Origin of the sequence: Streptomyces sp. NPDC008150 (assembly GCF_042956945.1) — a bacterium.
GTDB lineage: Bacteria > Actinomycetota > Actinomycetes > Streptomycetales > Streptomycetaceae > Streptomyces.
In genome coordinates this window covers 170,303-281,834 of sequence record NZ_JBIBHJ010000007.1, presented here as the reverse complement: position 1 = coordinate 281,834, position 111,532 = coordinate 170,303, and the positions used below count along the sequence as shown (strand labels likewise).

Genomic DNA, 111,532 nt, shown 5'->3' with positions numbered 1-111,532 from the left:
TTCGCGATGGCCTCGTCGAACGCGATGCCGTTCTCCTGCGAACCGTCGCGGTAGCGGAAGGAGACCGTGCCGCCGTTCATGTCGTCGTCGCCGACGATGACCATGAACGGGACCTTCTGCTTCTGCGCGGTGCGGATCTTCTTCTGCATGCGGTCGGACGACGAGTCGACGTCGACGCGCAGCCCCTTCTTCCGCGCCGCCGCGGCGAACTTCTCCAGGTACTCCACGTGCGCGTCGCCGATCGGGATGCCGATCGCCTGCACCGGCGCGAGCCAGGCCGGGAAGGCGCCCGCGTAGTGCTCCAGGAGCACCGCGAAGAACCGCTCGATCGAGCCGAACAGCGCGCGGTGGATCATGACCGGCCGCTGCTTGGTGCCGTCCGGGCCGGTGTACTCCAGGTCGAAGCGCTCGGGCAGGTTGAAGTCGAGCTGCACGGTCGACATCTGCCAGGTGCGGCCGATGGCGTCCTTGGCCTGCACGGAGATCTTCGGGCCGTAGAAGGCGGCACCGCCCGGGTCCGGGACCAGCGGGAGGCCCTGCTTCTCGGCGACCTGGCGCAGCGTCTCGGTCGCCTCCTCCCAGACCTCGTCGGAGCCGACGAACTTCTCCGGGTCCTTGGTGGAGAGCTCCAGGTAGAAGTCGTTCAGACCGTAGTCGCGCAGCAGGTTCAGCACGAAGGTGAGCGTCTTGTCGAGCTCGTCGGCCATCTGCTCGCGGGTGCAGTAGATGTGCGCGTCGTCCTGCGTGAAGCCGCGCGCACGGGTCAGGCCGTGCACCACGCCGGACTTCTCGTACCGGTACACGGTCCCGAACTCGAAGAGGCGCAGCGGCAGTTCACGGTAGGACCGGCCGCGCGCGTCGAAGATCAGGTTGTGCATCGGGCAGTTCATGGGCTTGAGGTAGTAGTCCACGCCCTCGTCGAGCTGCATGGGCGGGTACATGCCGTCGGCGTACCAGTCCAGGTGGCCCGAGGTCTCGAAGAGCTTCCCCTTGGTGGCGTGCGGGGTGTAGACGAACTCGTAGCCCTCCTCCTCGTGCCGGCGGCGCGAGTAGTCCTCCATGGTCCGGCGGACGATGCCGCCCTTGGGGTGGAAGACCGCGAGGCCCGAGCCGATCTGCTCGGGGATGGAGAACAGGTCCAGCTCGTTGCCGAGCTTGCGGTGGTCGCGCTTCTCGGCCTCGGCGAGGAAGTCCAGGTGCGCCTTCAGCTCGTCCTTGGAGGGCCAGGCGGTGCCGTAGATGCGCTGGAGCATCGGGTTCTTCTCGCTGCCGCGCCAGTACGCGGCGGCGTTGCGCATCAGCTTGAACGCCGGGATGAGCCGGGTCGAGGGCAGGTGGGGACCGCGGCAGAGGTCCTTCCAGCACAGCTCACCGGTCTTGGGGTCCAGGTTGTCGTAGATCGTCAGCTCGCCGGCGCCGACCTCGACGTCCGCGCCGTCGTCGCTGGAGGGCGCGCCCTTGAGCCCGATCAGCTCCAGCTTGTACGGCTCGTCGGCCAGCTCCTCGCGGGCGGCCTCGTCGGTGACGACGCGGCGGGAGAAGCGCTGGCCGCGCTTCTGGATCTCCTGCATCTTCTTCTCGACGGCCTTGAGGTCCTCCGGGGTGAAGGGCCGCTCGACGTCGAAGTCGTAGTAGAAGCCGTCCTTGACCGGCGGGCCGATGCCGAGCTTCGCCTCGGGGAACAGCTCCTGCACGGCCTGCGCCATGACGTGCGCGGTGGAGTGGCGCAGGATGTTCAGGCCGTCCTCGGAGGACAGCTCGACGGGCTCGACGACGTCGCCCTCGGCGAGGGCGTACGCGAGGTCCTTGAGCTCGCCGGCCACCCGGGCGGCGACGATCGAGCGCTCGCCGGGGAAGAGGTCGGCGGCCGTGGTGCCCGTCGTCACCGTGCGCTCTTCCCGCTCGGAATCGCGTTGGATGATCACACGGACGTCTGACACCGGACTCTCCTGCCTGAAGGTGGAAGCGCACCCGTACGACCCGGTGCGCGAGTGCCGATCGTACCGACCCGGGGGCGGCCTCCGCGAAACGGTTACCGCCCGGCCCCGGGACGGGGCCGCCGCCGGTCCCGCGCGACGGCACTGCCCGCCCCCGGGTCACGAACAACTCCCCCGCACCCCCGGCCGTCGTCTTCCTTGGCCCCGTGAACTGCAAAGACCGGCGGTGACGTCCCGTCCCGCCGCGTACGCCGCAAACAGCACGGGTATCACCGAACAGGGCAAACCGGTTGACCCGGCAGGACGTCAGCACACGTGGGACGAAAGGGAGTTGGGCGTTGATGACGACGAGCTGGTACGAGGGTCCGCTGGCGGCATTCGACACGGAGACCACGGGCGCGGACGCCGAGACGGACCGGATCGTGTCGGCCTCCGTGGTGATCCAGGACGCTCCGGGCCTGCGTCCCCGGGTCACCCGCTGGCTGGTGAACCCGGGGGTGCCGGTCCCGGCGGAGGCGACGGCGGTGCACGGGCTCACCGAGGAGCACCTCCAGCGCAACGGACGGTGGCCGGCCCCCGTCATGGCGGAGGTGGCCTGCGAGCTGGAGACCCAGGCCGCGGCGGGCCGTCCCCTGGTGGTGATGAACGCGCCGTTCGATCTCACCCTGCTGGACCGGGAGTTGCGCCGCCACCGGGCGTCCTCGCTGGCCGCCCGGCTCGGCCCGGTGCCGCTGCTGGTGCTCGACCCGCACGTGCTGGACCGGCACCTGGACCGCTACCGCAAGGGCCGCCGCGCGCTGAGCGACCTGTGCGCGCACTACGGGGTGGTGCCCGAGGGCGCGCACGACGCGGCGGCGGACGCGCTGACGTCGTTGGAGGTCGTGCGGGCCCTCGGGCGCAGGTTCGCGTCGCGCCTGGAGCGGCTGACCCCCGCCGAGCTGCACGGCCAGCAGGCACTGTGGCACGCGGCGCAGACCCGGGGGCCGCAGACCTGGTTCGCACGCGGCACCGGGCCGGCCTCGTCCGGCCCGCACTGGCCGCTGCGCCCGGCGCTGCCCGCGGTCGCCTGACGGTGAACACGGAAAGGCCGGTCCGCCATCGGCGGACCGGCCTTTTCCCGGTGGGCGATACTGGGTTCGAACCAGTGACCTCTTCGGTGTGAACGAAGCGCTCTCCCACTGAGCTAATCGCCCGGGAACGGACTGAACCATACAGGGCCCGGCGGGCTTCGTTCAAACCGCTTGGAGGCGGGCGGTCAGCCCGCGGCGCCCCGCCCGCATCATCAGCCGGTGGTTGGCGCGGAACAGCGGCCTCCCGGGCACCGCGAGCCGCCGCATGAGCGGCTTGCCCACCTCGACCTCCTGGTCGTAGCGGGCCAGGGTCCCGCCGCCCGCGCCCCGGACCGTCCAGCGCGCCCACCCGACGAGGTCACCGGACATGGCGATCTCCAGCACCCCGGCCGCGGGATCACGGCGGACGGCCCGCGCGACGAAGGTGAGGCGGTACGGGAGCACGGAGCGTACGGTGACGACCGCGCTGGTGCCGTCCAGCCCCCGCACCTCCTTCACCTGCGGCCACCACAGCGGGTACTCGTCGACGCGTTCCAGTGCCGCGTGCACGACGTCGGGCGGCGCGGGCAGGGACCACAGGCTGACGAAGCGGTAGCGGGTCCAGTCCATGGCACGAGTCTGCCCGGGGAACGCCCCGGTGCCACCGTTCCCGGCGCCCCGGCGGTGGCGGACTCCCGCCTTCCGTCACTCCGTCAGTTCGGCCCGCCCGCAAGGGAGTCGGTCCGCCTTTCCGGAGAAGAAGCGGAATTCCGCGCCGCATTTCGTTCACCCGACCGGCCCCGGGTGCTCCCGCGGGAAAAGCGGACAAGGCACGGATTCCCCTTGCCCGAACGGCACTTGAGAGCGGGCGGAAACACCCTTCTTGTCGTACTTCCGAAGAAATGTGACGCCGTTTCGGAATAGCTCTCCGTAATTGCCGTCGGCCCGGCCCCGATCCGTCCGGCGGCCGCGGAACGACGACGGCCCCCCTGCTGTTCGCAGGGGGGCCGTCGTGCCGGGTGGGCGATACTGGGTTCGAACCAGTGACCTCTTCGGTGTGAACGAAGCGCTCTCCCACTGAGCTAATCGCCCGGACGCAGAGAGAACATTACCCCATGTCAGCCGGTGCCCCGGCCACGTGCGGACAGGGCCGCCGAGCGGCTCACTGGTCCTTGATCCGCCAGGGCATCTCGAAGCCGAACCGCACCACGTAGACGGCGAGGACGGCGGCCACGACGACCAGCCCGATCACCGTCAGCACGATGTTGCGGCGGCGCACCCGCGGGTCGAGGGCGCGCTGCGCGACCTCGGTCACCTTCCGCTTGGTCCAGCGCAGCACGAGCTGCGCCCAGACGAACTCGGTCGCCCAGATCGCCATGCCGCCGAAGATCACCACCCAGCCGGGCCCGGGGAGCGGCAGCATCACCACGCCGGCCGCCACGACGGCGAGCCCGACCACGAAGACACCGACCTGCCAGCTCAGATGCAGGACCGGCCGGGCCCTGACGAATTCCGGGGCCCTCGACCCGAGCCCCTCCCCGTCGCCCTCGCCGCTCCCGTCGGCGGTGCGTGCGACGCCCTCCGCACCCTCTGCCGCGCCTTCGGTACGCCCGCCGTTCGCCGGCGCGGAGACCTCACCCGGCCGGTCACTCCCCGTATTCATACGAGCAAACCCTACCCGAGGGAAACAAGTCACCGGAATGGACGCACGGCACGAACGAGGCGTCGGCCGGATGAGTTACATAAAGGCACGCAAAACACTCAGAGGGGTTTACAACGGCACCGTAGGTGGCATGTCGATTTCGCCGACGTGCGAATCCCCGAGCGCACACTGAGCGAAAGGCCCTGGCGCTTATGAACACCACGGTCAGCTGCGAGCTGCACCTGCGCCTCGTTGTGTCGAGCGAGTCCTCCCTGCCTGTCCCCGCAGGCCTGCGGTACGACACGGCCGACCCCTACGCCGTGCACGCCACCTTCCACACCGGAGCCGAGGAAACCGTCGAGTGGGTGTTCGCCCGCGACCTCCTCGCCGAGGGGCTTCACCGTCCCACCGGTACCGGCGACGTCCGTGTCTGGCCGTCGCGCAGTCACGGCCAGGGCGTTGTCTGCATCGCCCTGAGCTCTCCCGAGGGCGAAGCCCTGCTCGAGGCCCCGGCACGGGCTCTCGAGTCCTTCCTGAAGCGAACGGACGCCGCCGTGCCTCCCGGCACGGAACACCGGCACTTCGACCTGGACCAGGAGCTTTCGCACATCCTGGCGGAAAGCTAGGCCGGACACACCCCACCAAGCCGCCCGGCGCCGTCCACTCGGGGAGACGGCTCGGGCTCAGACAACCGCATAGGGCACATCGCCGTCGCCGTCCCGCGGACCCACGTCCGCGGGACGGCGACGGCGCGTTCGCGTGCCGGGGGGCGGCACCGGGCCGTACGCGGGCGGGCGGAGCCACTACCATCGGCCAGCATCGGCGGGCGTGGGCCCGACCCCCAGGCCAGGGAGCGAAACGTTGCTGATCACCCACGACACCCGGTGCTCGCTCGACACCGTGGTGGATCTGGTGAACACCGCTCCGGAGGGTGACACCTCCCCCGAGGGGCTGCCGGACACCGGGGCGCTGGCGGAGTTCGTCGACCGGCACGAGGTCAGCGAGGTCGGCACGCTGTCCGAGGGGGACCTCGCCGCCGTGCGCGGGATACGCGCCCGGTTCGCCGCGATCTTCGCCGCCGAGGAGGCCGCCACGGCCGCCGGCCTGATCAACGAGCTGGTCGCCGCCGCGGGCACCACGCCCCGGCTCACGGACCACGACGGCTACAAGTGGCACGTGCACTACTTCGCGCCCGGCGCCTCGGTCGCCGACCACCTGGCCGCCGACTGCGGGATGGCGCTGGCCTTCTTCGTGGTCGCCGGGGAGGAGGACAGGCTGCGGCGGTGCGAGGCCCCGGACTGCCGGCGCGCCTTCGTCGACCTGTCGCGCAACCGGTCGCGGCGCTACTGCTCCAGCCGCACGTGCGGCAACCGGCTGCACGTGGCCGCGTACCGCGCGCGGCGCAAGGAGGCGGCGGGCTGACGGGCCGCGGGGCGAAGGGCGGAGGTCCGGTGGGACGCCGTACCCGGCGGGTGACGCCGGGGACGGCGGGTACGGCTCAGAGCAGCAGCAGGTCGTGCAACGCGGCCATGAGCAGCAGACATCCGATCACCGCTAGGAAGATCATCAGCGGTGGCTGGGAAAGGGCGAAGAGGCATCCGCGCGGCTCTTCCTGCGGCGGCGCGGTGTCGCTCTGGGTGGTGTCCAGCATCTCGCGGTGATGATGTCGCAGTCGGCACCGGCCGCGCGATCCCAGATCCGTATGGGGTGGGAGTTCGCCGATATCCGCGATGTCCGGTTCGAGCATGATCACGTGGTGATCGTTTCGCGGCGGACCGCGCCCACTCGGGGCGCACGCGGTGCCGGCGCTCAGATGCCGTGCTTCTTCAGGATCGCCTCGATGTCGCTGAAGTCGTCACCGCCACCCGCGCCCTTGCGCGCGGCGGGGGCGGGGCGGGCCGCCGGGCGGGCCGCGGTGGAGCCCAGCGCGGGGGCCGAGGCGCCGGGAGCGGCCACCGGCTCGTGCTCCGCGTCACGGGCGGCACGGCGCTCCTTGCGCGTGGTCCCGCCGCGGCGCTCGACGGCCCGGGTGAGCGCGAACAGGCCCCACGCGCCGCCGAGCAGGACCAGGCCGGCCCACGCGACGGGACTGAAGGCCTTGTCGGACGCCCAGCCCACGACACCCGTCATCACCAGCGCGACCGGGACGAGCGCGTACGCGGTGATGCGGGCCGCCGCGAGGAAGCGCTTGCGGAAGGCGGTGACGGCGGCGATGCCCAGGCCGGCCGCGGAGACCGCGCAGCAGACTGTCTCGGCGATCATGCGGTCCTCCAGGCGGGCTCGGCAGAGCGGTTCGTCCCCTCCATCCTGCACCGCCCGGCCCGCCCGGGGCCATGCCCGGGGCGGACATCAGGGACATCTCCGGGTCCGCCGCCGGGTTCCCTCCTCCCCACGTACCGGTTCCGCCGGGGCGTCGTCACGGCACGTCACCGCACGTCACCGCACGCGCACCGACCGCGCACCGGGGGCCGGGGCGGCGGCCGGTCCCGGTTGGGGGCGGGGCGGGCGGGCTGGAAGACTGGGGGCATGAGCGACCCCTCCCCCGACAGCGCGCCCGTTGCCGTCCTCGACGTCTGGTGCGAGTTGCAGTGCCCGGACTGCCGTACCGCCCTCGACGACGTCCGCGCGCTGCGTGCCCGTTACGGCGACCGCCTCGACCTGCGGCTGCGGCACTTCCCGCTGGACAAGCACCAGCACGCCTTCGCCGCCGCGCAGGCCGCCGAGGAGGCCGCGGAACAGGGCGCGCTGTGGCCGTACGTCGAGGCCGTGCTCGGCCGGGTCGAGGAGCTGAACCGGCGCGGGGAGCCGTTCCTGGTCGAGGTGGCCGGTGAACTCGGCCTGGACGCCGAGGAGTTCGACACCGCGCTGATCGACGGCAGGCACATCCTGATCGTCGACGCGGACCAGGCCGAGGGCCGCGCCATCGGCGTGACCGGTACCCCGACCTACGTGGTGGACGGGGAGCGGTTCGACGGCGGCAAGAGCCAGGAGGGCCTGCGCGAGCGCGTGGAGAGCGCCCTGGACGCGGTCCTGGCGCGCGCCGGGGCCTGACGTCCCGGCACGCCGCCCCGCGCCGGCCCCTCAGAGTTCCTTGTACATCGAGTACGTGACGGGCCGGTAGCCGAGCGACTCGTAGAGCCGCTCGGCCGGGGCGTTGCCGGTGAAGACGTTCAGGGCCAGGACCGGTTTCCCGGCGGCGGACGTCTGCGCCTCGGCCAGCAGCATCAGGGTGCGCCCGTGGCCGCGGCCCCGGAAGCGGGCGTCCGCCTCGACGTAGTAGACGAACCCGCGCTCCCCCGCGACCGAGAGCCACAGCGTGCCCACCGGGACGCCCTCGTGCTCCAGGACGCTCAGTACGACGTCGTCGCTCGCGAGACCGGCGGGCAGCAGCCGGTCGTGGTCCCGCTCCGACTTGGCCCGCGCCTCGTCCACGGGGACGCCGCGGTCGGCCCAGGAGGACGCGTACCTCTCCTTGAGGGCGGCGAGCCACGGCCCGAACTCGGCCTCCGTCATGGGCCGGCCGGCGCTGCCCGGGGGAAGTCGCGGCGCGGTGTCCACCGTCTTATCCAGGGTGCGGTTGCGGTGCCGGTAGCCGAGCGCGGTGGCGAGCCGCAGCGCCGCGGCGGTTCCGGCGGGCACCTCGGCCTCGACGCGGGCGCACCCCCAGCCGCGTGCGATCTCCTCGGCGGCCAGCGCCGCCACCGTGGCCCGGCCCCGGCCGCGGTCGGACTCGTCGACGCGCAGGTCCTCGACGACGGCGGCGGACGGGCCGAACACCGGGTGGGTCCTGAGCCGGAGTTCGCCGACGGGACGCCCGTTCACGCACACCCGGTAGTGGCGCGAGCGGGCCCCGTCGGCCGCGTGCTGGAGCGGCTCGGTCGGCCGCAGGGTGGTGGTCATCGCTGCCTTTCTACCCCTCGGCGGAGCGGCGCGGCAGCCTCGTTTCCGGTGGGGGTACGGCTCAGGGGTCGAGGTCGGCGCCGGAGCGCTCGTCGAAGATCCGCATCGCCTTGGCGGTCACCGGGCCCGGCGCGGACGGCAGTTCGCGCTCGTCGACGCGGTGCACCGCCTGCACGTCCCGCAGCGTGGACGTCAGGAAGACCTCGTCGGCGTGCTCCAGCACGTCGAGCGGCAGGTCGCTCTCCCGGGCGCCGGTCCACTCGGCGGTCAGCGCGCGGGTGATGCCCGCGAGGCAGCCGGAGGCGAGCGGCGGGGTGTGGATCTCGCCGTCGAGGACGACGAAGACGTTGGACCCGGTGCCCTCGCAGAGCTGTCCCACGGTGTTCGGGAACAGCGCCTCGGTGGCGCCGTGTTCGTGGGCGCGCGCCAGGGCGACCACGTTCTCGGCGTACGAGGTGGTCTTCAGGCCGGTCAGCGCGCCCCGCTCGTTGCGCGTCCAGGGCACCGTGACGACCGCGGTGGTGTCGGGGCGGCGGGTGGTCGCGCCGAGGGCGACCACGAGGGTGGGGCCGCGGTCGCCGCGGTCGGAGCCGAGCGGGCCGTGGCCGCCGGTGAAGGTGATGCGCAGCCGGCCGAGCTCCACCGGGTTGGCCTCGACGACCGCGGCACAGGCGCGGCGCACCTCGTCGAGATCGGGCTCGGGCAGCCCCAGGCCGCGGGCCGAGCGGGCCAGCCGGTCGAGATGCCGGGTGAGTGCGAACGTCCTGCCCCGCACCGCCTTGACCGTCTCGAAGATGCCGTCGCCCACGGTCAGCCCGTGGTCGAACACCGAGACGCGGGCGGAGTCGCTGTCGCGCAGCCCGCCGTCGAGCCAGATCTTCACGTCAGAGCGCCTCTCCGCTTGCTGGACGGCCTTGTCCGCCGTCCTCGTACGTTCCCGACGCTATCGCGAGCAGCCGCGACGCCTTCAGCTCGGTCTCCCGCCACTCCCGCTCGGGATCGGAGCCCCAGGTGATGCCGGCCCCGGTGCCGAAGCGCAGTGCGCCGGCGGCCCGGTCGAGCCAGAACGTGCGGATGCCGACGGCCAGTTCGCCCGTGCCCCGGTCGGCGTCGACCCAGCCGATCCCGCCGCAGTACGGGCCGCGGGGCGCGGTCTCCAGCGCGCCGATGATCCGCAGGGCGCTGGACCGGGGGGCGCCGGTGACCGATCCCGGCGGGAAGGCCGCGGCGAGCAGCTCGGGCCAGCCGGCACCGGGGAGCAGTTCGCCGCGGACGGCGGAGACGAGGTGGACGAGCCCGGGGTGCTTCTCGACCACGCACAGGTCGGGGACCGTGACGCTGCCGGTGGCGCAGACGCGCCCGAGGTCGTTGCGGACCAGGTCCACGATCATCACGTTCTCCGCGTGGTCCTTCTCCAGGAGGTCCGTCTCCGTGCGCCCGGTGCCCTTGATCGGGCCGGACCCGACCTCGCGTCCGTCGCGTCGCAGGAACAGCTCGGGGGACGCGGTGGCGATCTCCACGCCGTGCTCCGGCAGCCGGATCGTTCCGGCGTACGGGGCGGGGTTGCCGCGCGCCAGCAGGGCCGTCAGCGCGTCCACGTCGGCGGTCGGCGCCACGGGCGCGGACAGGACGCGGCAGAGGTTCGCCTGGTAGACCTCGCCGGCCGCGATGTGCTCCCGGATCCGCCGCACACCGGCCGTGTACGCGGCGCGGTCCAGCGAGGACGTCCAGTCACCGGCGGCCGGACCCCGCCAGCCGCCCGGTACCGGCGCGGGTACCGGGGCGCGGCGGACGTCGGCGAAGCGGGCGCAGGTCAGGCCGCCCTCGAAGTCGGCCGCGACGGCCCAGAAGCCGGCGGACTCCAGGGCGGCGGGGTCGCTGGTGACGTCCCTGAGGCCGGTGGCGAGGCGGTCGCCGAAGCGGGCGAGAGGAGCGAGGTCGAGCACGCGGGGAAGTCTATGGGGGTGCCGCGGGACGTCTCCCGGGTGACGTCCGGCCGCCCTCCCGGTGCCCCGACCTGGTCTTCGGCCGGACGCGGGGCAGCACGCTGCGCAAACGCGTTTTTGTGCTGGCGCCCGGATCCGCTAGAGTTCAACACGTCGCCGGGCCGCGCAAGCGGGCCGAACCGACAGGCGGACGTAGCTCAGTTGGTAGAGCGCAACCTTGCCAAGGTTGAGGTCGCGAGTTCGAGCCTCGTCGTCCGCTCGCAGGAACCGGGGGACCCGCAGTCCCCCCGCACTCCTGGTGGAGTGGCCGAGAGGCGAGGCAACGGCCTGCAAAGCCGTCTACACGGGTTCAAATCCCGTCTCCACCTCCAAGGACGATTAGCTCAGCGGGAGAGCGCTTCCCTGACACGGAAGAGGTCACTGGTTCAATCCCAGTATCGTCCACTGGATCCTCGGATCCCCCGCGCGATTAGCTCAGCGGGAGAGCGCTTCCCTGACACGGAAGAGGTCACTGGTTCAATCCCAGTATCGCGCACACCGCACCACCCACGTCCGGCCCGTACGGCGGCCGTGGTCCCGAGGACGATTAGCTCAGCGGGAGAGCGCTTCCCTGACACGGAAGAGGTCACTGGTTCAATCCCAGTATCGTCCACGCACCGGAGCCCCCGGCCGTCTCGAACGGCCGGGGGCTTCGTCGTGCGGGCGCCGCGCCGACGCGCGGCCCGCGTGCCGGGGTCGTCCCCGGTACGCGGGCCCGTGGTTCAGCTGGAGAAGAGCATGTGGCCGAAGCTCTTGTGGCGGTGGTGGCCGCCGCCGTGGCCGCCGTAGTGGCCCCCGCCGTGCGGGGCGCCCCAGGCCGGGGCCGAGGGGTACGCCTGCGGGGCCGCCGCCGGGTAGCCCTGCGGGCCGGGTGGGGGCGGTGCGGGCTGCGACCACTGCGACTCGACGCGGGTCAGGGCCTCCAGCTCGCCGTAGTCGAGGAAGATCCCGCGGCAGCCACTGCACTGCTCGATCTGCACACCGTTGCGGTTGTACGTGTGCATCGGTGCGTGACACTTCGGACACTGCATGCTCGGCTCAACTCCTCGCCGTTCGGACCTGATTCACATCTCGCCAGGACAGACACTGTCCGGCTCGGGTCGGTTGCACACTACTTGGCACCGTCGGCCTTCAACTCCGCGGGGACGGAGGTCATTCGGGCGCACGCGTCCACCACCACGCGTTCCACCTCGTCCAGCGGGCGGCCGTCCGCCGCGGCCTTGGCGATCGCGCGGGCCGCGGTCTGCACGGTGAGGGCGCGGGCCGGGACGTCGAGCGCCTGCCAGGGGTCGCCCGCGGGCGGTACCGCGGGGCCGCCGGCCGCCCGGTACGCGGCCAGGAACCGGGACCACTCCCCGGGCGGCAGCAGGCCGCAGGCGAACCAGGCCGCGGGGCGCGCGAGGTCCCACGCCGGGACGCCGCCGCCGATGTCGTCCACGTCGATGAGGAGCCAGTCACCGCCGGGGGCGGGATGCCGGACGAGCTGGCCGAGGTGCAGGTCGCCGTGGCAGAGCGTGCCGGTGTGCGGCTGGGGCTCCTCGGCGCGGGCCCACGGCGGCAGGGCGGACCAGGCGCGCAGCACGGCCGGGGTGTCCGGGTGCGGTCCGGCCGCGCGCAGGCGGGCGACGGCGCGGGCCGCCTTCAGGGGGCCGCGCATGGGCGGCAGACCGTCCGGCACGGGGGCGCGGTGCAGGCGGGCCAGGAGGACGGCGGCCTCCTCCCAGGGGGCGTCGTCCGGGGCCCCGGGGTCGACGGGGGCGCCGTACGGCCAGAGGGTGGCGGGGCGGGCGGGCGTGCCCGTCGCCGCCGGGCGCGGGCGGAGCGGCGGGAGCAGGACACCGGGGAGGGCCGCGGCCACCGCGAGGCGGCGGGCGAGGGCCGCCGGGTCGGTGTCCGGGGCGTGGGCCTTCGCGACGACGTGGGCGTGCCGGACGACCGTGCCGTCGGGGCGGTCGGCGAGGGTGCCGACGTCGGCGCAGGCGCAGCCGGTGTCCGGGGTGCCGTCGGGATGCGCCGCGGTCCGGGCGCGGTCGGCCAGTTCCGGCAGCGGCGAGGGCGGCGGGGCGGCGGTCACGGGGTCTCCTGCGGGGCGGCGGGCTGTACTCGGGCGAGGGTACGCAGGCCGTCGCCGGGCCGGCCGGGGGCGCCGACGGCTGTGGCCGCGGCCCGGGTCCGGGCCGCGGCCACCACCGCGAAGTTCAATGCCGGCGCAGCTCCCCAGCTGCGCCGGCATCTGTGCCGTCCGCCGCACCCCCGTCCCCACGGGGTTTCCAGGCCGGATGTCCCCGCCCGGACCGCTCTTCCGGGCCTGGGGTCGCCGCTCAGCGCCCCAGCATCACGCCCACGGACGACGCCTGTGTGCTCACCGTCTCCCAGCCGTCGAAGACGAGCAGGAGCAGGACCGCCAGGGGAAGGGCCATCAGCGTCGCCACCAGGGGGTGGCGGCGTCCTTGGCGTCCGGCGGGGAGCAGGGCGCGTCGCGCCGTGCGTCCCGGGACGCGGAACGGGGTCCGCGGTGCCGTGAGTGCCATGGTCCCTCTCCTGACCGATGAGGTGTCCGGGTGGCGGCGGGTGTCGGACCTCGGGGGACGAGTGCTGCACCCGCCGCTCAGGAACCAAACTAGACGCGCGGCAAGCTCGGGTCGTCATGCCCGCGTACCCCTTGGCGGGCCTCCCCGAGGATGAGCCGTGACCTGCGAACTACACCCCAGGGTGGAGACGGACCCTCAGGACTCGGGGTCCTCCCGGAGGGGACGGCCCGTGCGCTCGGCCCGCTCCGTGCTGTCCTCCCGGGGCACCGGCTGCTCCACCAGGGCCAGCACCCTGGTCGCCATGAACCGGGCGGTGCGGACGACCGATCCGCTGCGGGTGACTTCGCTCACTTCGACGACCCCCCTGCGCACCGCCGTCTCGACCCGGCGGCCCGCCCGGCTCGCCACCACCTCGTACGTGCGCGTCGTGTCTCCGGCATCCACGACTATCTCCACACGATCACCCTTCACGGGCTCAATCCCCCTTCTGCTGGCAGCGGTTGGGACGACGGCCGACGTGGGGCCGGCCGCTTCGCGCGCTTCCTGACCACCCTTCAAGTTTCCCACCGGGCACTGACAATCGATCGGTCCGGCAGGGCGCGGCCTCTGCGCGCCCGTCGGCGGGGAAACGTAAGCTGTCGCTCGTCATACGGACCGGCAGCGGGGATGGACATGACGATGATGCGCCTGAGGCGCGAGGACCCGCGCGTCGTCGGCTCGTTCAGACTGCACCGGCGGCTCGGCGCGGGCGGCATGGGCGTGGTCTACCTCGGTTCCGACCGCAAGGGGCAGCGGGTCGCCCTGAAGGTCATCCGGCCGGACCTGGCGGAGGATCAGGAGTTCCGTTCGCGTTTCGCGCGCGAGGTGTCCGCGGCGCGCCGCATCCGGGGCGGCTGCACGGCCCGGCTGGTCGCGGCCGACCTGGACGCCGACCGGCCGTGGTTCGCGACGCAGTACGTGCCCGGTCCGTCCCTGCACGACAAGGTCGCCGACGAGGGCGCGCTGAGCGTGCCGGACGCCGCCGCCATCGGTGCCGCGCTGTCCGAGGGGCTGGTCGCCGTGCACGAGGCGGGGGTCGTGCACCGGGACCTCAAGCCGTCCAACATCCTGCTGTCCCCGAAGGGGCCGCGGATCATCGACTTCGGCATCGCCTGGGCGACCGGCGCCTCCACCCTCACGCACGTGGGCACCGCGGTCGGCTCCCCCGGCTTCCTCGCGCCGGAGCAGGTGCGGGGCGCGGCGGTGACACCCGCCACCGACGTGTTCTCGCTGGGCGCCACGCTCGCGTACGCGTCGACCGGCGACTCCCCCTTCGGGCACGGGAGTTCGGAGGTGATGCTGTACCGCGTGGTGCACGAGGAGCCCCATCTGACCGGTGTTCCCGACGCGTTGGCGCCGCTGGTGCACGCGTGCCTGGCGAAGAACCCGGACGAGCGGCCGAGCACGCTCCAACTGTCCCTGCGGCTCAAGGAGATCGCCGCCCGCGAGGCACAGGGTCTGGCCGAGGCCCGGCCGCCCGCGCCGCGTTCGGCCGAGGCCGACCGGCCCACCGGGCGCATCGCGGAGACCTACCCGGAGCAGCAGCGCGCCCAGCGGCGCCCGCAGGGCCCCGGGCCGAGCACGACCGGCTCGCGCGGGCCGGGGGCGCCCCGCGGCGGCGTCCCCTCGCACGGCGGGGGCGCCCCGCAGCGTGGCGGTACGCCGTCCCGGGGCGGTGGTGTCCCGTCCCGCCCCGGCGGGCAGCGTTCGCAGACGTCGCGCAACGGCACCCGTCCGGGCGGCGCGAGCGGCAGCCGCCCGGCGCCGCGCACCGGCGGTACGGGGCGGCCCGCACCGCGCGGCACCGGGACCGGGCGGCGCCCGGCGAACCCGCGGTTGCTGCGGCAGCGCCTGTTCGTGTTCGTCGTCGTGACGCTGCTCGTGGCGCTCGGCATCGCGGTGGCCCAGGGCTGCTCGGGACCGGCCCGCGGTCTGGGCGTGGAGGACGGCGGCACGGGGGCGCGGGCGGTCAACGCGGCTGCCGGGGCGCCGAGTTCGCGGCAGGTCGCCCCCGGGCACCACGACGACGGCCGGGCCGCGCGGACCGCGTAGCCGACCGGCCCCACGGGCCGTCCGGCCGTACGGTCGCGTCGCCCGCGCGGCCCTCGGCCGCCAACAGGCTACCGGCGTCGGGCAGTCGGCGCGGCGGGGCCGCCGAGGTGCGCGGGGGCGGCCGATGCCGGCCGTCCAACCGGGCGGCGGCCGGGGGCCGTTGGGCTCGGACGGGGACAGCGGAACGCCGGGCGGGGCAGACCTCGTGGGTCTGCCCCGCCCGGCGTTCGCGGTTGGGTCATCCGGCCATGTTGAAGGTGTCCGGGTCGGGGCCCGTGCGCTCGTCGCGGTTGAGCGCCGAGATCTCGCTCATGTCCTGCGGGGACAGCTCGAAGTCGAACAGGGCGAAGTTCTCCTTCACCCGCTTCGGGGTCACCGACTTCGGGAAGACGATGTCGCCCCGCTGGATGTGCCACCGCAGGACCACCTGTGCGGTGGTGCGGCCCACGCGGTCGGCGACCGCCGTGATCACCGGGTCGTCGAGGACCTTGCCCTGGGCGATCGGGGACCAGGCCTCGGTGGCGATCTCGTGCTCGGTGCCGAAGGCGCGCACGTCGTCCTGGGTGAGGTAGGGGTGCACCTCGATCTGGTTGACCGCGGGCACCACGTCGGCCGTCTCCAGCAGGCGGCGCAGGTGGTGCGGCTGGAAGTTGGAGACGCCGATCGCCTTCGCGCGGCCCGAGCGGTAGATCTCCTCCAGCGCCTGCCAGGTGCGGGTGAAGTCCCCGACGGCCGGCAGCGGCCAGTGGATCAGGAACAGGTCGACATGGCCGATGCCGAGGTCCGCCAGGGTCTGGTCGAAGGCGGCCCGCGCGTCGTCCGGCTCGTGGGCGCCGTTGTTGAGCTTGCTGGTCACGAAGATTTCGTCACGGTCGATGCCGGAGGCGCGGACGGCCTCGCCCACCTGCTTCTCGTTGCCGTACATCTCGGCGGTGTCGATGTGCCGGTAACCGGTCTCCAGGGCGTTGCGCGTGGCTTGCCCGGTGTCCTCCGGCGGGATCTGGAAGACACCGAAACCGAGCTGCGGGATCGTGACCCCGTTGTTCAGGGTGATGTCGGGAACCGCAGGCATGATCCTCCTCAGTCGGGGCTGTCGCCCGGGACCACGCGGTGCCGCTCCCCCGCTTCCCCGCGGGGGCGGACCGGTCCCGGACGTCGTGCGGCGACGCCGCTCCGCGCCGGGTTCCCCTGCGCAAAGCGGACCAAACGGAGGAGCCCGGACGCGTCTCTCTAACGGGTCGCGTAGAAGGCGACCGCCGAGGCCGCGGCCACGTTGAGGGAGTCGACGCCCGCGTCCATCGGGATGCGGACGTGGGTGTCGGCGGCGCGCAGCGCGCCCGGCGACAGTCCCTCGCCCTCCGTGCCGAGCATCAGCGCCAGGCGGTCGGGGCGGCGGGCGGCCAGTTCGTCGAGCGGGACCGACGTCGGGGACAGGCACAGCGCGGCGAGGACGAAGCCGTGCTCGCGGACCGTCTCGGCGCCCTCGGGCCAGGCCGCGAACCTCGCGTACGGGACGTGGAAGACGGCGCCCATGGACACCTTCACCGCCCGCCGGTAGAGGGGGTCGGCGCAGCGCGGGGTGAGCAGGACGGCGTCCACCCCGAGTGCGGCGGCGTTGCGGAAGGCGGCGCCCAGGTTCGCGTGGTCGACGATGTCCTCGAAGATCGCGACCCGCCGCCGGGCCGCCGGGGCACCGTCGGCGCCCGGGGTCGATCGCCCTGTGTCGGACAGCAGTCGGTCCGCCGAGGGAAGGGGCCTGCGCCGCATCGAGGCGAGGGCGCCGCGGTGCACGTGGTAGCCGGTGACCTGTTCGGCGAGCTCCGGCGACACGACGTACACGGGCGCGGCGAGGTCCTCGACGACGTCGCGCATGACGTCGGCCCACTTCGCCGTCATCAGCACGGAGCGGGCCTCGTGGCCGGTCTCCAGCGCGCGGCGGATCACCTTCTCGCCCTCGGCGATGAACAGGCCCTCGGCGGGTTCGCGGCGGCGCCGCAGCTGCACGTCGGTCAGGCCGGTGTAGTCGTGCAGGCGCGGGTCGTCGGGGTCGTCGACGGTGATGGGTTCGGCCACGGGGTGATACTGCCTGTCCTGTGTGCTGGGGCGGTGCCGGGTCAGGCGGCCGGGGCGGGGCCGACGCCGACGACCTCGCCGACGACGATGACCGCGGGTGCCCTGACCTGCTCGGTCCGTACGGTGTCCGCGACGGTGGCGAGGGTGGCGTCGACGCGGCGCTGGGCGGCGGTCGTGCCCTCCTGGACCAGGGCCACGGGGGTGTCGGGCGACTTGCCGTGGGCGACGAGGGTCTCGGCGATGCGGCCGATCTTGTCGACGCCCATGAGGATCACGAGGGTGCCGGTGAGCCTCGCCAGCGCCGGCCAGTCGACCAGGGACCGCTCGTCGTCGGGGGCGACGTGCCCGCTGACGACGGTGAACTCGTGCGCGACGCCGCGATGGGTGACGGGTATGCCGGCCGCGCCGGGCACCGAGATCGAGCTGGAGATGCCGGGGACGACGGTGCACGGGATGCCGGCCTCGGCGAGCGCCTGCGCCTCCTCCATGCCCCGGCCGAACACGAACGGGTCGCCGCCCTTGAGCCGGACCACCGACTTGCCCTGCTTGGCGTGGTCGATCAGGGCGTTGTTGATGGCCTCCTGCGCCATGAAGCGCCCGTACGGGATCTTCGCGGCGTCGATGACCTCGACGTGCGGCGGGAGTTCGGCGAGCAGGTCGCGCGGGCCGAGGCGGTCGGCGATGACCACGTCGGCCTCGGCGAGCAGCCGGCGGCCGCGCACGGTGATCAGGTCGGGGTCGCCGGGGCCGCCGCCGACCAGGGCCACGCCGGGGGTGCGCGCACGGTGGTGCGGGGCGACGAGGGTGCCGTCGCGCAGGCCCTCCACCACGGCGTCGCGGATCGCCGCGGTGCGGCGGGGGTCGCGGTGGCCGGCGTCGGTGGTGAGCACGGCGACGGTGACGCCCTCGCTGCGGCCGGTCGCGGGCGTCCACGCGGTCGCGGCGTCGGCGTCGTCGGAGCGCACGCACCAGACGCGGTGCCGCTCGGCCTCGGCGGACGCGGCGGCGTTGGCCGCGGGGTCGCTGGTGGCGATGAGCGCGTACCAGGCGTCCGCGAGGTCGCCGTCGGCGTAGGGGCGGCGCTCCCAGGCGATCTCCCCGGTGTCCGCCATGACCTCGACGGACGGGGTGGCCGCCGGGGAGACGAGCAGGACGTCCGCGCCCGCGGCGACGAGGGCCGGCAGCCGGCGCTGGGCGACCTGGCCGCCGCCGAGGACCACCACGCGGCGGCCGGTCAGGCGCAGGCCCACGGGATAGGCGGGGTGTTCGGCCATGGCGGTGCGGCTCCTCGTCCGGGCGGGGCGGTGGGGCGGGCGGGGCGGGTGCGCGGTGGGAACACCTCGGCGCAACGCCCCGACGTGCGATTTTACGGGGTGACCGCGCGGGTTCGTACGGGCGTCCGATCGCTGGGACGGGCCCGCGGGGCCGCGGAACGCGCGCCGGGCCCCGGGGGCGCTCCCCCGGGGCCCGGTCCGCGGCTACTTCTCCGTGACGCCCGCCGAGTCGAACGTGGCGACCTCGTGCATGGCGCGGGCGGTGCTCTGCACCATCGGCAGCGCCAGCAGCGCGCCGGTGCCCTCGCCGAGCCGCAGGTCGAGGTCGACCAGCGGGCGCAGCCCCAGCTTGTTCAGCGCGGCGACGTGGCCGGGCTCGGCGCTGCGGTGGCCGGCGATGCAGGCCGCGAGGACCTCGGGGGCGATGGCGCGGGCGACCAGGGCCGCGGCGCCGGCGCTGACGCCGTCCAGGATCACCGGCGTGCGCAGCGAGGCGCCGCCGAGCAGCAGGCCCACCATCGCGGCGTGCTCGAAGCCGCCGAGCGCGGCGAGCACGCCGAGCGGGTCGGCCGGGTCCGGCTGGTGGAGCTCGATCGCGCGGCGCACGACCTCCGTCTTGCGGGCCAGGGTCTCGTCGTTGATGCCGGTGCCGCGGCCGGTCACCTCGGCCGGGTCGGTCTCCGTGAAGACGGAGATCAGCGCCGCGGACGAGGTCGTGTTGGCGATGCCCATCTCACCGGTGAGCAGCGCCTTGTTGCCGGCGGCGACCAGGTCGCGGGCCGTCTCGATGCCGACCTCGATGGCCTTGCGGGCCTCCTCGCGGGTCATCGCGGGCCCGGTGGTCATGTCGGAGGTGCCGGCCCGGACCTTGCGGGGCAGCAGGCCCGGGGTCGCGGGCAGGTCGGCGGCCACACCGACGTCGATCACGCAGACCTCGGCGCCGACCTGGCTCGCGAAGGCGTTGCAGACCGCTCCCCCGCCGAGGAAGTTCGCCACCATCTGGGCGGTGACCTCCTGCGGCCACGGGGTGACGCCCTGGGCGTGCACGCCGTGGTCACCGGCGAAGATCGCGACGGCCGCGGGTTCCGGGACGGGCGGCGGGCACTGGCGGGACAGGCCGGCGAGCTGCGCGGAGATGATCTCCAGCATGCCGAGCGAGCCCGGGGGCTTCGTCATCCGCTTCTGCCGCTCCCACGCCTCGCCGAGCGCCTTGGCGTCGAGCGGGCGGATCGCGGCGACGGTCTCGCCGAGCAGGTCGTGCGGCTCCTCGCCGGGCAGGGCACGGCGGCCGTACGTCTCCTCGTGCACGACCCAGGACAGCGGGCGGCGCTTGGACCAGCCGGCCTGCATCAACTCGGGCTCCTCCGGGAACTCGTCGACGTACCCGACGCACAGGTACGCGACGACCTCCAGGTGCTCGGGCAGGCCGAGGGCGCGGACCATCTCGCGCTCGTCGAAGAAGCTGACCCAGCCGACGCCCAGGCCCTCGGCGCGGGCGGCGAGCCAGAAGTTCTCCACGGCGAGCGCGGAGGAGTACGGCGCCATCTGCGGCTGGGTGTGCCGGCCGAGGGTGTGCCGGCCGCCGCGGGTCGGGTCGGCGGTGACGACGACGTTGACCGGGGTGTCGAGGATGGCCTCGATCTTCATTTCCTTGAACTGCTTGGCCCGCCCCTTGGGCAGCGACTGGGCGTACGCGTCGCGCTGGCGCATGGCCAGTTCGTGCATGGCCCGCCGGGTCTCGGCCGAGCGGATCACGACGAAGTCCCAGGGCTGCGAGTGCCCCACGGAGGGCGCGGTGTGCGCTGCCTCCAGGACGCGCAGCAGCACCTCGTGCGGGATGGGGTCGCCGCGGAAGCCGTTGCGGATGTCGCGGCGCTCGCGCATCACGCGGAGCACGGCCTCGCGCTCGGGGTCGTCGTACCCGGGAGCCGCGGGGCCCGTGGGCTGTGCTGCTTCTGCCACTGGGGCCGTGCTCTCTTCCTGGCCGGCGTCCCGGGTCGCGAGGTCGTCGGCCTGCTGTGCCTGTGCGGTTGCGTGCTCCTCGCCGGGGGTGACCGGCGCGGGGGCGTGCTCCGGTCCGCGGGGTGCGGGGACCGGGGCGAGGGGCTCGGCGGGGGCACCCGCGAGGTCGCTGTGCGCGGCCCCGGGGGCGTCCGCGGTGTCGCCGCCCACCGGGTCCTGGCCGGCGGTCGGCGCGAAGGCGTCGGCGACGGGCGGGGCTCCGGGGTCCTGCCGGGCGGGGCCGTCCGCGGGGGCGGTGCCGTGCGCGGCCGTCGCGCCGAGGGCGGCGTCGAGGGCCGATCCGACGGGCGGCGGTCCCGCGAACGCGGGGTAGCCCTCGGCGTCCGGCGTGCGCACGGCGTCGGGGGCCAGCGGGGCGGTGCCGTGGAGGGTGTGCGGGCCGGCGGGCGCCTCCTCGGTGAACGCGGGCTGCTCCCGCGCCTCCGGGTGGGCGGCCGGGAGCTCCGGCTCGGGGGCGAACTCCTCGGCGTCCTGCGCGGCCGGTGCCGCCGGGTCGTCGGGCAGCCGCGGCGCGAGGCCCTGCTCGTCGAACCGCGTGGTGCGGGCCGCCTCGAACGGGCCGCCGGGCTGCGCCTCGGCGGGGTACGCCGCGTGCGGTGCGCCGGTGCCGGGGGCCGGCTGCTCGTCCTGGTCCGCGGGGAGGCCGGGGTACTCCGGTCCGCCGGGGCCGGCCGGGGCGTCCGCGGCCGGGGTCTCGTCGGGGGCCGGCCAGGTGCCGTCGTGGCCGCCCTGGGCCGGGACCGCGTCCGTGGCGTACGCGCCGTCGGGGAGGCCGGCGGCGGGCTGCGGCACGAAGGCCGCGGGCTCGGCCGGCTGTCCGCCGCCGTACGTGTCGCCCGTGGCCGGGCCGCCGTACGTGTCGCCGGACGCCTGGACGCCGTACGCATCGTCGCCGTACGCCTCGTCGCCGGGGGGCTGCGCGCCGTACGCGCCGCCGTACGTGTCGCTCGCGTGGGCCGTGAGGCCGTCCTGGCCGGGGGTCGTCGTGCCCGCGGCGACGGCGACGCGGGCCGCCACGGCGTCGACGGGGTGTTCCGGGGCCGGAACAACCGTTTCCTCGGCCGGAGCCTGTGCCTGCGCCGGGGCCACCGGCCCGCCGCCCCAGGGCTGTGCGCCCTGCGGGGACATCTCGCGCAGGTGGGGAACGTCGAGGTACTCGGGTCCCGCGGCGGCCTGCGCTGTCTGCGCGGTCTGCCGCACGGGAGTGCCCGCGGGACCGCGGTCGGCGAGCGACCGGACGGGGCTGGCCGAGGCGTCGGGCACCAGCGGGCCCAGGTGCAGCGGCCGGCGCGGCGGGACCGGGGCCGCCGCGGCCTGGTCGGGCAGCCGGACGCCGGAGAGGTCGACGGAACCGCTGTCCCGGCCGGACGTCTCGTGCGGTCCCGGGGCGTGGACGGTCTCGACGACCGGTTCGGGGGCGGGCGGCGGCACCTCGTTGCCCCAGGCGCTCTGGGCGCCGGGCAGGAGCAGAAGGTCTTCGTCCGCGACAGGAGATTCGGAGAGGTAGGTGTACGCACCGTGCGCGGAGGCGCCCGGCTGCTCCACCATGCCTGCGTTCTCCGGCAGTCCCTCGCCCGGGACCTGGCCGGTGTCGGTCATGCGTACCCCTCGCCCATCGGTTAGTGCTCCTACGACCAGTTCACCCGGGGCGGCGCACCGACCGTCCCGCTGTGAAGAACGAGCGTGCGTGCCCAGCGGCACGAACAACCCGTCCGTAAAAGGCGACAAAGCCATTGAGCGGCATTGTTCCGGTCGTCGCTCCGCCGCGACAGCCTGTTTCCGCGACGGGCCGTTGTGGACTGCGCCACGTTGCGCGTCCACCCGTTCCGCCGTACCAGTCCCCGCCCCGCATCGGGTGGGCACTTCGGGCATCGGCCGACGAATCGTCGGGGTGACCCGGTGCGGTGCAACGATCGGCCAGCCTACCGCGCGCGGTACGACAACAGGATCACGGGGGACGTTCCCGCCCGCACCGGACGTCCTGTCAGTACGGAGGCTCAGTGCGCGGTCTCGCGCGGGTCGAGCTCGCCGGTGATGAGGAAGGCGACGCTCCGTTCCTTCTCCGTCCAGGCGCGCGGGTCGAGTTCGACGGACTGGAGCAGGGCGCACTCCACCCGGTAGCCGTGCTCCGCCAGGTTCCGCCCGGCGAGTTCGGCGGCATCGCGCCCGGCGGCGTGCGTGACGATGCGCTGGGGCCTGCGCTCGGCGACCGCGTTGACGACGGCGGGGCCGCCCCCGCCGATGCGCACGACGTCGGGTTCGGGGAGGTTCTCCAGGATCAGCGGGGCGCTGCCGCGCACGGTCTGCACCAGCAGGCCGAAGCGCCGCGCGGCGCTCTCGGCACGGGCGCAGGCCGCCGGGTCGCGGTCGACCGCGATGACGGCGGCGCCGGCACGGGCGGCCTCGGTGGCGAACGCGCCGCTGCCGCAGCCGATGTCCCACACGAGGTCGCCGACGCGCGGTCCCAGGCGGGCGAGTTGGGCCGCGCGCAGCAGTTCCGACTCCCCCTCGCCCAGCAGGCCGCCGTAGACGTCGGCGGGCAGCGTCCAGCCGCGCGGTCCGGCGACCGGGTCCCGGCCGGCGATCCAGCCGTCGGCGGCGGAGACCTGGCCGACCTGGCCGCCGACGACGATCACCACGTTCGGGTCGCGCCAGGTGTGGTCGGCGGCCTTGTCGGAGGTGACGACGGAGACGCGTTCGTTGTCCGTGCCCAGCTCCTCGCAGATGACGAAGGTGCGGTGCACCCCGTCGAGGAGCAGGCCCAGTTCGGCGGGGCCGGCGCCCGGCGAGGTGAGCACGGCGACCTTGGAGTGGGCCCGGCACAGGTTGACCGCGCGGCGCAGGGTGCGCGGGTGCGCGACGACGACCTGGGCGTCGTCCCAGGGCATGCCCGCGCGGGCGAAGGCGGCGGCGACCGAGGAGACCGCGGGGGCCACCTCGACCTCCAGGCCGAACTCCGGTGCGCGCAGCGTCCGTACGACGCCGAAGAAGCCGGGGTCGCCGTCCGCGAACACGACCGCGCTGCCGCGGTGGGCGGCGATCCGGCGGGCGGCGAGGGAGACGCTGCCGAGGCGGACGCGTTCGGCGCCGTCGGGTACTTCGGGCAGCGCGAGGTGGTGGGGTGCACCCGCCACGAGGGTGGCGGCGCCGAGCGCCGAGCACGCCGCAGCGTTCAGCGGCGAGCCGTCCCAGCCGATCACCGTGACCCGGTCGGCCATCGTCGTCAGTCTCCAGGGTTTTCGCAGGTCGTGGGGGCAGCCCGGGGCCGGGCCGGGTGAGGGTACCCGGTGCGGCTGTCGAGGTGGTCGTGAGCGTTCCCCGAGTTGCCGGTTCCACTCGGGGCGATCGGCCTTCGCGGCCGGCGGGTGTCAGTTCCAGTCGGAGAACGCGGTGAAGCCGCCGGTGTCCGCCAGTTGCTCCCCCATGCCCTCCAGGTCCTCGGGCAGCAGGCTCCAGACGATGAGGTCGGTGCGGACGTCGGCCCACCGGCCGCTCTCGTCCTTCGCACGCGCTATCCACGCCCCGCGCAGCACGCCCTCGCTGATGCACCCGATCTTCTGGGCGACCTGCTGCGAGGCGGTGTTGTCGGCGGCGGTGCGCAACTCCAGGCGTTCGAAGTCCTGGTCGTGGAACAGCCATTGGGCCATCGCGAGCGCGGCCTCGGAGGCGTAGCCCTCGCCGCGCGCCCAGGGGGCGGTCACGTAACCGAGTTCGGCGGACCGCACGTGCCAGTCGGTGTCGTGCAAGTGGACGCAGCCGACGAGGCGTTGGGTGAGGAACTCGGTGACGGCGAGCACGATGCCGTGGCCGCCGGTGCGTTCGGCGGGGGCGAGGGAGCCGATCCAGGCGAGGGCGTCGGAACGGGTGTAGGGCTGGGGCACGGACGTCCAGGCGGTGACCATCTCGTCGTTCATCATCTCGGTCAGCGCGTCCGTGTCGGAGTCGTCGAAGGGACGAAGGACCAACCGCTCCGTACTGATGGAGATGTTGGGGAAGGTGGTCGTCATGCGCCGCTCCGTAACCTTCGGGAACCTTCGGGAAAGCCGTCAAACCGTCAGGGAATGCCGGACCGCCTGCCCAGCACGCTGAACTGCCCAGCATGCAGCATGAATGCCCCCGGACGCACCACGGGGTCCGTTCCCGGTCGGGAAGCGGACCCCGTGGTGCGTGCCGTGCGGACGCCGGTCAGAACGCGGCGACCACGGAACCGTCGTACTTGTCGTCGATGAACTTCCGTACCGCGTCCGAGTGGAGGAGCTTGACGAGCTTCTTCACCCGCGGGTCGCTCTCGTTGCCCTTCTTGACCGCGAGGATGTTGCCGTAGGGGTTGCCCTTCGAGGACTCCACGACGAGGGCGTCCTTGGTGGGCTTGAGGCCCGCCTGGATCGCGTAGTTGCCGTTGATGACGGCGGCGTCGACGTCGTCCAGCGAGCGGGGCGTCTGGGCCGCCTCCAGCTCCTTGAACTTCAGACCCTTGGGGTTCTTCGCGATGTCCGCGGGGGTCGCGTCGTCGCCGGCGCCGGCCTTGAGGGTGATGATGCCGTTGTCGTCCAGGAGTTGGAGCGCGCGGGCCTCGTTGGCGGTGTCGTTGGGGACGGCGACCGTCGCGCCCCGCTTCAGGTCCGCGGCCTTCTTCACCGCGTGCGAGTAGAGGCCGAGCGGCTCCAGGTGCACGGTGGCGACGGGCACGATGTCCGTGCCGTTCTTCTTGTTGAAGTCGTCGAGATAGGGCTGGGTCTGGAAGTAGTTGGCGCCGACCGAGCCGTCCTGGACCGCGGTGTCCGGGGTCACGTAGTCGGTGAACTCCTTGACCTGGAGGTCGAGTCCGGCCTTCTTCGCGAGGTGGTCCCGGACGTAGTCGAGGATCTCGGCGTGCGGGGTCGGGCTCGCGGCGACGACGAGCGGTCCGCTGCCGTCGCTCGCGGAGTCGTTGTCCGAGCCGCACGCGGTCAGCCCGAGGGTGAGGGCGCCGGCGGCGAGGACGGTGGTGGTGATCTTGGCGGTGTTACGCACGAAAAGTGCCTTTCCTGAACTTGCGGGTGGTGCACCCCCGGCGCACGCGGCCGTGCGCGGCCCGGGGACGACTGTGGTGGTGCGGCGGCCTGTCGGGCGGGCCCGGGGAGGCCCGCCGGGCTCAGGCGGCGCGGCTCGCGTCGGCCGCGGCGGGCTCGGCGGCACCGGGACGCAGCAGGCGCAGCACCGGCGCGGGGCCCGAGCGGCTGCCGCGGTTGTGCAGGGCGCGGGCGGCCCAGTCACCGGCGAACTGGATGACGGAGATGACAACCGCCAGTACGGCCACGGTCGTCCACATCAGCCCCGTCTCGAAGCGCTGGTAGCCGTAGCGGACGGCGATGTCGCCGAGGCCGCCCGCGCCGACCGTGCCGGCCATCGCGGAGTAGCCGATGAGGGCGACGATGGTGGTGGTCGTGGAGGACACGAGCGAGGGCAGGGACTCGGGCACGAGCACCTTGCGCACGACGGTCCAGGTGCTGCCGCCCATCGACTGCACGGCCTCGACGAGTCCGCCGTCGACCTCGCGGACCGCCGTCTCGACCAGGCGCGCGAAGAACGGGATCGCGCCGATGGCGAGGGGCACGACCGCGGCCTCACGGCCGATGGTGGTCCCGGTGATCCAGCGGGTGAAGCCCATCAGCGCGACCATCAGGACGATGAAGGGCAGCGACCGCGCGATGTTCACGACCTGCCCGAGCACCTTGTTCGCGACGACGTTGCCGAGCGGTCCGCCCCGGTCGGTGAGCACCAGCAGGACACCGAGCGGGAGGCCCACGACGACGGCGACGAGGGTGGACCAGCCGACCATGTAGAGGGTGTCCCAGGACGCCTGGGTCAGCAGCGGCTGCATCTCGGACCAGCTCACAGCGCGGCCCCCTTCACGACGGCCGGCAGCTCCTGGGCTGCGGCGGACTCCGGTGCGGTGGTCTGCGGTGCGGTGGTCTGCGGTGCGGTGGTCCCGGCGGGGGCTGCGTCGGCGCCGGCGGCGGCGCCCGGTTCGACCAGGTCGACGCGCAGTCCGCGCTCGCGCAGGAAGCCGACGGGCACCACGTTGTCCTCGTAGCCGCCGGGCAGTTCGATGCGCATGCGCCCGATCTGGAGGCCGCCGACGGTGTCGACGGCGGCACCGAGGATCGAGATGTCGATGTTGTAGGTGCGCGAGAGCTGCGAGATGACGGGCTGCGTCGCGGACTCGCCGTGGAAGGTGACGTCGACGACGGTGCGCCCGGGGCCGGACGCGGCGCCCTCGCCCACCGGGAAGAGGGCGGTGGCCAGTCGGGACCCCGGGGTGGCGAGCAGGTCGCCGACCGTGCCCGACTCGACGATCCGGCCCCGCTCCATGAGGGCGGCCGAGTCGCAGACGCTCTTGACGACGTCCATCTCGTGCGTGATGAGCAGGACGGTGAGCCCGAGCTGCCGGTTCAGGTCGCGCAGCAGCTGGAGCACGGACCGCGTCGTCTCGGGATCGAGCGCGCTGGTCGCCTCGTCGGAGAGCAGCACCTTGGGGTCGCCGGCCAGGGCGCGGGCGATGCCGACGCGCTGCTTCTGGCCGCCGGAGAGCTGCGCGGGACGGGCGCCCGCCCGGTCGGCCAGGCCCACCAGGTCGAGCAGGTCGAGAGCCTTGCGGGAGCGCTCGCGGCCGGAGAACCCGAGGATCTCCAGCGGGAGTTCGACGTTGTCCTGCACGGTGCGCGCGGACAGCAGGTTGAAGTGCTGGAAGACCATGCCGATACGGCTGCGCGCCCGGCGCAGTTCGCGGCCGGCGCGGGGGCCGCGGCCGGCGAGGGCGGTGAGGTCCTGTCCGTCGACGGTCACGGTGCCCGAGGTGGGGCGTTCCAGCAGGTTGACGCAGCGGATCAGGGAGGACTTGCCGGCGCCGGAGCGGCCGATGACGCCGTACACCTCCCCCTCGCGCACGTGCAGGTCCACGTTGTCGAGGGCGGTGACCTCACGGCCGTCCGCGTGGTCGGCCCGATAGGTCTTGGTCAGGCCCGATGTGGTGATCACAGGGGATTCCGTCACTGTCGAGTGCGCGGCGCGTGGGGACGCCGGCACGTGGCATGCATGGTCGGGTGCGGCCGGAACCGCGGGTTCACGCGAGCGCCTTGCGGGCGCGGGGGAACGGGGTCTCCGGCTGGTGCGCGGGGCGGCTCGGTCGCGGGCGCGCGGCGCACTGGCCGACACGAGCGGGTTCTCGCTTCGGGGCGCGAGAAACGGTGGTGCGGGGGCCCTCTAGAAGGCGCGCATTCGGCACGTCGGACACATGCGGCGAGCACCGGGCGTGGGGATCGCTCCGGTCGCAGGGATGCGGCTGCTCGTCGTGGTCATAAGGTCAGTAAAGCAGACGTATGGACCCGACCGGGAACCGCCGTCCGGTATCCGGACGGCGGCGGGCCGGGTTTTCGCGGGAAGGACGGGGGGCGGGAGCGGGTCAGGCGCGTACGGAGATCTCCAGTTCGCCGCCGACGACGCGCACGGTGAGGGCCGCGAGGTTCTCCACCACCAGGTCCGCCTCCAGTTCGTGCGCCTCGTGGGTCGTGGCCAGCGCGACGGTCCGCATCCCGGCCGCCCGGCCCGCCGCGAGCCCGGCGGGGGCGTCCTCGAAGACGACGCAGCGGGCGGGGTCGACGCCCAGTTCGCGGGCGCCGAGCAGGTACGGCTCGGGGTCGGGCTTGCCGCGGGTGATGTCGTCGGCGGCGACGAGCGTCTTCGGCAGGATGCCGACGGCGTCGAGCCGGGCGGCGCCGAGGCGGCGCGTGGCGGACGTCACGACGGCCCACCGGTCGGCGGGCAGCGCGTCGAGGAACTCCCTTGTCCCCGGCAGCAGTTCGACACCGCCGTTGGGCACGTCGTCCACCTCCAGCTGCTCGATGCGCGCGACGGCCGCGGGCACGGTCTCGGCGGGCAGCAGGTCGGCGACTATCTCCGCGGCGGGGCGGCCGTGCAGTGCCACGCGTCCGAACCGCTCGGCGGTGACCCCGTACTCCACCGCCCACCGGGTCCAGCAGCGGCGGACAGAGGCGAGGGAGGAGACGAGGGTGCCGTCGTTGTCGAACAGCAGGGCCTGCGCGCGCAGGACGGGGGAGGTGGGGAGGTTCATGGCTTCGAGCCTAAGAGCTGCCGTCCCGGCCCGGCGGGACGGAGGGCCCGGGACCGTCGGGCCGTTTGGTCCGTAATAGGGTCACGGCATGCTTGATGCCCTGACGCTGGCGACCGGTGTCGCCGCGATGCTGCTCGCCGCCTGGTGCGGCTGGGCGGCCTACCGCGACCAGCCGACGAAGGACTGGCACTTCATCGGCATGGCCGTGGTGTCCCTGCTGGTCGCGGTGCAGGTCGTGATCTCGGTCGTGCAGCTCGCACGGGGCGAGCGGCCGGATCAGGGCATGACGATCTTCGTGGCGTACCTGGTCGGCGCACTGTTGTGCGTCCCGGTGGCGGGGTTCATGTCGCTGAGCGAGCGCACGCGCTGGGGTTCGGTGACGGCGGCGGCCGGCGGCGTGGTGCTGGCCGTGCTGGAAGTGCGGCTCTACGACATTTGGGGAGGCTGACATGACGCCCGCGGACGACACGTCGCGGCACGGCACGGCGGCGGACCGGGTGCCCGCCCCGGCCCCCGCGCCCGAGCCGACGGCCACCGGACCGGCCGCACCCACCCCGGCTCCGGCTCCGGCACCGGCTCCGGCACCGGTGCCGGCTCCGGCGGGTGCCGAGCACGCGGATCCGGAGCCGGACGGCACCGGGGCACCGGGGCGCACCCGGCTGATCGGCGGCCCCGGGATGCTGCTGCTGTGGCTGTACGGCGTGATGGTCGTCGGCGCCGTCTCCCGCTCGGCGGTGCAGATCTCCACCGACTTCGGCCGCGCCCCCCTCGCCTACACGCTCTCAGCGGTGGCCGGCGTGGTGTACGCCTTCATCACGTACTCCCTGGTGCGCGGCGGCGAGACGGCCCGGCGGGCGGCGCTGGTGTGCTGCGCGGCCGAGCTGGTGGGCGTGCTGACGGTCGGCACGTGGACGCTGGCCGACTCCTCCGCGTTCCCGGACGCGACCGTGTGGTCGGACTACGGCATGGGCTACCTGTTCATCCCGGTGCTGCTGCCGCTGTCCGCGATGTACTGGCTGCGCAAGGCGCACCGGCGGGACGCCGGGACCGCCGGCGCCTGACCCGTCCCGGCACGGCCGACCGCCCGCGGGGGCGCTCCCCCGCGGGCGGTCGTGTGCGTGCGGTGGCGTGGCGCCGGGCCCGGCGTCAGGCCGTGGCGGCGAACGAGTCCGCCTGGGCCGGCTTCTCCAGCACGATCATCGGGACGCCGTCGGTGCCCTGCTGGGTGCCGACCGTCTGGTAGCCGACGCGGCGGTACAGACGCAGGTTGCCCTCGCTGCGGTGGCCGGTGTGCAGCCGGAAGCGGGTGGCGCCGCGCTCCTCGGCGAGCGCGGCCTCGGCGGCGCGCAGCAGGCGGGCGCCGATGCCGTGGCCCTGGAGCCGGGGGTGGACGCAGAGTTTGCCGATGGCGGCGGCGCCGTCCTCGGTGAGCCGTCCGGACACCGAGCCGACCACCTCCTCGCCCAGCCGGGCGACGAACACGCAGTCCGAGGCGACCTCCTCGCGGACCGAGTCCAGGCCCTGCACCAGCGGGTCGATGCGGTAGTTGCCGTAGAGCGCGGCCTCGCTCTGGAAGCACAGGTAACGCAGCCTGAAGATCTGCTCGACGTCCGTCCCGGACGCCACGGAGATGGTCACGCTCATGCCCATGTGTGCACGCCTCCCGCTCACTTGCTCGCCTTTGGTTCCACTCCTATCCCCGGGCCCGACGGGCCGCAACCTCCGCCGCGAGCATCCGGTGCAGACATCCGAGACATCTGGAACGTTCCGGCCCGACAGCGCCCTGTGAGATACCCAACTCCCCCGCGATCTCGCGGTAGGTGAGGTCGGCGGGCGACAGCAGCGCCTCCAGCAGACGGGCGCAGCGCGGTGCCGTCCGGCGCACCGCCTCGCGCACGAACCGGTGGCGGGCGGCGGCCAGCAGGACCTCCTCGGGACCGCGCCCGCCCGCGTCGGCCGGGTCGGTCTCGTACGGCAGCTCGGCACGGGCCGCGCGGCGGGCGCGGCGCGCCTCGGAGCGGACGGCCCGGCGCAGCCAGCCGGGCGGGTCGGACGGCGGACCGTGCCGGTCGAGCCGTTCCAGCAGCCGCAGCCACACCGCCTGTTCCAGGTCCCCGGGCTCGGTGCCGCTCGCCGGGGCCTCGGCGCGGACCTCCGCGGTGAGCAGCGGACGCAGCGCGGAGACGAGGTCGTACGTCATGTGCGGCACGACGCGGCCCCCCGGGCGGGCGGTTGCCCGGGGGGCCGCGGTTCACCCGCGGCGGTGGCGCGGGCGGCGGAGGTTGACGGGCGGGCCCGCGCTCAGCCGTTGCCCTTCTCCGCGAGGAAGTCGGCGCGGGCGAGGAGGGCGGTGTCGGCGTTGTCGGTGAAGATGCCGTCGATGCCGGCGGCGAAGTACGCCTTGGCGGCGGCCACGGGGTCGCCGTAGCCGTCGGCGTCCGTGCCCCTGCGGTAGGCGGGCGGCAGGAACGGGTTCTCGTTGCGCAGGGTGTAGGGGTGCAGGACCAGGCCGGCCGCGTGCGCGTCGCGCACCAGCGCGGTCGGCGTGGAGAGGCGTCCCGCGGCGTCCGGCGGGACGACCAGTTCGGCCGACGGGCCGATGCCGTCGGCGTACGAGGCGATCCACTTCAGGCCGGCGGGCGTGACCAGGTCGGCGACCGTGCGCGGGTCGTTCGCCTCGACGAAGTCCCAGGGGCGGGTGGCCGCGCCGGACAGCAGGACGGCGAGGTGGTTGCCGACCAGGCGGTTCAGGCGCTGGATGCTGCTCGGCTCGAACGACTGGATGAGGACCGGGGAGTCCTTCCGGTCCTTGCCGTGCGCGCGGAGCACGCGGGCGAGGCGCTCCTCCAGGCCGAGGCCCAGCTTGCGGAAGTAGGTGGGGTGCTTGGTCTCGGGGTAGATCCAGACCTGCTTGCCGCGCCTGCGGGTCTGCTCGTCCTGCCAGCGCAGCACCTCCTCGAAGGTCGGGATCTCCCACCGGCCGTTGTAGAGGGTGTTGTGCGGGCGGTTGGCGGGGATGCGCTCGACCGCCCGCAGGGTCTTCAGCTCGGCCAGGGTGAAGTCCTCGGTGAACCAGCCCGTGGTGGAGATCCCGTCGAGGACCTTCGTGGTCCTCAGCGCGGCGAACTCGGGGTGGTCGGCGACGTCGGTGGTGCCGCCGATCTCCGGTTCGTGGCGGCAGACCAGGTGGCCGTCCCGGGTGGGGACGAGGTCGCCGGCCTCGATGATGTCGGCGCCGAGGTCGAGGGCGAGCTGGTACGACCCGAAGGTGTGCTCGGGCCGGTAGCCCGCCGCTCCGCGGTGGCCGATGACCGCCGGGACCGGCAGGCCCTTCAGGCCGCCGCCGGTGCCGCGCGGTGCGGCGCTCGCCGCGCCGGGCAGACCGACCGCGGCGGCCGCGCCCGCGCCGAGCACCGCGGCGGACAGCAGCGCCCGCCGCCCCGTCCCGGACGGCACGTCCCTCGAACCCTGCGGCTGCTGCGGCTCCTGCGTTCCCATGAGCGCCTCCTGCGGTGTGGTCGTCGTCCGGCGGGCCGTTCGGGTCGGTGCGCGCCGATGGTAAGAGCGTGTACATGGCGACCGGGAGACGCGGGCCGGAACAGTCGGGTGCCACGGAGTGACGGCCATGCCACAAGTCGCGCCGCGCGGAACGGAGTTGGCGCCGCCCGCCCGCGCTCCCGGCCCGCGGCACCGGCGCGGCGCGGCCCGTCGGCATGGGCGTGCCGGGCAGGGGTACTCGGAGCGCGACGGGTCCGCGGCAGGACCGGGCCCGTGCGGGACGGGCCGAGAGGCCGCCGCGGGCGCCGCGCGCCGGAAGGTTCCGGCGGGGTTACGGAGCGGCGACGGGCGCGTGACCAGGGGTGAACCGAGGTCAACAGTGCGTAAGACCTCGGCACACCCGATGTGCGTCCGACCCCGCGCGGCGAGTATCGTCCTCACCTGCGTAGTTTCACAGTTGCCGGAATCGTCGCCGATTCCCTCACACCGGAGGGCCCGTTGTCCCGCTTCGTGCTCATCAAGGCAGTGCTCGGATCGATCATGCGCCTGATGTTCCGACTCCGGGCGGAGGGTGTGGAGAACATCCCCGGTGACGGCCCGGTGATCCTGGCCGGCAACCACCTCACGTTCATCGACTCGATGATCCTCCCGCTGGTCTGCGACCGGCAGGTGATGTTCATCGGCAAGGACGAGTACGTCACCGGCAAGGGCTTCAAGGGCCGCCTCATGGCGTGGTTCTTCACCGGCGTCGGCATGATCCCGGTGGACCGCGACGGCGCCAACGGCGGTGTGGCCGCGCTGATGACCGGCCGCCGGGTGCTGGAGGAGGGCAAGGTCTTCGGCATCTACCCCGAGGGCACCCGCTCCCCCGACGGCCGCCTGTACCGCGGCCGGACCGGCATCGCCCGCCTCACGCTGATGACCGGCGCCCCGGTGGTCCCGTTCGCGATGATCGGCACCGACAAGCTCCAGCCCGGCGGCTCCGGCATGCCGCGCCCCGGCAAGGTCACCGTCCGCTTCGGCAAGCCGCTGGAGTTCTCCCGCTACGAGGGCATGGACCGCGACCGGTACGTGCTGCGCGCGGTCACCGACTCGGTGATGACCGAGGTCATGCTGCTGGGCGGTCAGGAGTACGTGGACATGTACGCCACGAAGGCGAAGGCCGCGTAACTCCCGGCACGCACAGCCGAGTACGCGTGAGGGACGGCCGGACTCCGGCCGTCCCTCACGCGTACCGGCCGCCCCCGCACGGCAGTCGACCGCCGGCCGTGGCCCGCCGTCAGATCGTCCGCGGCTCCCGCTCCGCGTCACCGTCCGGACCGCCGGGCTGCCCGTCCGGGGCCAGCAAATCCGTCACCGCGTCGGCCGCCGTGCGGTGCCACAGACCGGCGCGGCGCAGCATCGCGTGGTCGCCGTCCCGCACCAGCAGCAGGCGGGCCCGTGCTCCGGCGGCGCGGGCGCGGCGCACCCAGGCGTCCGAGCCGGCCGGGTCGGTGATGCGGTCGGCGGTGCCGTGCAGGACGACGACGCGGGTGCCGGCCGGGCGTCCCACCGGTTCGCCCGGCGGGCACCAGGGGGCGAGCGCGACGACCCCGCGCACCTCGGGCCGCGAGGCGGCGCGCAACGCCGCGCGCCCGCCCATCGAGTGACCCACCAGCACCACGGGGAGACCGCCGCCGGTGCGGGCGGCGAGTTCGTCGAGCGCGCGCAGGGTGTCCCGCAGCGGGTCGGCCGCCGTGCCGTTCCAGCCGCGTACGCGGTAGCGCACGTCGGCGGTCAGCACGTCCCGGTGCCGCCGCGCCACGGCGGCGCGGAACGGGCGCATCCGCAGGGCGGCGGGCTGGGCCGGGCTCGTGGGCAGGGTGCTGTCGGCCGTGCCGCCGTGCAGGAACAGCACGGCGGCACGGGCGTCGGGCGGCCCGCGCCGCACCCGCAGCGCCTCGCCGGACGGCTCCGGGGGCTCCGGGGGCCCCGGCCGGTTCTCCGCCGCACCGTTCACGTGTTCCGCTCCTTCCGGGCGCCGGCTCCGCCGACCGCCTCCACCGCGCGCGTCGGCCGCGCCCCACTGATGATCCGTCGCCCGGCGGAGCACGGCTTGGTCGCGACCGGACGCCGCGCGTGACGCGGGGGGCGCCGGAGGACGCCCGGGGTCCCGCTCGCGCGGCCCGGTTCAGGCACGGGCGCCCGTGTCCGCGTCCTGCTCCGCGTCGCCCTCGGGCAGGACCGACAGCCGCTGTCCGCGCAGCAGGAACCAGGCGGCGACGGCCGTCGCGAGCAGGACCAGCGAGCCCGCGACGGACGCGAGGACGAGGCCGTCGACGAACGCGGCGCGTGCCGCGTCGAGGAGTCGCGCGGCCTGTTCGGACGGCAGGCCCGCCGCCGCCTCGACGGCACCGCCCAGCGACTCGTGGGCCGCCGCCGGTGTCCCGGAGGGTCCGGTGAAGCCGCGGTAGACGCCGGTGACGACACTGCCGAGCAGGGCGATGCCGAGGGCGGCGCCGAGTTCGTAGGCCGTCTCGGAGACCGCGGAGGCGGCGCCCGCCTGCTCCTTGGGGACGCTGGAGAGGATGACGTCGGCGGTCACGGTGAACGACAGGCCCGCGCCGACGCCCACCACCAGCAGCACCGCGCCGAGGAGCGGGTAGCCGGTGTGCGGGGTCAGCACGGCGAGCGCGGCGAGGGCGAGGCCGACCGCGGCGAGTCCGCCGGCGACCGCCGCCCGCACCGAGAACCGGCGCGCGACCCGTCCGGCGACCAGACCGGCGGCCACCGCGCCCACGGCGGCGGGGAGTTCGGCGAGACCGGCCTGGAACGGCGGGCGGTCCTGCACCAGTTGCAGGTACTGCGAGAGGAAGAACACCAGCCCGGACAGTCCGAGGACGGTCAGCAGGTCGGCCAGGACAGCACCGCTGAACCCTCGGTGCGAGAACAGCCGCATGTCCAACAGCGGCTTCGGCAGGGCGAGTTGGCGCCTGACGAAGCCGTAGAGCGCGGCGGCGCCCAGCAGCCCGGTCACGAGGGCCGGCCAGGAGGCACCGTGTGCCGCCGCGTCCTTCACCGCGTACACCACGGCGATCAGGCCGACCAGGGACAGCAGCACGCTCGGCAGGTCCCAGGGGCCGGGGTCGGGGTTGCGGGACTCCGGCAGCAGCTTGATGCCGACGAGCACCAGGACGGCCATCACGGGCAGGTTGATCAGGAAGACCGAGCCCCACCAGAAGTGTTCGAGCAGCAGTCCGCCGACGACCGGTCCGACGGCCGCGCCGGCCGAGGCGGCGGCACCCCAGATGCCCACGGCGAGGCTGCGCTCGCGCGGGTCGTGGAAGATGTTGCGGATCAGGGCGAGGGTGGCCGGCATCAGGGTGGCACCCGCGACGCCGAGCAGGGCGCGCGCGAGGATCATCGACTCGGGCGACCACGCGTACGCGTTGAACACGGACAGCGCGCCGAACAGGGTGGCTCCGCCGAGCAGGATGCGCTTGCGGCCGATGCGGTCTCCGAGGCTGCCCATGGAGACGAGCAGTCCGGCGATGACGAAGGAGTAGACGTCGCCGATCCACAGCAACTGGGTGCCGGACGGGGCGAGATCCTCGCTGATGTACGGGGTGGCCAGGCCGAGGACGGTCGCGTCGACGGCCACCAGCAGCACGGCGAGCACGAGGACGGCGAGCGCGAGCCACCGGCCCGGACGGCTCTCGGCCCCGGTGGTGTGCGCCGGCCGCAGGGTGCTGGTCATGATTCCTCTCTTCTCAGTGCACCGCCGAGCAGCAGCTCGACGATCATGTGCGTGAAGTCGTTGCGGGCGACCCTGCCCTCCGACACGGCCCAGGCGGCGGAGGCCATCAGGCCGTAGAGGGCCTCGGTGAGCCAGGCCGGGCTGAGGTCGGCGCGGAACTCGCCCGCGTGCTGCCCGCGCCGGAACACCGCGGCGAACCGCTCGTCGAGACGGGTCCAGCCCGCGTGCTGCCCCGGCCCCTCGAAGAGCTGGTTCTCGCTGTAGAGGAAGGCGAGCAGCCCGGCGGCCGGTTCCAGCGCGGCCACCACCCGGCGTACCGCGTCGGCGGCGGTCCCCTCGTCGAGGCGGGCGGCGTCCAGGGCCGCCTCGCACTCGGTGATGCCGAGGTCCTCCAGGGCGCGCACCAGCGCGTCCCGTCCGGCGAACTGCCGGTGCAGCGTGGCGCGGCTGATCCCGGCCGCGCGGGCCACCTCGTCCATGGTCGCGGTGGACCGGCGGGTCAGCAGGGCGGCCGCGCTGCGCAGCACCTGGTCACGATCGACAGCCATGAGACAACGGTAACCCACATGAGACAAGTTTGTCTCAACAGAGGCACGTGTCACTCACCGTCCCGGGCCCGGGCGCGCGCCGGGACGGCTCCGCGCGGCGCGGTCAGTGCCAGGGCAGCCCGGCGCGCGTGCTCCAGTACGCGTGCGGGTCCTCGGCGAGGGCGTCGAGGCGGGCGAGCTGGTCGTCGCCGAGGTCGACGGCCGCCGCGTGCAGGTTGGAGGCGAGCTGCCCGGTGGTGGCCGCGCCGGACAGGACGACTCCCGCCCAGGGCCGGCACAGCACGAGCGCGAGGGCGACCGCGTCGCAGCCGAGCCCGGTCTCCTCGGCGACGGCCCGCAGCGCGGCCGGCGCCCGGTCCCCGGCGAGCCGGCCGTTGGCCATGCCCTCCTTGACGATGACCGTGAGCCCGGCGTCGTGGGCCTCCGCGAGGGCGGGGCCGACGGAGGTCTCCAGGGCGTTGTAGGTGGACTGCACCGTGCGGAAGAGGGGCGCGCCGTCCACGGTGACCGCGAGGGCGGCGCGGACGGTGTCGGCCTGCGCGGGCCCGCTGGTGGAGAACCCGATCGTGACGCCCGCGGCGGCGGTCTCGGCGAGACGGGCGTGCAGGTCCTTGTCGGTCAGCGCCGGGCTGTCCGGGGTCAGGGAGTGGATCTGGTAGAGGTCGAGCCGGTCGCCGAGCAGGGCGGCGCTCTCCGCGCGCTGGCGTTCGAAGGTGGCGAGGCCGTGGTCCTTGACCTCGTGCTTCTCCGCGTCGGTGGTCCAGTCGGCGGTGTAGGTGTAGCCCCACTTGCTGCCGACGACCACGTCCCGCACGTCGGGGCGGCCGGCGAGCCAGCCCGCGAGGAACTCCTCGGAGCGGCCGTAGGAGCGGGCGGCGTCGAAGTAGCGCACGCCCTGCGCGTAGGCCGCGTCCAGGAGTTCGTGGGTGCGGGCGCGCAGGGCGTCGACGCTGCGGTCGGCCGGCAGGTCCCGCTCGCGGCCGAGGTTGATGTAGCCGGGCCTGCCCACGGCGGCGAGCCCCAGTCCGAGGTGGGCGGTGGGGGTGGTGGCTGCGGCCAGCTGCGCGAAGGGCATCGCGGGCTCCGTCCGGTCGGCTGTGACGTCCCGACCAACGTAACCCGCGACGCCTCCGCGGGGCCGTACCGCCTACTTCCGGGCGTCGGCCCAGACGTGCTGCGCGGCGACGTCCGCCTTGATCTCGGCGAGCTGCACGGCGACCGCGCCGGGCGCCGTGCCGCCGCGGCCGTCGCGGGAGGCGAGGGCGCCGGCGACGTCCAGGACGGTGCGGACCTCGGGCGTCAGGTGCGCGGAGATCTTCGCGAACTGCTCGTCGGTCAGCTCGTCGAGTTCCTTGCCGTCGGCCTCGGCGACCTTCACGCACTCGCCGGCCACCTCGTGCGCGACGCGGAACGGCACGCCCTGCTTGACCAGCCACTCGGCGATGTCCGTGGCGAGGGAGAAGCCGGCCGGGGCCAGCTCCTCCATGCGCTCGCGGTTGACCGTGAGGGTCGCCATCATGCCGGTGAAGGCGGGCAGCAGGACTTCGAGCTGGTCGCAGGAGTCGAAGACCGGCTCCTTGTCCTCCTGGAGGTCGCGGTTGTACGCGAGCGGGAGGGCCTTCAGCGTCGCCATCAGGCCGGTCAGGTTGCCGATGAGGCGGCCGGACTTGCCGCGCGCCAGCTCGGCGATGTCCGGGTTCTTCTTCTGCGGCATGATCGACGACCCGGTGGAGAAGGCGTCGTGCAGGGTAACGAAGGAGAACTCCTTCGTGTTCCAGATGATGACCTCCTCCGCGATGCGGGAGAGGTTGACGCCGATCATCGCGGTGACGAAGGCGAACTCGGCGACGAAGTCCCGCGAGGCCGTGCCGTCGATGGAGTTGGCGACGCTGCCGCGCTCGAAGCCGAGGTCCTTGGCGACCGCCTCCGGGTCGAGCCCGAGGCTGCTGCCCGCGAGGGCGCCCGAGCCGTACGGGGAGACGGCGGTGCGCTCGTCCCACTGCCGCAGCCGCTCGGCGTCCCGGGACAGGGACTGCGCGTGGGCGAGGACGTGGTGGGCGAAGAGGACGGGCTGCGCGTGCTGGAGGTGGGTGCGGCCGGGCATCGCCACGTCCGGGTGCGCCTCGGCCAGGCCGATCAGCGCGTCCTGGAGATCGGCGATCAGCGCGCCGATGGTGCGGGCGTGGTCGCGCAGGTACATCCGGAACAGGGTGGCCACCTGGTCGTTGCGCGAGCGGCCGGCGCGCAGCTTGCCGCCGAGGTCCGGGCCGAGCCGCTCCAGCAGGCCGCGCTCCAGGGCGGTGTGGACGTCCTCGTCGGCGACGGTGCCGGTGAAGGCGCCGGAGGCGACGTCGGCCTCCAGGCGGTCGAGGCCGTCGATCATGCCGGTCAGCTCGTCCGCGGTGAGCAGCCCCGCCTTGTGCAGGACGCGGGCGTGCGCGCGCGAGCCCGCGATGTCGTAGGGGGCGAGCCGCCAGTCGAAGTGGACGGACGCGGACAGCTTGGCCAGGGCCTCGGCGGGACCGTCGGCGAAACGGCCGCCCCAGAGCCGGACGTCACCGCTGTTGCTGCTCACTTGCTCGCTCCTCGGGGGTGTGGATGTGCCACCGCCTCCCCACGAGGTGTGTGCGGGGAGGCGGTTGTCAGGCTAGTGCGTGCGGGACGGGGCCCGGGGCCCCGGCGGCGTCAGCCGAGGTCGCGCTTGGCGGCGATCTTCGACGACAGGCTGTAGATGTCGATGAAGCCCTTGGCCGCGGCCTGGTCGAACGAGTCGCCGGTGTCGTAGGTGGCGAGGTTGAAGTCGTACAGCGACGACTCCGAGCGCCGGCCGGTGACGACCGCGGTGCCCGCGTGCAGGGTCATCCGGATGTCGCCGGAGACGTGCTGGTTGGCCTCGGCGATGAAGCCGTCCAGGGCGCGCTTGAGGGGGGAGAACCACTGGCCGTCGTAGACCAGTTCGCCCCAGCGCTGCTCGACCTGCCGCTTGTAGCGGGCCAGTTCGCGCTCGACGGTGACGTTCTCCAGCTCCTGGTGGGCGGTGATCAGGGCGATGGCGCCCGGAGCCTCGTACACCTCGCGGGACTTGATGCCGACGAGACGGTCCTCGACCATGTCGATCCGGCCGATGCCCTGGGCGCCGGCGCGCTCGTTCAGCTGCTGGATGGCCTGGAGCACCGTGACGGGCTTGCCGTCGATCGCGACCGGGACGCCCTGCTTGAACGTGATGACGACCTCGTCGGCCTCGCGCGGCGTGGCCGGGTTCTGCGTGTACTCGTAGATGTCCTCGATCGGCGCGTTCCAGATGTCCTCCAGGAAGCCCGTCTCGACCGCGCGCCCGAAGACGTTCTGGTCGATGGAGTACGGGGACTTCTTGGTGGTGGCGATCGGGAGGTTCTTCTCCTCGCAGAACGCGATGGCCTTGTCGCGGGTCATCGCGTAGTCGCGGACCGGGGCGATGCACTTGAGGCCGGGGGCGAGGGCGACGATGCCGGCCTCGAAGCGGACCTGGTCGTTGCCCTTGCCGGTGCAGCCGTGGGCGACGGTGGAGGCGCCGTGCTTCTGGGCGGCGGCCACGAGGTGCTTGACGATCGTCGGCCGGGAGAGCGCGGAGACCAGCGGGTAGCGGTCCATGTAGAGGGCGTTGGCCTTGATCGCCGGGAGGCAGTACTCCTCGGCGAACTCGTCCTTGGCGTCGGCCACTTCGGCCTCGACCGCGCCGCACGCGAGGGCGCGCTTGCGGATGACGTCCAGGTCCTCGCCGCCCTGGCCGACGTCCACGGCAACGGCGATGACCTCGGCGCCCGTCTCCTCGGCGATCCAGCCGATGGCGACGGAGGTGTCCAGTCCGCCGGAATAGGCGAGTACGACGCGCTCGGTCACGGGTTTTCTCCCTCACAGTGCATTAGCTGACATGCATGAGTATGCAGGACTCTGCATGGTTCGTCAATTCCACCCTTCGAAACACCCGCGCCGGCCCCGGCCCGGCCCGGAACAATGGGCCGCATGGGAAAAACGTACGAGCGCATCGACGGCCGGCTCCGCGCGTTCATCGAGGCCCAGCCGCTGTTCTTCACCGCGACCGCGCCCCTGTCGGGCGACGGCACCGTCAACCTCTCCCCCAAGGGACTCACGGGCTCCTTCGCCGTCCTCGACGAACACACCGTCGCCTACCTGGACTTCGCGGGGTCCAACGCCGAGACCATCGCGCACCTGCGGGAGAACGGGCGGATCACCCTCATGTGGTGCGCGTTCCAGGGGCCGCCGAACATCGTGCGCGTCCACGGCCGGGGCGAGGCCGTCCTGCGCGACGACCCCCGCTTCGCGGCGCTGCTGGCCCGCTTCCCGGACATCGACCCGGACCCGCACGGACTGCGCGCCGTCATCGTCGTCACGGCGGACCTGGTGCGCGACAGCTGCGGCTACGCGGTCCCCCACATGACCTACGACGACGACCGCGAGCTGCACGGCAAGCGCTTCGCGCGCGAGGACGACGCCTCCCTGAGCGCGTACTTCGCCAAGAAGGACCACATCGCCACCAGCATCGACGGCCTCCCCGGGCTCCCGCTCCCGCTGCCGCCCGTGCCGGCCCCCGCGCACCCGGCACCGGGCACGCCGGACTGAACGCACCGCGCCGCGCACCGCCCGCCCGTACGGCCCACCCCGGCTGCCGGGGCCGGTGCCCGGCCGTAACGTCCGGTCCATGCACCTCGCCGCCGCCGTCGCCGTGTCCCTCGCCGCGTCCGTGTCCCTGCTCGCCCCGGCCCCGGACGGCCCGGCCCCGCTGCCCGGCCGGCTGGCCGACACCGGCGGCGGCAGCCAGCTCATCACCGCCGAGGCACCGTCCACGGGCGCGACCTCCGGCACCCTCGACTGGTGGGACCGCGTCAACGGGGCCTGGGTGAAGGCGGGTTCGGCTCCCGCGCGGTTCGGCGCCAACGGGCTCGCGGACGGCGCGACGCGCAAGCAGGGCACCAACACCACGCCCACCGGGCTCTACGACCTGCCGTACGCGTTCGGCACCGAGGCCGCGCCCGACGGCACGCGGAGCACCTACCGCCGCGTACACCAGGACTCCTGGTGGTGCCAGGACAACGACTCCCGTTCCTACAACCGGTGGACGGAACCGCGTCCCGCGGACTGCCGGGCCGCGGAGGCCGAGCACCTGGTCACCTACCCGACCCAGTACGCGCACGCGCTCGTGATCGGCTTCAACTACGACCGGCCCGTGCGCGGTCGCGGCGCCGGGATCTTCCTGCACGTCAACGGCCGTGCCGCGACGGCCGGTTGTGTGTCGGTGCCGGCCGACGCGATGCGCCGGATCCTCGCCTGGGCCGACCCCGCCCGCGCGCCGCACATCGCGATCGGCACCAGCGGCGGCGCGACGGCGCTCACCAGGTACTGACCGGGCGGCCCGCCCGGGGCGGCGGCGGGCGCACCCGACCCGGCGGGCCGTGAACGCTCCGGTGTCCCGGCCCGTATCTGTGGGCCAAGGGACCCGTCCCACCGGAGGAACCGTGACCAGCACGCTCGCAGGCGGCCGCGCCGCCCGTCGCCAGACGATGCGCCGCATCCGCCCGCGCCGCTCCCCGGCGACCCTGCTGCTGCTCGCCGTCGGCGCGGGCGCCGCCGGGGTGCTCTGGCTCTGGTGGTCGAACACCCCGGCGATCACCGGGAACGGCGGCATGATCCTGAACGCCGGCCGGATCACGGGCCTCCTCGCCGGGTACCTGATCGCGCTCGTGGTGCTCCAGATGGCCCGGGTGCCCGCGCTCGAACGGCGGGTGGGCTCCGACCGGGTCGCCCGCTGGCACGCGATGAGCGGCCGCTACACGATCAGCCTGGTCCTGGCGCACGTCCTGCTCACCATGTGGGGCTACGCCGCGCAGGCCGGCAGGGGCCCCGGCGACATCGTCGGGCAGACCGTCGACTCGGTGCGGACCCTGCCCGACCTGGGCAAGGCCGCGATCGGCACGGGCCTCCTCGTGGTCGTCGGATGCGTCTCGATCGGCCCGGTGCGGCGCCTCATGCCGTACGACACCTGGTACCACGTGCACCTGCTGACGTACGCGGCGGTGTTCCTGACGTTCTGGCACCAGCTGTCCACCGGCAACGACTTCGCGGTCGCGCCGCTCGCGAAGACCGTCTGGTACGGGCTGTACGGGGCCGTGACGGCACTGGCCCTCTGGTACCGGGTCGTCACCCCGGTGCGGCTGAACCTGCGGCACCGGATGCGCGTCGAGGCCGTCGTCGAGGAGGCGCCCGGGATCGTCTCGGTGCTGATCGGCGGCCACCGGCTGCACCGGATGGGCGCCGAGGCCGGCCAGTTCTTCCGCTGGCGGTTCCTGACCAGCGGCATGCGGTTCTCCTCCCACCCGTACTCGCTGTCCGCGGCGCCCCGCCCCGACATGCTGCGGATCACCGTGAAGGCGATCGGCGACCACAGCGCCATGCTGCGCGGGCTGCGGCCCGGCACGCGGGTGTGGGCCGAGGGTCCGTACGGGGCGCTGACGGCCGCCCGGCGCAGCCGGGGCAAGGTGCTCCTCATCGCGGGCGGCGTCGGGATCACGCCGATGCGGGCGCTGTTCGAAACGCTGCCCGGCGCGGCGGGCGACCTCACGCTGCTCTACCGCGCCAACAGCACGCAGGAGCTGGCACTTTGGGACGAGCTGGCGGAGATCGCGGACGAGCGCGGCGCCCGGCTGATGTACGCGGTGAACAGTCCCGGCGGGGAGCGGCCCGACATCTCCGCGGACACCCTGCGCCGCAAGATGCCGGACATCGACCGGCACGACGTCTTCCTGTGCGGGCCGCCCGGGTTCGCGCAGTCGGTCTACGAGGCCCTGCGCGGCGCGGGCGTTCCGGCCCGCCGCATCCATCACGAGTCGTTCGCGATGTGAGCGACGGCACCGAAGCTCGTTGGGAGTTCCGCAGATGAAGAGCCATCCACTGCGGCGCGCGGTGCTCGCCACCGCCGCCACCGTGTCCGGGATCGTGCTGCTGCTGTCGCTGAAGCCGGGGTCCGACCCGGCCTCGGCGGGTTCCGCGTCGGACGCGCGGCCGGCGCCGTCGGTGACGGCCACCGTCGAGCCGTCGGCCGCGGGCGCGGCCGAGGCGGCCGGGGTCACGACGGTGACCGGGGACGCGACGACCACCCAGTACGGGGTCGTGCAGGTCCGGCTGACCGTCCGGGACGGGCGGATCACGATGGCGCAGGCGGTGCGGGCGCCGAGCGGCGGACGCAGCGACCAGGTCAGCGCCATGGCGGTACCGAAGCTCAACCAGGAGGCGGTGGCGGCCGGTTCGGCGGACATCGACGCCGTGTCCGGCGCCACCTACACCAGCGGCGGCTACAAGAAGTCGCTCCAGTCCGCGCTGGACAGGGCGAAGGCGAGGACGGCGCCGTCCGGTGCGGCGGGAGCCACCGGGTCGCCCTCGGCGGGCGGCGGCCCGGCGAAGCCTCCGGCCGCGCGGGCCCGGACGGTGACGGGCAGGCTCGTCCAGACCGACTACGGTCCGGTCCAGGTCCGCGTCACGGTCAGCGGCGGGAGGATCACGAAGGCCGAGGCGGTGCGGACACCGACCGGCGGACGCAGCGACCAGGTCACCGCGATGGCGGTGCCGACGCTCAACAAGGAGGCGGTGGCGGCCGGTTCGGCGGACATCGACGCCGTGTCGGGCGCCACCTACACCAGCGGCGGCTACAAGAAGTCGCTCCAGTCGGCCCTGGACCAGGCCGGTGTCTGACACCGCGACCGGGCCGGCGGCACCGGCGGGGACGACGGCACGGACGCACAACGTCGCACGGCACGTCGCGGAAGTGATGGGCACCGTCTTCTCGTTCGACGTGCGCGGCGGCGAACCGCATGCCGTCCGTGCCGGGTTGAACAGGGCGGTGGCCCAACTGCGCCAGGTGGACCGGGTGTTCAGCACCTACCGCGAGGACAGCCAGATCTCCCGGCTGGCACGGGGCGAACTCGCCCTCGGCGACTGCGATCCCGAGGTCGCCGAGGTGTTCGCCCTGGGCGCGGAGGCGGAGCGGCGCAGCGACGGCTTCTTCAGCGTCCGGTACGGGGGCCCGCCCGACCCGACCGGGATCGTCAAGGGGTGGGCGACGGAACGCGCCGCGCGGCTGCTCGCCGGGACCGGGGCGGCCGGGGTGAGCGTCAACGGCGGCGGCGACGTCCAGGTGTTCGGGGCCCCCGGCGCCGGGCGGGCGTGGCGGGTCGGGGTCGCCGACCCGTTGCGGCCCGGCGGGCTCGCGGCGGTGGTGTCGGCGGCGGGTGCCGAGGGCCTGGCCGTGGCCACGTCGGGCACGGCGGAGCGCGGCGAGCACATCGGCGATCCGCGCACCGGCCGGCCCGCGGTCACCGACCTGGCGTCGGTGACCGTGGTCGCACCCTCGCTGACCTGGGCCGACTGCTGGGCGACGGCCGCCTTCGCGATGGGATCGCGGCGGGCGCGGCGGTGGCTGGAGTCGCTGCCGGACGCGGAGGCCCTGCTGATCACGGCGGACGACGAGGTCCACTGCACCCGGGGGCTGGCGGCACTGCTGGGGTGAGGCCGGGCGGCGCGGGGACGGCGGGGCGCCGTGCTCCGCCCCGCTCCGCGCGGCGGGGCCCGTACGGCGGGCGGGGGGGCGCCCCCCCCCCCGGGGGGCGGGGGGGGGGGGGGGGCGGGCGGCCCGCGGGGGGGGGGGGGGGGGCGGGCCGGGGGGGGGGGCCCGGGCCCGGGGCGGGGCCCCGGGGGCGGGGCCCCGCTTCCGCGAGCGGGCCGGACCCGGCGGGGCCGGCCGCTCAGTGGTCGTTCTGGGCCAGGCGCAGCAGGTGCTCGGCGAGGGCCTGGCCGCCGGTGGGGTCGCGGCTGATCAGCATCAGCGTGTCGTCACCGGCGATGGTGCCCAGGATGTCGTGCAGTTCCGCCTGGTCGATGGCCGACGCCAGGAACTGGGCGGCGCCCGGCGGGGTGCGCAGGACCACCAGGTTGGCGGACGCCTCGGCGGAGATCAGCAGCTCGGCGGAGAGCCGCCGCATCCGCTCCTCCTTCGCGGACTCCCCCAGCGGGGCGCGCGGGGTGCGGAAACCGCCCTCGCTGGGGACCGCGTAGATGAGGTCGCCGTCGTTGTTGCGGATCTTGACGGCGTTCAGCTCGTCGAGGTCGCGGGAGAGCGTCGCCTGGGTGACGCTCAGCCCGTCGTCCGCGAGGAGCTTCGCCAACTGGCTCTGCGAGCGCACCGGTTGGCGGTTGAGGATGTCCACGATCCTGCGGTGGCGCGCGGTGCGGGTCTGCGGCACCGCCGGTCCCGCGTATCCGCTGTCCTGGGCCTGGCTCATCGTCGCTTCATTCTCCGGATCGTCCGTCCCCGCAGGCCACGTCCAGGATGCCGGGCAGCGCCCTGAGGAAGGCGTCCACCTCGCGGTCGCCGAGGTTGAGCGGCGGCATGAGCCGTACGACCTCGGGGGCGGGCGCGTTCACCAGGAGGCCGGCGTCCTGAGCCGCGCGCTGGACCTGCGCGGCGAGCGGCTCGGTGAGCACGATACCGAGCAGCAGGCCCGCGCCCCGGACATGGGCGACGAGGGGGTGTCCCAGTGCCTCGACGCCCTCGCGCAGCTTCTCGCTCTGCCGCTTGACGTTCTCCAGCAGGCCCTCGTCCTCGATGGTGTCGAGGACGGCGAGTCCGGCGGCGCAGGCGACCGGGTTGCCGCCGAAGGTGGTGCCGTGGTGGCCGGGCCTCAGCAGGTCGGCGGCGCGGCCGAAGGCCACGGTCGCGCCGAGCGGGAGGCCGCCGCCGAGGCCCTTGGCGAGGGTGACGACGTCCGGCAGGACGCCCTCGTGGGCCTGGTACTCGAACCACTGCCCGGTGCGGCCGACGCCGGTCTGCACCTCGTCGAGGACGAGGAGGCTGCCGGTGGCGGCGGTGATGGCCCGAGCCGCCTTGAGGTAGCCGGGCGGCGGGACGACGACGCCGTTCTCGCCCTGGACCGGCTCGATGATCACGAGGGCGGTGTCCTCGGTGACCGCGGCGGCCAGTGCCTGCGCGTCGCCGTACGGGACGTGCGTGACGTCGCCGGGCAGCGGCAGGAACGGGGTCTGCTTGGCGGGCTGGCCGGTCAGGGCGAGGGCGCCCATGGTGCGGCCGTGGAAACCGCCTTCGGTGGCGACCATGTGGCTCCGCCCGGTCAGCCGGCCGATCTTGAAGGCGCCCTCGTTGGCCTCGGCGCCCGAGTTGCAGAAGTAGACCCGGCCCTCGCGGCCGAAGAGCTGGAGCAGCCGTTCGGCGAGGGCGACGGGCGGTTCGGCGATGAACAGGTTGGAGACGTGGCCGAGGGAGGCGATCTGCCGGCTCACGGCCTCGACGACGGCGGGGTGGGCGTGGCCGAGGGCGTTGACGGCGATGCCGCCCACGAAGTCGGTGTACTCCTTGCCGTCGGCGTCCCACAGCCGGGCGCCCTCGCCCCGCACGAGGGGCAGGCGCGGGGTGCCGTAGTTGTCCATGAGGGAGCCCTGCCACCGTTCGGTGAGCCGGTCGTTGCTCCGGGTTCCCTCGTCGGTACCGGTGGCGGTCATGCGGCGTCCCCCTTCTCGGGCTTCCCGGGCTTCCCGGGCCGTGCGGTGTCGTTCTGCTCGTCGGGCTCGTCGGGCTCGTCGGCGACGACCATCGTGCCGATGCCCTCGTCCGTGAAGATCTCCAGCAGGATCGAGTGCTGGACGCGGCCGTCGATGACGCGGGCGGTGCTGACGCCGTTGCGGACGGCGTGCAGGCAGCCCTCCATCTTCGGCACCATCCCGGACGACAACTCCGGGAGCAGCTTCTCCAGTTGGGAGGCGGTGAGGCGGCTGATCACCTCGTCGCTGTGCGGCCAGTCCTCGTAGAGGCCCTCGACGTCCGTGAGGACCATGAGGGTTTCGGCGCCAAGAGCAGCAGCGAGTGCCGCAGCCGCCGTATCAGCATTGACGTTGTAGACATGGTGATCGTCCTGGGAGCGGGCGACCGACGACACGACGGGGATGCGGCCGTCGGCCAGCAGCGCCTCGATCGCGCCCGTGTCGATCTCGGTGATCTCGCCGACCCGTCCGATGTCGACGAGTTCGCCGTCTATCTCGGGCCGGTGCTTGGTGGCGGTGATGGTGTGCGCGTCCTCGCCGGTGAGGCCGACGGCCAGCGGGCCGTGCTGGTTGAGCAGCCCGACCAGTTCGCGCTGGACCTGCCCGGCGAGCACCATCCGTACGACGTCCATGGCGTCCTCGGTGGTCACGCGGAGGCCGGCCTTGAACTCGCTGACGATGCCGTGCCGGTCGAGGGCGGCGCTGATCTGCGGGCCGCCGCCGTGCACGACGACGGGCTTGAGGCCGGCCTGGCGCAGGAAGACGACGTCCTGGGCGAACGCGGCCTTGAGGTCCTCGTCGACCATGGCGTTGCCGCCGAACTTGATGACGACGGTCTTGCCGTTGTGCCGGGTCAGCCAGGGCAGCGCCTCGATGAGGATGCGGGCCTTGGGCAGCGCGGTGTGCTTGCGCGTCGGAGTGCTCATGAGCTGTAGGCGCTGTTCTCGTGGACGTAGTCCGCGGTGAGGTCGTTGGTCCAGATGGTGGCGGTCTCGGTGCCGGCGGCGAGGTCGGCGACGATGTGCACCTCGCGGTAGCGCATGTCGACGAGTTCGCGGTCCTCGCCGACGCCGCCCTCGCGGCACACCCACACGCCGTTGATGGCGACGTTCAGCCGGTCCGGCTCGAACGCGGCGGCGGTGGTGCCGATGGCGGACAGCACCCGGCCCCAGTTCGGGTCCTCGCCGTGGATGGCGCACTTGAGGAGGTTGTTGCGGGCGATCGAGCGGCCCACCTCGACGGCGTCGTCCTCGGTCGCGGCGTTGACCACCTCGACCTTGATGTCCTTGCTGGCGCCCTCGGCGTCCCGGATCAGCTGCTGGCCCAGATCGTCGCAGACGGTCCGCACGGCCTCGGCGAACTCGTCGTAGTCCGGGACGGCTCCGGACGCGCCGGAGGCGAGCAGCAGCACGGTGTCGTTCGTCGACATGCAGCCGTCGGAGTCGACGCGGTCGAACGTGGTGCGGGTCGCGGCGCGCAGCGCCTTGTCGAGCGCGGCGGCGTCGAGGTCGGCGTCCGTGGTGAGGACGACGAGCATGGTGGCGAGGCCCGGCGCGAGCATGCCGGCGCCCTTGGCCATGCCGCCGACGGTCCAGCCGTCCCGGGTGACGACGGACGTCTTGTGCACGGTGTCCGTCGTCTTGATGGCCAGGGCGGCCTTCTCGCCGCCGTGCGGGGAGAGTTGGGCCGCGGCCGTGTCGACTCCCGGGAGCAGCTTGTCCATCGGGAGCAGGGTGCCGATGAGACCGGTCGAGCAGACGGCGACCTCGGCGGCGTTCAGTCCCAGCCCATCGGCGACGCGCTCGGCCGTGGCGTGCGTGTCCTGGAAGCCCTTGGGTCCCGTACAGGCGTTGGCGCCACCGGAGTTGAGGATCACGGCGGACACCTGGCCGCCGCGCAGGACCTGCTCCGACCACAGGACGGGAGCGGCCTTGACGCGGTTGGAGGTGAAGACGCCAGCGGCGGCGAGGCGGGGGCCGTTGTTGACGACGAGTGCCAGGTCCGGGTTGCCGTTCGACTTGATGCCGGCGGCGATGCCCGAGGCGGTGAAACCCTGGGCGGCGGTGACGCTCACGGTGCGACTCCGATCGTGGAAAGGCCCGTGTCCTCGGGCAGTCCGAGAGCGATGTTCATGCTCTGGACGGCACCTCCGGCGGTGCCCTTGGTCAGGTTGTCGATGGCGCTGATCGCGATGATGCGGTGCGTGTCCGGGTCGTGCGCGACCTGCACCTGAACGGCGTTGGAACCCTGGACGGAGGCGGTGGCCGGCCACTGCCCCTCGGGCAGCAGGTGCACGAACGGCTCGTCGGCGAACGCCTTCTCGTAGGCGGCGCGCACGGCCTCGCCGGTGACACCCTCGCGGGCACGGGCGCTGCACGTGGCGAGGATGCCGCGCGGCATGGGCGCGAGGGTCGGCGTGAACGACACGGAGATCCGCTCGCCGGCCGCCGCGCTGAGGTTCTGGATCATCTCCGGGGTGTGCCGGTGCACTCCGCCGACCCCGTACGGGGACATCGATCCCATCACCTCGGAGCCCAGCAGGTGCGGCTTGGCCGCCTTGCCCGCCCCGGAGGTGCCGGAGGAGGCGACGATCACGGCCTCGCTCTCCGCGAGGCCCGCCGCGTACGCGGGGAACAGCGCGAGGGAGACCGCGGTCGGGTAGCAACCGGGCACCGCGATGCGCTTGGACCCCTCCAACGCGGCGCGGGCGCCCGGCAGTTCGGGAAGACCGTAGGGCCAGGTGCCGGCGTGCGCGGAACCGTAGAAGCGCTCCCAGTCGGCCGCGTCGGCGAGCCGGAAGTCGGCGCCCATGTCGACGACGAGGACGTCCGGGCCGAGCTGCTCGGCGACCGCCGCGGACTGCCCGTGGGGCAGCGCGAGGAAGACGACGTCGTGTCCGGCGAGCACCTCGGGGGTGGTCTCGGAGAGCACCCGGCCGGCCAGTGGCAGCAGGTGCGGCTGGAGCGCGCCGAGGCGCTGCCCCGCGTTGGAGTTGCCGGTCAGGGCGCCGATCTCGATCCCGGGGTGGGTCAGGAGCAGACGCAGCAGCTCACCACCCGCGTATCCGCTCGCTCCCGCCACTGCCGCACGTACCGCCATGGAACCCTCCTCTTGGATGGCATGACTATACGTATCCATGCACTTTTATGCAATCCATGCCGGGAGGCGCGCGGCGCGGGGCGGTGGTGCCGCCGTCGTCATTGTCGCGGGTGGGAGCGCCCGTCGGCCAGGGGGCGTCCGGGCGCGGCAGGACGGGACGGGGCGGCGCAGGGGTGGGGGCGGGCGGCGCGCCGGGGAGCGCGCCGCCCGCCGCCGTGGCTCAGGCGCGGGTGACGCTGACCCCGCCGAGCAGTCCCCACGCGTCGACGCGGACGGTCGGGCCCCCGGGGACGGTCGGGCCGTCGTCCTTCACGCCGCCGAGGCGGATGCCGTGCACCTCGACGACGACGTCCGGCCGGACCTTGATGCTGACGCCGCCGATCAGGCTCAGCTTGGTGATGCGCAGTTCCGCGCCGTCGGGGATGGCGATGTCGGTGAGGTCGACGTCCGCCCCGCCGACCAGGGACGCGGTGAGCGTGCGCTCGTGCAGGGTCTCGCCCTTGAGGCGGTGGCCCCCGATGAGGCTCACCTTGATGTCGGTCTTCTGCGGGTCGCCCTTCGGCGCGTCACTCTTCGGCGCGGCGCTCTCGCCGGGCCCGCTCTGCTGCGGATCGTTTCCGCCTGGCTTCGTCATGGGACGAAGGTAGGGGCCGCGCGGGTCCCGGCCCCAGTGTCTTTGGCACACCTTTTCCCATGACGGTTGTCATGTGCCGGGGCCCGCCGGACCGACCGGTCCAACGGGCCCGGCAGGGACGGCAGTTGACCGCGCCGGAGCGTTACGCGGCGGTCCGTTCAGGACGCCGCGGGGGACGTCACCTCCGCGGGCTCCCAGGCGAAACCGTCCGGGTCGGCGAAGGAGCCGGCGTCGGCGCCCAGCACCAGCCGGTGCGAGCCCGAGCCGTCCTCGGGGACACCCGCGTCCTTGGCCAGGGCGCGACGTCCGTACAGCGCCAGTTTCACCGGGGCCGGACCGGCGCCCCCGGCGCCCTCCGGGGTCTCGAACTCGACGTACTTGCGCCCGAAGCTCTTCCCCACGGTCAGGCCGCGGCCGACGTAGAACCGCTTGCTCGCGAGCACGTCCCCGGCGCCGAGCAGGAGCACGATGTCCTCGAACCGGCGGGGCGCGGTGCCCGCGTTCTTCTTCGTCGACGTCGCGATCTTCCAGATCGTGCCGTCGGGCGCCCGCAGGACACCGCCGTACCCCCAGAACGACTTCGCGGCCGGCTTCAGGATCTCCGCCCCCGCCTCGACGCCCGCCGCGAAGTAGGCGTCCACGACGGACGGCTGCGCGACCGTGAGGGACAGCGTGAAGCCGCGGAAGCCGGCCGTCGGCTCCTGCGAAGCCCGTGCCCGTACGTGGGAGTCGACGCCGAGGGCGGTGTGGAAACGCTGGGCGGCGGCGGGGTCGGCCGCCTCGATGGTGACGTACGCGATGGAGGTCATGCGTTCCACGCTAGGCGCGCCCCTGCCGCCCGCGCTTCTCCGATCCTGACCGGTTCGCGCCCCGGCGCGGGCGGCTCAGCGCCCCGGCGCTCCGCACACCGTCCCGATCGCCGCGCGCGCCTGCTCGCGGAGCCAGGCGTGGGCGCGGTCGCCCTCGTAGCGCCGGTGCCAGGACAGGTGCACCGGGGCCGGCGGGACGTCCAGCGGCAGGGGCTGGGTGCGCAGGGCGAGGGCCGTCAGCAGCGGGCCGCTGACGAGGGCCGGAACGGCCGCCAGCGCGTCGGTGGAGCACGCCAGGTGCAGGGCGGCGGCCGCGGTGGGCACCGTGGCCACCACCCGGCGGCGCAGTCCGAGCGCGGCCAGCGCCTCGTCGACGGGGTCGCTCAGCCGGCCCCGGCGCGAGACGGTGACGTGGTGGGCGGCGGCGTAGCGGTCCACGGTGAGCGGCCCCCCGGCCAGCGGGTGGCCGCGGCGCAGCGCGACGACCAGGCGGTCCTGGCCGACGCGCTCGTGACGGTTCTCCGGCAGCGGCTCCTGCCCCCCGGCCTCCAGATCGGCCTCGCCGGGGCGGGGCTCGGGCGCGTCGGGTCCCGCCTCCGCCAGGAACCGCAGCCGCACCCCGGGGGCCTGGGTGCGCACGGCGGCCAGCAGGACCGGGCCGCAGGTCGCCGTGAGGGCGTCGCTCCAGCGCAGGGTGAAGGTGCGCTCCAGCGCCGCGAGGTCGAGGTCCCGGCGCGGCGCGAGCAGGTCCTCGGCCTGCTGCACGAGGGCGTGCACCCGCGCGTGCACTCCGAGCGCGTACGGGGTGGCCGTCATCGTGCGGCCGGTGCGCACCAGGATCTCGTCGCCGGTGGCGCGCCGGATGCGGCCGAGCGTGCGGCTCATGGCGGGCGCGGTGACGTGCAGCCGGGCGGCGGCGCCCGCGACGCTGCCCTCCTCCAGCAGCGCGTCGAGCGCGGCGAGCAGATTCAGGTCCAGGCGCATACCGGCGATGCTAGGCATGCCGGGCGTACCGGCGCCGTCGGACGCGGCCCGCGTCACCGGCTGTTCGGCGGGCACGGGACGGCCCGCGCACCCCGCCCGCGCCGACCGCGTGTCGCCCGACAGGTTGCCGCCAACCGTGCCCGCGCACGCGGCGACCGGCGAGGAGCGCCGGGGGCGCCGGCGGCTCAGTCCTCCGGCCCCCCGTACGTCCAGCGCCCCGCCAGCAGCGTCGCGTGCACCGGCATCGCGCGCAGCGCGGCCGCGTCGGCGGTGAGCGGGTCCGTGTCCACGACCGCCAGGTCGGCCCGGTCGCCGACCCGTACCAGGCGGCGGCCGCCGCACGCCGCCGTGAGCGCGTCGCGCACGGGTATCTCCTGCTCGGGGTGCCAGGACGGCCGGTCGTCCGCGCTGCGGTGCACCGCCGCCGCGATCGCGCGCCACGGGTCGAGCGGAGCGACCGGCGCGTCCGAGCCGAACTCCAGCCGGGCGCCCGCGTCCAGCAGGTCGCGGTACGGGAAGGCGCGGCCGGTGCGGCCGGCCCAGTGGCGGTCGGCGACGTCCCGGTCGTCCACCGCGTGCTCGGGCTGGACCCCGGCGGTCACCCCCAGTTCGGCGAAGCGCGGCACGTCGGCGGGGGTGAGGAGCTGGGCGTGTTCGACACGGCCGCGGCAGCGGACCTCCGCGAACGCGTCCAGGACCACCGCGTTCGCGCGGTCGCCGATGGCGTGCACGGCGGGCTCGATGCCGTGCGCGGCGGCCCGCCGCATCAGCCGGACCAGGTCGGCGGAGGGGACCAACTCCAGCCCGTGGGCGTCCTGTTGGCCGGCGAGCCCCGGGTACGGGTCGTAGCACAGCGCGGTACGGGTGTTCAGGGAACCGTCCGTGATCATCTTCAGCGGGCCCATGCGGACCAGGGGGTCGGCACCGGGCACCGGGTCGCCGGTGCGCAGGCCGCGTTCGATCGCGCTCTCCAGGTGCTGGGACCACACCGACGCCGAGACCCGTACGGCGGGCGCGGCGGCGGCCGTACGGCGGGTCCAGTTCGCGAGGTTGTCGGCGTACTCGAAGTCGGTGACGCCGGTGACACCGCGCGCGGCGGCGGCCTCGCACGCCTGCGCCACCCACCGGTCGGCGGTCTCCTCGTCGGCCTCGGGCAGCGCGGCGAGCGCCGCCATGCAGGCCTGCTCGCGCAGCAGCCCGGTGGGGTGGTCGGCGCCGATCAGGGCGAGGCACGCCGAGTTCATCCACACCGCGTGCAGGTCGGCACCGACGAGGGCGACCGGCCGGCCGGGGGCTGCCGCGTCGAGCAGGTCCCGGTGCGGGGCGTCGGGCCACAGGCCGTCACGGAAGTTGCACCCCAGGAAGATCTCGCCCGGCGGCAGGCCGGCCGTCGCGGCGGCCACGGCGTCGGCGGCCTGCCGTGCCGAGCGGGCCGCCGAGAGGTCGGTACGGCGGCGGGTGCCGGCCCACTGGGTCATGTGCACGTGGGCGTCCCGCAGGCCGGGCAGCACGGTGCGCCCGTCGAGGTCGACCACCCGCTCCCCCGTGCGCAGGGGCGGCCGTTCGGCGGCGGGGACGACGGCCGTGATCCGGCCGCCGTCCACCCGCAGCGAGACGGGCGGGCCGCCCGCGCCGAGCCGCGCGCGGGTCAGCACGAGCGGCGGGGCGGCGGGGCGGGCGGCTGCGGTCCTGGGCGCGGTGCTGGTCATGGGGCGACTCCGGCTGGTGCGCGCGGCCTCGGGGAGGCGGCGGTCGGCGTGCGGCTGGTCGGCGGTGCGGGTGCGTCCGGTGCGGGTGCGTCCGGTGCGGGCGCCCGCGGGCCGCCGGGGGTGCCGGGCCGCCCGCGTGTGTCGCGCCCCGGGCGACACTCTCACCCCGGGTGCCGCGCGCTCCAGAGGGCATCGGCCCCGTCCCGGTACCCCGGGGGTCGTGGGCGGCCCGGCGCGGATGTTAGACAGAGGGGCGGGGGCCCGGGGTCCCTCGGCGTACGGAACGGAGAGCGGACGTGAGCGACGAGTACTGGCCGGTGGCGGACACCCCGGCGTACCTGGCCGGCCGGTGGACGGTGCGGCGCACGGTGCGCGACCTGCTCGCGGGCGAGGACGGGGAGTTCTCCGGGGAGACGGTGTTCGGCCCCCTCGGCACCCCGGACCCCGCCGGGGCGCCGGACCCCGCCGGGGCGCCGGACGGCGACGGGCTGCTGCACGAGGAGTCCGGCACGTTCGTCTGGCGCGGTGTCGCCCGCCCCGCGCTGCGCACCCTGCGGTTCCTGCGGGGCCGGGAGCCCGGCACGGTGGACGTCCGGTTCGCGGACGGGCGGCCCTTCCACGACCTGGACCTCAGCACGGGCCGGCACGTCGCCGACCACCCGTGCTCGGCGGACCTGTACCGGGGCGAGTTCACCGTCCGGGACGCGGACCACTGGCGGACCGTGTGGCGGGTGGCCGGCCCGGCCAAGGACCTGCTCATGGTCACCGAGTACACGCGGGCGGGCTGACGGACCGGCCCCGCGCGACCCGGACACCAGCCGCCCGGGTCCCTAGCGGAGCACGCCCGTCTCGCCGTCCAGGCGCAGGGTCCAGCGGCCCGCCCCGCCGGTGACGGTGGCCGTCGACAGCGGCTGGACGTCGATGTTCCAGTACGCGGTCGGCGGCGCCCTGAGCACGTAGACGAGGGCGGCGCGGATCACGGCGGGTTCGGCGACGGCGACGATCCGCACCTCGGCGCCGGGCGGCCGGGTGTCGAGCCAGCCGCCGACCCGGGTGATGAACGCGAGCAGCGACTCGCCGCCGTGCGGGGCGGAGCGCGGGTCGGCCAGCCAGGCGTCCACCGCCTGCGGTTCGCGGGCCATCGCCTCGCCCAGGGTCAGCCCGCGCCAGCGCCCCATGTCGCAGTCCCGCAGGGCCGGTTGGAGGAGCGGGGCGTAGCCGAGGGCGTCCCCGGTGGTGCGGCTGCGGGGGGTCGGCGAGCAGTAGCGCAGTTCGGCGGCGGCGAGCGGGACCAGCAGGTGCGCGGCGCGCCTGACCTCCTCCCAGCCGGCCTGGTCGAGCGGGCGGTCGTCCTGGAAGCGCTCCGCGAGCAACGGGGAACTGCGCGCGGTGGCGACGAACGTGACCCGAAGTGCCATGCCGCGATCGTGTTCCGACAAAAGTGGCCAGGTCAAGGCTTGTTGACTGTGACTTGGTTGAAAGAGGAAAGCATTTGGTGAAGACCGGCGCAGGTCCTGTGCGCACCGGTCGCGGCACTCCCGTCCCAGCGCCATCGCCCGCACCGCCCGGTGTCCCCGTCCGCCCCTTCCGTCCCGCCCGCAACGCGGGACGGCGGCCGAAAGCGGCGCCCGTCCGGGCGAGTTCGGCCGGATCGGTCCGTACACGCGACGGCGACCGGCGGTGACCCAGGGTGGCCGGCGCCCGCGCTCAGCCCGGCGCCGAAGCGGTGGGCGCGGCGGTGGGCGCGGGCGCGGCCGTGCCGTAGTGGTCGGCGACGACCCGGGCCATCGCGCCGTTGCGGTCGGCGGCCACCTCCGTCGCCGCGAAGAAGACGTGCCCGCCCGCCTCGGGCACACCCCGCGCCAGTTCCAGGTGCGAGGAGAGTTCGGCGGGATCGCGCCAGGCCGCCGGCTGGCCGGCCGCACCGGCCTTGTAGAGCGCCTCGCCCAGGTACAGCGCGGTCCCGCTGCCCCGGGCGGTCCCCGCCCACCAGTCGAGCAGCTTCGCGTAGTCGGCGGGCCCGTACCCGATGTTCCAGTAGAGCTGCGGCACGACGTAGTCGATCCAGGACTCGCGCACCCACCTCCGGGTGTCCGCGTAGACGTCGTCGTAGGTCTGCACGCCCGCGCGGGAGTCGGAGCCGAGCGGGTCGGTCGCCTCGTTGCGCCACACCCCGAACGGGCTGACGCCGAAGCGGGTGCCGGGCCGCGCCTCGCGCACGCCCGTCGCGGTCCGCCGGATCAGCGCGTCGATGTTGGCGCGGCGCCAGTCGGCCCGGTTCGGGTGGCCGCCGCCGTACCGGTCGTAGGTGTCGTCGTCGTCGAAGGTCTGGCCGGGCACCGGATACGGATAGAAGTAGTCGTCGAAGTGGACGGCGTCGACCGGGTAGCGGCGCACCGCGTCGAGCATCGCCTCGACGACGAAGTCGCGGACCTCGGGCAGCCCGGGGTCGTAGTAGAGCCGCCCGCCGTACGGCACCACCCAGCCGGGGTGGGTGCGCGCGGGGTGCGAGGCCGCGAGCCGGCCGGGGTCGGCGTGGTCCGCGACCCGGAACGGGTTGAACCAGGCGTGCAGGTGCAGGCCCCGCGCGTGCGCCTCGGTGACGGCGGTGCCGAGCGGATCCCAGCCGGGGTTCCCGCCCTGCGTGCCGGTGAGGACCTGCGACCACGGTTCGTGCGGGGAGGGCCACAACGCGTCGGCGGCGGGCCGTACTTGGAGGACGACGGTGTTCAGGCGGCGGGCGACCGCCGTGTCGAGGTGGGCGATCAGCTCGGCGCGCTGGCGGTCCGCGGTCAGCCCGGGACGGGAGGGCCAGTCGCGGTTGCTCGCGGTCGCCAGCCACACTCCGCGCATCTCGGGGGCCGCGCTCCGGCCGCCGGAGCCGCCCGCCCCCGCGGCGGGAACGGAACCGGAACCGGAACGGGAGGCCCGGGGGCCGTCCGCCCCGTTCGCGGCGCAGGCCCGTACGGCCGTGACACCGCCCGCCGAGGCGAGCGCTGCGAGCGTGCCCAGTGCCGCCGTCCGCCGCGAAACGCCGCCCATACGACCGTCTCCCACGCCATGGATCCGACCGGTCACGGATCGTCGCCGGGGGCCAGCATGCCGCACCCGGACGATCGATCAAGGCTCCCGCGAGGGTAACGTGCACGATCGGAGCAGGCGCCGGACCGCGGTCGGCCGCCTCCGCCGTGGGACAGCTCGATACAGCCGTGGAGCAGCGAAAGGGACGATGTGACCGACATCGAACGCGTCGGAGTGGTGGGCTGCGGCCAGATGGGAGCGGGCATCGCCGAGGTGTGCGCCCGTGCCGGACTGGACGTCAAGGTGGCCGAGACCACCGGCGAGGCCCTGGAGATCGGCCGCACCCGGCTGCTCAACTCGGTGGCCAAGGCGGCCGAGCGCGGCAAGATCTCCGAGGAGGAGAAGGACGCCACGCTCGCGCGGCTGAGCTTCACCACCGACCTCGGCGAGTTCGCCGACCGCGACCTGGTGATCGAGGCGGTCGTCGAGAACGAGCAGGTCAAGACCGAGATCTTCCAGGTGCTCGACCAGGTGGTGTCCCGCCCGGACGCGATCCTCGCCTCGAACACGTCCTCCATCCCGCTGGTGCGCCTCGCGGTCTCCACGTCGCGTCCCGACCAGGTCATCGGCATCCACTTCTTCAACCCGGCCCCGGTGCAGCAGCTCGTCGAGCTGATCCCGGCGCTGACCACCTCCGAGGGCACGCTCAGCCGGGCGCAGCTGTTCGCCGAGAAGACGCTCGGCAAGCACGCGATCCGCGCGCAGGACCGCTCGGGCTTCGTGGTGAACGCCCTGCTGATCCCGTACCTGCTCTCCGCGATCCGGATGTTCGAGTCGGGCATGGCCAGCCGCGAGGACATCGACAACGGCATGGAGCTGGGCTGCGCCCACCCGATGGGCCCGCTGAAGCTGGCCGACCTGATCGGCCTGGACACGGTCTCCTCGGTCGCCTACTCGATGTACGAGGAGTACAAGGAACCCCTGTACGCCGCTCCCCCGCTGCTCCAGCGCATGGTGGACGCCGGCCGCCTGGGCCGCAAGAGCGCCTCGGGCTTCTACACGTACGGCTGACGCACCGCCCCGCTCCGGGGAACGGGACGCCTTTCACACGGGTCCGGCACCGCGAAGGTGCCGGGCCCGCGGCGTTCGCACGGAGTGTGCGCGACGGGTCCGCATATGCCTTTCGCACACTCTCCCTCCTTGCCGCGCAGGCGAGTTGACTTCTGATGCGTAATCGAGGAGAGCGCAGGAGAAGGACGAACCGGCCATGACCGCGGAAAGGAGCGGACCCGATGAGCGCCGATCCCGAGCAGCCCGTGGTCCCGATGGAGGTGGCGGAGCTGCGGCGCCGCCTGGACGTGGCGCAGGCGCGGGTCGAGGGCGGGCTCGATCTCCTCGGCCACCGTGCCGAGGAGACCGCCAAGGATCTCGACGACCTGAGTGTCCGGGTCGTCGCCCTGGAGCACACGCGCTGGCCGCTGCCCGCCGTGGCGGCCCTCACCTCGCTGGGCGCGCTGGTGGTGACCCTGTGGCAGGGCCTCGGCCACTGACCGGCCGGCCGTGCGGGGCCCGTGGTCAGGGCAGGACGGTGACGGTGCCGCTGTCCTGCCCGAGCCGCAGGTGGTGGAGCAGGAGGAGGGCGGCGGCCATGTTCGCGGCCGGCACCTCGCCCCGCGCCACCATGTCCGGGACGAGCTTGAGCGGGACCCACTCACGGCGGTCCGACTCGAAGTCGTCCACGGGGTGACCGACGTAGTCGGCGGCCTCCGACCAGTAGATGTGGTGCCGGGCGTCGGTGAGGCCGTTGCACGGCTCCACGCTCATCAGGTGCTGGAGCGGGCCGGGGCGCCAGCCGGTCTCCTCCTCCAGTTCGCGGGCCGCGGCCAGTTCGACGTCCTCCCCGTCCTCCACGACGCCCGCGGCCAGTTCCCAGCCCCAGCTGTCGGTGATGAACCGGTGCCGCCACAGCAGCAGCACCTCGTTCGCGGCGTTCACCACCGTGGCCACGGCGACGGGCCGCAACCGGAACAGGAAGTGGTCCAGGTGCCTGCCGTCCGGGAGTTCGACGTCCGCCAGATTGACGCTGAACCAGCGATTTGAGTACACAGTCTGTTCGTTGTGTTTCGTCCATTGCACGGTTCTGCCACCTTCCGTCGAGTTGGTGGCAATATCGCAGCCCCGGCGACGCGACAGGAGGGGGCACTCCCGGTCGCGCGGGGCGCGCCGAAGGGGGCGCGGGCATCGCGGTGCCCGTACCCCCGGAAGATGTCGCGGCGGCGCCCCTACAGCGGGACGCGCAGGGCCACGTCGATGAGTTCGGCCGCCTCGGCCGTGCCGGCGCAGCCGCTGCGCACCAGCTGCTCGCGGACCTCGCGGAGCCTGTCGCGCAGCCGCTGCGACTCCATTCCGCGCGCCTCCTCCGTCATGCGCACCGCGGTGGCCACCGCCTTGTCCGCGTTGCCCTGGCGCAGGGCGATCGTGCTGAGCATCGCCAGCCGGTGCACCCGGCCCCGGTCGTGCGCGGGCGTGTCCACCGCGGCCCGCGCGTGCTCGGCGGCGGCGGACAGCTCACCGAGGCTCAACAGGGCTTCCGCGACCTGGACGTTGACCAGTCCGGGCTGGACGTAGCCGGTCTCGTCGGGCTCGTGCCCGCGCCGGATGTGCTCCGCCGAGGACTCCGCCCGGCGGATGCAGGACAGCGCGCTCGTGCCGTCCCCGAGGTGCGCGTACGCCTTGGCCTGCATCGCGTACAGGTCGGAGGCGAGGGCCGGGGTGATCTGCCGGCCGGCGGCGCGCAGCGCCGCCTCGGCGAAGGCGACCGCCTGCCGGTTCTCGCGCATGAACAGCGACTGGTTGACCAGCAGCGCGATGACGTACGCGCCGAGTCCGCGGTCCCCGCTCGCCTTAGCGAGCCGCAGCGCCTGGTGGAAGTAGCGCTGGGCGAGGCCCTGCGCGTCGGAGTCGTACGCGCAGATGCCGGCGACGGCCAGCAACCCGCCCGTGGTGCGGTGCAGTTGGCGTCCGGTGGCGTCGGTGTAGCTGCCGCGCAGCAGGGGCGCCGCCTCGGCGTTGAGGAAGCCGACGATGCGGTTGCGCGTCGCGACGCCGCCGGCCTTGCGGTACATCTGCTCGTAGTGGGAGCGGGCGGCGCGCAGCATCTGGATGTCGGCGGCGGTGACCGGGTGCCGGCCGCCGCGCGAGACGTCGACGTCCTCGGGCGGGTTCTCCCACTCCCACACCGGCATCACGGCGGGCGTACCGGTGACGGCCGGGGCGCCGAGGACGTGGGGGCGCTGCAACTCGTCGGAGCGCCACAGGGCGGTGGCCCGCTCGACGAAGCCGGACAGCGAGGTGGAGTGCGGGGCCGCCGGTTCGCCCGGCATGCCGAACCCGATGTCGTCGAGCGTCACGGGCCGCCGCAGGCGGGCGGCGAGCACCTCGCAGATCAGGTCGGGCACCTGGCCGCGCGGCCGCTGGCCCTTCAACCACCGTGCCACGGCGGTGTGTTCGTAGCGCAGCGCGAGACCGCGCGCCCGGCCCGCCTGGTTGACGTGGGCCGCCAGCCCCGCGTGGGAGATCCCGGCCTCGTCCAGCATGGCGTCGAGAAGGGTGTTGGGCTGCACGGTTTGCCCCCCGGTGACTCGGTGGGGACAGCGTAGTGCGCACGCCTTCGCACGGGGTGTGAACGGAGTACGCGCATCCGGGGCCCGCGTGCGCTGTCGCCGGGCGGGCGGGGCCGGTTGACTGGGGCACCTCGCAGGAGCCCGGCCGGGCCGTCGGCTCCCCCCTCGTCAGTGCGACGGCCCGACTCCGCACCGTCCGCCCGGCCGTCTGCCGGACGTTCCGCGGCGGGGCGGACGGTTCAGGGTCTTCCCGCGGGAGCGGGCGCATCGCCGGCACGCGGCACACGCGTGCAGCCCCGGTGCCACGTACGGCGATGCGCCCGAGAGCCGCGCCGGGCAAGGGAGTTGCCCCCGAGGCTCCCTACCTGGCGCTCCCGGGCAGCCCCCGGGAGGTCCGCCACCGGGGCGCCTCGTCGTCGGGGACGTCCGGTGAGGCGAAGTGGAACGGCACCCCGAGACGGTCGGCGAGGGCCTGTCCGGCCGCCGCCGCGACAGCCGCCGGGCCGCCGACGGCGTTCCTCCGGAGGACAGTCGCGAGGTTTCCCTCACCCTCCGGGTCGTCCAGGACCGCGATCAGCGTCACGAACCAGTCGTGCACGGTGTCGCCGTCCCACACCGCCTCGACCGCGGCCACCCGGCCCGGGAACGACGCGGCGGTCGCCACCAGCGTGGCGACGTCGAGAGGATCGGGCGGGGTGCGCCGCACCCGGTCGCCGAGCGCGCGGCAGCGGGCCTCGACCACCTCCTGCGCCTCCGGCAGGCGCAGCCCCCGCGGGCGCAGGGCGTCCAGCACGACCTTGACCGCCGGCAGCCGCCTGTCGCGCCGCGCAGCACGTTCGCGTCCACCGCGCGGCGGCTGTCCTCGTCGAGCTGCCCCCACCAGTCGCCCACTACGTCCTCCGCGTCCGATTCCCCTGTGCAACAGGCGAGTTGAACCTCCGAGGGGCGCACCCGGAAAGTCCCGGGCACGCCCCTCGGTGCGGGCCGGCCCCTGTCGGGCCGGCCCGCCGTGCTCACGCTCCGCGCAGTACCGCTCCGGTGCGCTCCGCCGCCAGGGCGACGGCCGCGTCGCGGGCCGCGGAGGCCTCGTCGACGGTGAGCGTGCGGTCGGCGGCACGGAAGCGCAGCGCGTAGGCCAGCGACTTCCGTCCGGCGCCGAGCTGTTCGCTCTCGTAGACGTCGAACAGCCTCACCGCTTCGAGGAGTTCACCGGCGCCCTCGCGCAGCGCCGCCTCGACGTCCGCGTGCGGGACTCCGCTGTCGACGACCAGCGCGACGTCCTGCGTGGCGACCGGGAAGGTCGAGATGCGCGGGCCCTTCACGACGCCCGTGCCCGCCGCCTCGACCAGGTCCAGGTCCAGCTCCGCGGCGCAGGTGCGCGCGGGCAGGCCCAGGGCCTTGAGGACACGCGGGTGCAGTTCGCCGGCGTACCCGACGATCCGCTCGGTGCCCTCGACGGTGACCGCGAGTTCGGCGCAGCGGCCGGGGTGCCACGGGCCGTACTGGCCCGCGCGCACGGTGAGTTCGGCGCCGGCCTCGTGCGCGATCAGGCGGGCCGCCTCGACGGCGTCGGCCCAGCCGGCCGGGCGGCCCTTGCCCCACCAGCCGGCCTGCTCGCGGGCGCCCGTGAGGACGACCGCGGCGTGGCGGGGCTGCTCGGGCAGGGTGGCCGTCAGGGCGGCGATCTCCTCGTCCGTGGGACGGCGGTCGACGGGCAGCCGCCCGGCGACGCGCAGTTCCTCGCGGGCGTGGAAGACGAGGCCGGTCTCGAACAGCGCCAGGTCGTGCGAGCCGCGTCCGTCGTTGCGGCGCAGCGCGCCGAGCAGGCCCGGCAGCAGCGTCGTACGGAGGGCGGGCTCCTCGTCGGAGAGCGGGTTGACGAGGCGCACGAGGCGGCGGTTCGGGTCGTCGGCGGCCAGGCCGAAGGTGTCGAGGACCTGCTCGCCGATGAACGGGTAGTTCGGCGCCTCGACGTACCCGGCGCCCGCGAGGACCCGGCCGACCCGGCGGTGCAGGCGCTGCCGGTCGGTCAGGCCGCGGCCCGCGGGGGGCTTGGGCAGCGTGGAGGGCAGGTTCTCGTAGCCCTCCAGGCGGATGACCTCTTCGGCGAGGTCGTTCGGGTCGGTGAGGTCGGGCCGCCAGGACGGGACCGTGACGGTCAGGTCGTCCTGTCCGTAGACGTCGCAGCCGACCTGCTGGAGGCGGCGTACGACGGTCTCGCGGCCGTAGGCGACACCGGCGACGCGGTCGGGGTGGTCGGCGGGGATCAGGATGGTGCGCGGCGCGTGCGGGGCCGCGACCTCGGTGACGCCCGCCTCGGCGGTGCCGCCCGCCAGCAGGACCAGCAGGTCGACGACGCGCTGCGCGGCGGCGGCCGCGGCCTGCGGGTCGACGCCCCGCTCGAAGCGGCGGGAGGCCTCGGAGGCCAGCTTGTGACGGCGGGCCGTGCGGCCCACGGACAGCGCGTCGAAGTGCGCGGCCTCGATGACCACCTCGGTGGTCACCTCGCCGTCGTTCTCGTCGGCGATCTCCGTGTTGGCGCCGCCCATGACACCGGCGAGACCGATCGGCCCGCGGTCGTCGGTGATGACGAGGTCACCGGCGTCGAGGGTGCGCTCCACGCCGTCGAGGGTGACGAGCTTCTCGCCGGCCTCGGCGCGGCGCACGCCGATCGCGCCCCGGACGCGGGTGCGGTCGTAGGCGTGCAGGGGCTGGCCCAGTTCGAGCATCACGTAGTTGGTGATGTCCACGGCGAGGGAGACCGGACGCATGCCGGCCTTCTGGAGCCGGCGGCGCAGCCAGATCGGGGTGCGGGCCTCGGGGCGCAGACCGGTCACCGTACGGGCGGTGAAGCGGTCGCAGCCGCGCGGGTCGGCGACCTCGACGGCCTGGCCGAAGGCGTTCGGCGCGGGCACGTCGATGAGGGCCGGGTCGCTCAGCGGCAGGCCGTAGGCGATCGCGGTCTCGCGGGCGACGCCGCGCAGCGACAGGCAGTAGCCGCGGTCGGGCGTGACCGCGATGTCGAGGACCTCGTCGACGAGCTGGAGCAGCTCGATCGCGTCGGTGCCGGTCTCGTGCTCGGGCGGCAGGACGATGATGCCCTTGGTGCCGTCGTCGCCCATGCCCAGCTCGTCGCTGGAGCAGATCATGCCGTGGGAGACCTTGCCGTACGTCTTGCGCGCGGCGATCGCGAAGCCGCCGGGCAGGACGGCGCCGGGCAGCACCACGACGACCTTGTCGCCGACCGCGAAGTTACGGGCGCCGCAGACGATCTCCTGCGGCTCACCGGTGCCGTTGGCCCGGCCGACGTCGACGGTGCAGAAGCGGATGGGCTTCTTGAAGCCCTCCAGCTCCTCGATGGTCAGCACCTGGCCGACGACGAGCGGCCCCTTGAGGTCGGCGCCGAGCTGTTCGACGGTCTCGACCTCCAGGCCGACCGAGATCAGCCTGGCCTGGACGTCGCGTCCGGTCTGGGTGGCGGGGAGATCGACGTACTCCCGCAGCCACGAAAGCGGGACCCGCATCAGATCTCCATCCCGAACGGCCGGGTGAACCGGACGTCGCCCTCGACCATGTCTCGCATGTCCTCGACGTTGTGGCGGAACATCAGCATCCGCTCGATGCCGAAGCCGAACGCGAAGCCGCTGTACTTCTCCGGGTCCACGCCGCAGGCGGTGAGCACCCGCGGGTTGACCATGCCGCAGCCGCCGAGCTCGATCCAGCCCTCGCTGGAGCAGGTGCGGCAGGGCCGGTCCGGGTTGCCGACGGACTCGCCCTTGCAGACGTAGCAGAGCATGTCCATCTCGGCGGACGGCTCGGTGAAGGGGAAGTAGTTGGGGCGCAGCCGGGTCTTCATGTCCGCGCCGAACAGCGAGCGGACCATGTGGTCGAGGGTGCCCTTGAGGTCGGCCATGGTGAGGCCCTCGTCGACGGCGAGCAGCTCGATCTGGTGGAAGACGGGGGTGTGCGTGGCGTCCAGCTCGTCGGTGCGGTAGACGCGACCCGGGCACACGATGTAGACGGGCGGCTCGCGGTCCAGCAGGGCGCGGGCCTGCACCGGGGAGGTGTGGGTGCGCAGCACGACACCGGACTCGTCGCCGTCGGTGCCCTCGGGGCCCCGGACGAAGAAGGTGTCCTGCATCTGCCGGGCCGGGTGGTCCGGGGTGAAGTTGAGGGCGTCGAAGTTGAACCACTCCGCCTCGACCTCGGGGCCCTCGGCGACCTCGTACCCCATGGACACGAAGACGTCGGCGACCCGCTCCATGAACGTGGTCAGGGGGTGCCGGGCGCCGGCGGGCACGCGGTCGTAGGGCAGCGTGACGTCGACGGCCTCCTCGACGAGCACGCGTGCGTCGCGCTCCGCCTCCAGTTCCGTCTGCCGGGCGGCGAGCGCCTTGTTCACGGCGCCGCGGGCCTGCCCGACCCGCTTGCCCGCCTCGGCCTTGGCCTGCGGGGGCAGCGCGCCGATCTCGCGGTTGGCGAGGGACAGCGGCGAGGCCGGGCCGGTGTGGGCGACCTTCGTCTCGTGGAGGGCGTCGAGGGAGTCCGCGGCGGCGAAGGCGGCGAGCGCCTCGTCGCGCATGCGCTCGATCTCTTCCGGTTTCAACGCCTCGACCTCGACTGGGTCGTACGACTTGTTCGGTGCCGACATCTCTTCCCGTGCTTCCGGTTGGCTGGCTGGCGGTCCCGTCACCGACTCGTGGGCGACTCGTCCGTTTCGTGGACGAACCGTCTCCGCCCTCGGGACGCAAAGGTGCCAAAGGCCGAGTCTAACGGGGCTGGGGGTCGCGGACGCGCCCGTGGGTCCTCGGCGGCCTCAGAGCAGGTGGGCCGGGGTCCCCACGGGCAGGGTAAATCGGAACTGGGCGCCTCCGCCGGGGGCCCGGCCGACCGTGATGGTGCCGCCGTGCGCCTCGACGATGCCCTTGACGATGTAGAGCCCGAGGCCGGTGCCGCCGCGCTTGCTGCCCCGCCAGAAGCGGGTGAAGACGCGGTTCATGGACTCCTCCGGGATGCCGGTGCCCTCGTCGCTCACGGTGATCGACGTGCCGGCGTCCTCCTGTTCGCGGGGGGACGCGGCGGGCTTGACGTCAATGGTGACGGTTCCCTCGCCGTGCCGCACCGCGTTTTCCAGCAGGTTGCCGAGCACCTGGTCGATCTTGTCGGGGTCGGCCCACAGGTCGGGCAGCGGCTGTTCGATGCGCAGCAGGAACCGGTCGGCGGGGCGGCCGGCCGCGACGTGCGCCTGGATGTGCCGGGAGACGGCGGCGCCGAGGTCGACGGGCTGGCGGCGGACCTCCAGGCGGCCGGAGTCGATGCGGGAGATGTCGAGCAGTTCGGCGATCAGCCGCGTGACCCGGTCGGCGTCGGCGTCGACGGTCTCCAGCATCAGCCGCTTCTGGTCGTCGGTGAAGCGTTCCCACTTGGCGAGCAGCGTCGCGGTGAAGCCCTTGACGGAGGTCAGCGGGGAACGCAGTTCGTGCGCGACGGTCGCGATGAGTTCGGCGTGGCTGCGCTCGGTGCGGCGCCGGGCCTCCGTGTCGCGCAGGCACACCACGACCCGGCGGACGGGGCCCCGCGGTTCGGTGCGCACGTAGCGCGCGGTGACGAGGATCTCGCGGCCCCGGGGCAGGAGCAGGTTGCGCTCGGGCTGGCCGTTGCGGATGGCGAGGCCGCCGTAGGGGTCGGTGAGCTGCCACCAGCGGCGGCCCTCCAGGTCCTCCAGCGGCAGCGCCAGTTCCAGCGGCCGGCCGAGGGCGTCCTCGGCGCGGGTGGCGGTGATGCGTTCGGCCGCGGAGTTGAAGCAGATCACGCGGGCGTGCTCGTCGGCGACGACGAGACCGTCGGGCAGGACGTCCGGGTCGACGTCGAGCCCGGCCAGGCCGAAGGGGGTGGTGCCGGCGGCGGTGCTCGCTCCCGGTGCCCTGCTGGTGCGGACCGACATGTCCCCGTATCCCCACCTCTCGGACGGCGCAGTGGGTCCCGAGTGCGTCACCCTACTAGTGACGGACGGCTGACGACCAGTCACCGGGGAGGCACGGGGTGCGGGGGTGCCGGGCGGGGCCGGGCGTCAGGCGCGGCAGCCGCCGGGGGCGCGCTGCGCGCGGGCCGAGGCGTAGAGGCAGACGGCCGCGGCGGTCGCCAGGTTGAGGCTCTCGGCGCGGCCGTGCAGGGGGACGCGGACGACGGCGTCGGCGAGGGCGCGGGTCTCCTCGGGCAGGCCCCAGGCCTCGTTCCCGAAGACCCAGGCGGTGGGGGTGCCCATGGTGCCGTGGTCGAGTTCGGCGTCGAGGTCGTGCTCGCCGGCCCCGTCGGCGGCGAGGACCCGCACCCCGGCGCCCCTGAGTCCGGCGACGGCCTGCTCCACGGGGACGCCGACGGCGACGGGCAGGTGGAAGAGCGAGCCGACGGAGGCCCGCACGGCCTTGGGGTTGTAGAGGTCGACGGAGGCGTCGGTGAGGACGACGGCGTCGGCGCCGGCGGCGTCGGCGCACCGCAGCACGGTGCCGGCGTTGCCGGGGTCGCGGACGTTGGCCAGTACGGCGACGAGCCGCGGGCGGGCGGCGAGGACCTCGTCGAAGGGGGTGTCGACGAAGCGGCACACGCCGACCAGGCCCTGCGGCGTGACGGTGGTGGAGATGTCGGCGACCACGTCCTCACCGGCGAGGTGCACCCGGGCGCCGGCGTCGCGGGCCTCGCCGACGATGTCGGCGTACCGGTCGGCGGCGTCGGGGGTGGTGAACAGCTCGACGAGGGTGTCGGGGTGCGCGGCGGCCTCCCGCACGGCCTGCGGCCCCTCGGCCAGGAACAGCCGCTCCTTGCTCCGGAAGTTGCGCCGGGCGAGCCGTCGTGCGGCGGTCACGCGGGGCGACTTGGGGGAGATCGTCTCGGGGGCGGCGGCCATGAACTCACCTTCGGGGCGGGAGGGGCGGGCGGTGCTGGTCGCGGACGGCGCCGGGTCCGTCCGTGTCCGGGCGCGGACACAGACGGACCCGCAAGTCGCCCGGCGACTTGCGGGTCCGCGGTCACGTCCGGCTCGGCGGCGTGGCTCAGGCAGCGGCCTTCGGCGCGTTCACGTCCGAGGGCAGGGCCTTCTGGGCGACCTCGACCAGCGCGGCGAACGCGTTGGCGTCGTTGACGGCCAGCTCGGCGAGGATCTTGCGGTCCACCTCGATGTTGGCGGCCTTCAGACCCTGGATGAGGCGGTTGTACGTCATGCCGTTCTGGCGGGCAGCGGCGTTGATGCGCTGGATCCACAGCTGACGGAAGTCGCCCTTGCGCTTCTTGCGGTCGTTGTAGTTGTAGACCAGGGAGTGGGTGACCTGCTCCTTGGCCTTGCGGTACAGGCGCGACCGCTGACCGCGGTAGCCGGAGGCCGCCTCGAGGATCGCCCGGCGCTTCTTGTGGGCGTTGACTGCCCGCTTGACGCGTGCCACTTGTTAACTCCTTGTAGCGGGGCCGTGGTTGGACTCACACGGCCCGAAATCGATTGGGTCCCGGTCCTGACGCTCGGCGCGAGGGCGCCGCCGCGTCACTTGCCGAGAAGCTTCTTGATCTTCTTGGCGTCGCCCGGGGCCATCTCGGCGTTGCCGGTGAGGCGCCGCGTCAGACGGGACGACTTGTGCTCGAGCAGGTGGCGCTTGCCGGCGCGCTCGCGGAGCACCTTGCCGGAGCCGGTGATCTTGAAGCGCTTGCTGGCACCGCTGTGCGACTTGTTCTTCGGCATAGCGCCGTATCTCCTCGTCGGTGGCGTTCCGGTGCCCGGCCGTCGGACCGGGCACGGTGGAACGTCATGGGTTGTGGATGGGGTGTCCTGGGACTGGCTTGCCCCGGGCCCCCGCTGGCTCCCGCCCCGGTCTCCCCGGGGCGTTCGCCCTGGGTCAGGCGTCGGCGCGAGCCTCGGAGGGAGCCTCGGCGATCTCGTCCTCGGAGGTCTCGTCGTCGACGATCTCGTCCTCGGGGATCTCACCGTCGGCCGCGTTCTGCGAGCGGCCGGGGTTGGCCTTCGCCTCGGCCTTGCGGGCCGCCTGGGCCTCGCGCGCCTCGGCCATGGCCTCGGTCTTCTTCTTGTGCGGACCGAGAACCATGATCATGTTCCGGCCGTCCTGCTTCGGGTTCGACTCGACGAAACCGAGGTCCGCGACGTCCTCCGCGAGACGCTGCAGCAGTCGGTAGCCGAGCTCCGGCCGGGACTGCTCGCGACCACGGAACATGATCGTGATCTTGACCTTGTCGCCCTGCTTGAGGAACCGGACGACGTGACCCTTCTTGGTGTCATAGTCGTGCGGGTCGATCTTCGGCCGGAGCTTCATCTCCTTGATGACCGTGTGCGCCTGGTTCTTGCGCGCCTCACGGGCCTTCATGGCCGACTCGTACTTGAACTTCCCGTAGTCCATGAGCTTGCAGACGGGCGGGCGGGCGTTCGCCGCCACCTCGACCAGGTCGAGGTCGTACTCCTGAGCAAGCTCAAGGGCCTTGGCAAGCGGAACAATCCCGACCTGCTCGCCGCTAGGACCGACAAGTCGCACTTCGGGAACGCGAATCCGGTCGTTGATGCGGGGCTCGGCGCTGATGGATCCTCCTCGGTAGCACCACACGGCGGTCTGGCGGACAGCCGCGTTACGTCTCTATAACGTGTGAGACCTAACCGCCCAGGAGAACAAAAAATGCCCCGAACGATCACAGGCGGGGCTCCTCGTAATACCGGAGCACCGCCGCGGTGACCGCGGGGCGCACATTCGGGCCGGTCTCGCCTCGGAGGACGGGACCGCCTGACCGGTGACCTGCCGCCCGCGAGGGCGATCAGGTGGGAGTTCGGAGCCTCCACTTGTGGGCCGGGCCCGCGTGTCGTGGGACATGCGTGTCCGACCGGTCGATACACCAGGCTAGCAGCTCCCCGGGGGTGGCGCGAACCCGCCGGAGCCCGGGAACCCGGCGGGCGGCGGTGGGCGACCGGGCGGCGGGCGGGGCCCGGGGGCGCTGCGCCTATCGTGTGCAGCATGAGTGACACCACCCCCGCGGACTCCCCCGACTTCGACGCCATGACCCGCGACATCGCCGAGGTGCCGGCGGTCGAGGTGATCGTGACGGTCGCGGTCAACCTCATGAGCGCCGCCGCCGTCAAGCTCGGGCTGACCGAGGAGGGCGACAAGTACAAGGACCTCGACGAGGCCCGCAAGCTGATCCACTCCCTCGGCGGTCTGCTCGACGCGAGCGCGACGGAGATCAGCTCGTTCCACGCGGCCCCGCTGCGGGACGGCCTGAAGTCGCTGCAGCTCGCCTTCCGCGAGGCGTCGCTGGTCCCGGACGAGCCGGGCCAGGGGCCGGGCGAGAAGTACACGGGCCCCGTCTACGGCTGACACCGCTCCGCGGCCGGCGCACCGGCCGGCACCGGCCCCCCTCCGCTACGCGTCGGCTCCCCGTACGTACAGCGCCTCGCCCGGCGGTGTCGTGCCGGGCGGCAGCAGCGCCAGGTCGAGGCCGCGCACCAGGCGGGCCCGCAGGGTCTCGTCGGCGGCGAGCCGTCCGGCCACCGCCCGCGCGGTCTCGGCGGGGGCGGCGGACTCCGCCAGCACCAGCGCGAGGGTCCCGTCGGCCTCCCCCGGCCCGAGGTGGGCGCGCAGCACCGCCGGTTCGGCGGCCACGGCGGTACGGACCGCCGCGCGCACCGCGGGGTCGGCCAGCGGGTCGGCGCTCGTGCGGCCCTCGGCGAGGGCGCGCAGCGCGGCGCCGGTCAGCTCGTAGGGCACCGGTCCGGCCAGGTCGAGGACGATCGTGTCGGCCCGCTCGTGCACCGCGGCCTGCAACGCCTGCTGCAGCGGCACGGCGACCGGCCGGGCCGCGGGGTCCCAGCGGGCCAGCGAGGCGGTCGACGTGAAGGCCGGCAGCGCGACCCGGCCGCCCGCCTTCAGCGTCGGCACCGCCATGTCGCTGGTCTTCTCGCGGCGCAGCCCGTTCTCGTCCTCCTCGACCTCGCCGAGGACGGCGACGACGGGCACCAGCAGCCGGGCCTCGCGCAGGGCGGCCAGCACGGCCGGGACGGCGGTGCGGTCCGCGGCCCACGCCGCGAGGGCCGCGTCGAGCCGGGGATCGGCGGAACCGTCGTCGTCGGAGAAGCCCGGGTCGGGAATGTTCTTGTTCGCCACGGTCCCCGACCCTATCGGCGGGATACTGCTGCGGTTGTGCGCCCCCGGAAACGCTTGGGTGACGTTCTTAACAAATTTCTCACGTGCTCCTGACAAAGAACTAACTTTCGTCTAACGGCCCACACAGTCGGCTGACGGAGCATCGCCACCATGGAGTCCCACCGAGCCCATCGATCCGGCCGGGCACAGCCCCGGCGCCGCTCACTGGCCTACACGGCCGTCGCCACCGTCGTCGTGGTGGGCGGCACGGTCGCGGGCACCGCGTACGTGAAGGCGCAGGACCACCACCCGCGCACCGCGGCCGTATCGTCGGCCACGACGTCGAACGGTTCGGCGAGCGAGGAGGCCTCCGTGGAACCGGTGGCACAGCCGTCCGTCGACCACGACGCGGAACTCTCCAAGGCCCTGGGTTCGGTGAGCGTGCCGAGCGGGGCCTCCCTGTCGGTCTCGGTCCTCGACCTCGACGCGGGCGCGAGCGCGACCTACGGCACGGGCACCTTCGACACGGCGAGCATCGTCAAGGTCGACATCCTGGCGACGCTGCTGCTCCAGGCGCAGGACGACGGCCGGGCGCTGACCGCCCAGGAGAAGACGTACGCGACCGACATGATCGAGAACAGCGACAACGACTCGGCGTCGGCGCTGTGGCGGATCATCGGCAAGGCCGACGGGCTGGCGGCCGCCAACAAGCGCTTCGGGCTGACCTCCACGCAGGGCGGCGACGGCATGCTGTGGGGCCTGACCCAGACCACGGCGGCGGACCAACTGACCCTGCTCCAGCAGGTGTTCGGGGACGACTCGAAGCTGACGGACGCCTCGCGGTCGTATCTCCAGGGCCTGATGAAGTCGATATCCGCCGGCCAGCAGTGGGGTGTCTCCTCCGCCGCCGACGGTTCGGCCTGGGCGCTCAAGAACGGCTGGCTCCAGCGCAGCACCACGGAGCTGTGGGACATCAACAGCATCGGGCGCGTGACGGCCGGCGGTCACGACTACCTGGTGGTCACGCTGTCCAACGGCAACGAGACGCAGCTCGACGGCGAGACCCTGGTCGAGGCCGCCGCCAAGGCGGCGGTCTCGGCGTTCACCGGCGGCTCCGCGTCCGCCTCGGCCTCCGCGTCGGCGGACCCCTCCGGCACCTGAGCCGGTTGCCCGCTCCCCGGTCCGCGCCGTAGCCCGGCGGTCAGAACGCGGACGGCGGGGCCGCCCGCCCGGCCCGACGGCCGCGCCACAGCACGAACGCGACGACGAGCAGTACCCCGCCCACGCTGCCCGCGAGCGGTCCGGCCCAGCCCGTCGAGTCGTCGGCCGGCTTCGGGACGTCGGGCCCCGAGCCGAAGTAACTCCCGCCGTACGCGGCCGACTTGAGCCCCTCGGGGGCGATCTTCCCGGCGGCCTCGATCGCCGCCGCCGGGTCCACGAAGCCGAACCCGCGCGAGTCGTCGTGGCCGCCGACGGGCGCGTTGCGGGCGGTGTCCTCCAGGATCGTCTTGATCTGCGCCGGGGTCAGCCCCGGATGCGCGGACTCCACGAGCGCGACCGCGCCCGAGACGAAGGCGGCGGCCGCGCTCGTGCCCCAGCCCTCGTAGTACTTGTGGTCCGGGTCCGCGATGACGACGTCGTCCCCGGGTGCGCTGACCGTGGCGTACCAGCGCCGTGTGGAGAACGACGCCCGGGTGCCGTAGCGGTCGACGGCGGTCGCGACGATGACGCCGGGGTAGGCCGCCGGGTAGGAGATGTGGTCGCCCTCCTCGCCGTCGTTGCCCGCCGAGGCGACGACGACCACGCCCTTCTTCAGCGCGTACTGGACGGCCTCGTCCTCGGCGGGTTCCGGGTGCGCGGAGGACGAGTCGTCGCCGAGCGACAGGTTGATGACGTCCGCGCCGTGGTCGGCGGCCCAACGGATGCCGTCCGCAAGGGCGTTGCCCCGGTTCTTGCGGGCCCTGGAGCGGGCCGGGTCGCTGTCCTCAAGGATCACCCGCACCGGCAGGACACGAGCCTGGGGCGCGATGCCGACGACGCCGTCCGCGTCGCCGGGACCGTGTCCGTGACCGGCGATGATGCCGGCCATGGCGGTGCCGTGCCGGGCCCACGACCGGTCGCCGCGCGAGGCCCCGAACCCGACCATGTCCTTGCCCGGCAGGACGTTGCCCGCCAGATCGGGGTGGTCGTCCTCGACACCCGTGTCCAGCACGGCCACCGTGACGCCCCTGCCCTGGGTCGTGCGCCAGGCCTCCTGCGTGTGCATGGCGTCCAGTGCCCACTGCTGGGCGCGGATGCCGTCCGCGTACGCGCCGGTCGGCGGCACGAGCGCGACGCCCCCGGCGAGCAGGGCGGCGAGCAGCGCGAGGCGGGCACGGCTCCTGCGCATCCTCACGAGGTCTTCTCCCGGTCCGTGGCGATCCGGGCGCGCAGCGCGCGTCCGACGCGGTCGGCCAGCCCCTGCGCCTCGAAGCCGAGGCCGGCCTGGGCGACGGCGGTGGTGGCCCCGGCGCGCACCGCGTCGGCGGCGGGCTGGGGCGGATCGACGGTGCGGCCGTCGGCCCAGCCGGACACCGCGTACAGGACCACGGGGGCGTCGGTGAGGACGGACACCGTCCACGAGGCCCGCTGCGCGGTGCCGAATCCGGCCGCCGCGGTGCCGCGAGCGGCGAAGGGACGGGGCATCAGGTCGGCACGCCGGTCCAGGCCGCCGTCCGTGAACCGGGTGCGCAGCGCGGTCATGCCCTTCGCGTCGGCCTCGGTGAACAGCAGCCCGACGGTGGTGACATAGCTCTGGGTGGCGTCCGTGTAGGTGGCGCGCAGCAGCCGTCGGCAGCCGACGGGGGCGAGCGCCTTGCGCAGCAGCGGGTCGAAGGCGCCCGCGCAGCCGCTGTCGGGGGCGACGGCGACGCGGGTCCAGGTGCGGTCGGCCCCGCCGGGTCCGGCGCCGCGCCCCGCCACGGTGGGCGGGAACAGCCGGTCGACGGGGACGCTGTGCCAGAGCTCGGCCGCGGCGGCGTAGGTGTCGCCGGCGTCCTGCCCGTCCGGCCCCCCGGCGAGCAGGCTCCCGGTCGCGGCGCCGCCGATGAGGCCGAGCCCGAGCACGAGGCAGGCGACGGCCGCGGCGGTACGGGTGCGCAGCCGCTCGCCGAGCCCCCGGGAGGGCTGCCCGGCGGCGGGCGGTGCGGGGGGCGGCCCCACGGGCGGTGCGGCGGGACGGCTTCCGTGGACGTGTCCGTCGTCGTACCCGGGGACGCGGCGCAGCCGGGTGGTGGTCTCGGCCGGCGTCTCGTACGGGGCCGGGGCGGGCGGGCGCGCCGGCGGGGCGGGCACGCGGCGCAGCCGGGTCGTCGTCTCGGCGGGGCTCTCCGCGCGGGACGCGGGACCCGGCCGGGCGGCCGGGGCGGTGGCGTCGCCGCCGGGGGCCGGCCTGGCGTCGGGGAAGCGGGCGGAGGCGGGCGGCGGGGGCGGGGTCATGTGGTCGGCGCCCTCGGGCGTGAGGGAGCGGAAACCACCGGTGCGGTGCGCGGCCGGGGCGCCGCCGGGGGCAGGACCGCCGCGGGCGCGGCCGTCGGCGTCCCGGGCCTCGCCCCGGGAGAACGGGTACCGCTCCGAAGTGCCGTGCCCTGCGGGGGTGTTGGCGGCAGGCGTGGTGGGGGCGGAGGCGGCGGGTGCGGCGGCGTTCGTGCCGTCCCGCTCGTCGCCGTCGCGGCGCGCGTCCACGGCGTCCCCGGCCCCGGTCCGCCCGGGGGGCCGGCGGGGCGGCACGGGAGGCGGCGCCGCCGGACGCGGGGGGACGGGGGTGCGCCGCGCGTCCGTGCTCATGCACCCCCCGTTTCCTGGTACGGGCCCCGGCCCACGCGTGGTGGGGGCCGCCGTGTCGTGGCAGGCGCCCGGCGCGGAGTCGTCCGCACCCGGCACGCATACCCGCGCGGACGTGCCGTCATCCCGTGCCCCGGTGCGGGAAACGGGCGCGGGAGACCGCCGTGCGTTCGCGTCACTTTACGGGTTGCCCCCCGCGGGACGGGCATCAGTGCGCGACGCCGGGGGATCTGCCCGGAACGTCCCCCTACCCTGCGGTAATCCCGTCTGGCAGGCTGCGTACATGACTGCGCGCGCCACCGACAGGGCCCGTTACGACCGGGCCACCGCCCACCTCGACGCCCCTGTCGCCATCGTGGACCTCGAAGCCTTCGACGCCAACGCGGACGACATCGTCCGCCGCGCCGGGGGCAAGCCGGTCCGGGTCGCCAGCAAGTCCGTGCGCTGCCGCGCCCTGCTCGAACGGGTCCTGGCACGCGACGGCTTCGCCGGCATCATGTCGTTCACCCTGGCCGAGTCCCTGTGGCTGGCCCGTTCGGGCTTCGACGACATCCTGCTGGCCTACCCGTCGGCGGACCGCACGGGCTTCGCGGAACTGGCGTCCGACCCCAAGCTCGCCGCCGCCGTGACCGTGATGGTCGACGACCCGGCGCAGCTCGACCTGATCGACGCCGCCCGCGACGGCGGGCGCGAAGTCGTGCGGGTGTGCCTGGAGTTGGACACGTCGCTGCGCATGCTGGGCGGCCGGGTGCGGGTCGGCGCGCTGCGCTCCCCGCTGCACTCCCCCGCCCGACTTGCGGACGTGGCACGGGCGGTGACCCGCCGGCCGGGCTTCGAGCTGGTCGGGATCATGGCGTACGAGGGCCACATCGCGGGTGTCGGCGACTCGATCGCCGGCCGGCCGCTGCGCTCACGCGCGGTCCGCCTGATGCAGGCGAAGGCGCGCCGCGAACTCGCGGAACGCCGCGCGGAGGCGGTACGGGCGGTGCGGGCGGTCGCCCCCGGCCTGGAGTTCGTCAACGGCGGCGGTACGGGCAGCGTGCAGTTCACGGCGGCGGAGGACGCGGTCACCGAGATCGCGGCCGGCTCGGGCCTCTACGTACCGCGCCTGTTCGACAACTACACGTCGTTCACGGGCCGTCCGGCGGCCCTGTTCGCGCAGCCCGTGGTCCGCCGCCCCGGCGTCGGCGTCGTGACGGTCCTGGGCGGCGGCTACCCGGCCTCGGGCGCCCCCGGCCCCGACCGCCTCCCGGTGCCGTACCTCCCGGAGGGCCTGCGCTACGACGGCCAGGAGGGTCCGGGCGAGGTGCAGACCCCGCTGCTCGGCCCCCCGGCCGACGACCTGCTGATCGGCGACAAGGTCTGGTTCCGCCACGCGAAGGCGGGCGAACTGTGCGAACGCTTCGACGAACTCCACCTGGTGGAGGGCGAGTCGGTGACGTCGACGGTACCGACCTACCGGGGCGAGGGACAGACCTTCCTCTGACGGCGCCCGCGCCGGGCCGCGAAGGGTGCCCGGCGCACGACGGCCCGGGGCGTGTCGCACATGTTCGGCCTGCCGGGCGACGTCTGCCCTTGCCCTCCTGCCGTACGAACGTGTTCCAGGAACACGCTTCAGCTTCGGAAGCGGCGGAAAATGCCGTGCCCTGAGCGGTGCTCTTCCACCCGCCGTCCCTCTCGGCGGACGGTGACCCGGTCCCCGACGGCATCCAGGCCGTGGATCTTCCCCGCCCCGACGAGAATCAGTTCGGTGCCGAGCTTGCAGGCGTGCCGCAGTGGAGTCACGTCGACGGGCATCTGGTACCTCTGGCACGTGAGACGCAGGGTCAGTTCGGTCAACGAGGGAAAGGCACCCGTGAGATCCGGCAGTCCCCCGGGAGTGAGGACCGCGTCCATGTGGAGCGTCGTGACCTGAGGAAGCGCGGTGGCGGGGATGCCCACCGTGTAGGCCGAGGAGACGCGCAGCGTCCTGAGGCGCGCAGCCCCGGCGAGGAAGCCCAGATCCGCCCCGTGCGGCAACCGGTGCAGGTCGAGTTCCTCGGCTCCGGCCTCGGCGAGCGGGGACAGGTCCGCCAGGGCGTCGCAGGACTTGACGGTGAGCCGGCGCAGGTCGTCGAGTCGCGCAAGGGAGGGCAGGGTGACCGACACCGCACTCGACGGCGTGATCGACAGAGCGTGCACGTTCAACGACGCCACCGTGGCGACGACGTCGTCGGTCAGCAACTGCCCCTTGAGGGAGAGCTGGGGGATCCTTCGCAGTGTGCCCAGGCAGGCAGCCTGTTCGGGGCTCGCGACGCTGAGCGTCAGGTCATCCATGGGCAACCCCGAGAAGATCACCTGCGCGAACGATCTCGCGTCGAAGTAGGGCCAGGAATCCGCGATCTCCTGTCGTACCTCGCGTTCGGGAACCTGCCTGAAGCGGGCGAGTTGCTCCAGAGCGGCCTCACCACCGATCCGTGCGATCGTCATCACCGTCGCACGGGCCTGGCGTGGGGAGAGCTGCTCCGGGCCGGGGAGGAGACTGAGGACAATGTCCCCCGCCATGGCCAGGTGTTCCGCGTCACCGGCGGTCTCGGGGGGAATGAGCTCCGTCGCCCGGAACGTGACTGCCGCGCGGATGGCCGGGTCCAAGGTCGTGGCGTGTTCAAGGGCCACCGCCGCGAGGAGGTGGTAGCGGCGACGCAGCTTCGGGTTGCTCGTCCGGTCACCCAACTCAACCAATTTCTGCAGGAGTTGCCCTCGTTCACGATCACGGGCATGCCCCACCGCGAGCCCGATCACGTCTTCCCACTGGTCGTCCCTCCCCGACTCCGCCAGCAGGTCCAGGTCCTCGTCCTCGACGGCCGCCTTCGCACCGAGATAGTCCTGGAAGGTGCGGTGGATGAAGTCCACTGTGCCGACCGACGGCTCCCTCAGCAGGCCGCTGCGCAGCAGCAGGTACTGAAAGACATCTTCCGCCCGCTCGGGCTGCGCCATCTGCGGCATGCTCGGAAGCTTCTCGCGGATGATGCGGACCGCCGTGGCCTGTGCGGCCTCGGACCTTCCGTTACGGATCAGCCAGTACGCGATCCGCTGAAGAAGCTGTACCTGCGCTTCTTCCGTGGGAGCGAGTCCCTCGGGCACGGAAATCGCCCGCTCCTTGTCCCGCCGTACCAGCAGCATGTTGAGTGCTGCGGCGTACAACTCCATGCGGCGCTCGGGAAGATGAGTGAGGCGATCACGGTGCAGTGCGCAAATGAGCGCGCACATCAGTGGATTGGTCGCCAGTCGGTACAGGTCCTGCTTCTGCCGCAACGTGCCACGAAGAGTGTCCCGGAAGCCCTCCAGTGCCCGCTTCTCCTCGGGTTCGACCGTCGTCGTGGACACGGCGTCGTGCCACCGGTGCACGAACCGGTCGACGTCGCTGCGGTTCATGGGAAGAAGATTGAACTCGGTGAAGTCGACATCGGTCAGCCAGTGCGCGCCCACTGCCGACGGTCGGGAGGTGACCAGGAAGAAGGTTCGCGGATAAAGGTCCACCAGATCGAGCAACCACCGCCGCACAACTGGGCGTTCGCTCTCGGACACCTCGTCGACCCCGTCGATGAGCACCATGCCGCGGCCGCTGCTGAGCACGCGGTCGGCCCACCTTTCGGGCTGAAGCCCGTGCAGCGCGTTGCCTACGGCTCCCAGGAACCTCTCGGGAGCCGGAGGCGCTGCCTCCACGGCGCGCAGGGGCAGCATGAAGGGCACGCGCCCGCGCAGGGCGGCCAGTTCTTCGGGAAGCGAGTTCTGCGCGGCGGAGACCGCCAGCCACTGAAGCAGCGTGGTCTTGCCCGAACCGGCCGCACCGCGCAGCATGGCGCGGCTGCAGTCGGAAAGCGCGTCCTCGACCCGGTACCGGTTGGCCGACGCGGGGATTCCGCGCCGCTGCGCGGTCAGTTCGAGACTGAGGTACGCGGTGTCCAGCGGCCACCGTGCCTGATCGGGACTGCTCAGGTCGAGGCCGAAGATGTTGACCTTTCCGTACTTGTGCTCCAGATGAGCCAGGTACCTCCTCTCGAACTCCTCGTCGGCGCTCCCCGGCCGTGGAATGCGCTCCACCACCGCGTCCAGAAGGCGAAGTGTCTCGTCGAGCATGCGGGTCTGGGCCACCTGCGCGTGCGCGACAAAGGTCGACCGTTGGGTGAAGAAATGCAGGATGTGCAGGCAGCTGAGGTCGAGCAGACTGTCGTGCAGGTACGTCGCGTCGGCAGAGAGGTCGCGAGTGGCACCGGGATGCGCCGCGGCCAATCGGCGTGCGAGTTCCCGGTGGCCCAGCCGCACCGCCTGCACGTCGTCCATGTCCAGCTCGCCCAGGGCGCCGAGGGTCGATGCGAGGGCGACCGACAGGGGCTCCAACTCGGCCGAGGAAAGCGGTGGTTCGTACGGGTTCGCCTTGACCGCGGTCTGGACGAGTTCCCGCGCGATCTTCCACAGGTCCAGTTGGCTCAGCCGACGCTTCTCACCGTGCAGCCCCACCAGCCGGGAGACCCGCACCGGCTCCTCGACGAGTCCCGCTCCACGCCCCTCCTTGACGAAGAGACGAGCGATGATGGGCCGCGCCACCGAGGACGCGATTCTTGCGGTGGTGCCGACACTGACCGGATCCATGAGTCCCCCGGGCATCCACACCGCAGGGCCGACCCCCGCGTCGTCGAGCGTCCCTCCAGAATAGGGATCCGAGCCGTGCCGCACACCGGGTTCCCCGACCCGGTGTGGCTTCGTCGGCGCGCCCCGCAGCCGGCTCCGGCCCGGTCGTGCGGGCACCCCGCTGCCCCGGTGACGCCCGGACGGGACGGACAGCGCCGGGAACCGAGGCGTGCCCGGCGCTCCGCCCGCCTACAGCGGTGTCACGTACGCCCCCGAGATCCCCCCGTCCACCAGGAAGTCCGCCGCGTTCACGAAGGACGAGTCGTCGCTCGCCAGGAACGCGACCGCCGCCGCGATCTCCTCCGCCTCCGCGAAGCGGCCCGCCGGGATGTGCACCAGGCGGCGGGCGGCGCGCTCGGGGTCCTTCGCGAACAGCTCGCGCAGCAAAGGGGTGTTGACCGGTCCCGGGCACAGTGCGTTGACGCGGATGCCCTCGCGGGCGAACTGGACGCCCAGTTCGCGGGACATGGCGAGCACCCCGCCCTTGGACGCCGTGTACGAGATCTGCGAGGTCGCCGCGCCCATCCGGGCGACGAAGGACGCCGTGTTGATGATCGAGCCCCGGCCCTGGCGCCGCATGTACGGCAGGGCGGCCTTGCAACACAGGTACACGGAGGTGAGGTTGACCTCCTGGACGCGCTTCCACGCCTCCAGCCCCGTCTCCAGGATGGAGTCGTCGTCGGGGGGCGAGATGCCCGCGTTGTTGAAGGCGACGTCGACGCTGCCGTACGTGTCGTACGCGGCCTTGAACAGCGCCTCGACCTGTTCGGGGCTGGTGACGTCGGTCTTCACGAACAGTCCGCCGGTCTCCTCGGCCGCGGCCTGTCCGCGGGCCTCGTCGATGTCGGCGCAGACGACACGGGCGCCCTCGGAGGCGAGGCGGCGCGCGGCGGCCAGGCCGATGCCGCTGCCGGCTCCGGTGACGACGGCGGTACGGCCGACGAGGCGGCGGCAGATGGTTTCCTCGGTCACTGTGCGGGTTCCTCCGTGCTGATGAAGACGTTCTTGGTCTCGGTGAAGGCGGCGAGCGCGTCCGGGCCGAGCTCGCGCCCGAGTCCCGACTGCTTGAAGCCGCCGAAGGGGGTCCAGTAGCGCACGCTGGAATGGGAGTTGACGGAGAGGTTGCCGGCCCGGACGGCCCGCGAGACGCGCACCGCGCGGCCGACGTCGCGGGTCCAGATCGAGGCCGCGAGGCCGTAGTCGGTGGCGTTGGCGAGCCGTACCGCGTCCGCCTCGTCGTCGAAGGGCAGCACGACGGCGACGGGTCCGAAGACCTCCTCGACGGCGACGCGGGCGGCGGGGTCGACGCCCGTGAGGACGGTCGGCGGGAACCAGAACCCGGGCCCCTCGGGTGCCTTGCCGCGGATGCCGGGCGCGGCCGGGTCGACGTACGAGCGGACGCGGTCCAGCTGGACCCTGGAGATCAGCGGCCCCATCAGGGTGCTCTCGTCGGCGGGGTCGCCGACGCGGACGGACTCGATCGCGGGGGCGAGGAGTTCCAGGAAGCGGTCGTGCACGGAGCGCTGGACCAGGATGCGGGTGCGGGCGCAGCAGTCCTGGCCGGAGTTGTCGAGGAAGGACATGGGAGCGGCGAGCGCGGCGGCGTCGAGGTCGGCGTCGGCGAAGACGATGTTGGGGCTCTTGCCGCCCAGTTCGAGGGTGACGCGCTTGAGGCGGTCCGAGCTCCTGGCGAGTACCTGCTTGCCGACGGCCGAGGACCCGGTGAACACGACCTTGGCGACGCCGGGGTGCTCGACGAGCGCGTTGCCCGTCACGGGGCCCTCGCCGGGCAGCACCTGGAGGAGGTCCTCGGGAAGCCCCGCCTCCAGGGCCAGTTCGGCCAGGCGCAGCGCGGTGAGCGGGGTGGTCTCGGCGGGCTTGAGGAGCACGGCGTTGCCGGCCGCGAGGGCGGGTGCCGCACCCCACGCGGCGATCGGCATCGGGAAGTTCCACGGCACGATGACGCCGACGACGCCGAGCGGTTCGAGCAGGGTGACGTCGAGGCCGCCCGCGACCGGAATCTGACGTCCCGTCAGGCGTTCCACTCCCCCGGCCGCGTAGTCGAGGAGGTCGCGGACGTTGCCGGCCTCCCAGCGGGCGTTGCCGACCGTGTGACCGGCCTCCCGCACTTCCAGGCCCGCGAGTTCCTCGACGTGTTCGTCAACCACCGTCGCGAACCGGCGCAGTTGGCGTGCGCGGTCGCCCGGGGCGAGCGCGGCCCACCGCTCCTGGGCCCGCGCGGCCCGTGCGACGGCGGCGTCCACCTCGGCCGGGGAGGCGCCGGGGACGGTGGCGATCAGCTCCTCGGTGGCCGGGTCGAGCACCCGGAGTTCGTGCTGTGCGGACAACTGCGGTACCCCTCACATGCGTTCGAAGGAGCGGCGCAGCTCCCAGTCGGTGACGGCGGCGTCGAAGGCGTCCACCTCGACGCGCGCCATGTTGCGGTAGTGCGCGACGACCTCGTCACCGAAGGCGGCACGGGCGATGTCGCTCGCCTCCCACAGCTCGGCGGCCTCGCGCAGGCTGGTCGGCACGTGGTCGTAGCCGGCGGTGTAGGCGTTGCCCGCGCAGGGGTCGGGCAACTCCAACTCCTGTTCCACACCGTGCAGTCCGGCGGCCACGAGGCCGGCGACGGCCAGGTACGGGTTGACGTCGCCGCCGGGCAGCCGGTTCTCGAAGCGCAGGGAGCGGCCGTGCCCGACCACGCGCAGCGCGCAGGTGCGGTTGTCCTGGCCCCAGGCGACGGCGGTCGGGGCGAACGAGCCCGGCTGGAACCGCTTGTAGGAGTTGATGTGCGGGGCGTACAGGAGGGAGAACTCGCGCAGCGCGGCGAGCTGACCGGCGAGGAAGTGCCGCATGACGGGGGCCATTTCGGAGCCGCCGCCGTCCGCCATCACGCTGCCGCCGGCCGTGTCGGCGAGCGAGAGGTGGATGTGGCAGGAGTTGCCCTCGCGCTCGTTGTACTTGGCCATGAAGGTCAGCGACATGCCCTGCTGGGCGGCGATCTCCTTGGCCCCCGTCTTGTACAGCGCGTGCTGGTCGCAGGTGGTCAGCGCCTCGTCGTAGCGGAAGACGATCTCGTGCTGCCCGGGGTTGCACTCGCCCTTCGCGGACTCCACGGTCAGCCCGGCACCCGCCATGTCGTTGCGGATGCGGCGCAGCAGGGGTTCGACGCGGCCGGTGCCGAGGATCGAGTAGTCGATGTTGTACTGGTTGGCCGGGGTCAGCCCCGAGTAGCCCGCGTCCCAGGCCTGCTCGTAGGTGTCGCGGAAGACGATGAACTCCAGCTCGGTGCCGACCTGCGCGGTGAGGCCCAGCTCCGCGAGGCGTTCGAGCTGGCGGCGCAGGATCTGGCGGGGCGCGGCGACCACCGGGGTGCCGTCCTCCCAGGCGAGGTCGGCCAGGACCATGGCGGTGCCCTCGTGCCAGGGCAGTCTGCGCAGGGTGGCGAGGTCGGGGCGCATGGCGAAGTCGCCGTAACCGCGGTCCCAGGAGGACATCGCGTAGCCGTCGACCGTGTTCATCTCCGTGTCGACGGCGAGCAGGTAGTTGCAGCCCTCGGTGCCGTGCTCCAGCACCTCGTCGAGGAAGAAGCGGGCGGCGAAGCGCTTGCCCTGGAGGCGCCCCTGCATGTCGGGGAAGGCCAGGACGACGGTGTCGATCTCGCCGCTCTCGACGAGGGAACGCAGTTCCCCGGCCGGGAGCGGAGGCGTGCGGTCTGCCACGGGAGAGCCTCCTCGGGCTGCTGCTGAGTGCTGCTGCGTACTTCTGAGTACTGCCTGCCGCCGCCCGCATCCGGCTTCTGCCGGCCGGCCGGTACGCGTTAGGTTGGGTGCGCGGTCCATAAGGTATGGCCGCGAACCATTGCTTGGGAAGGGGACGCGGGCCCATGTCGCCGACGGGTACGCGCGACGCCCCGGACGGGGGCGGCAACGGCACGGCGGAACACCGGCACACCCCGGGCGCGCCGCCCGCGCCGGCGCAGCCGTCCGCGCCGTCCGCGCCGTCCGCGCCGAGCGCCGTGCACGCTGTGCTGCGGCCGGTGCGGGCGGGCAACGGCTTCGAGGAGGCGCTGGAGCAGATCCTCCAGGTGGTCCGCCTCGGCCTGCTGCCGGACGGCGGCCGACTGCCCGCCGAGCGGGACCTCGCCGAACGGCTCGGCATCAGCCGGGTCACGCTGCGCGAGGTGCTGAAGGTGCTCCAGGAGCAGGGGCTGGTCGAGTCGCGGCGCGGGCGCTACGGCGGCACGTTCGTCCGGCCCCGCGCGGAGGCGGCCGGCGAGCGCGAACTGCGGCGCCGGGTCGCCGGGATCGACGTCGAGGACGTCCTGCGCTTCCGCGAGGTGCTGGAGGTGGGCGCCGCGGGCCTGTGCGCGGCGGACGGCCCGGCGGGCGCACGGGAGCGGCGGCTGCGCGCGGCGCTGGCGGGCACGCGGGACGCCACCCCGGCCGAGTACCGCCGCCGGGACACCCTGTTCCACCTCACGCTGGCCGAACTGTCCGGTTCGCCGTCGCTGACCGAGCGGTACGCGGCGGTCCGGGCGACCCTCAACGACCTCCTGGACTGCATCCCGCTCCTCGTGCGCAACCTGGAGCATTCGCAGCGCCAGCACACCGCGCTGGTGGAGGCGGTGCTCGCCGGGGACCCGGACCGGGCGCGGGAGACGATGCGCGAGCACTGCGCGGGCACGGCGGCGCTGCTGCGGGGTTTCCTGACGTAGGCGCGCGGAAACGATCTGTCACGGCCGCCCGCGCCAAAGGTATGGTTCCGGTCCATTGGACTCGTCGGGGCCGGACGCACGGCACCGGGACGCGGGAGGGCAGGGCGCATGGCGCGGAGGCCGCTGGTCGGCATCAGCACGTACCTGGAGAACGGCGCGCGCTGGGGCGTGTGGGAACTGGAGGCGGCTCTGCTGCCCGCCGGTTATCCGCGGCTGGTCCAACGGGCGGGCGGACTGGCCGCGATGCTGCCGCCGGACGCCCCGGAGCACGCGGCGGCGACGGTCGCCCGGCTCGACGCCCTGGTGATCGCGGGCGGGCCGGACGTCGAGCCGGTCCGCTACGGCGCGGCCGCCGACCCCCGCACCGGACCGCCGGCCCGTGCCCGGGACACCTGGGAACTGGCCCTGATCGAGGCCGCGTTGGCGGCACGTGTCCCGCTGCTCGGCATCTGCCGGGGCATGCAGCTGCTGAACGTCGCCCTCGGCGGCACCCTCGTCCAGCACGTCGAGGGCCACGCGCGCACCGTGGGCGTCTTCGGCCGCCATCCGGTCGTCCCGGTCCCGGGCACGCTGTACGCGGCGATCGCCCCGGAGGAGACGTCCGTACCGGCCTACCACCACCAGGCCGTGGACCGCCTGGGCGCGGGCCTCACCGCCTCGGCCCACGCGACGGACGGCACGGTGGAGGCGGTCGAACTGCCGTCGTCGGACTGGGTGTTGGGGGTGCAGTGGCATCCGGAGATGGGCGAGGACCTGCGCGTGTTCGAGGCCCTGGTCCACGCGGCGTCGACGGCGTCGGTGTCGGCGGAGGTCTGACCGGGGCGCGGCGAGGCAGCCCGGACTCCGGCGGGGTGCGGCCTTCGGCGACGCCCGCGGCGGGGATGCCCTCCCTCCGGCGACGCCCTCGGCGGGATGCTCTCCGCTGCGTCGAGGCTCTGCCCCGCGGACGGACCACGGCCCCACGCGCCGGACAGGGCCGCGGCCCGGTCCGCCGGACAGGGCCTATCCCCTTGTCAGTGACAGCAGTTCGCGGGCCGGGCCCTCCGGGCGGTGGCCCGTCGGCCATACCGCGCGGAGCCTGCGACGAAGGGGGACGCCCTCCACCGGAACGCTCACCAGGCGGCGCAGGGACAGTTCGTCGCCCACGGCGAGTTCGCTGAGCACCGCGGGGCCCGCGCCGCTGACGGCGGACGCCTTCACCGCCGTCGTCGACGAGAGTTCGATCAGGGGGCGGGCGAGAGCGCCCAGCGCGCTCTCCAGGACCTGCCGGGTGCCGGAGCCCTCCTCGCGCAGGATCAGCGGGGTCGCCGCGAGTTCCTCGGCCGCGAGCGGGCGGCCCCGGCGGGCCCAGGGGTGGCCCGGTGCCGTGACGACGACGAGCCGGTCGTGGGCGACCACCGCCGAGTCGAGCCCCTTCGGCACGGTGAGGCCCTCGACGAAGCCCAAGTCGGCCTGGTCGTTGAGGAGTTGCTCGGCCACGGTCGTGGAGTTGCCCGCCAGCAGCGACACCGCGGTGTCGGGGCGCCGGGCGCGCAGCGCGAGCAGCCAGCCCGGCAGCAGGTACTCGGCGATGGTCATGCTGGCCGCGACACGGAGCCGCGAGTCGCGGCGGTCGCGCAGCGCGTGGGCTCCCGCGTCGAACGCCTCGGCGGCCTCGACGACACGGCGGGCCCAGTCGGTGACGAGTGCGCCGTGCTCGGTGAGGCGCGAGCCGCGGGGCGAGCGGTCGACCAGGGCGAGGCCCAACTGCCGTTCCATGGACCGGATCCGGCTGCTGGCGGCGGGCTGGGTGATGCCGAGGGAACGGGCGGCGGCGCCGAGGCTGCCGAACCGGGCGACGGCGAGGAGCAGTTCCAGCGCCCCGAGGTCCGGCACCCGGTGCGAGACGGACGCTCCCGGGCCTCCGGTCCCCTCGCCCGCCCCCGACGTGTGCGGGCCCGCCGGACTGCCTTCCTCGCTGCTCATAACGTCAGCTTATGCCCTGATAGGGAGGTGATCCCTGGTGGGCGGCGGCACCCGGCGCGACGGTGGGGACATGGTCACCGCCGTCCCCGTCCCCGCCTCCCCCGCGCCCGCCTCCTCCCCGCTCCTGTCCGGGCGTACCGCGCCCCGGCGCCGTGCGCCCGCCGTCCGGCACCTCGGCCCGAACTGGTACGCGGCGGTGATGGGCACGGCCGGTCTCGCCACGGCCGGCGCCGCGCTCCCGGCGCGCGTCCCCGGGCTGCGTACGGTGTGCGCCGGGGTGTGGGCGCTGTCGCTGGTGCTGCTGGTGTCGCTGCTGGTCGCCCGCGCCCTGCACTGGACCCACCACCGCGACCGGGCGCGCGCCCATCTCGCGGACCCGGCCGTCGTCCCGTTCTACGGCTGCCTGTCGATGGCGCTGGTGGCCGTCGGGGGCGGCGCGGCGGCCGTGGGCCGGGACTGGACGGGGGTGCGCGCGGCCGTCGCCCTGGACGCCGTGCTGTTCACGGCGGGCACCCTGGTGGGGCTGGTCGCGGCGGTGGTGGTGCCGTACCTCGTGGGCGTCCGGTACCGGACGGACCCGGCGGGGGTCACGCCGGTGTGGCTGCTGCCGCTGGTCGCGCCGATGGTGTCGGCGGCGGTGGGGCCGTCGCTGGTGCCGCACCTGCCGCCGGGGCAGGCCCGCGGGACGCTGCTGCTGGGGTGCCTGGCGCTGTTCGGGCTGAGCCTGCTCGCGGTGGGGCTGACGCTGCCGCTGGTGTTCGGGCGTCTGATGACGGCGGGGCCGCTGCCGCTCGCGCTGACCCCGACCCTGTTCCTGGTGCTCGGTCCGCTCGGCCAGTCGGTCACGGCCGCCGGGAACTTCGCGGACGCGGCGCCCGGCGCCCTGCCCGCCCCGTACGGCGGGGCACTGCGGCTCCTCCCCGTCCTGTACGGCGTGCCGGTCATGGGCTTCGCCCTGCTGTGGCTGGCCCTGGCCTGCGTCCACGTCGCGCGGGCCCGGCGGCGCGGCATGGGCTTCGCGATGACCTGGTGGGCGTTCACGTTCCCCGTGGGCACCTGCGTCACCGGGGCCGCCGCCCTCGCCCGGCACACCGGCATCACGGCGTTTACCGGTCTCGCCGACATCCTGTACGCGGCACTGGTGGTCGCCTGGGCCACGGCGGCGACGGGCACCGTACGCGGCCTCGTCCGCGGCGAACTGCTGCCCCGCGAGCACTGAACCCGGCGGCGCGGCACGGGCACGGCGACGGCACGCCCCTCCCGTCCGCGGGACGTCCGCCCGGGTTCGGTCCACGGGGTGCAGTCCACGGGGTGCGGTCCTTCGGGGCTCAGTCCCCCGGCCGCCCGCCGAGCGCGGCCCGTACGGCCGCCCCCAGCACCCGGGGCGCCTCGCCCAGGGTCGGGCCGTACCAGGTCAGGTGGCGGCCTCCGACCAGGGCGCAGGGCAGCGGCGCGAAGGCCTCCGGGCCGTCGTCCGCGGTGAAGCGGTACGGCTCGTCCGGCAGGACCACGACGTCCGGTGCCGCGGCCCGCAACTCCTCGGCGGTGACGCGCGGATAGCGTTCGGGGTGGCCGGTGTACAGATGGTCGACCCCGAGGCGGGCGAGCACGTCGCCGGCGAAGGTGTCCCGGCCCAGCACCATCCACGGCCGGCGCCAGACCGGGACCACGGCGGTGACGCGCCGGGACGGCGGGGAGAGCGCGGCCCACGCGTCCTGGGCCTCGTCCAGCCAGCGGGGCCGGACCGGTGCCCCGCACGCCTCCAGGACGCGGGCCAGTTCGCGGAACGCCTGGGGGACGTCGTGCACCTCGGTCACCAGCACGCCGAGGCCGGCCGCGCGCAGGGCGGCGAGGTCGGGGACGCGGTTCTCCTCCTCGTTGGCGACCACCAGGTCGGGAGCGAGGGCGACGATGCGCGCCACGTCGGGGTTCTTGGTGCCGCCGACGCGGACCACGTCGAGCCCGGCCGGGTGACTGCACCAGTCGGTGGCACCGACCAGGACACCCGGCAGCGAGACGGCCAGCGCCTCGGTGAGCGAGGGCACCAGACAGACCACGCGCATCAGCGCGACCGGTCCTGCACCGCCTCGATGTGCTCCGCGACGGCGACCACGACGACCCGGGTGTCCGGCACGGTGGCCCGCCAGCGGTGCCGCACCCCGCCGGTCAGGTACAGCGTGTCGCCGCGGCCCAACCGGTAGGCGCGGCCCTCGGCCTCGACCTCGACGGCGCCGTCCGCCACGTACATCAACTCGTCGTTGCGGTGCTGGAATTCGCGTCCGCCGTCATGGTCGCCGGTGAACTCCGAGGCGTGCAGCTGGTGGTGGCCGCGGACCAGGGACCGCACCCTCGACTCCGTGCCCTGCTCGGCCTGTTCGGCGCGCACGAGGTCGACGCTGCACGCCGGGTCGGCGGCGGCGAGGAGTTCGACCGCGGTGGTGCGCAGCGCGTCGGCGACCTTCTCCAGGGACGTGGTGCTGGGCCGGGCGCGGTCGTTCTCGATCTGGCTCAGGAACGGGACGGACAGGCCGCTGCGTTCGGCCACGACGGCGAGGGTCAGTTCCAGCGCTCGGCGCCGCCGTCGCACGGCCGCGCCCACGCGCAGGGGTTGTTCTTTGTGGTCGCCCATCGCTCCGGCTCCCTCCTCGGCTCGTCGGTACGGGTTCGGGTGCGCCCGGCTGCGGGCGCACCGCCTCTGATGAGTTCCTTGCACCCTACGCATGTTCGGCAAACCGTTTCGTGCGGCCGTCACATCGCTGTCACGTCTGGTAGGGCGGCACCCCTCAGTTCGCGCCAGTGGACAGGTCTCCCCGTCCGGCCGGGCGGGGCGCCTCCTTCGTCGGCGGCGGGGCGGTGCGTGTCCGTCCGCGGGCCGCGCGGGCCGGTGATCGCGGAGGTCGGGGGTTGACGAGGACGATCAGTGCGCGCGACACCTACTCATCGGTTCAATGCGCGTGGGCCGCCCGATGTTCCCGGCGGGCCGCCGGCGGCGGGCCCGCCGCGGGCGGGAGGGCCGCCCCGGGCCGCCTTGTGGCGCTGGGTAATTGGCCGAATCCGGCCCGTAGGCGCAGCGTCGGGTCCCCGGGCCGGGCACCGGCGCCGCGGACGCCCGTGAACCCGGGAGGGGCGGGTCCCGCCGCCGCGCGTCGCGCGTACGGACGGGACCCGCCCCTCGGAGGTGCCACCGGCGGTGGCCCCGCGGAACGGCTCCGCTACTGCGGGGTCATCCGGTCCACCATGTCCGGGTGCTCCTTGAGCCAGGCGTCGACCGCCTGCTCCTCGTGGCCCTGGCCGAGCTTGTTGATCTCGGCCTCCAGGCTGCCCAGTTCGCTCTCGCTCATCTTGAAGTTCTTGATCCACTTCGTGAGTTGCGGGTACTGCGACGGGAACTTCTTGCTGGAGATGGTGCGGATCGTGTTGCCCACGCCGAACTCCTGCTTGGGGTCCTTCAGTTTGGTCAGGTCGTACTCGCTGTACGCCCAGTGCGGCGACCACAGGACGACCGCGACGGGCTCCTTCTTGGCGTAGGCGCGCTTGAGTTCGGCCAGCATCGCCGGGGTGGAGCCGTCGACGACCTTGTACTCCTTGTCGAGGCCGTAGCCGGGCAGCACCTTCGACTTGAGCAGGTTCATCTCACCGGTGCCCGGCTCGATCCCGATGATCTTCCCGTCGAACTCGGCGGACTTGCCCTTGAGGTCGGCCAGGGACTTGACGCCCTTGACGTAGCTGGGCACCGCGACCTCCAGCGACGTCGGCGAGTACCAGGTGCCGAGGTCGTTGAGGTCCTTCTTGCTCTTGTCCCAGTAGTTCTGCTGCGCGTACGGCAGCCAGGCGTCGAAGTTGAGGTCGATGTCACCGGCGGCGAGGCCGGTGTAGACCGGGCCGACGTCCATCTGCTTCAGGTTGAGGCTGTAGCCGCGGCGGCCCAGCACCTCCTTCCACAGGTACGTGACGGCGATGTCCTCGTCCCACGGGAACCAGGCCACGTTCACGGACCGCTTCGCCTCGGCGGAGGCCGTGGCGGCGCTCTTGACGGGGGCGAGCTTGTCGACGACGCCGGGGTTCTTCTTCAGCCACGCCTTGACGGCGTCCTGCTGCTTGCCCTTGCCGGCCTTGTTGATCTCCGCTTCGAGGCTGGTGAGCTGCTTCTCGCTCATCCTGAAGTTCTTCAGCCACTTGGCGACGGTCGGGTTGTCGTCGCCGAAGCCCTTGCGGGACAGCGTGTGCACACCGTCGCCGGTGCCCCAGGCACCCTTCGGGTCCTTGAGCTTCTTCAGGTCGTAGTCGTTGTACGCCCAGTGCGGCGACCAGAGCGTGACGACGATCGGCTCCTTCTTCGCGTACGCGCGCTTGAGGTCCGCGAGCATCGCCGGGGTGGAACTGTCGACGACCTTGTACTCCTTGTCGAGGCCGTACTCCTTGAGGACCTTGCTCTTCAGCAGGGACATCTCGCCGGCGCTGGACTCGATGCCGGTGATCTGGCCGCCGAACTCGGCGGCCTTGCCCTTGAGGTCGGCCAGCGAGTCGATGCCCTTCATGTACGAGGGCACCGTCAGCTCCAGCGACGTCTTGCCGTACCAGGATCCGAGGTCGTCGAGCTGCTTGCCGTACTTCTTCCAGTACTGGGCGTGCGTGGTCGGCAGCCAGGAGTCGGTCTCGAAGTCGACGCTGCCCTGGGCGAGGGAGGTGTAGAGCGGTCCGGCGTCGAACTGCTTGGCGTCGACCTGGAACCCGCGCTCCTCCAGGATCTCCTTCCAGAGGAAGGTGGAGGCGACGCCCTCGTCCCACGGGATGTAGCCGATGGAGATCTTCTTGCCCTGGCCGACGTTCTTCGCGTCGGCGACGCCGGCGCTGTCGCCGCCGCCGTTGAAGATGCCCATGCCGCCCGCCACGAGGGCGAGGACGACGACACCGACCGCGGCGACGGACGCGCGGGGCCGGTACGACCAGATCCGCAGGCCCTGGGCGGCGCGCAGCTTCGCCGCGGCGCGGCGGCCGAGCGGCGAGACCTGGGTGCCGAGCGCGCTCGTCATCCGGTCGAGGTAGATCGCGAGGATCACGATGGCGACGCCGGCCTCGGAGCCGAGGCCCACGTTGAGCTGGCCGATGGCCTCGTTGACGTCGCCGCCGAGGCCGCCGGTGCCGACCATGCCGGCGATCGCGGCCATGGACAGGCCCAGCATGATGACCTGGTTGACGCCCGCCATGACGGTGGGCAGCGCCAGCGGAAGCTGCACGCGCAGCAGGGTGTTGCGGGGCGAGGTGCCGAACGCGTCGGCGGCCTCGACCAGTTCCTTGTCGACCTGCCGGATGCCCAGCTCGGTCATGCGGACGCCGGGGGCGAGCGCGAAGATCAGGGTGGCGACGATGCCCGCGGGGGCGCCGGTGCCGAAGAACAGGATCGCCGGGATGAGGTAGATCATCGCGGGCAGCGTCTGCATGAAGTCCAGCACGGGGCGGACCAGTCCGCTGACCCGGCTGGAGCGCGCGGCCCAGATGCCCACCGGCACCGAGACGACGAGTGCGATGACGGTCGCCACCAGCACCAGCGACAGCGTCACCATCGCGTCGTCCCACAGTTCGAGGGAGTCGATGAAGGCGAACCCGACGAAGGTGAGGACACCGGCGACGGTGCCGCGCAGGAAGAAGGCGATCACCGCGAGGATGCCCGCGAGGAGCAGCGGCTGGGGCGCCTGGAGGACGGCGTCGATGCCGTCGTAGGCGCCGTTGAACACGGTCTTGAAGAAGTCGAAGAGCCAACTCACGTGCGCGAGCAGCCAGTCGACGATGTCGTTGACCCAGTCACCGAGCGGAATCCTAGGCACGGGCGGTCACCTTCTCCCCGCCCTTGTCGCGCGGCGAGGCGCACGTCCCGGGCGCGTCGGCCGGCTCGTCCCCGAGGAAGCCGACGAGTCTCTGTCTGCGGACGACACCGACGAGCTTCCCCTTCCCGTCCAGCACGGCGACCGGGTGGGAGAGGCGCGCGCTGATGGCGCACAGCTCGGTGAACGGGGTGTCGGGCCGGGCGGTCTCGCAGCCGCAGTCGGCCTCGTCGCCGCGCACGTCCTCGTCCATGACGGTGCCGGCCGTGAGCACCCGGGAACGGTCCACGTCCTGGGTGAAGGAGGCCACGTAGTCGTTGGCGGGGCGCACCAGGATGTCGGTCGCGGTGCCGATCTGCACGATGCGGCCGTCGCGCATGACGGCGATGCGGTCGCCCAGGCGCATGGCCTCGTTCAGGTCGTGGGTGATGAAGACGATCGTCTTCTTCAGGGTCTTCTGGAGCTCCAGGAGCTGGTCCTGCATGTCGCGGCGGATCAGCGGGTCGAGCGCGCTGAACGACTCGTCCATGAGCAGCAGGTCGGCGTCGGTCGCGAGCGCGCGGGCCAGGCCCACGCGCTGCTGCATGCCGCCGGACAGCTCGTCGGGCCAGGACTTCTCCCAGCCGGCCAGGCCGCACAGGGCGAGCGCCTCGTCGGCGCGGCGTTCGCGCTCGGCGCGGGGCACGCCCTGCACTTCAAGGCCGTACGCGGCGTTCTCGCGGACGCTGCGGTGCGGGAACAGCGCGAAGTGCTGGAAGACCATGCTGATCTTGCGGGCCCGTACCGCGCGCAGGTCGCGGTCGCTGAGCGACGTCAGGTCCTGTCCGTCGAAGAGGACACGTCCGTCGGTCGGCTCCAGGAGCCCGTTGAGCATGCGCAGCAGGGTCGACTTGCCGGATCCGGACAGGCCCATGACCACGAAGATGTTGCCGGGCTCCACGGTGAACGAGGCGTCGATCACGGCGGCGGTGGTCCCGTCGGCGCGCAACTCCTCCCGGTCTGCTCCCTGTCGCAGTGCTTCCACCGCGTCGTCCGGTCGTCTGCCGAAGACCTTGTACAGGTGTTCGGCTTCTAGCCTCGATGACACAGGTACCTCTCGTCTCGTCGGCCAGTCTGTTCGGCCTGGGGGGCGGGGCGCCGGGGGCCGGGAACAACCGGTGAGTTGTGTCACAAACAGTTGAATTTGCAACCGGCGACGCCTCGGAGCCGCTCCTCCCCCCACTTGCTTATGTCAAACACAGCAGTGATCCAGTTCACAAAGGGTTCACCGGCGGACGGTTGCACAGGCCACCTTGATCGCGATGGCAAACGTTCGCCGGGGTCGGCGCGGCCGACCGGGCGGCGGGTGCCGGGCCACGCGGTGCGGCATGATGCGAGGCGTGACCGCGCGCCTGATGCTCCTCGACACCGCGTCCCTCTACTTCCGCGCCTACTTCGGCGTCCCCGAGTCGGTGAAGGCACCCGACGGGATGCCCGTGAACGCCGTACGCGGGCTGCTCGAATTCATCGACCGGCTGGTGAAGGACCACCGCCCGGACCGGCTGGTGGCCTGCATGGACGCCGACTGGCGCCCGCAGTGGCGGGTCGACCTGATCCCCTCGTACAAGGCGCACCGCGTCGCCGAGGAGCGCGCCTCCGGCCCGGACGAGGAGGAGGTGCCGGACACGCTGTCCCCGCAGGTCCCGGTGATCGAGGCCGTCCTCGACGCGCTCGGCATCGCGCGGGTGGGCGTCCCCGGCTACGAGGCCGACGACGTGATCGGCACGTTCACCGCGAGCGCCGACGGCCCGGTCGACATCGTCACCGGTGACCGCGACCTCTACCAGCTCGTGGACGACGCCCGGGAACGGCGCGTCCTCTACCCGCTCAAGGGCGTGGGCACCCTCCAGATCACCGACGAGACGGTGCTGCGCGAGAAGTACGGCGTGGACGGCGCCGGTTACGCGGACCTCGCACTGCTGCGCGGCGACCCGAGCGACGGCCTGCCGGGCGTGCCCGGGGTCGGTGAGAAGACGGCGGCGAAACTCCTGGCCGAGTACGGCGACCTGGCCGGCATCGTGGCCGCCGCCGCGGACCCGGGGACCCGGCTCACCCCGACCCAGCGCAGGCGCATCACGGAGGCCGGCCCCTACCTCGCGGTGGCCCCGACGGTGGTCCGGGTCGCGCTCGACGTCCCGCTGCCGGACGTCGACACCGCCCTGCCGCACGCGCCGCGCGACCCGGAGGCGCTCGACGCCCTCGCCGCCCGCTGGGGCCTCGGCGGCTCGCTGCGGCGCCTGGTGGTGACGCTCGGCGGCGGCTGACGGCGCCGCCGCGGCGGAGCCCGGCCGACCCCCTGCCGTGGATCGGCGAACTCTTTGTGTTCACGGTCCGACGTTCATGAACTCCTCATGTGCGGGGTGTCAGATAGAAGGGGATGCTAAGTTAGGTAACCCTAAGAAAACTGGGCAGGAGTGTTCACCATGGCAGAACGTCCGGCGCGCAAGCCGCGCAAGCCGCACACCGCGCAGGTCGTCCGGACCGAGCGGATCACCCCCCACATGCAGCGCGTCGTGTTCGGCGGTGACGGCCTGGCCGACTTCAACGCCGGCACCTGCACCGACCACTACGTCAAGCTCCAGTTCCCGGTCGAGGGCGTCACCTACCCCGAGCCGTTCGACATGGAGCGCGTGCGCGAGGAGTACCCGCGCGAGCAGTGGCCGGTCACGCGCACCTACACCGTGCGCGCCTGGGACCCCGAGACGCGCGAGCTGACCGTCGACTTCGTGGTGCACGGCGACGAGGGGCTGGCCGGCCCGTGGGCCGCCGCCGCGCAGCCCGGCCAGGTGCTGCGCATGATGGGCCCCGGCGGCGGCTACGCGCCCGACGCCACCGCCGACTGGCACCTGATCGCCGGTGACGAGAGCGCGCTGCCCGCCATCGCGGCCGCCGTCGAGGCGCTGCCCGAGGGCGCCGACGCCCGCGTCTTCGTGGAGGTCGAGGACGCCTCCGAGGAGCAGAAGCTCGACACGGCCACGGAGATCGTCTGGCTGCACCGCGGCACCCGCCCGGTCGGCGAGGCACTCGTCGAGGCCGTGCGCGGCCTCGACTTCCCGGCCGGCCGGGTGCAGGCCTTCGTGCACGGCGAGGCGGGCTTCGTGAAGGAGCTGCGCAAGCTGCTGCGCGTCGAGAAGAACGTCCCGCGCGAGGACCTCTCCGTCTCGGGCTACTGGCGCCTGGGCCACAACGAGGACGGCTGGCAGGCGTCCAAGCGCGAGTGGAACGCCACGGTGGAGGCGGAGCAGGAGCAGGCCGGCCCGGCCGCGTAACGAACCGCCGTCCGGGCGCAACGCCCGTACCGCACCGGCCCGTTCGGGCCGCACCAGGACACCCGGGGCGGTGGTCCTCCCCTCCGCGGGCGGACCACCGCCCCGCCGCCCTCCCGGGACAACCGCCCGGTCGTTCCGCGCCCCCGGCGGGAAGGCCCGTACGGGCACCGTACGCTGACCGTGATGACACGAAGACTCCGCATTCCGCCCGCTCCCCTGCCGCAGCGCGACGGGGTCGACGCGGCACGGGTGCGGCTGCCCGCGGGCGGGCCGGGGGCCACCGTGCGCGACCATCTGGTGGCCCGGCTCGCGGTGCCGGAGGAGACCGTCGACGCGATGTTCGCCGACGGGTTGTTCGTGGGGGCCGACGGCCGGCCGGTCGATCCCGAAACCCCTTACCGCGCGGGGCTGTTCGTCTGGTTCCACCGCGACGTGCCGGCCGAGGTGCCGGTGCCCTTCCCGGTCCGGGTGGTGTACCGCGACGAGCACATCGTCGTCGCCGACAAGCCGCACTTCCTCGCCACCACCCCGCGCGGCAGCCACGTCACCGAGACCGCGCTCACCCGGCTCCGCCGCGAACTGGACATCCCCTCGCTCGGCGCCGCGCACCGGCTGGACCGGCTCACGGCAGGACTGGTGCTGTTCACGGTGCGCCCCGACGAACGGGGCGCCTACCAGGGGCTGTTCGCCGAACGGCGCGTACGCAAGGAGTACGAGGCGGTCGCGCCCCACCGTGCGGGACTCGACCTGCCCCGCACGGTCACCAGCCGCATCCTGAAGGAACGCGGGGTGCTCGCCGCCCGCGAGGTGCCCGGTGAGCCGAACGCGGTCACCCGCGTCGAACTCGCCGAACACCACGCCGACGGCACGGCCCGCTACCGGCTGCTGCCGAGCACGGGGCAGACCCACCAGCTCCGGGTGCACATGAACGCTCTGGGCGTGCCGATCCTCCACGACCCCCTCTACCCCGTGGTGACCGGCCCGGTAGCGGACGGCGACTTCCGCGACCCGCTCCAACTGCTGGCGCGGCGGCTGGAGTTCACCGACCCGGTGACGGGCGCGGAGCACCGCTTCACGAGCGGGCTCACCCTCGCCGCCGCGGCCGGCGGTCAGTAGCCGCGCCACCAGCGCAGGAACCGCTGCCAGGCACCGGCCGGCCGGTCCCGCTCCGGCGCGGCGGCGGCAACCGGCGCCGACGCGGAGGCCTCGGGAGCGCCGGACCCGCCCGGTGTGGACGGCACGGACGGCTCGGCGAGGGCGGCGGGGGCGGACGGCACCCCCGGCGCGGACGGCACGCCGGACGTGGCCCCCGCGGCGGACGACCGGGCGGCGAAGGCCGGGTCGAAGATCGACTGCTTCGCGAACGGCCGCTCCGCCGGGGCCGGTTCGGGCTCCGCCGAGCCGACCGGCCTCGGCTCGGGTGCGCCGATCCGCCAGTCGTCGGGCCTGCGCTGCCGCTGCATGATGCTCGGGACCACGCGCACGTCCTGCTGCGGCCTCGGCGCGAAGTGGACGGGAAGTTCCACGAGGTGCTGCGAGGCGATCGACGCCGTCCACGTCAACTCGTCTTCAGAAACGGCCAGTTCGGCGTCCGGCAGCCGCAGCAGCAGCGCGTCGACGCCGATGTCGGCGATGGCGCGGCCGATGTCCTGACCGGGGCACTCGTGCGGACCGCCGCCGAAGGCGAGGTGCGAGCGATTGCCCTGCATGTGGGCGGTCGGGTCGGGGCGCACCCGGGGATCCACGTTCCCGGGGGCGATGCCGAACAGCAGGCCGTCGCCCTCGCGGATACGCTGCCCGCCCAACTCCGTGTCCTGCTTGGCGAAGTAGGCGAAGACGGAGCTGAACGGCGGCTCGTCCCACAGGGACTGCTCGACCGCCTCGGGCACCGTCATCTGACCGCCGTTGAGCTGCGCGCGGAACCGCGGGTCGGCGAGGACCGTGAGCAGCACGTTGCCGAGGAGGTTGGCGGTCGCCTCGTACGCGGCGATCAGCACGAGCCGCAGGTGCTCGCTGATCTCGGCGTCGCTGAGCCCGGCCGGGTGCCTGACGAGGTGGCTGGCGAAGTCCGTCCCGGGGTTCTCCCGCCGGCTCGCGGTGAGCCGGGTGAGGGCCGCCATGACGTACTCGTTGCTGGCGATCGCGGTGTCGGTGCCCTTGAGCATGTCGCGGGCGCTGTGCACGAGGCGGTCGCCGTACTCCTCGGGCATGCCGAGCACCTCGCACATGACGGCCATCGGCAGGTGGTCGGCGAACTGGCTGATCAGTTCGGCCCGGCCGCGTTCGCAGAACCGGTTGACGAGGCGCTGGCTGTGGCGGTTGATGTGCCGCCGCAGGCCGCGGCTGTCGATGGTCCCGATGGCCGAGCGGACCGCGCCGCGCAGCCGCACGTGCTCCTCGCCCTCGGCGTGGGAGGCGATCGGCTGCCACGCGATGTGCGGCATCAGCGGGTGGTCGGGCTTGACCATGCCCTCGCGCAGCGGTGTCCAGGTGCGGCTGTCGCGGGTGAACACGGCGGGCGTGCTCACCATGCGCAGGTTCTCGGCGTGCCCGAGGACCACCCACAGCGGGACGTCGTCGTGCAGCAGGGCGGGGGCCACGGGCCCGTGCACGCCGCGCAGTTCCTCGTAGACGGCGGCGAGGTCCTCCGCCCCCGGGCCGTAGAGGCGGCGCAGTCCGCCGGCGCCCACGCCGTGCGCGGGGCAGCCGGGGGGCGGGGCGGCGGCCGGTTCGTCCGTGCCGGTCGGGAAGTGCTGTTCAGGCGTCACGGTGTCGCTCCGGGAGGCTGTGGGTCAGGTCCGTCGTGGTGCAAGTCCGTTGTGGTGCGGGTCCGTTGCGGTCGGTCCGTTGCGGTCGGTCCGTTGCGGGTCTGGCCGGTTGCGGGTCGGGGTGGTTCGGGCGTCGCGGTCGCGGGCGGGCGGGCGGTTCAGGCCGGGGAGCCGGCCGGTGCGAGGGAGTGCAGGAAGCGCGTCAGGGTCAGCAGGACGTCCCGGCTGGAGGCGCGGCGGCGCGCGTCGCACTCGACGATGGGGATGCCCGCCGCGAGGTCGAGTGCGGAGCGCAGGTCCTCCACCGGGTAACGCGGGCCGTCCGGGAAGGAGTTGACCGCGACGACGAAGGGCACGCCGCGTTCCTCCAGGCGCCCCATGACGTCGAAGCTGACTTCGAGACGGCGGGTGTCGACCAGCACGACCGCGCCGAGCGCGCCCTCGAACAGCCCGTTCCACAGGAACCAGAACCGTTCCTGGCCGGGGGTGCCGAAGAGGTACAGCACCAGTTCCTCGCTGATCGTGATGCGCCCGAAGTCCATCGCCACGGTGGTGGCGGTCTTGGTCTCGGATCCGTAGTCGTCGTCGACGCCGTAGCCGGCCTGCGTCATCGTCTCCTCAGTGGTCAGCGGCCTGATCTCGCTGACCGACCCGACCATGGTCGTCTTGCCGACGCCGAAGCCGCCCACGACGACGATCTTCGCCGCGGCCAGCGTGGTGTGCGGCAGGTGGTCCTCGGCGCGGGGGCCCGGGAGCGTTTCAGAGCCGTTGAAGTCCATGCATCACCGCTTCGAGAAGGGAACGGTCGGGAAGCGCCTGCCGGACGATCGGGGCGCGGGCCTGGACCAGTCCGGCCGCCAGCAGTTCGGTGAGCAGCACGGTCACCACGCTGAACGGGAGGCCCAGGTAGGCGGAGAGTTCGGCGGCGGACAGGGGCGCCCCGCAGAGTCTGAGCAGCGCGGACTGCTCGGGCGGGACCGAGGCGGGCGCCCCGCCGTCCTCCTCGCGCCGCACGATCAGCGTCACGAGGTCGACGGCGGCCCGGTCACCGTCCTCGGCGGCGCCGGTCAGGATGTACAGCCGCCCCGGGTTCCCGCCGCCGTTCCCGCCGCCCGCACCCTGCGCGGGCGGGCCGGACGGCGGCCCGGGCGGGGGTCCCGGTGACGGACCGGGCGGCTGTTCCGCCTGCTCGGAGCGCCGCCGACGGGGCGGCGGGGGCGGGGGCGCCGACGGCGGAGGGGGCGGTGGCGGAGGGGTCATACGGTCTGCCCGTTGCGGCGCGGCGGGCTGGTGAGGTGGCTGCCGATCCGGACGACGAGGTCGCGCATGTGCGCGCTCATCAGCCCGGGTTCGGTGACGACGTCGGACAGCACCGCGAGATAGGCGTTGGCGCCGGCCGCCATCAGGTAGAAGTAGCCGCCGTTGACCTCGATGATCACCATGCGCATCCGGCCGTCGCTGTCCGGGATCTCGGCGGCGACGGCGCTCGCGAGGCTCTGCAGGCCCGCGCACGCGGCGGCGACGCGGTCGGCGCCGTCCGGGTCGCCGCCGTAGCGGGCGATGCGCAGGCCGTCGGCGGAGAGCACGACGATCTGCTCGATGCCCGGCACGCTGTCCGCGAGTTCCTTCAGCATCCAGTCGAAGCTGGGGCGGTACCGCTGGATCACTGGGGCTTCCCCTCGTCGTCGGCCTCGGGGCGGGCCGGTTCGTTGGTCGTGGCGGACCCGGCGACGGCGGCCGGGTCGGGACCGCCCTTGAGTCCGTTCATGAACGCCTCGACCCACAGCCCGGGTTCGGGTTCGTCCGGGTCCGGCACGGGACCGGTCAGGGGCGCCCCCCAGTCGGTCCTGGGCTCCTCGACCGGCAGGCCGGCCGCCCTGCGCGCCTCCCGCTCGGCCTGCTCCGCGGCGGCCTGCTCGGCGTAGCGCTGGGCGAGCGGGACCTTCATGCGGCTGCGGCGCTGCGGCAGGCCCTGGGCGGTCCATTCGGTGACCACGGGGACCTCGTCCTCCATGGACACGCCGGCCGGGATGCGGGGGCTCGTGGGGCGGCGCCGCTTGGGGGTGCGCTTGGGACCCTCCAGCGCGCCGGGGGTCTTCACGGCGAAGGCGGTCGCCCCGATGCCGTGGGCGACACCGTCGCCGGGCTCGGTGGTCAGCAGTTCGGAGGGCACCACGAGGACGGCGCGGACACCGCCGTAGGCGGACGGCCGCAGCGAGATCTGCATGTTGTACGCCTTGCAGATGCGGCTCACGACGGCGAGCCCCAGGCGCGGCGCCTCGTGGAGGTTGCGCAGGTCGACGTCGTCCAGGGCGAGTTCCAGCATGCGCTCCACGCGTTCGCGGGCCTCGTTGTTGAAGCTGACCCCGGCGTCCTCGATCTCGATGGCCACCCCGGTCTGCACCTCGACGGCGGTCACGTGCACCTTGGTCTGCGGGGGCGAGTAGCGGCAGGAGTTGTCGAGCAGTTCGGCGACGGCGTGCACGACCGGTTCCACGGCGGTGCCGATGACGTTGACCTGCGCGATGGAGTCGAGCTGGATGCGCCGGTACTCCAGGATCCGGGACATGGAGCCGCGCAGGGTGCTGTAGAGCGTGACCGGGCCCGGCCACTGGCGGCCGGGGCGGCCGCCGCCGAGGACGGAGACGGAGTCGGCGAGGCGGCCGATCAGGGCGGTGCCGTGGTCGATGCGCAGCAGGTCGTCGAAGACCTCGGGGTTGCGCCCGTGGTCCTCCTCCATCTCCCGCAGTTCCTTGGCCTGTTGGTGGACGATCGCCTGGACGCGGCGGGCGACGGACACGAAGGCGCGCTGCGAGATGTCGCGCCTGGCCTCCTCGCGGTCCACGACGTCGAGCACGCCGTACAGCAACGAGCGCTGCGGCAGCGGGAGATGGCGCCAGGCGGGGTCGCAGTCGACGAGCCGACGCAGCACCTCGGTGGGGTTCTCGCCGCTGCGCACCAGGATCAGGGCCTCGGGCAGCAGCTCGCGGGAGACCTTGATCAGGTCCTCGTCGTGCGCGGCGAGGCGGCTCTCCAGGTAGCCGGTGCGGCGGTCCGCCTCGGCGCGCACCCGCCGCAACTCGCGTCCGCGGCGCATCGCTTCGGCGGCCGTCGCGACGACCAGGAGCGTGGCGAGCGCGCCGCACAGTCCGACCGCCGTCCTGGCCTGCTGCGCGACCACGGCGACGGCTGCGCCGGTCGCGGCGGCCATCACTATGGCGGGCAGCAACAGCAGGCGTGCGTAGGGAAGTTCACTGCCACCGGGAGGCGATTGGACACTCACCATGTATGCCCTCTGAGACGAATCGGCTGGAGTTCGGGGGGACTTCGGGGACGAGCCGGGGGGATCCGACGGAACTTCCCGCGCAATCTTCATGTTTGGGGAACAAGCACACGAATACGTGCCAACTCGGTGCGTCGTGGGCGAGCTTAGTCCGGGCGGATCATCGCCGCGTCATATTCCGCAACCGCCTGAAACGCCCCGAGTGACAGGAGTAGCCTCGACCCCTTTGCACACAGGGCAGTTGTTCGCACACGGTGAGTGAGGGCGAACGGGCGCGCGAGAACCTTCACCGTGCGGGGTGACACGGGGGTTCCGCGCGCGGCCTCCCGGACGGGGCGCCGACGCGGGCCGGCCTCACCCGTACGGGTGGCGCGGTGCTCCCGGGGACCGGCCGGGCCGCCCCCGGCGCACGGCGGCGGGGGCGGGGGCGGGGCTGTCACACCGCGGGCCGCCGTCCCGGCCCGCACCCGGTGCCGGTGTGCGGGCCGGGCACGGCGGCCCGGACGATCGGACGGCGGCCGGCGGCCGGCGGGGCTCAGCCCACGGAGGAGTAGGCGACGACGCCGCGCAGCAGCGCGTCGACGGCCTTGCGGGCGTTCTTCGCGACGGTCGAGCCCTCCGTCGGCGCGGCGGCCGAGATCTGCCCGAGGACGTCGATGACCTGCTTGCACCAGCGCACGAAGTCGCCGGCGGGCATCTCCACCTCGCGCAGCACCTCGTCGAGGCCCTTGCCGGAGGCCCACATGTAGGCGGCCCAGGCGAAGCCGAGGTCGGGCTCGCGCTGGCCGACGCCCTCGGTCTGGCTGATCCGGAAGTCCTCCTCCAGGGCGTCGAGACGTCCCCAGATCCGCACGGTCTCGCCGAGCGCCGCCTTGGCCGGGCCGGTGGGGACCTTCGGCGTGGCGGCGTCGTCGCTGACCCGCGCCTCGAACACCAACGCCGAGACGCACGCGGCGAGTTCGGCCGGGGCCAGGCCCTCCCACACGCCTTCCCGCAGGCACTCGCTGGCGAGCAGGTCGAGTTCGCCGTAGAGCCGGGCGAGGCGCTTGCCGTGCTCGGTGACCTCGTCGCCGCGCAGGTAGTCCAGCTCGGTCAGCAGCGCCACGATCCGGTCGAAGGTGCGCGCGATGGTGTTGGTGCGGCCCTCGATGCGGCGCTCCAGCTGCGAGGTGTCGCGCAGCAGCCGGTGGTAGCGCTCGGCCCAGCGGGCGTGGTCCTCGCGGTCGGTGCAGCCGTGGCAGGGGTGGGCGCGCAGTTCGGCGCGCAGCCGGGCGATCTCCCGGTCGTCGGCCGCCGCGGCGCGCTTCCTGCGGTGCCGGTCGGGCTCGATGTGCCCGGCCTTGGTGCGCAGCGCGGACGCGAGGTCCCGACGGGACTGCGGGGAACGGGGGTTGAAGGTCTTCGGGATGCGCATCCGGTCCAGCGCCTCGACGGGCACCGGGAAGTCCATCGACGCGAGCCGCTTGACCTGCCGCTCGGCGGTGAGCACCAGCGGCCGCGGACCGTCGTGCGCGTCCAGCCCCCGGTGGCCGTTGGACCGCCCGGCGGGCAGTCCCGGGTCGAGCACCAGGGCGAGGCCGGCGTACTTGCCGGTGGGCACGTGGATGACGTCGCCGGGCTTGAGCCGCTCCAGCGCGACGGCGGCCTCGGCGCGGCGCTGGGTGGCGCCCTGCCGGGACAACTCGGTCTCGCGGTCCTTGAGTTCGCGGCGCAGCCGGGCGTACTCCTCGAAGTCGCCGAGGTGGCAGGTCATCGACTCCTTGTAGCCGTCGAGCCCTTCCTCGTTGCGCTGCACCTGGCGCGAGATGCCGACGACGGACCGGTCGGCCTGGAACTGCGCGAAGGACGTCTCCAGGAGTTCGCGGGAGCGGTGCCGCCCGAACTGGGACACCAGGTTGACCGCCATGTTGTACGACGGCTTGAAGCTGGAGCGCAGCGGATAGGTGCGGGTGCCCGCGAGGCCGGCCAGGTGGTCGGGGTTCATGCCGCGCTGCCACAGGACCACCGCGTGGCCCTCGACGTCGATGCCGCGGCGGCCGGCCCGGCCGGTGAGCTGGGTGTACTCGCCGGGGGTGATGTCGGCGTGCTGCTCGCCGTTCCACTTGACGAGCTTCTCCAGGACGACGGAGCGGGCGGGCATGTTGATGCCGAGCGCCAGCGTCTCGGTCGCGAAGACCGCCTTGACGAGGCCGCGCACGAAGAGGTCCTCGACGATCTCCTTGAAGGTCGGCAGCATGCCGGCGTGGTGGGCGGCGATGCCGCGCTCCAGGCCCTCCAGGAACTCGTAGTAGCCCAGGACGTGCAGGTCCTCGGTGGGGATGGCGGCGGTGCGCTGCTCGACGAGGGAGCGCACCTGCTCGCGGGCGTCCTCGTCGTTGAGGCGCAGTCCGGCGTACAGGCACTGCTGGACGGCGGCCTCGCAGGCGGCCCGGCTGAAGATGAAGGTGATGGCGGGCAGCAGGCCCTCGTTGTCGAGCCGTTCGATGACCTCGGGGCGGCCGGGCGTCCAGATCCGGTGGCGCTGGCGCCGCTCGCGCTCGCGGTCGGCCTCGCGCATGGCGCGGCCCCGTTTGCGGTCCTGGTACGAGGGGCGGCTCGCCTCGGTGCGGGCCAGCCGGGTGAGGTCGGGGTTGACGGCCTTCTTGCTGCCCTCGCCCTCCTCGAAGAGGTCGTACATCCGGCGTCCCGCGAGGACGTGCTGGAACAGCGGCACCGGCCGGTGCTCGGAGACGATGACGTCCGTGTCGCCGCGGACGGTGTCGAGCCAGTCGCCGAACTCCTCGGCGTTCGACACGGTCGCCGACAGGGAGACCAGGGTGACGGACTCGGGGAGGTGGATGATCACTTCCTCCCAGACGGCGCCGCGGAAGCGGTCGGAGAGGTAGTGCACCTCGTCCATCACCACGTAGCCGAGGCCGAGGAGGGTCTGCGAGCCGGCGTACAGCATGTTCCGCAGGACCTCGGTGGTCATGACGACGACCGGGGCCTCGGAGTTGACGCTGTTGTCACCGGTCAGCAGGCCGACCTTGTCGGCGCCGTACCGGCGGGAGAGGTCCGCGTACTTCTGGTTCGACAGCGCCTTGATGGGCGTCGTGTAGAAGCACTTCTTGCCCTGCTCCAGGGCGAGGTGGACGGCGAACTCGCCCACGATGGTCTTGCCCGAGCCGGTGGGTGCCGCGACCAGCACGCCCTTTCCCGCCTCAAGGGCCCGGCAGGCCTCGATCTGGAAGGGATCGAGACCGAAGTCGTACATCTCGCGGAAGTCCGCGAGTGCGGTGGCCTGCTCGGCAGCGCGCTTACGGGCTGCCGCGTACCGCTCGGCCGGTGAGAGGTCCTCTGTCATCGTGCATTCGAGCCTACCGGGCGCCGCTGACAACAGGACGATCATTATCCGAACGGTTCCCGGGAGGCGCCCGCGCCCGCGGGTCAGGGGCGGGCCACCCGCACGGCGGCCGGTACGCAGCGCGCGGTCAGCGGCAGCGGGCCCACCGGTTCCCCGTCGGCGTACGCGGTGGTGCCGGGCGCGGCGATCTCGACGCGGGCGGCCCGGTGCACGGTGACCACGGGGTGGTCGACGTGGGTGCCCCGGTAGACGCGCGGGAACACCCGCAGCAGGGTGGTGCGGTCGCAGGCGGCGACGACGGTGACGTCGAACAGCCCGTCGGTGAGGTCGGCGCCCGGGGTGATGCGCATGCCGCCGCCGTAGGAGGTGCCGTTGCCGACGGCGACGAGGACGGCCTCGGTCTCCAGGGGGGTGCCGTCGTCCAGGACGATCCGGTACGGGACCGGGCGCAGGGTGGCCAGCTCGGCGAGCATCGCCCAGTCGTACTTGAACCGGCCCAGCGGCAGCCGCACCCGGTTGCCCCGGTCGTTGACGCGGGAGTCGAAGCCGGAGGCGAGGACGGTGCCGAACCAGTGGCCGTCCACCTGCCCGAGGTCGATGTCGCGCACGCCGCCGCCCTTGAGCGCGTCGGCGACCAGGCGGGCGCCGGCGGCCGGGTCGCGCAGCGGGAGGCCGAGCGCGCGGGCGAAGTCGTTGCCGGTGCCGACGGCTATCACGCCGAGCGGGGTGCGGGTGCCGGCCACCGCCTGGAGGGCCAGGTGCACCAGGCCGTCCCCGCCGACGGCCACGAGGGCGCCGGTGCCGGCGGCGACGGCGGCGCGCGCCCGGTCCAGGGCGTCGGGGGCGTCCGCGCCGACGACGACGCGTACGGAGAAACCGGCCGCCCGAAACGCGGAAGCGGCCGGCTGCGCCGCACCGGCGCCCCGGCCGCGTCCTGCGGTGGGATTGACGAAGAGGGTGATCTCGCTGGTCACAGGCCCGACCCTACGAGGTGTGGCCCCTCTCTCAGGTCACGTCGTCATAACCGTTGACCCGCTCGCCGCTCGACTGCTCGGGCAGCACCCGGCTGGCCGGGACCGGCTCGACCTCACCGATGTCCTCCGGCGTGAGGTCGAGGTCGGACGCCTCGTCGTCGGCCGGACCCGCCTCGTCGCGCTTGCGCTTGCGGCGGTCGTTGAACAGCGAGAAGACGACCGCGCCGAAGTACAGGATCCAGATCGGCGCGGCGAGCGCCAGCATGGTCAGCGGGTCGGTGCTGGGCGTGGCGATGGCCGCGAACAGCGTGATGCCGAGGATCATGCCGCGCCACCAGCCGAGCATGCGCCTGCCGGTCAGGATGCCGGTGAGGTTCAGCATGATCAGCAGCAGCGGAAGCTCGAACGAGAGCCCGAAGACGAGCACCATGCGGATGACCAGATCGAGCAGGTCGTCGAGCGGCAGCAGGTTGTTGACGCCGCTCGGCGTGAAGTCGATCAGGACCTTCGCGGTGGTGGGCAGCACCTTGTAGGCGAAGAGCGCGCCGCCGAGGAACAGCGGGACGCCGGTGGCCACGAAGGCCATCGCGTACTTCTTCTCGTGCTTGTGCAGACCGGGGGCGACGAACCCCCACAGCTGGTACAGCCACACCGGGGAGGCCAGCACGACGCCGGCCATCAGGGAGACCTTGAGGGCGAGCGTGAACGGGGCGAGCAGACCGTTGATGGTGATCTGCGCGCAGGTTCCGTCCTTCTGCTTGGCCAGCTCCGAGAAGTTGGTGGGGCAGCCGACCGAGCTGAGCACCGGCTTGGTGAAGAAGTTGATGATGTCGTTGTAGAAGAAGGCGGCAACGATCGTCACGACGACGATGGCGAGCATCGCCTTGGCGAGCCGGTTGCGGAGCTCACGAAGGTGATCCGCGAGGGGCATCCGCCCCTCGGGGTCCTTCTCCTTCTTGCGGGCAGGCTTGGGCAACCCACGTCCTCATCTCGTGCGGCTGGCCGGCGAACCGGCCGGCGTCAGCGCTGGGTGGTGTCCGTCGGCTCGGCGACCGGGCGCGACGTGGACACATCACCGGGCGAGGCCTGGATGGTGCGGTGGACGGGGGGCTCCTCGCCGGCGTTCGGCGGGCCGGCCGGGGCGGACGAACCGTCGTCCTTCATCGCCTTGGCCTCGCTCTTGAGGATGCGCGCGGACTTGCCGAGCGAGCGCGCCATGTCGGGAAGCTTCTTCGCGCCGAACAGCAGAACGATCACGACGAGGATGAGAATGATCTCGGGGGCGCCGAGCCTTCCGAACATAAGTCTTTACCTTCTCACCGAGGCGGGTTTGTGGTGGGGGCCGTCCGGACAATCGGATATGTGTCCGACCTCCGTACTGACAGCGATCGTAACGCTCAGGGGTAAACGGGGGGCAATCCCTGTGCGTACTCCCGGTTCACGGCCCGCGCCTCGTTCTTCGGACCGAGACATGCAGCGTACCCGGCAGGACCGGGAGGGTGACAGACGTAAGTGGTGTACAACGCACCGAACACCGGGGTTCACAGCGGTCGCACAGCGACCGCCGGATCCCTCAAGGCCCACGAGTCAGCAGGTCAGAGGGCGTCCACGGCCCGCGCGGTGCGTGCCGCGGCCCGCTCCAGGTCTTCCGCTGCCCGGCCGATGCGACGGCCGGACTCCTCGACCTGGCGGCCCAGCCGCCGCGCCTCGGCGAAGACCCGCACGGCGAACACCGCGAGGACGGCGAGGCCCAGGAACCCGGCGGCAACAGCGAACATCGGCCAGAACATGGGGGCGAGCCTAGCCCCTAGGAGGGTGAGTGCAGCCGCAGGGTCCGCACCCCGCCGCCGGTGAGCAGTTCCACCACGCGCTCACCGGCCGGCTTACGCACCGCCGACCCGCACTCGGGGCAGGTGAACGAGTAGAACGTGGTGCGGCTCGTGGCACCGATCGCGAGGCGCAGGGCACTCGCCGCGAGTTCGAAACGGCCCCGGCAGTCCGGGCAGCCCGCCCGGAACACGACCGGCACCACCCGCTTCATCCCGGCGAACGCGGATGCCACTGAGATCTCCCGCGTCCCGCCGGACGTCGTCGCCGTCTCGCTCAACTCTCCTGCTCCCGCCTGTCGTTGGGCCGCCCGTACGCCGTCGGCCCGTCCTGCTCCGCCACCGGCCGGTCCCGCTCCGGCAGTTCACCGGCACCCGCCGGGCCGTCGGCCCCGTCCGGTGCGTGGTACTCCGTACGCCCCTCGTGACCCGCACCGGCGCCGGGCACGTCGTACGCCTGGAGCGCCTCGCGGGCGGCCCGGCGGGCGCTGTCCGCGAGAGCCGCCGGCGACACGATCCTGCCGTCCCCGCCGAGCCTCAGCGCGAGCCGCCGCAGGGAGGCCGGGTCGGGGGTCCGCAGGGTGATGCGCAGCCCGCCGTCGGGCAGTTCCTCGGCCTGGTCGTGCGGGTAGTACTCGGCCACCCAGCGCCCGCCCGGTCCCACCTCGACGACGACCTCGGGGTCCTCCGCGGCCGGCTGCACCAGGCTCTCGGACAGGTCGCGCAGCTCCACCTCGGGCGGCGCGGACGGCTCGTCGAGAACCCTGATCTCGGCGACCCGGTCGAGCCGGAAGGTGCGCCGCGCCTCCGAGCGGCGGCACCACGCCTCCACGTAGGTGTGGCCGACGCTGACCAGCCGGATCGGGTCGATCTCCCGCTCGGTCAGCTCGTCGCGGGCGGGCGAGTAGTAACGGATCCACAGCCGGCGCCGCTCCGAGATCGCCCGGTCGACGTCCGCGAAGACCCCGCCCTCCGACTCGAAGGTCACCGACAGCCGGGAACTGGCGCCCGCCGTCTCCCCCGCGGCCGTCTCCACCTTGGCGGTGGCGCGCAGCAGCGCCTGCCGGTCGCTCTCGCGCAGGCCGGGCAGCGTGGCCACCGCGCGGGCGGCGACCAGCAGGGCGGTCGCCTCGTCGGCGGCCAGCCGCAGCGGTTCGGCCGCGTCGGCGCCGAGGGCGGCCGGGTTGTGCCACCAGATCCGCTCGCCGTCGGTGTCGATGTCGAGGAGGTCGCCGCCGCGGAAGCTGGTGCCGCACATGGGCAGCACATCGAGGTCGGAGACCAGTTCGTCCTCGGTGATGCCGAACGCGCGGGCGACGTCCTCGATGCGGGCGCCGGGGCGCTCGCGCAGGTACGTCACCAGGGAGAGCATCCGCCGGGTCTGGTCGATGGCGTTCGCGGGCCTGACCGGTTTGCCTGCCACTGTCGTTTCCGCTCCCCCTCAGCCCTTGGCCACGGCGCGCAGCCGGTCGACCACGTCCGCCCGCAGTTCCTCGGGCTCCGCCACCACCACGTCCGGGCCGAACTCGACCAGCCAGGCGTCCAGTCCGTGCCCGTACGGAATCTCCAACTCGTCCCACCCGTCGCCGAGTTCCCGCACCGCCTTGGCGCGGGCCCGCAACGGGTAGCCGGCGCCCGTGCGCAGCCGGATGACGGCGGTGCGGTCGGCGCTCTCGCCCGCCCACCCGGCGACGGTCTCGCGCACGGTCACCACGTCGGGCACCTCGGCGGTGTAACGGCCGCTGCGGGCACGCACCTTGCCGGTGATCCGGGAGAGCCGGAAGACCCGCTCCGCGCCGCGGTCCCGGTCCCAGCCGGCCAGGTACCAGTGGCCGCGCCAGCACTCCAGCGCCCACGGCTCGACCTGACGGGGCTCGGGCCGCGCCGCGTTGGCCTTGCGGTAGTCGAACAGCACGGGCCGCCGGTCGCGGCAGGCCAGCATCAGCGGCTCGAAGGCGGCCTCGTGGACGGGGATGCGGGGTTCGAGCGCCGAGTGCGCCTCGTACGGGTCGACGCCCTCGGGCAGTCCCGCCGCGCGCAGCTTCTGCAGCGCCCCGCTGGCGGCGCCGGCGAGACGGGCCTGCTGCCACACCTTGGCGGCCAGGCCCAGCGCGGCTGCCTCCTCGGCGTCGAGCGTGATGGCGGGCAGCCGGTTGCTGTCGCGGCGCGCCAGGTAACCGATCTCACCGTCGAGGTTCTCCACGGTCTCGATCACCAGACCGAGCTCGCGCAGGTCGTCCTTGTCACGCTCGAACATGCGGTTGAACGAGTCGTCCGTCCCGGCGGTGCCCCGGTCCGGCCCGAAGGTCTCGACGTACGCCTCGATGGATTCGCGCAGCTCACGCTTGCTGAGCGGCCGGCGCGTCCCGAGCAGGCACAGCGCCAGGTTCATCAGCCGCTCGGCCTTGGCAATCGCCATCGACGCCCTTCGCTTTCCTGATGTTCTTCCGACCGCCGACCGTACCGCTCCCGGGTGGCGTGGCAAAAGTCGCGGCAAAAGCCGGGGGCCCGTGCCGGTCAGGCACGGGCCCCTGGTGACCGGGTCCGGTCACCCCGTGTGCACGTCGTGTTCGACGGCGGTACGGGTGCCGGTGCCCGGTGGGTCAGACGGAGACCAGGTCGCAGACGAAGATCAGCGTCTCGCCGGGCTGGATGGCACTGCCGGCACCGCGGTCCCCGTAGGCGAGGTGCGCGGGGATGGTCAGCTGGCGGCGCCCGCCGACCTTCATGCCCTGCACGCCCTTGTCCCAGCCGGCGATGACCTGTCCGATGCCGAGCCGGAACTGGAGCGGGGCGCCCCGGTTCCAGGACGCGTCGAACTCCTCACCGGTGGAGAAGGCCACGCCGACGTAGTGGACGGAGACGGTGTCGCCGGCCTTGGCCTCCGCGCCGTCGCCCTCCCAGATGTCCTTGATTTCGAGGTCCGCCGGGGGCTCGCCGCCCGGGAAGTCGATCTCGGGCTTCTCGATGCTCACGTCACTCGCTCCTGCTTGTTTACGACAAGACAACTAGACAACTCAGACAGTCTTGCATCCCGCCGGGCCGGGCGTGCGCGCCAGGGCGGGCCGCCCTCCCGCGTCCGCCGGGGCCGGCGCCGACGGGCGGCCGGGGGGCGCGGGCTCACATCTTGGCGAGGATGTCCACGGAGAAGACCAGCACGGAGTCCTTCTTGATACCGCTGCCGCTGGGTGGGTTGTCCCCGTAGCCCAGCTTCGGCGGGACCACGATCAGCACCCGGCTGCCCACCTTCTTGCCCGTCAGCCCCTGCGACCAGCCCTTGACGACCTGCTGGAGCGAGAACGAGGTCAGCGCCTTGCGGCTGTACGTCGAGTCGAACTCCTTGCCGGTGTCCCAGAGCACGCCCTTGTACTGCACGAGCACGGTGTCGCTCGCGGCGACCGCCGCCCCGTCGCCCTCGATGACGTACTCGCTGACGAGCTTCGTGGGCGCGTCGGCCTTCGGAACGTCGATGGACGGCGCCTTGCCGTCGGTGTTGGTGCCCACCTTCGGCAGCGCGGAGTCGTCCTGCGCGGCGTCCTTGCCCTTCGCGGAACTGGTCGAGGTGAACGTGTCCTCGATGTCGACGACGAACACCAGCGTGTCGGTGCCCTTGATCCCGGCGTCCGAGTTGCCGCTGGTGCCGTAGCCCCAGGTCGGCGGCACCGCCATCTCGACGCGGCTGCCCGTCTTCTTGCCGGTCAGCGCGTAGCGCCAGCCGTCGATGATCGTGCCCTCGGCGAGCTGGATGAGAATCGGCGTCTTGCGGTCGTAGGAGTTGTCGAAGACCTTCGCGGTGTCCCAGACCTGGCCCAGGTAGTTCGCCTGGATGTAGTCGTTCTCGGCGACGGTACGCCCGCCGCCCGCGACGACCGTCCGCACCGCGAGGTTCTTCGACGGGTCGCCGCTGCCCTTCGCCACGGTCGGCTTCTCGCCGAACTTCGTCCCCGCGGTGATGGCGGGCAGCGGACCGTCCACGATCTTGGGCGGCGGCGCCGCCGAGGTGGCCGAGGCCGAGGGCGACGCACT

Annotated in this window: 104 protein-coding genes and 7 tRNA genes (2 of these 111 cut by a window edge); 30 read left to right on the top strand and 81 right to left on the bottom strand. The window is 73.5% G+C overall.

Going from position 1 to position 111,532, the window contains the following annotated elements:
* On the bottom strand, window positions 1-1,940 hold the 5' portion of the coding sequence (gene thrS, locus ACFZA0_RS19770) for a threonine--tRNA ligase (protein ID WP_391018300.1). Its footprint begins 37 nt before the window's first position; only the first 1,940 of its 1,977 coding nucleotides appear in the window; it begins with the start codon at window positions 1,938-1,940; the stop codon falls past the left edge of the window.
* A 338-nt stretch (window positions 1,941-2,278) separates the two neighbouring features.
* On the opposite strand from thrS, the gene ACFZA0_RS19765 reads away from it, so the two are divergent.
* Window positions 2,279-3,007 (top strand): exonuclease domain-containing protein, encoded by a 729-nt coding sequence (locus ACFZA0_RS19765; protein WP_391018297.1) that lies wholly within the window; start codon window positions 2,279-2,281, stop codon window positions 3,005-3,007.
* 51 nt (window positions 3,008-3,058) lie between these two features.
* On the opposite strand, the gene ACFZA0_RS19760 is transcribed toward ACFZA0_RS19765, so the two are convergent.
* The 4 genes from ACFZA0_RS19760 to ACFZA0_RS19745 form a co-directional block, all read right to left on the bottom strand.
* A tRNA-Val gene (locus ACFZA0_RS19760) sits at window positions 3,059-3,130 on the bottom strand.
* A gap of 39 nt (window positions 3,131-3,169) precedes the next feature.
* Window positions 3,170-3,616 carry an SRPBCC family protein gene (locus tag ACFZA0_RS19755; RefSeq protein WP_391018293.1) on the bottom strand — a complete coding sequence of 149 codons (447 nt, stop codon included), beginning with the start codon at window positions 3,614-3,616 and terminating at the stop codon, window positions 3,170-3,172.
* Window positions 3,617-4,006: 390 nt separating this feature from the next.
* Window positions 4,007-4,078: transfer RNA gene (locus tag ACFZA0_RS19750), tRNA-Val, on the bottom strand.
* Window positions 4,079-4,148: 70 nt separating this feature from the next.
* A complete protein-coding gene (locus ACFZA0_RS19745; protein ID WP_391018290.1) occupies window positions 4,149-4,649 on the bottom strand; it encodes a TIGR02611 family protein in 501 nt (166 codons plus the stop codon).
* Window positions 4,650-4,840: 191 nt separating this feature from the next.
* Here ACFZA0_RS19745 and ACFZA0_RS19740 point away from each other — a divergent pair, with 191 nt between their 5' ends.
* Together ACFZA0_RS19740 and ACFZA0_RS19735 are read left to right on the top strand one after the other, a co-directional pair.
* Window positions 4,841-5,254: an SsgA family sporulation/cell division regulator gene (locus tag ACFZA0_RS19740; RefSeq protein WP_004002642.1), complete on the top strand. Its 414-nt coding sequence runs from the start codon at window positions 4,841-4,843 to the stop codon at window positions 5,252-5,254.
* Window positions 5,255-5,489: 235 nt separating this feature from the next.
* On the top strand, window positions 5,490-6,050 hold the full coding sequence (locus tag ACFZA0_RS19735) for a CGNR zinc finger domain-containing protein (protein WP_391018287.1): 561 nt from the start codon (window positions 5,490-5,492) through the stop codon (window positions 6,048-6,050).
* Between the two features lie 76 nt (window positions 6,051-6,126).
* Here the strand turns inward: ACFZA0_RS19735 and ACFZA0_RS19730 are convergent, their stop codons facing one another.
* Window positions 6,127-6,381, bottom strand: a complete 255-nt coding sequence (locus tag ACFZA0_RS19730) for a hypothetical protein (protein ID WP_391018710.1) — start codon at window positions 6,379-6,381, stop codon at window positions 6,127-6,129.
* A 56-nt stretch (window positions 6,382-6,437) separates the two neighbouring features.
* Window positions 6,438-6,890 (bottom strand): hypothetical protein, encoded by a 453-nt coding sequence (locus ACFZA0_RS19725; protein WP_391018284.1) that lies wholly within the window; start codon window positions 6,888-6,890, stop codon window positions 6,438-6,440.
* Window positions 6,891-7,154: 264 nt separating this feature from the next.
* On the opposite strand from ACFZA0_RS19725, the gene ACFZA0_RS19720 reads away from it, so the two are divergent.
* Window positions 7,155-7,679 (top strand): DsbA family protein, encoded by a 525-nt coding sequence (locus ACFZA0_RS19720; protein ID WP_391018281.1) that lies wholly within the window; start codon window positions 7,155-7,157, stop codon window positions 7,677-7,679.
* 30 nt (window positions 7,680-7,709) lie between these two features.
* On the opposite strand, the gene ACFZA0_RS19715 is transcribed toward ACFZA0_RS19720, so the two are convergent.
* The 3 genes from ACFZA0_RS19715 to ACFZA0_RS19705 form a co-directional block, all read right to left on the bottom strand.
* Window positions 7,710-8,528 (bottom strand): GNAT family N-acetyltransferase, encoded by an 819-nt coding sequence (locus ACFZA0_RS19715; RefSeq protein WP_391018278.1) that lies wholly within the window; start codon window positions 8,526-8,528, stop codon window positions 7,710-7,712.
* Between the two features lie 61 nt (window positions 8,529-8,589).
* Window positions 8,590-9,411 carry an aminotransferase class IV gene (locus tag ACFZA0_RS19710; protein ID WP_391018275.1) on the bottom strand — a complete coding sequence of 274 codons (822 nt, stop codon included), beginning with the start codon at window positions 9,409-9,411 and terminating at the stop codon, window positions 8,590-8,592.
* A gap of 1 nt (window position 9,412) precedes the next feature.
* Window positions 9,413-10,474 (bottom strand): chorismate-binding protein, encoded by a 1,062-nt coding sequence (locus ACFZA0_RS19705; protein WP_391018272.1) that lies wholly within the window; start codon window positions 10,472-10,474, stop codon window positions 9,413-9,415.
* A 186-nt stretch (window positions 10,475-10,660) separates the two neighbouring features.
* Between ACFZA0_RS19705 and ACFZA0_RS19700 the strand changes: the two genes are divergently transcribed.
* The 5 genes from ACFZA0_RS19700 (at window position 10,661) to ACFZA0_RS19680 (ending at window position 11,126) form a co-directional block, all read left to right on the top strand.
* A tRNA-Gly gene (locus ACFZA0_RS19700) sits at window positions 10,661-10,733 on the top strand.
* Between the two features lie 38 nt (window positions 10,734-10,771).
* Window positions 10,772-10,845 (top strand) — tRNA-Cys (locus ACFZA0_RS19695).
* A 1-nt stretch (window position 10,846) separates the two neighbouring features.
* Window positions 10,847-10,918, top strand: a tRNA-Val gene (locus tag ACFZA0_RS19690).
* Between the two features lie 19 nt (window positions 10,919-10,937).
* Window positions 10,938-11,009 (top strand) — tRNA-Val (locus ACFZA0_RS19685).
* Window positions 11,010-11,054: 45 nt separating this feature from the next.
* Window positions 11,055-11,126, top strand: a tRNA-Val gene (locus tag ACFZA0_RS19680).
* Between the two features lie 109 nt (window positions 11,127-11,235).
* Here ACFZA0_RS19680 and ACFZA0_RS19675 read toward each other — a convergent pair.
* The 4 genes from ACFZA0_RS19675 to ACFZA0_RS19660 all read right to left on the bottom strand — a co-directional run bounded on the left by ACFZA0_RS19675 (window position 11,236) and on the right by ACFZA0_RS19660 (window position 13,515).
* Entirely contained in the window at window positions 11,236-11,544 is a 309-nt protein-coding gene (locus tag ACFZA0_RS19675; RefSeq protein ID WP_391018269.1) for a zf-TFIIB domain-containing protein, read from the bottom strand.
* Window positions 11,545-11,624: 80 nt separating this feature from the next.
* On the bottom strand, window positions 11,625-12,587 hold the full coding sequence (locus tag ACFZA0_RS19670; protein WP_391018266.1) for a phosphotransferase: 963 nt from the start codon (window positions 12,585-12,587) through the stop codon (window positions 11,625-11,627).
* Window positions 12,588-12,834: 247 nt separating this feature from the next.
* The gene (locus ACFZA0_RS19665) at window positions 12,835-13,044 is read right to left on the bottom strand and encodes a hypothetical protein (RefSeq protein ID WP_391018263.1); all 210 of its coding nucleotides are present in this window, start codon (window positions 13,042-13,044) and stop codon (window positions 12,835-12,837) included.
* A 195-nt stretch (window positions 13,045-13,239) separates the two neighbouring features.
* On the bottom strand, window positions 13,240-13,515 hold the full coding sequence (locus ACFZA0_RS19660; protein ID WP_391018260.1) for a hypothetical protein: 276 nt from the start codon (window positions 13,513-13,515) through the stop codon (window positions 13,240-13,242).
* A gap of 195 nt (window positions 13,516-13,710) precedes the next feature.
* Here ACFZA0_RS19660 and ACFZA0_RS19655 point away from each other — a divergent pair, with 195 nt between their 5' ends.
* Window positions 13,711-15,135, top strand: coding sequence for a protein kinase (locus ACFZA0_RS19655; RefSeq protein ID WP_391018257.1), 1,425 nt, complete (start codon window positions 13,711-13,713; stop codon window positions 15,133-15,135).
* 238 nt (window positions 15,136-15,373) lie between these two features.
* On the opposite strand, the gene ACFZA0_RS19650 is transcribed toward ACFZA0_RS19655, so the two are convergent.
* The 10 genes from ACFZA0_RS19650 to ACFZA0_RS19605 all read right to left on the bottom strand — a co-directional run bounded on the left by ACFZA0_RS19650 (window position 15,374) and on the right by ACFZA0_RS19605 (window position 28,617).
* A complete protein-coding gene (locus ACFZA0_RS19650; RefSeq protein WP_391018254.1) occupies window positions 15,374-16,207 on the bottom strand; it encodes an aldo/keto reductase in 834 nt (277 codons plus the stop codon).
* Between the two features lie 158 nt (window positions 16,208-16,365).
* Complete coding sequence (locus tag ACFZA0_RS19645; RefSeq protein WP_391018251.1) at window positions 16,366-17,208, bottom strand: TrmH family RNA methyltransferase; 843 nt, start codon at window positions 17,206-17,208, stop codon at window positions 16,366-16,368.
* Window positions 17,209-17,249: 41 nt separating this feature from the next.
* Window positions 17,250-18,482: a uroporphyrinogen-III C-methyltransferase gene (gene cobA, locus ACFZA0_RS19640; RefSeq protein WP_391018248.1), complete on the bottom strand. Its 1,233-nt coding sequence runs from the start codon at window positions 18,480-18,482 to the stop codon at window positions 17,250-17,252.
* 204 nt (window positions 18,483-18,686) lie between these two features.
* Window positions 18,687-22,103, bottom strand: a complete 3,417-nt coding sequence (gene cobT / locus ACFZA0_RS19635; RefSeq protein WP_391018245.1) for a nicotinate-nucleotide--dimethylbenzimidazole phosphoribosyltransferase — start codon at window positions 22,101-22,103, stop codon at window positions 18,687-18,689.
* 398 nt (window positions 22,104-22,501) lie between these two features.
* Complete coding sequence (cbiE, locus tag ACFZA0_RS19630) at window positions 22,502-23,722, bottom strand: precorrin-6y C5,15-methyltransferase (decarboxylating) subunit CbiE (RefSeq protein ID WP_391018242.1); 1,221 nt, start codon at window positions 23,720-23,722, stop codon at window positions 22,502-22,504.
* Window positions 23,723-23,872: 150 nt separating this feature from the next.
* Window positions 23,873-24,511 carry a GNAT family N-acetyltransferase gene (locus tag ACFZA0_RS19625; RefSeq protein WP_391018239.1) on the bottom strand — a complete coding sequence of 213 codons (639 nt, stop codon included), beginning with the start codon at window positions 24,509-24,511 and terminating at the stop codon, window positions 23,873-23,875.
* Between the two features lie 178 nt (window positions 24,512-24,689).
* Complete coding sequence (locus ACFZA0_RS19620) at window positions 24,690-25,517, bottom strand: MetQ/NlpA family ABC transporter substrate-binding protein (RefSeq protein WP_391018236.1); 828 nt, start codon at window positions 25,515-25,517, stop codon at window positions 24,690-24,692.
* A 121-nt stretch (window positions 25,518-25,638) separates the two neighbouring features.
* Complete coding sequence (locus tag ACFZA0_RS19615; protein ID WP_391018233.1) at window positions 25,639-26,382, bottom strand: methionine ABC transporter permease MetI; 744 nt, start codon at window positions 26,380-26,382, stop codon at window positions 25,639-25,641.
* Window positions 26,379-27,524 (bottom strand): ATP-binding cassette domain-containing protein, encoded by a 1,146-nt coding sequence (locus ACFZA0_RS19610; RefSeq protein ID WP_391018230.1) that lies wholly within the window; start codon window positions 27,522-27,524, stop codon window positions 26,379-26,381. The genes ACFZA0_RS19615 and ACFZA0_RS19610 overlap by 4 nt, the downstream gene beginning before the upstream one ends.
* A gap of 424 nt (window positions 27,525-27,948) precedes the next feature.
* Complete coding sequence (locus tag ACFZA0_RS19605; protein ID WP_391018227.1) at window positions 27,949-28,617, bottom strand: HAD-IA family hydrolase; 669 nt, start codon at window positions 28,615-28,617, stop codon at window positions 27,949-27,951.
* Window positions 28,618-28,705: 88 nt separating this feature from the next.
* Between ACFZA0_RS19605 and ACFZA0_RS19600 the strand changes: the two genes are divergently transcribed.
* Entirely contained in the window at window positions 28,706-29,065 is a 360-nt protein-coding gene (locus tag ACFZA0_RS19600) for a hypothetical protein (protein WP_391018223.1), read from the top strand.
* A gap of 229 nt (window positions 29,066-29,294) precedes the next feature.
* Window positions 29,295-29,678: a hypothetical protein gene (locus tag ACFZA0_RS19595; protein WP_391018698.1), complete on the top strand. Its 384-nt coding sequence runs from the start codon at window positions 29,295-29,297 to the stop codon at window positions 29,676-29,678.
* An 85-nt stretch (window positions 29,679-29,763) separates the two neighbouring features.
* On the opposite strand, the gene ACFZA0_RS19590 is transcribed toward ACFZA0_RS19595, so the two are convergent.
* The 3 genes from ACFZA0_RS19590 to ACFZA0_RS19580 all read right to left on the bottom strand — a co-directional run bounded on the left by ACFZA0_RS19590 (window position 29,764) and on the right by ACFZA0_RS19580 (window position 32,115).
* Window positions 29,764-30,267: a GNAT family N-acetyltransferase gene (locus tag ACFZA0_RS19590; protein ID WP_391018220.1), complete on the bottom strand. Its 504-nt coding sequence runs from the start codon at window positions 30,265-30,267 to the stop codon at window positions 29,764-29,766.
* 43 nt (window positions 30,268-30,310) lie between these two features.
* A complete protein-coding gene (locus tag ACFZA0_RS19585; protein ID WP_391018695.1) occupies window positions 30,311-30,817 on the bottom strand; it encodes a sigma-70 family RNA polymerase sigma factor in 507 nt (168 codons plus the stop codon).
* A 101-nt stretch (window positions 30,818-30,918) separates the two neighbouring features.
* Window positions 30,919-32,115, bottom strand: coding sequence for a glycerophosphodiester phosphodiesterase family protein (locus ACFZA0_RS19580; protein ID WP_391018217.1), 1,197 nt, complete (start codon window positions 32,113-32,115; stop codon window positions 30,919-30,921).
* Window positions 32,116-32,655: 540 nt separating this feature from the next.
* Here ACFZA0_RS19580 and ACFZA0_RS19575 point away from each other — a divergent pair.
* Window positions 32,656-33,285 carry a 1-acyl-sn-glycerol-3-phosphate acyltransferase gene (locus tag ACFZA0_RS19575; protein WP_391018693.1) on the top strand — a complete coding sequence of 210 codons (630 nt, stop codon included), beginning with the start codon at window positions 32,656-32,658 and terminating at the stop codon, window positions 33,283-33,285.
* A gap of 109 nt (window positions 33,286-33,394) precedes the next feature.
* On the opposite strand, the gene ACFZA0_RS19570 is transcribed toward ACFZA0_RS19575, so the two are convergent.
* The 6 genes from ACFZA0_RS19570 to ACFZA0_RS19545 form a co-directional block, all read right to left on the bottom strand.
* Window positions 33,395-34,114 carry an alpha/beta fold hydrolase gene (locus tag ACFZA0_RS19570; RefSeq protein ID WP_391018214.1) on the bottom strand — a complete coding sequence of 240 codons (720 nt, stop codon included), beginning with the start codon at window positions 34,112-34,114 and terminating at the stop codon, window positions 33,395-33,397.
* A gap of 171 nt (window positions 34,115-34,285) precedes the next feature.
* Complete coding sequence (locus ACFZA0_RS19565; protein ID WP_391018211.1) at window positions 34,286-35,851, bottom strand: MFS transporter; 1,566 nt, start codon at window positions 35,849-35,851, stop codon at window positions 34,286-34,288.
* Window positions 35,848-36,399: a TetR family transcriptional regulator gene (locus tag ACFZA0_RS19560; RefSeq protein ID WP_391018209.1), complete on the bottom strand. Its 552-nt coding sequence runs from the start codon at window positions 36,397-36,399 to the stop codon at window positions 35,848-35,850. Before ACFZA0_RS19560 ends, ACFZA0_RS19565 begins: the two co-directional genes overlap by 4 nt.
* A gap of 103 nt (window positions 36,400-36,502) precedes the next feature.
* A complete protein-coding gene (locus tag ACFZA0_RS19555; RefSeq protein WP_391018206.1) occupies window positions 36,503-37,474 on the bottom strand; it encodes an aldo/keto reductase in 972 nt (323 codons plus the stop codon).
* Window positions 37,475-37,546: 72 nt separating this feature from the next.
* On the bottom strand, window positions 37,547-38,974 hold the full coding sequence (argH, locus tag ACFZA0_RS19550; protein WP_391018203.1) for an argininosuccinate lyase: 1,428 nt from the start codon (window positions 38,972-38,974) through the stop codon (window positions 37,547-37,549).
* A gap of 110 nt (window positions 38,975-39,084) precedes the next feature.
* Window positions 39,085-40,278, bottom strand: coding sequence for an argininosuccinate synthase (locus ACFZA0_RS19545; protein WP_391018201.1), 1,194 nt, complete (start codon window positions 40,276-40,278; stop codon window positions 39,085-39,087).
* Window positions 40,279-40,401: 123 nt separating this feature from the next.
* Here ACFZA0_RS19545 and ACFZA0_RS19540 point away from each other — a divergent pair, with 123 nt between their 5' ends.
* The 5 genes from ACFZA0_RS19540 to ACFZA0_RS19520 all read left to right on the top strand — a co-directional run bounded on the left by ACFZA0_RS19540 (window position 40,402) and on the right by ACFZA0_RS19520 (window position 44,956).
* A complete protein-coding gene (locus ACFZA0_RS19540; protein ID WP_391018198.1) occupies window positions 40,402-41,019 on the top strand; it encodes a pyridoxamine 5'-phosphate oxidase family protein in 618 nt (205 codons plus the stop codon).
* A 79-nt stretch (window positions 41,020-41,098) separates the two neighbouring features.
* Window positions 41,099-41,800 carry a L,D-transpeptidase family protein gene (locus ACFZA0_RS19535; protein ID WP_391018195.1) on the top strand — a complete coding sequence of 234 codons (702 nt, stop codon included), beginning with the start codon at window positions 41,099-41,101 and terminating at the stop codon, window positions 41,798-41,800.
* A 112-nt stretch (window positions 41,801-41,912) separates the two neighbouring features.
* Complete coding sequence (locus tag ACFZA0_RS19530; protein WP_391018191.1) at window positions 41,913-43,295, top strand: ferric reductase-like transmembrane domain-containing protein; 1,383 nt, start codon at window positions 41,913-41,915, stop codon at window positions 43,293-43,295.
* Window positions 43,296-43,329: 34 nt separating this feature from the next.
* Window positions 43,330-44,142, top strand: a complete 813-nt coding sequence (locus ACFZA0_RS19525) for an FMN-binding protein (RefSeq protein WP_391018188.1) — start codon at window positions 43,330-43,332, stop codon at window positions 44,140-44,142.
* A gap of 76 nt (window positions 44,143-44,218) precedes the next feature.
* Window positions 44,219-44,956 (top strand): FAD:protein FMN transferase, encoded by a 738-nt coding sequence (locus tag ACFZA0_RS19520; protein ID WP_391018690.1) that lies wholly within the window; start codon window positions 44,219-44,221, stop codon window positions 44,954-44,956.
* A gap of 235 nt (window positions 44,957-45,191) precedes the next feature.
* Here ACFZA0_RS19520 and ACFZA0_RS19515 read toward each other — a convergent pair whose 3' ends face one another.
* The 9 genes from ACFZA0_RS19515 to ACFZA0_RS19475 form a co-directional block, all read right to left on the bottom strand.
* Window positions 45,192-45,728 (bottom strand): arginine repressor, encoded by a 537-nt coding sequence (locus ACFZA0_RS19515; RefSeq protein WP_391018186.1) that lies wholly within the window; start codon window positions 45,726-45,728, stop codon window positions 45,192-45,194.
* A 7-nt stretch (window positions 45,729-45,735) separates the two neighbouring features.
* Window positions 45,736-46,962: an acetylornithine transaminase gene (locus ACFZA0_RS19510; protein ID WP_391018184.1), complete on the bottom strand. Its 1,227-nt coding sequence runs from the start codon at window positions 46,960-46,962 to the stop codon at window positions 45,736-45,738.
* Window positions 46,959-47,927: an acetylglutamate kinase gene (gene argB / locus ACFZA0_RS19505; RefSeq protein ID WP_391018181.1), complete on the bottom strand. Its 969-nt coding sequence runs from the start codon at window positions 47,925-47,927 to the stop codon at window positions 46,959-46,961. The genes ACFZA0_RS19510 and argB overlap by 4 nt, the downstream gene beginning before the upstream one ends.
* Window positions 47,924-49,075, bottom strand: a complete 1,152-nt coding sequence (gene argJ, locus ACFZA0_RS19500; protein ID WP_391018179.1) for a bifunctional glutamate N-acetyltransferase/amino-acid acetyltransferase ArgJ — start codon at window positions 49,073-49,075, stop codon at window positions 47,924-47,926. The genes argB and argJ overlap by 4 nt, the downstream gene beginning before the upstream one ends.
* Window positions 49,072-50,100 (bottom strand): N-acetyl-gamma-glutamyl-phosphate reductase, encoded by a 1,029-nt coding sequence (argC, locus tag ACFZA0_RS19495; RefSeq protein WP_391018176.1) that lies wholly within the window; start codon window positions 50,098-50,100, stop codon window positions 49,072-49,074. Before argC ends, argJ begins: the two co-directional genes overlap by 4 nt.
* A gap of 220 nt (window positions 50,101-50,320) precedes the next feature.
* Window positions 50,321-50,734: a hypothetical protein gene (locus tag ACFZA0_RS19490; protein WP_391018174.1), complete on the bottom strand. Its 414-nt coding sequence runs from the start codon at window positions 50,732-50,734 to the stop codon at window positions 50,321-50,323.
* A 158-nt stretch (window positions 50,735-50,892) separates the two neighbouring features.
* Window positions 50,893-51,543: a glyoxalase gene (locus ACFZA0_RS19485; RefSeq protein WP_391018171.1), complete on the bottom strand. Its 651-nt coding sequence runs from the start codon at window positions 51,541-51,543 to the stop codon at window positions 50,893-50,895.
* Window positions 51,544-51,618: 75 nt separating this feature from the next.
* Window positions 51,619-52,527 (bottom strand): LysR substrate-binding domain-containing protein, encoded by a 909-nt coding sequence (locus tag ACFZA0_RS19480; protein ID WP_391018168.1) that lies wholly within the window; start codon window positions 52,525-52,527, stop codon window positions 51,619-51,621.
* A gap of 185 nt (window positions 52,528-52,712) precedes the next feature.
* A complete protein-coding gene (locus tag ACFZA0_RS19475) occupies window positions 52,713-54,236 on the bottom strand; it encodes an amidohydrolase family protein (protein WP_391018165.1) in 1,524 nt (507 codons plus the stop codon).
* A gap of 296 nt (window positions 54,237-54,532) precedes the next feature.
* Between ACFZA0_RS19475 and ACFZA0_RS19470 the strand changes: the two genes are divergently transcribed.
* Window positions 54,533-55,024, top strand: a complete 492-nt coding sequence (locus ACFZA0_RS19470; RefSeq protein ID WP_391018163.1) for a DUF6314 family protein — start codon at window positions 54,533-54,535, stop codon at window positions 55,022-55,024.
* Window positions 55,025-55,066: 42 nt separating this feature from the next.
* On the opposite strand, the gene ACFZA0_RS19465 is transcribed toward ACFZA0_RS19470, so the two are convergent.
* Window positions 55,067-55,654: a histidine phosphatase family protein gene (locus ACFZA0_RS19465; protein ID WP_391018160.1), complete on the bottom strand. Its 588-nt coding sequence runs from the start codon at window positions 55,652-55,654 to the stop codon at window positions 55,067-55,069.
* A 289-nt stretch (window positions 55,655-55,943) separates the two neighbouring features.
* On the bottom strand, window positions 55,944-57,278 hold the full coding sequence (locus tag ACFZA0_RS19460; protein ID WP_391018157.1) for a family 10 glycosylhydrolase: 1,335 nt from the start codon (window positions 57,276-57,278) through the stop codon (window positions 55,944-55,946).
* 189 nt (window positions 57,279-57,467) lie between these two features.
* Between ACFZA0_RS19460 and ACFZA0_RS19455 the strand changes: the two genes are divergently transcribed.
* Window positions 57,468-58,328, top strand: coding sequence for a 3-hydroxybutyryl-CoA dehydrogenase (locus ACFZA0_RS19455; protein WP_391018154.1), 861 nt, complete (start codon window positions 57,468-57,470; stop codon window positions 58,326-58,328).
* Between the two features lie 221 nt (window positions 58,329-58,549).
* The gene (locus ACFZA0_RS19450) at window positions 58,550-58,807 is read left to right on the top strand and encodes a hypothetical protein (protein WP_391018152.1); all 258 of its coding nucleotides are present in this window, start codon (window positions 58,550-58,552) and stop codon (window positions 58,805-58,807) included.
* 25 nt (window positions 58,808-58,832) lie between these two features.
* Here the strand turns inward: ACFZA0_RS19450 and ACFZA0_RS19445 are convergent, their stop codons facing one another.
* The 10 genes from ACFZA0_RS19445 to infC all read right to left on the bottom strand — a co-directional run bounded on the left by ACFZA0_RS19445 (window position 58,833) and on the right by infC (window position 69,477).
* The gene (locus ACFZA0_RS19445; RefSeq protein WP_391018149.1) at window positions 58,833-59,393 is read right to left on the bottom strand and encodes an NUDIX domain-containing protein; all 561 of its coding nucleotides are present in this window, start codon (window positions 59,391-59,393) and stop codon (window positions 58,833-58,835) included.
* 146 nt (window positions 59,394-59,539) lie between these two features.
* Window positions 59,540-60,880 carry a transcriptional regulator gene (locus ACFZA0_RS19440; RefSeq protein WP_391018146.1) on the bottom strand — a complete coding sequence of 447 codons (1,341 nt, stop codon included), beginning with the start codon at window positions 60,878-60,880 and terminating at the stop codon, window positions 59,540-59,542.
* Window positions 60,881-61,241: 361 nt separating this feature from the next.
* The gene (locus ACFZA0_RS19435) at window positions 61,242-61,673 is read right to left on the bottom strand and encodes a hypothetical protein (protein ID WP_391018143.1); all 432 of its coding nucleotides are present in this window, start codon (window positions 61,671-61,673) and stop codon (window positions 61,242-61,244) included.
* Between the two features lie 220 nt (window positions 61,674-61,893).
* Entirely contained in the window at window positions 61,894-64,404 is a 2,511-nt protein-coding gene (gene pheT, locus ACFZA0_RS19430) for a phenylalanine--tRNA ligase subunit beta (RefSeq protein WP_391018140.1), read from the bottom strand.
* Window positions 64,404-65,531: a phenylalanine--tRNA ligase subunit alpha gene (gene pheS, locus ACFZA0_RS19425; protein ID WP_391018137.1), complete on the bottom strand. Its 1,128-nt coding sequence runs from the start codon at window positions 65,529-65,531 to the stop codon at window positions 64,404-64,406. Before pheS ends, pheT begins: the two co-directional genes overlap by 1 nt.
* Window positions 65,532-65,696: 165 nt before the next feature.
* On the bottom strand, window positions 65,697-66,824 hold the full coding sequence (locus ACFZA0_RS19420; RefSeq protein WP_391018134.1) for an ATP-binding protein: 1,128 nt from the start codon (window positions 66,822-66,824) through the stop codon (window positions 65,697-65,699).
* Window positions 66,825-66,950: 126 nt separating this feature from the next.
* On the bottom strand, window positions 66,951-67,784 hold the full coding sequence (locus tag ACFZA0_RS19415) for a TrmH family RNA methyltransferase (protein WP_391018131.1): 834 nt from the start codon (window positions 67,782-67,784) through the stop codon (window positions 66,951-66,953).
* Window positions 67,785-67,929: 145 nt separating this feature from the next.
* Window positions 67,930-68,316, bottom strand: a complete 387-nt coding sequence (gene rplT, locus ACFZA0_RS19410) for a 50S ribosomal protein L20 (protein ID WP_114037952.1) — start codon at window positions 68,314-68,316, stop codon at window positions 67,930-67,932.
* A 95-nt stretch (window positions 68,317-68,411) separates the two neighbouring features.
* Window positions 68,412-68,606 (bottom strand): 50S ribosomal protein L35, encoded by a 195-nt coding sequence (gene rpmI / locus ACFZA0_RS19405; protein WP_003947156.1) that lies wholly within the window; start codon window positions 68,604-68,606, stop codon window positions 68,412-68,414.
* A 154-nt stretch (window positions 68,607-68,760) separates the two neighbouring features.
* Window positions 68,761-69,477: a translation initiation factor IF-3 gene (gene infC / locus ACFZA0_RS19400; protein ID WP_391018128.1), complete on the bottom strand. Its 717-nt coding sequence runs from the start codon at window positions 69,475-69,477 to the stop codon at window positions 68,761-68,763.
* Between the two features lie 402 nt (window positions 69,478-69,879).
* Between infC and ACFZA0_RS19395 the strand changes: the two genes are divergently transcribed.
* Window positions 69,880-70,239: a DUF1844 domain-containing protein gene (locus tag ACFZA0_RS19395; RefSeq protein ID WP_391018125.1), complete on the top strand. Its 360-nt coding sequence runs from the start codon at window positions 69,880-69,882 to the stop codon at window positions 70,237-70,239.
* Between the two features lie 45 nt (window positions 70,240-70,284).
* Here ACFZA0_RS19395 and ACFZA0_RS19390 read toward each other — a convergent pair whose 3' ends face one another.
* A complete protein-coding gene (locus ACFZA0_RS19390) occupies window positions 70,285-71,025 on the bottom strand; it encodes an SseB family protein (protein WP_391018122.1) in 741 nt (246 codons plus the stop codon).
* Between the two features lie 150 nt (window positions 71,026-71,175).
* On the opposite strand from ACFZA0_RS19390, the gene ACFZA0_RS19385 reads away from it, so the two are divergent.
* Window positions 71,176-72,165 (top strand): serine hydrolase, encoded by a 990-nt coding sequence (locus tag ACFZA0_RS19385; protein WP_391018120.1) that lies wholly within the window; start codon window positions 71,176-71,178, stop codon window positions 72,163-72,165.
* A gap of 40 nt (window positions 72,166-72,205) precedes the next feature.
* On the opposite strand, the gene mycP is transcribed toward ACFZA0_RS19385, so the two are convergent.
* Entirely contained in the window at window positions 72,206-73,393 is a 1,188-nt protein-coding gene (gene mycP / locus ACFZA0_RS19380) for a type VII secretion-associated serine protease mycosin (RefSeq protein ID WP_391018117.1), read from the bottom strand.
* A 2-nt stretch (window positions 73,394-73,395) separates the two neighbouring features.
* Window positions 73,396-74,727 carry a hypothetical protein gene (locus ACFZA0_RS19375; protein ID WP_391018114.1) on the bottom strand — a complete coding sequence of 444 codons (1,332 nt, stop codon included), beginning with the start codon at window positions 74,725-74,727 and terminating at the stop codon, window positions 73,396-73,398.
* 382 nt (window positions 74,728-75,109) lie between these two features.
* On the opposite strand from ACFZA0_RS19375, the gene ACFZA0_RS19370 reads away from it, so the two are divergent.
* Entirely contained in the window at window positions 75,110-76,312 is a 1,203-nt protein-coding gene (locus tag ACFZA0_RS19370) for an alanine racemase (protein ID WP_391018111.1), read from the top strand.
* 128 nt (window positions 76,313-76,440) lie between these two features.
* Here the strand turns inward: ACFZA0_RS19370 and ACFZA0_RS19365 are convergent, their stop codons facing one another.
* The 4 genes from ACFZA0_RS19365 to ACFZA0_RS19350 all read right to left on the bottom strand — a co-directional run bounded on the left by ACFZA0_RS19365 (window position 76,441) and on the right by ACFZA0_RS19350 (window position 83,222).
* Complete coding sequence (locus tag ACFZA0_RS19365; protein WP_391018108.1) at window positions 76,441-79,458, bottom strand: NACHT domain-containing protein; 3,018 nt, start codon at window positions 79,456-79,458, stop codon at window positions 76,441-76,443.
* A gap of 228 nt (window positions 79,459-79,686) precedes the next feature.
* Window positions 79,687-80,469 carry a 3-oxoacyl-ACP reductase gene (locus tag ACFZA0_RS19360; protein ID WP_391018105.1) on the bottom strand — a complete coding sequence of 261 codons (783 nt, stop codon included), beginning with the start codon at window positions 80,467-80,469 and terminating at the stop codon, window positions 79,687-79,689.
* Window positions 80,466-81,845, bottom strand: a complete 1,380-nt coding sequence (locus ACFZA0_RS19355) for an aldehyde dehydrogenase family protein (protein WP_391018102.1) — start codon at window positions 81,843-81,845, stop codon at window positions 80,466-80,468. Before ACFZA0_RS19355 ends, ACFZA0_RS19360 begins: the two co-directional genes overlap by 4 nt.
* Window positions 81,846-81,857: 12 nt before the next feature.
* A complete protein-coding gene (locus ACFZA0_RS19350) occupies window positions 81,858-83,222 on the bottom strand; it encodes a glutamine synthetase family protein (protein ID WP_391018099.1) in 1,365 nt (454 codons plus the stop codon).
* A 164-nt stretch (window positions 83,223-83,386) separates the two neighbouring features.
* Here ACFZA0_RS19350 and ACFZA0_RS19345 point away from each other — a divergent pair, with 164 nt between their 5' ends.
* Together ACFZA0_RS19345 and ACFZA0_RS19340 are read left to right on the top strand one after the other, a co-directional pair.
* Window positions 83,387-84,217, top strand: a complete 831-nt coding sequence (locus tag ACFZA0_RS19345; RefSeq protein WP_391018096.1) for an FCD domain-containing protein — start codon at window positions 83,387-83,389, stop codon at window positions 84,215-84,217.
* A gap of 108 nt (window positions 84,218-84,325) precedes the next feature.
* Window positions 84,326-85,033, top strand: coding sequence for a gamma-glutamyl-gamma-aminobutyrate hydrolase family protein (locus ACFZA0_RS19340; protein WP_391018093.1), 708 nt, complete (start codon window positions 84,326-84,328; stop codon window positions 85,031-85,033).
* Window positions 85,034-85,219: 186 nt separating this feature from the next.
* Here ACFZA0_RS19340 and ACFZA0_RS19335 read toward each other — a convergent pair whose 3' ends face one another.
* Window positions 85,220-86,182 (bottom strand): LysR substrate-binding domain-containing protein, encoded by a 963-nt coding sequence (locus ACFZA0_RS19335; protein WP_391018090.1) that lies wholly within the window; start codon window positions 86,180-86,182, stop codon window positions 85,220-85,222.
* Between the two features lie 70 nt (window positions 86,183-86,252).
* Here ACFZA0_RS19335 and ACFZA0_RS19330 point away from each other — a divergent pair, with 70 nt between their 5' ends.
* On the top strand, window positions 86,253-87,401 hold the full coding sequence (locus ACFZA0_RS19330; RefSeq protein WP_391018087.1) for a TDT family transporter: 1,149 nt from the start codon (window positions 86,253-86,255) through the stop codon (window positions 87,399-87,401).
* A gap of 109 nt (window positions 87,402-87,510) precedes the next feature.
* Here ACFZA0_RS19330 and ACFZA0_RS19325 read toward each other — a convergent pair whose 3' ends face one another.
* The 4 genes from ACFZA0_RS19325 to ACFZA0_RS19310 all read right to left on the bottom strand — a co-directional run bounded on the left by ACFZA0_RS19325 (window position 87,511) and on the right by ACFZA0_RS19310 (window position 93,091).
* Window positions 87,511-88,245: a helical backbone metal receptor gene (locus ACFZA0_RS19325; protein ID WP_391018083.1), complete on the bottom strand. Its 735-nt coding sequence runs from the start codon at window positions 88,243-88,245 to the stop codon at window positions 87,511-87,513.
* Window positions 88,245-88,811 carry a helix-turn-helix domain-containing protein gene (locus ACFZA0_RS19320; protein WP_391018080.1) on the bottom strand — a complete coding sequence of 189 codons (567 nt, stop codon included), beginning with the start codon at window positions 88,809-88,811 and terminating at the stop codon, window positions 88,245-88,247. The genes ACFZA0_RS19325 and ACFZA0_RS19320 overlap by 1 nt, the downstream gene beginning before the upstream one ends.
* A gap of 583 nt (window positions 88,812-89,394) precedes the next feature.
* Entirely contained in the window at window positions 89,395-92,007 is a 2,613-nt protein-coding gene (locus ACFZA0_RS19315) for a glycine betaine ABC transporter substrate-binding protein (RefSeq protein WP_391018078.1), read from the bottom strand.
* Window positions 92,000-93,091, bottom strand: a complete 1,092-nt coding sequence (locus tag ACFZA0_RS19310; RefSeq protein WP_391018075.1) for a betaine/proline/choline family ABC transporter ATP-binding protein — start codon at window positions 93,089-93,091, stop codon at window positions 92,000-92,002. The genes ACFZA0_RS19315 and ACFZA0_RS19310 overlap by 8 nt, the downstream gene beginning before the upstream one ends.
* A 283-nt stretch (window positions 93,092-93,374) precedes the next feature.
* On the opposite strand from ACFZA0_RS19310, the gene ACFZA0_RS19305 reads away from it, so the two are divergent.
* From ACFZA0_RS19305 to ACFZA0_RS19295, 3 genes are all read left to right on the top strand, one after another.
* On the top strand, window positions 93,375-94,307 hold the full coding sequence (locus tag ACFZA0_RS19305; protein ID WP_391018688.1) for a 5'-3' exonuclease H3TH domain-containing protein: 933 nt from the start codon (window positions 93,375-93,377) through the stop codon (window positions 94,305-94,307).
* 159 nt (window positions 94,308-94,466) lie between these two features.
* Window positions 94,467-95,312, top strand: coding sequence for a siderophore-interacting protein (locus ACFZA0_RS19300; RefSeq protein WP_391018072.1), 846 nt, complete (start codon window positions 94,467-94,469; stop codon window positions 95,310-95,312).
* A gap of 183 nt (window positions 95,313-95,495) precedes the next feature.
* Complete coding sequence (locus ACFZA0_RS19295; protein WP_391018069.1) at window positions 95,496-96,428, top strand: pseudouridine synthase; 933 nt, start codon at window positions 95,496-95,498, stop codon at window positions 96,426-96,428.
* Here the strand turns inward: ACFZA0_RS19295 and ACFZA0_RS19290 are convergent.
* From ACFZA0_RS19290 to ACFZA0_RS19220, 15 genes are all read right to left on the bottom strand, one after another.
* Window positions 96,422-98,080, bottom strand: coding sequence for a cytochrome P450 (locus ACFZA0_RS19290; RefSeq protein ID WP_391018066.1), 1,659 nt, complete (start codon window positions 98,078-98,080; stop codon window positions 96,422-96,424). The genes ACFZA0_RS19295 and ACFZA0_RS19290 overlap by 7 nt on opposite strands.
* A gap of 158 nt (window positions 98,081-98,238) precedes the next feature.
* Window positions 98,239-98,859, bottom strand: a complete 621-nt coding sequence (locus ACFZA0_RS19285) for an ATP/GTP-binding protein (protein WP_391018063.1) — start codon at window positions 98,857-98,859, stop codon at window positions 98,239-98,241.
* The gene (locus ACFZA0_RS19280; RefSeq protein WP_391018060.1) at window positions 98,840-99,340 is read right to left on the bottom strand and encodes a DUF742 domain-containing protein; all 501 of its coding nucleotides are present in this window, start codon (window positions 99,338-99,340) and stop codon (window positions 98,840-98,842) included. The genes ACFZA0_RS19285 and ACFZA0_RS19280 overlap by 20 nt, the downstream gene beginning before the upstream one ends.
* Window positions 99,337-99,714 (bottom strand): roadblock/LC7 domain-containing protein, encoded by a 378-nt coding sequence (locus ACFZA0_RS19275; protein WP_391018685.1) that lies wholly within the window; start codon window positions 99,712-99,714, stop codon window positions 99,337-99,339. The genes ACFZA0_RS19280 and ACFZA0_RS19275 overlap by 4 nt, the downstream gene beginning before the upstream one ends.
* 29 nt (window positions 99,715-99,743) lie before the next feature.
* Window positions 99,744-101,366, bottom strand: a complete 1,623-nt coding sequence (locus ACFZA0_RS19270) for an ATP-binding protein (RefSeq protein WP_391018057.1) — start codon at window positions 101,364-101,366, stop codon at window positions 99,744-99,746.
* 532 nt (window positions 101,367-101,898) lie between these two features.
* The gene (locus ACFZA0_RS19265; RefSeq protein ID WP_391018054.1) at window positions 101,899-104,751 is read right to left on the bottom strand and encodes a DEAD/DEAH box helicase; all 2,853 of its coding nucleotides are present in this window, start codon (window positions 104,749-104,751) and stop codon (window positions 101,899-101,901) included.
* Between the two features lie 38 nt (window positions 104,752-104,789).
* A complete protein-coding gene (locus ACFZA0_RS19260; RefSeq protein WP_391018051.1) occupies window positions 104,790-105,680 on the bottom strand; it encodes a diacylglycerol kinase in 891 nt (296 codons plus the stop codon).
* A gap of 31 nt (window positions 105,681-105,711) precedes the next feature.
* Window positions 105,712-106,656, bottom strand: a complete 945-nt coding sequence (tatC, locus tag ACFZA0_RS19255; protein WP_391018048.1) for a twin-arginine translocase subunit TatC — start codon at window positions 106,654-106,656, stop codon at window positions 105,712-105,714.
* Window positions 106,657-106,700: 44 nt separating this feature from the next.
* Window positions 106,701-106,982: a Sec-independent protein translocase subunit TatA gene (gene tatA, locus ACFZA0_RS19250; RefSeq protein ID WP_391018045.1), complete on the bottom strand. Its 282-nt coding sequence runs from the start codon at window positions 106,980-106,982 to the stop codon at window positions 106,701-106,703.
* Between the two features lie 293 nt (window positions 106,983-107,275).
* Complete coding sequence (locus ACFZA0_RS19245; RefSeq protein WP_391018042.1) at window positions 107,276-107,470, bottom strand: hypothetical protein; 195 nt, start codon at window positions 107,468-107,470, stop codon at window positions 107,276-107,278.
* A 17-nt stretch (window positions 107,471-107,487) separates the two neighbouring features.
* Entirely contained in the window at window positions 107,488-107,721 is a 234-nt protein-coding gene (locus ACFZA0_RS19240; protein ID WP_391018682.1) for a hypothetical protein, read from the bottom strand.
* A gap of 62 nt (window positions 107,722-107,783) precedes the next feature.
* Complete coding sequence (locus ACFZA0_RS19235; protein ID WP_391018039.1) at window positions 107,784-108,929, bottom strand: WYL domain-containing protein; 1,146 nt, start codon at window positions 108,927-108,929, stop codon at window positions 107,784-107,786.
* An 18-nt stretch (window positions 108,930-108,947) separates the two neighbouring features.
* Entirely contained in the window at window positions 108,948-109,925 is a 978-nt protein-coding gene (locus ACFZA0_RS19230) for a WYL domain-containing protein (RefSeq protein WP_391018037.1), read from the bottom strand.
* A 184-nt stretch (window positions 109,926-110,109) separates the two neighbouring features.
* Window positions 110,110-110,481: an FKBP-type peptidyl-prolyl cis-trans isomerase gene (locus ACFZA0_RS19225; RefSeq protein WP_391018034.1), complete on the bottom strand. Its 372-nt coding sequence runs from the start codon at window positions 110,479-110,481 to the stop codon at window positions 110,110-110,112.
* A 145-nt stretch (window positions 110,482-110,626) separates the two neighbouring features.
* Window positions 110,627-111,532, bottom strand: partial view of an FKBP-type peptidyl-prolyl cis-trans isomerase gene (locus tag ACFZA0_RS19220; RefSeq protein WP_391018031.1) — the 3' portion only. It continues 99 nt past the right edge of the window; the window shows 906 of its 1,005 coding nt (coding positions 100-1,005); its start codon lies beyond the right edge, outside the window; it ends in the stop codon at window positions 110,627-110,629.

Bases quoted from the DNA above. Each gene is read 5' to 3' on its own strand.
- ACFZA0_RS19335 (WP_391018090.1), bottom strand. From the start codon at position 86,182: ATGAGCAGCGAGGAAGGCAGTCCGGCGGGCCCGCACACGTCGGGGGCG.
- ACFZA0_RS19595 (WP_391018698.1), top strand. From the start codon at position 29,295: ATGCTGCTGCTGTGGCTGTACGGCGTGATGGTCGTCGGCGCCGTCTCC.
- ACFZA0_RS19715 (WP_391018278.1), bottom strand. From the start codon at position 8,528: ATGACCACCACCCTGCGGCCGACCGAGCCGCTCCAGCACGCGGCCGAC.
- ACFZA0_RS19535 (WP_391018195.1), top strand. From the start codon at position 41,099: ATGCACCTCGCCGCCGCCGTCGCCGTGTCCCTCGCCGCGTCCGTGTCC.
- ACFZA0_RS19285 (WP_391018063.1), bottom strand. From the start codon at position 98,859: ATGGACTTCAACGGCTCTGAAACGCTCCCGGGCCCCCGCGCCGAGGAC.
- mycP (WP_391018117.1), bottom strand. From the start codon at position 73,393: ATGCGCAGGAGCCGTGCCCGCCTCGCGCTGCTCGCCGCCCTGCTCGCC.
- ACFZA0_RS19590 (WP_391018220.1), bottom strand. From the start codon at position 30,267: ATGGGCATGAGCGTGACCATCTCCGTGGCGTCCGGGACGGACGTCGAG.
- ACFZA0_RS19650 (WP_391018254.1), bottom strand. From the start codon at position 16,207: ATGCCTGCGGTTCCCGACATCACCCTGAACAACGGGGTCACGATCCCG.
- ACFZA0_RS19580 (WP_391018217.1), bottom strand. From the start codon at position 32,115: ATGGGAACGCAGGAGCCGCAGCAGCCGCAGGGTTCGAGGGACGTGCCG.
- tatA (WP_391018045.1), bottom strand. From the start codon at position 106,982: ATGTTCGGAAGGCTCGGCGCCCCCGAGATCATTCTCATCCTCGTCGTG.
- ACFZA0_RS19450 (WP_391018152.1), top strand. From the start codon at position 58,550: ATGAGCGCCGATCCCGAGCAGCCCGTGGTCCCGATGGAGGTGGCGGAG.
- ACFZA0_RS19665 (WP_391018263.1), bottom strand. From the start codon at position 13,044: ATGGCACTCACGGCACCGCGGACCCCGTTCCGCGTCCCGGGACGCACG.
- ACFZA0_RS19345 (WP_391018096.1), top strand. From the start codon at position 83,387: ATGTCGCCGACGGGTACGCGCGACGCCCCGGACGGGGGCGGCAACGGC.
- ACFZA0_RS19540 (WP_391018198.1), top strand. From the start codon at position 40,402: ATGGGAAAAACGTACGAGCGCATCGACGGCCGGCTCCGCGCGTTCATC.
- pheT (WP_391018140.1), bottom strand. From the start codon at position 64,404: ATGCGGGTCCCGCTTTCGTGGCTGCGGGAGTACGTCGATCTCCCCGCC.
- ACFZA0_RS19300 (WP_391018072.1), top strand. From the start codon at position 94,467: ATGGCAGAACGTCCGGCGCGCAAGCCGCGCAAGCCGCACACCGCGCAG.
- ACFZA0_RS19485 (WP_391018171.1), bottom strand. From the start codon at position 51,543: ATGACCTCCATCGCGTACGTCACCATCGAGGCGGCCGACCCCGCCGCC.
- ACFZA0_RS19420 (WP_391018134.1), bottom strand. From the start codon at position 66,824: ATGTCGGTCCGCACCAGCAGGGCACCGGGAGCGAGCACCGCCGCCGGC.
- ACFZA0_RS19265 (WP_391018054.1), bottom strand. From the start codon at position 104,751: ATGATCGTCCTGTTGTCAGCGGCGCCCGGTAGGCTCGAATGCACGATG.
- ACFZA0_RS19565 (WP_391018211.1), bottom strand. From the start codon at position 35,851: ATGACCAGCACCCTGCGGCCGGCGCACACCACCGGGGCCGAGAGCCGT.
- ACFZA0_RS19230 (WP_391018037.1), bottom strand. From the start codon at position 109,925: ATGGCGATTGCCAAGGCCGAGCGGCTGATGAACCTGGCGCTGTGCCTG.
- ACFZA0_RS19275 (WP_391018685.1), bottom strand. From the start codon at position 99,714: ATGCTGAAGGAACTCGCGGACAGCGTGCCGGGCATCGAGCAGATCGTC.
- ACFZA0_RS19395 (WP_391018125.1), top strand. From the start codon at position 69,880: ATGAGTGACACCACCCCCGCGGACTCCCCCGACTTCGACGCCATGACC.
- ACFZA0_RS19340 (WP_391018093.1), top strand. From the start codon at position 84,326: ATGGCGCGGAGGCCGCTGGTCGGCATCAGCACGTACCTGGAGAACGGC.
- ACFZA0_RS19555 (WP_391018206.1), bottom strand. From the start codon at position 37,474: ATGCCCTTCGCGCAGCTGGCCGCAGCCACCACCCCCACCGCCCACCTC.
- ACFZA0_RS19675 (WP_391018269.1), bottom strand. From the start codon at position 11,544: ATGCAGTGTCCGAAGTGTCACGCACCGATGCACACGTACAACCGCAAC.
- ACFZA0_RS19245 (WP_391018042.1), bottom strand. From the start codon at position 107,470: ATGTTCTGGCCGATGTTCGCTGTTGCCGCCGGGTTCCTGGGCCTCGCC.
- ACFZA0_RS19415 (WP_391018131.1), bottom strand. From the start codon at position 67,784: ATGGCCGCCGCCCCCGAGACGATCTCCCCCAAGTCGCCCCGCGTGACC.
- cobA (WP_391018248.1), bottom strand. From the start codon at position 18,482: ATGGCCGAACACCCCGCCTATCCCGTGGGCCTGCGCCTGACCGGCCGC.
- ACFZA0_RS19625 (WP_391018239.1), bottom strand. From the start codon at position 24,511: ATGACGACCACCTTCCCCAACATCTCCATCAGTACGGAGCGGTTGGTC.
- ACFZA0_RS19370 (WP_391018111.1), top strand. From the start codon at position 75,110: ATGACTGCGCGCGCCACCGACAGGGCCCGTTACGACCGGGCCACCGCC.
- ACFZA0_RS19365 (WP_391018108.1), bottom strand. From the start codon at position 79,458: ATGGATCCGGTCAGTGTCGGCACCACCGCAAGAATCGCGTCCTCGGTG.
- ACFZA0_RS19270 (WP_391018057.1), bottom strand. From the start codon at position 101,366: ATGGTGAGTGTCCAATCGCCTCCCGGTGGCAGTGAACTTCCCTACGCA.
- ACFZA0_RS19465 (WP_391018160.1), bottom strand. From the start codon at position 55,654: ATGGCACTTCGGGTCACGTTCGTCGCCACCGCGCGCAGTTCCCCGTTG.
- ACFZA0_RS19330 (WP_391018087.1), top strand. From the start codon at position 86,253: ATGGTCACCGCCGTCCCCGTCCCCGCCTCCCCCGCGCCCGCCTCCTCC.
- ACFZA0_RS19520 (WP_391018690.1), top strand. From the start codon at position 44,219: ATGGGCACCGTCTTCTCGTTCGACGTGCGCGGCGGCGAACCGCATGCC.
- ACFZA0_RS19605 (WP_391018227.1), bottom strand. From the start codon at position 28,617: ATGAACCTCCCCACCTCCCCCGTCCTGCGCGCGCAGGCCCTGCTGTTC.
- cobT (WP_391018245.1), bottom strand. From the start codon at position 22,103: ATGACCGACACCGGCCAGGTCCCGGGCGAGGGACTGCCGGAGAACGCA.
- ACFZA0_RS19765 (WP_391018297.1), top strand. From the start codon at position 2,279: ATGACGACGAGCTGGTACGAGGGTCCGCTGGCGGCATTCGACACGGAG.
- ACFZA0_RS19480 (WP_391018168.1), bottom strand. From the start codon at position 52,527: ATGCGCCTGGACCTGAATCTGCTCGCCGCGCTCGACGCGCTGCTGGAG.
- ACFZA0_RS19295 (WP_391018069.1), top strand. From the start codon at position 95,496: ATGACACGAAGACTCCGCATTCCGCCCGCTCCCCTGCCGCAGCGCGAC.
- ACFZA0_RS19560 (WP_391018209.1), bottom strand. From the start codon at position 36,399: ATGGCTGTCGATCGTGACCAGGTGCTGCGCAGCGCGGCCGCCCTGCTG.
- pheS (WP_391018137.1), bottom strand. From the start codon at position 65,531: ATGTCGGCACCGAACAAGTCGTACGACCCAGTCGAGGTCGAGGCGTTG.
- argC (WP_391018176.1), bottom strand. From the start codon at position 50,100: ATGGCGGTACGTGCGGCAGTGGCGGGAGCGAGCGGATACGCGGGTGGT.
- ACFZA0_RS19385 (WP_391018120.1), top strand. From the start codon at position 71,176: ATGGAGTCCCACCGAGCCCATCGATCCGGCCGGGCACAGCCCCGGCGC.
- ACFZA0_RS19585 (WP_391018695.1), bottom strand. From the start codon at position 30,817: ATGACGTACGACCTCGTCTCCGCGCTGCGTCCGCTGCTCACCGCGGAG.
- ACFZA0_RS19745 (WP_391018290.1), bottom strand. From the start codon at position 4,649: ATGAATACGGGGAGTGACCGGCCGGGTGAGGTCTCCGCGCCGGCGAAC.
- ACFZA0_RS19475 (WP_391018165.1), bottom strand. From the start codon at position 54,236: ATGACCAGCACCGCGCCCAGGACCGCAGCCGCCCGCCCCGCCGCCCCG.
- ACFZA0_RS19280 (WP_391018060.1), bottom strand. From the start codon at position 99,340: ATGACCCCTCCGCCACCGCCCCCTCCGCCGTCGGCGCCCCCGCCCCCG.
- ACFZA0_RS19600 (WP_391018223.1), top strand. From the start codon at position 28,706: ATGCTTGATGCCCTGACGCTGGCGACCGGTGTCGCCGCGATGCTGCTC.
- argB (WP_391018181.1), bottom strand. From the start codon at position 47,927: ATGAGCACTCCGACGCGCAAGCACACCGCGCTGCCCAAGGCCCGCATC.
- ACFZA0_RS19510 (WP_391018184.1), bottom strand. From the start codon at position 46,962: ATGACCGCCACCGGTACCGACGAGGGAACCCGGAGCAACGACCGGCTC.
- ACFZA0_RS19240 (WP_391018682.1), bottom strand. From the start codon at position 107,721: ATGAAGCGGGTGGTGCCGGTCGTGTTCCGGGCGGGCTGCCCGGACTGC.
- cbiE (WP_391018242.1), bottom strand. From the start codon at position 23,722: ATGGCCGACCGGGTCACGGTGATCGGCTGGGACGGCTCGCCGCTGAAC.
- ACFZA0_RS19525 (WP_391018188.1), top strand. From the start codon at position 43,330: ATGAAGAGCCATCCACTGCGGCGCGCGGTGCTCGCCACCGCCGCCACC.
- ACFZA0_RS19725 (WP_391018284.1), bottom strand. From the start codon at position 6,890: ATGATCGCCGAGACAGTCTGCTGCGCGGTCTCCGCGGCCGGCCTGGGC.
- ACFZA0_RS19575 (WP_391018693.1), top strand. From the start codon at position 32,656: ATGCGCCTGATGTTCCGACTCCGGGCGGAGGGTGTGGAGAACATCCCC.
- ACFZA0_RS19305 (WP_391018688.1), top strand. From the start codon at position 93,375: ATGCGAGGCGTGACCGCGCGCCTGATGCTCCTCGACACCGCGTCCCTC.
- ACFZA0_RS19720 (WP_391018281.1), top strand. From the start codon at position 7,155: ATGAGCGACCCCTCCCCCGACAGCGCGCCCGTTGCCGTCCTCGACGTC.
- ACFZA0_RS19655 (WP_391018257.1), top strand. From the start codon at position 13,711: ATGGACATGACGATGATGCGCCTGAGGCGCGAGGACCCGCGCGTCGTC.
- ACFZA0_RS19755 (WP_391018293.1), bottom strand. From the start codon at position 3,616: ATGGACTGGACCCGCTACCGCTTCGTCAGCCTGTGGTCCCTGCCCGCG.
- rpmI (WP_003947156.1), bottom strand. From the start codon at position 68,606: ATGCCGAAGAACAAGTCGCACAGCGGTGCCAGCAAGCGCTTCAAGATC.
- ACFZA0_RS19515 (WP_391018186.1), bottom strand. From the start codon at position 45,728: ATGAGCCAGGCCCAGGACAGCGGATACGCGGGACCGGCGGTGCCGCAG.
- ACFZA0_RS19325 (WP_391018083.1), bottom strand. From the start codon at position 88,245: ATGCGCGTGGTCTGTCTGGTGCCCTCGCTCACCGAGGCGCTGGCCGTC.
- ACFZA0_RS19490 (WP_391018174.1), bottom strand. From the start codon at position 50,734: ATGACGAAGCCAGGCGGAAACGATCCGCAGCAGAGCGGGCCCGGCGAG.
- ACFZA0_RS19460 (WP_391018157.1), bottom strand. From the start codon at position 57,278: ATGGGCGGCGTTTCGCGGCGGACGGCGGCACTGGGCACGCTCGCAGCG.
- ACFZA0_RS19320 (WP_391018080.1), bottom strand. From the start codon at position 88,811: ATGGGCGACCACAAAGAACAACCCCTGCGCGTGGGCGCGGCCGTGCGA.
- ACFZA0_RS19740 (WP_004002642.1), top strand. From the start codon at position 4,841: ATGAACACCACGGTCAGCTGCGAGCTGCACCTGCGCCTCGTTGTGTCG.